This is a genomic window from Streptomyces sp. NPDC056160 (assembly GCF_042268205.1).
GTDB lineage: Bacteria > Actinomycetota > Actinomycetes > Streptomycetales > Streptomycetaceae > Streptomyces.
On sequence record NZ_JBHJUW010000013.1, the window covers coordinates 1 to 98,814 of the forward strand.

Genomic DNA, 98,814 nt, shown 5'->3' on the forward strand with positions numbered 1-98,814 from the left:
GGACGCGGTGCCCGCCCCGGACGTGCCGCAGTGGCCCGGCTCCCCGCGCCCGGAAGGCGCCGGTGCCGAACCGGCCGCCCCGGCCGCCCCGGCCGCCGGGCCGGCTCCCGCGCCGGACGAGCGCGGCTGGAGCGAGCCGCCCCGCTCCCGCGAGGACGACACCCTGCCGAACATGTCACCGGGGCTGCAGTACTTCTCGGACCCGGCCGCCGCCGCCGACCCGGCCGCACCGCCCGCCGCCACTCCCCCGGCGGCCCCCGCCGCCCCCTCCGGGCCCACCTACGCCCCGCCCGCCGGCGGAACCCCGTCGGCCGCCCCGGCCACCCCGGCCCACGGCACCCCGGAGGACCCGGCGGACCGGGCGCGGCGCCTGCTCATCCCGGTCGCCGACCCCGAGGCCCAGCCCGCGCCGACGCCCTCCGTCGCGCCGGTGCTGCCCGGCCGTCCCGTCGCCCAGCGCCCGCAGTCCGTGCGGGCCCCGGGCGAGGAACTCGGCGCGGACGGCGGCCTCCCGTGCCCCTGGTGCGCCACCCGCAACCGCCCTGACCGGCACTACTGCACGCGGTGCGCGATGCCGATGGCCGGTGACCGGCAGGCGCCGGCGCGGCTGCCGTGGTGGCGGCGGCTGACGCGGGGCGGCAACCGCGAGGCGCCGTGGGCCGGCGACCGCCCCCGGCTGCGCCGCGCCTTCGACCGCGTGCTGACCTGGCTGGGCGCGGCGATCGCGCTGACCCTGGTGATCTTGCTGGCCGTACAGATCCCCGACGGGGTGCAGGCGACCCGCGACCACTTCGCCAAGCGGGCCCCGGTCGCTCCCGACGGGTTCAGGGCCTCCCGCTCGTACCCGGGGCACAAGCCCGACCTGGCCTTCGACAAGCTGAACAACACGTGGTGGGGTCCCGGCGTCTCCGAGTCGGGCCAGGGCCAGTGGATCGAGGCACGCTTCGACGAGCCGACGCGGCTGCTGAACCTGATCATCACCCCGGGGCAGTCCATCCGCGCCGACCAGCTCTCCAAGTCGGCGCTCCCGCACCGCCTGGAGGCCCTGATCACGCTGGCCGACGGCAAGACCACGACCCGTGAACTCGTCCTCGACCAGGGCCCGGGGCCCCAGACCCGCTCCTTCCGCGTCGGCAAGGTGACCTCGGTCCGCTTCACGATCAAGTCGGCGTACCAGACCTCCGCGTCCAAGCAGGTGTCCATCGCCGAGATCGAGTTCTTCGGCGCGTCGAACGCGAGCAGCAGCTGAGCGAGGGGCCCGTACGGGCCCCTCGTGACGACGCCGGCCTGGGTCAGGAAGTGGTGTCCGTTTCCCGCATCACGCATGAGGAGGGGGTGTCCGGCTCGCTGCCGGACACCCCCTCCTCAGGTGCTCTCGCCGCTACGGGTCACTTCTTGCCGCTGGTCAGCCACAGTCCCAGCGCCGATCCGACGAGGACGACGCCGGTACCGACTCCGGCCAGGACCCTCACGGTGCCGGTGTAGTGGGCGAAGGTGCTGACGTAGACCGCCGCCGCCGTGGAGACAAGGAGCAGCAGCCAGAGCACGGGCTTCATCAGGGGTTCCTCCTGTTGTGCGCCCCGGCGGCCCGATGGGCGGCCGGGGTGGGATCTCTTACGCCGTCCACCTTCTCCCTGCGCCCCCGGCCGGCACATCGGCCCGTCCCCCCGGACCTGAGGTGTAGCCAGCTACACCCGTGCGCGACGCAGGTCAGGCGTTCAGGTAGGCGAGCACCGCGCGGACCCGGCGGCTGCCGCTTTCGCTCGGCGGCAGATTCAGCTTGGCGAGGATGCTGCCGATGTGCTTGCTGACGGAACGTTCGGTGATGAACAGGGCCGTGGCGATCGTGGGATTGTCCAGTCCCTGCGCCATCAACCCGAGGACTTCCCGTTCCCGGGGGGACAGCGTGTCGAGCGGGTCCTTTCGGCTCATCAGCTGGGAGACGACCTCAGAGTCCAGCGCCGTTCCGCCCGCGGCAATGCGCTCCAGCGCGTCCTGGAATTCTTCGATATGGCCCACACGGTCCTTGAGCAGGTAGCCGATCCCCGAGGCGCCCTGTCCGAGCAGTTCGGCGGCGTAGCTCTCCTCGACGTACTGGGAGAGCACCAGGAGCGGCAGGCCGGGAATGAGTCTGCGGGCCTCTATGGCGGCACGCAGCCCCTCGTCGCGGAATCCGGGCGGTAGCCGGACGTCCAGAACGGCCACGTCCGGCCGGTGTTCCAGCAGGGCGGGGACGATCTCGGGCCCGCTTCCCACGACGGCCACGATCTCATGCCCGACGTCCTCCAGGAGCAGAATCAGCCCTTCGCGGAGAAGGACGTTGTCCTCCGCGATCACGATCCGCACGGCAGTACCACCTCGATTGTCGTTCCTGAACCGACAGGGCTGTCGATCCTCGTTGTACCGTCCAGGGCGGCGACCCGTCGGCGTATCCCGGCAAGTCCGCTGCCCGAGGCGGAGCCGGGTGCGGCCCCGCCGCACCCGTCGTCCCGCACGACGACGCACAGCGTGGGACCGTCGTACCGCAGCGAGACCTGAGCACGGCTCGCGTTGCTGTGCCGGGCGATGTTGGTCAGCGCCTCGGCGACGACGAAGTAGGCGGCCGCCTCGACGGCGGCGGGGGGACGGCGGTCGGTCTCGGGCAGATCCAGGGTGGTGGGGATCGGCCGGCCCGCGGCCAGGGAGCGGATGGCTCCGTTCAGTCCCCGGTCGGAGAGGATCGGCGGGTGGATGCCGCGGATGACGGTGCGCAGTTGGACAAGTGCTTCGTCCACGGTGGTCCTGGCCTCGAGCACCATTTTCCTGGAACTCCGGGGGTCCTTGTCGAAGCGACGGTCGGCCAGGGCCAGGCGCATGGCCACCGCCACGAGTTGTGCCTGGGTGCCGTCGTGGAGGTCGCGCTCGATCCGGCGGAGTTCCGCCTCGTGGGCCTGGAGGGCTCCCGCGCGCGAGGCGGTCAGTTCCTCGATCCGCCGGCCGGCGCCGGTCCAGGTGCCGAGCATGATCTCGGCGATCCACGTCTCCAGCTTCACGGTGGCGGGGGCCAGCCAGAAGAAGAGGACGCTCAGGACCCAGGCACACACCGCGGACAGGACGATCGCCTGCATCCAGGTGGTGAGCGGGGCCGCGAGGAGGGTGAGGGTTCCGCCGGGAAGGGTCCACCACCACAGCGGGATGGAGATCGTCAGCAGCAGACTGAACAGCACTCCCAGGACGAGGACGGGAAGGACGAGCCCCACGGTGCCGTGAACCAGCATCCATGTCACGTCCTTGCGGGTACCCGGGAAGCGCAGCAGTTGGAGCGTGCGCTGGTAGGCATTGCCTTCGGGCGCCGGGTAGGGCCGGCGCACGGGGCGGCCGAGAACGCGTTCGGCGCGTCGGCGTTCGGCATCGGTCAAGGCGCGCAACGGCTGGAGAGCCCACGGCAGGACCGGCGCGAAGAGCAATGCGAAGCAGACCAGCGGCAACAGACAGTAACCAGCCAGCGAAGGCAGCGCGGTAGTCAGGCCACCCAGCAGGTACCGCGTGGATCGTAGGCTGTGGAGTGCTCTTGCCTTCAGGTCCATGGAGCAAGACGGTACTTCACGCGTCTTCCCTTGTCACAGGTGTGCGCTCCACCTGGCAGGTGGAGCCTGCTACACCCCCGGTCCGGGAGAGAGACCGCTGCCGTCCGCTCGGCTTGCGCGATTACTTTCGGTACTCGTTCTGACCGATCGAGGGAACCGAAGGACCCATCATGCAACCGATGACGACGACCCGGGCCACACCGTTCGCCGTGTCACTGGAGGAGGTCACCCAGTCCTACGGCGAGGTGACCGCGCTGGACCGGGTCAGCTGGGGGTTCCGCAAGGGCAGTCTCACCGCGATCATGGGCCCGTCCGGATCGGGCAAGAGCACCTTCCTGCACTGCGCCTCCGGCCTCGACCGGCCCAGCAGCGGAACGGTGCGGCTCGGGGATCTGGACATGGGCGGGCTCGGCGAGACGCAGTTGACCCGGCTGCGCCGTGAACGGATCGGGTTCGTCTTCCAGGGCTACAACCTGATGCCCTCGATGGATGTCGAGCGCAACATCACCCTCCCGCTGTCCCTCGGCGGCCGCCAGGTGGACAGGCGTTGGCTGGACGAAGTGGTCCACCGGGTGGGGATGGCCGACCATCTGGACCGGCTTCCGGCACTTCTGTCCGGCGGCCAGCAGCAGCGTGTGGCGGTCGCCCGAGCGCTTGTCACCCGCCCGGAGATCGTCTTCGCCGACGAGCCGACCGCCGCGCTCGACCCGAAGTCGGCCGAGCACGTCCTGAAACTGCTGCGTGACGCGGTCGACGAGATGGGGCAGACGGTCGTGCTGGTCACCCACGACCCGATGGCGGCGGCCTGGGCCGACAGCGTCGTCTTCCTGAGCAGGGGCAGCATCGTCGACGAGCTCACGGCTCCCTCCGCCGCAGCCGTCCTGGCCCGTTGGGGCACGCTGTGAGGCGTGGGATCGCCGCCGGAGTGGCGGCGGCACTGTTGTGCGCGGCCGCGTTGACGGGCGCGTTCGGGGTCCTGCTGGAGTCCGCGCTACGGGCGCACGGATCGGTCGACCGCTATGGGCGCGCCGTGGCCGTCGTCGCCGCGAGCCAGCGCGTCGAGACCGTCCGGGACGACCAGACCGATGCCAGGCCACTGGCGGAACGGGCCCGGGTACCGGTATCGGTGGCGGACCGGGTACGCGAAGTACCGGGAGTCACCGAGGTGGTCGCGGACGTCTCCTTGCCGGTGGTCACCGCCGACGGGGCCGTGCGGACCGGCCGCGGCTGGGACGCGACCGCGCTCACCGCTGTCGAACTGCGCGCCGGCCGGGCCCCGCGGGCGGAACACGAGGTCGCGGTGGACTCCGGCAGCGGCAGGGCCGTCGGCGACACCGTCCGCCTGCAGGCCGGCGGCGGGGCGCCGGAGCCCTACCGGGTCACCGGTCTGGTGGCCGGCCGGTCCGCCGCGGGCCACGACGTCTGGTTCGGCCAGCGCACGGCACAGGCTCTCAGCGGCCGCCCCGATCACGCGGACGCGCTGGTCGTGCTCGGCACGAAGGAGACCTCCGCCCAGTCGCTGCGGGCAGCCGCCCCCGGTCTCCTCGTCGCGACCGGCGCGGACCGCGGCGACGTCGAGAACCCGCAGGTGGCGGCGGCACGACTCGACCTGATCGGCATCTGTGCGTCGATCGGCGGTGTCGCCCTCCTGGTGGTGCTGCTGATCGTGACCGGTCTGCTGGACGTGTCCGTACGGGACCGGACCCGCGAGCTCGCTGTCCTGCGCGCCATCGGTGCCACCCCCCGGCAGGTCCGCCGGGTGATCGTCCGCGAGACACTCAAGGTCGCGGTACCGGCGTCGCTCCTGGGCGGTCTGCTGTCGCTGGGGCTCGGCACTCTGCTGCACCGCTTCATGGCCGAACAGGGCGTCCTGCCCCCGGGGCTGGGGCTCGCTCTGGGACCGTTGCCCGTCGTCGGTGCCCTGGCGCTCGCGGTCCTCACCGCAGTCGGTTCCGCCTGGCTCGCGGCCCGACGCGTCTCCGGGATCCGGCCGGCCAGGGCCTTGAGCGAGACCTCCACCGAACCGACCCGGCTACCGCGCTGGCGCATGGTCACCGGCCTGGTGTTCCTGGTCGTCGGTCTCAGTTCGGCCGCCACCGCGTTCGCGTTCGGCGGGCAGGTGGCGACCGCGGCCATGGGCGGACTCGTACTCTCCCTCATCTGGGCCGCGGCTCTGCTGGGCCCCTGGATCGCCCGGGCGGGCATCGTCGTCCTCGGACCGATCATGCGTCTGCTGTCCCCGGTCCCGGGGCGGCTTGCCACCGACACGGCCACAGCCGCGGCCGTGCGACTCGCATCGGTCATCACGCCGATCGCGCTCGCGCTCTCCTTCGGCGCCAGCCAGCTGTTCGTGCAGACCACCGCGGTCAACGCCACCCGGACACAGGCGGCTGCGGGTCTGCGCGCGGACCACGTCCTCGTCTCGGACGGGCCGGGCGTGCCCCGGGCCATGTACCAGGAAGTGAAGAAGGCGGCCGGGCCGGGCACCGTGACCGCGGTGAAGCGCACCCTGGTGGTGATGTCGGTCGCCGACCAGCTCCAGTCCCTGCCCGCCCAAGGGCTGCTGGGCGCGCTGTCGAACCTGGACCCGGGCGTGAAGGCGGGCTCGCTGAAGGGCCTGCGCGGCGAGAACACGGTCGCGCTCAGTTCGAACGTCGCCGGCCCGGCCGATGTCGGTTCGACCGTGTCCCTCTGGCTCGGCGACGGGACCCGGATCCACCCCGAGGTGGTAGCCGTCTACGACCGGGGCCAAGGTTTCGGGGATGTCCTGCTGCCTCACGATGTGGTCGCCGGCCACGTCACCGACGCGGGCCACGACGACTACCTCCTGGTGAAGGGAGAAGCCGACCTGCGACCGGTGCTCGACCGCTTCCCCGGGACCCGTGCCACGTCCGCCGGACAGTACAGTGCGGCTCTCACCGAGAAAGCCCGCCGGGAAAGCGTGCCCGGGCTGATCGCGGTCGCGGCGATCTCCCTGTTCACCCTGATCGGCGTCATGACCACACTGGCCGTCGCCACCGCGTCCCGCCGTCGTGAACTGGCTCTGCTCCGGCTCATCGGCGCAACCCGCGGCCAGGTTCTGGCAATGCTGCGGCTGGAGACCTGCCTCGTCCTCGGTACGGGGGCCGTCGTCGGCTCCCTGGTCGCGGCGGTGACGCTGCTGACCTTCGGCGGCGCGGTGACCGGTCTGTCCGCGCTGTCGGTGTCCCCCTCGGTCTGCGCGGCCGTACTCGGCACGGTGTTCCTGTCCGGCACGGCAGCCGTCATGCTGCCCGCCCGCCGGCTGCTGCGCCGCCGAAAGTCTCCTCGCATCACGTAGCGGAACGGGGTCCCGCCTCTCCCATGCTCCCCGTCCTCGGGCGGGGGCACGGGAGGAGGGCCGTTCCTTCCTGCGCCGCGACCAACAGGCCGAGCCACCGGCAGGCCCGTCGCACCACGACCACTTCTCCCTGACCCACCGACGTTGTTCCCCTATATCGACAGGAGTTGTTCCATGCACGCACGTGTATCGCCGAGGTTGCGTCCCGCTCTTTCGCGAGGCGGCCGACGTAAGACCCTGCTCGCCGTGGCCGTGCTCACCGGGGCCGTCATGACCACCGGCGCACTGTTCCCGCCCGCGGCCTCCGCCGCCAAGCCGGACACCGTCCAAAGCAGCCTCAACACCTTGGTGGCCGACGACCAGATACCCTCCGCGTCGGCGAGCGTCACGGACCGCAAGGGCCGGATACGTCACTACACCGCCGGTGTCGGCGACCTCAAGACCGGGGCGAAGGTACCCGAGGACGGCCAGGTACGGGCCGGCAGCAACACCAAGGCCTTCACGGCCGTGGTCGCCCTGCAACTGGTCGCCGAGAAGAAGATCGCCCTCGACACCCCCGTCGACACCTACCTGCCCGCCCTGCTGCGCGGCGAGGGCATCGACGGACGCCACATCACCGTCCGCCAACTCCTCCAGCACACCAGCGGCCTGCCCGACTACCTGGACGCCCCCGTCTTCGCGGACTTCCCGGCCGTCCGGTACCGGTACTTCGAGCCACGCGACCTGATCGACGGCGCCCTCGCGCAGAAGGCCCACTTCTCCCCGGGCGCGAAGTGGGAGTACAGCAACACGAACTACCTGGTCGCGGGCCTGATCATCCAGAAGGCCACCGGCCGCCCGCTGGGCGAGGAGATCAACCGGCGCATCATCGACCGCATCGGACTGCGCCACACCTACTTCCCCACCCCCGGAGAGACGACCGTCCGCGAGCCCCATCCCAAGGGCTACGAACGGGAGACGGACGACGGACCTCTGATCGACTACACCACCATGGACATGTCCATGGCCTGGTCTGCGGGTGCTGTGGTTTCCACCAACAGCGACCTCAACCGCTTCTACACCGCCCTCCTCGGCGGCAAGCTCCTTCCCCCGGCCCAGCTCGCCCAGATGCGCACCACCGTCCCCGCGGAGTCACGCGGCCCCGGCGTCCGCTACGGACTGGGCCTGACCAGCACGCCGCTGTCATGCGGCGGCGTCTACTGGGGTCACGGCGGAACCGCCCTGGGATACCGGACCCGAGGAGGCGTCACAGAGGACGGACGTGCCGCCGACGTCACGGTGACCACCACCCCGACGGGTGCGGCCTCCCAGCGGGTGGAGGCCGCCGTCGACACGGCGCTGTGCCGCTGATCCAGGCAGAGACAGGCGGGAAGACGGCCCGCGGGGTCGTCGACGCGTTCCGGCGGCCCCGCCCCCGCCTCGCTTCACAGTCCCACGATCTTGTTCCACCGCCGGGCGAACTCCACCCGTTCCGTGGAGGTGATGTCGCGGGCGATGGCCAGGCGCCGCCGCATGGTGGCGTCGGGGAAGGTCAGCGGGTTCTCGGCCAGGGCGGCCGTCTCCTTGTCGTCGGAGGCGGCCAGCACCTCCTTGGCCGCCGGGACCGGGCAGACGTAGTTCACCCAGGCGGCGAGGTCGGCGGCCACGTCGGGCCGGCAGTAGTAGTCGATCAGCCGCTCGGCGTTGGCCTTGTGGTCGGCCCGGTCGGGGATCATCAGGGAGTCCGACCACAGCTCGGCGCCCTCCTCGGGCACGACGAAGCGGATGTCGGGGTTGTCCGCCTGGAGCTGGATCACGTCGCCCGAGTAGGCCTGGCAGGCCAGGACGTCACCGCTGACCAGGTCCTTGGTGTAGTCGTTGCCGGTGAAGCGGCGGATCTGGCCGCGGGCGACCTGCTTCTCCACCTGGTCGCAGACCTGGTGGAAGTCGTTCGCGGTCCACTTCCTGATGTCGACCCCGTTGCCCTGCATCAGCAGGGCGAAGGACTCGTCCAGGCCGGACAGCAGTGTCACCCTGCCCTTGAGGTCGCTCGCCCACAGGTCCGAGACGCGGTGGATGTCACGGCCGAGCCGGCGGCGGTCGTAGGCGATGCCGGTGATGCCCGACTGGTAGGGCACGGTGAACTTCCGCCCGGGGTCGAAGGCGGGCGAACGCAGTAGCGGATCCAGGTACTTGGCGACGTTCGGCTGCCGGGCCCGGTCCATCTCCTGCACCCAGCCCAGGCGGACGAAGCGCGCGCACATCCAGTCGCTGATGACGATGAGGTCGCGGCCCGGTTTCTGGTGGTTCATCAGGGACGGGCTGATCTTGCCGAAGAACTCGTCGTTGTCGTTGATCTCCTCGGAGTAGCCGACGGAGATCCCGGTGCTCTTCTCGAAGGCCTCCAGGGTGGGCCGCCGGTTCGGGTTCTTGTCGTCGGTGTCGATGTAGAGCGGCCAGTTCGACCAGGTCAGCCGCTTGTCGGTGGCCGATCGGTCCGGTCCGGAGCGGTCGCCCGCAGCGACGTAGGCGGCGGGCACCCCGCAGCCGGCGAGCGCGCCGAGCGCGGCGGTGGAGCCGAGGGCGCGCAGCAGGGAACGGCGGGAGGAGGCGGGCGCGTTGCGCGGCGGTGTGCGGGGCGTCAGCGGAGTCCGGGGCATCCCCGCAGCATGCCGCCCGCGCCCGCCCCGGACAATCGACGCTCCGTCGAGCCCGGCGGGGCCTTCCCGACACCTTGTCGATCACGTCCGGCCGCTCCCCCGCCCGGTCGGCGGGAGTCGGCCGTCCGCCGCTGCCGGGGCGCCGGCCCGGCGGCATCCCGCGGGCCGTCGTACGCCGAATCCGGCGCGGGAGCGTCCCGCGCACCGTCTCACTCGGCATCCGGCACGGGGCCGCCCCGCGCACCGTCTCACTCAGCATCCGGCACACGGCCGCCCCGCCCGCCGTCTCACTCAGCATCCGGCACACGGCCGCCCCGCCCGCCGTCTCGCTCGGCATCCCGCACGACGGCGCACCGCGGCCCCGGACGGTCCGTCCTCCGTCCGGGGCCGCGGTGGCTGCGGTGGCCGCGGTGGCGCCGCCGGGGCCTCAGCCCTCCAGCGAGGTCATCACGTGCTTGACGCGCGTGTAGTCCTCGAAGCCGTACGCCGACAGGTCCTTGCCGTAACCGGACTTCTTGAAGCCGCCGTGGGGCATCTCGGCGACCAGCGGGATGTGGGTGTTGATCCACACGCAGCCGAAGTCGAGCTTCTTGGACATCCGCATGGCGCGGGCGTGGTTCTTGGTCCACACCGAGGAGGCCAGCGCGTACTCGACGCCGTTGGCCCACTCGACGGCCTGGTCCTCGTCCGTGAAGGACTGCACGGTGATGACCGGGCCGAAGACCTCCTTCTGGATGATCTCGTCGTCCTGCTTGAGGCCGGAGACGACGGTCGGGGCGTAGAAGTAGCCCTTGTCGCCGACCTGGTGGCCGCCGGCCTCGACCTTGGCGTGGGCGGGCAGCCGCTCGATGAAGCCGGCGACCTGCTTGAGCTGGTTGGGGTTGTTCAGCGGGCCGTACAGGACGTCCTCGTCGTCGGGCTGCCCGGTCTTCGTGTCCTCGGCGGCCTTGGCGAGCGCGGAGACGAACGCGTCGTGGATCGACTCGTGGACGAGGACGCGGGTCGCGGCCGTGCAGTCCTGGCCGGCGTTGAAGTAGCCGGCCGTGGCGATGTCCTCGACGGCCTTGTCGATGTCGGTGTCCTCGAAGACGACGACGGGGGCCTTGCCGCCCAGCTCCAGGTGGACCCGCTTGAGGTCCTTGGAGGCGGACTCGGCCACCGACATGCCGGCCCGGACGGAGCCGGTGATGGAGGCCATCGCCGGGGTCTCGTGCTCGACCATGAGGCGGCCGGTGTCGCGGTCGCCGCAGACGACGTTGAAGACGCCCTTGGGCAGGATCGAGCCGATGATGTCGGCGATCAGGACGGTGGAGGCCGGGGTGGTGTCCGACGGCTTGAGGACGACCGTGTTGCCGGCGGCGAGCGCCGGGGCGAACTTCCACACGGCCATCATCATCGGGTAGTTCCACGGCGCGACCTGCGCGCAGACGCCGATCGGCTCGCGGCGGACGATGGAGGTCAGGCCCTCCATGTACTCCCCGGCCGAACGGCCCTCCAGCATCCGCGCCGCGCCCGCGAAGAAGCGGATCTGGTCGACCATCGGCGGGATCTCCTCGGAGCGGGTCAGCCCGATCGGCTTGCCCGTGTTCTCCACCTCGGCCGCGATCAGTTCCTCCGCGCGCTCCTCGAAGGCGTCCGCGATCTTCAGCAGCGCCTTCTGCCGCTCGGCCGGGGTGGTGTCGCGCCAGGCCGGGAAGGCCGCGGCGGCGGCCGCCATGGCGGCGTCGACGTCCGCCTGACCGGACAGCGGGGCGGTCGCGTACGCCTCACCGGTCGCGGGATTGACCACCTCGGTGGTCCGTCCGTCGGCGGCGTCCCGGAACTCACCGTCGATGTAGTTGCGCAGACGACGCAGCTCGGTGCTCACTGCCGGCCCTCCTGGGTTGGTTCAAGGTGTCCACTCACTGAGACACCCACCCTAGTCGCCACCCCGACGTTTTCAACACCCCCGCCACCATGACATCTGCGAAATCCGCAAGAGTGGCAGCCATAAACAACGAATTTCATCGCTTCGGGCTTGCGGAACTGTCGAGACGTCGTGCAGAGTGAGGACGTGGCCAGTCGAAGCGCAGAGCAGAGGGACTCGTCCCGCGAGTCCCGCAACGGGAACGGCACCCCCCAGCTGGACGCCGTCTCCCTCGCCATCATCCAGCAGCTCCAGGAGGACGGCCGCCGGCCCTACGCGGCGATCGGCAAGGCCGTCGGCCTCTCCGAGGCGGCCGTGCGCCAGCGCGTGCAGAAGCTGCTGGACCAGGGCGTCATGCAGATCGTCGCCGTCACGGACCCGCTCACCGTGGGCTTCCGCCGGCAGGCGATGGTCGGGGTGAACGTCGAGGGCGATGTCGAGGCCATCGCGGACGCGCTGACTGACATGTCGGAAGTCGAGTACGTGGTGATGACCGCGGGCTCGTTCGACATCCTCGCCGAGATCGTCTGCGAGGACGACGACCACCTGCTGGACGTCATCAACAAACGCATCCGGGCCCTTCCCGGCGTGCGCTCCACCGAGAGCTTCGTCTACCTGAAGCTCAAGAAGCAGACCTACATGTGGGGAACCCGATAACCGTGAGCAAGGACCTCAGCCGTACCGCGTACGACCACCTGTGGATGCACTTCACCCGCATGTCCTCGTACGAGAACTCCCCCGTGCCGACCATCGTGCGCGGTGAGGGCACCTACATCTACGACGACCAGGGCAAGCGCTACCTCGACGGTCTGGCCGGCCTGTTCGTGGTCCAGGCCGGCCACGGCCGCACCGAACTGGCCGAGACCGCCTTCAAGCAGGCCCAGGAACTGGCCTTCTTCCCGGTCTGGTCCTACGCCCACCCCAAGGCCGTCGAGCTGGCCGAGCGCCTCGCCGACTACGCCCCGGGCGACCTGAACAAGGTCTTCTTCACCACCGGCGGCGGCGAGGCCGTCGAGACCGCCTGGAAGCTCGCCAAGCAGTACTTCAAGCTCACCGGCAAGCCGATGAAGCACAAGGTCATCTCGCGTGCGGTCGCCTACCACGGCACCCCGCAGGGCGCCCTGTCCATCACCGGCCTGCCGGGCCTGAAGGCCCCCTTCGAGCCGCTGGTCCCGGGCGCGCACAAGGTCCCGAACACCAACATCTACCGTGCCCCGATCTTCGGCGACGACCCCGAGGCCTTCGGCCGCTGGGCCGCCGACCAGATCGAGCAGCAGATCCTCTTCGAGGGCCCGGAGACGGTCGCCGCCGTCTTCCTGGAGCCGGTGCAGAACGCCGGCGGCTGCTTCCCGCCGCCGCCCGGGTACTTCCAGCGCGTGCGCGAGATCTGCGACCAGTACGACGTGCTGCTCGTCTCCGACGAGGTCATCTGCGCCTTCGGCCGCCTGGGCACCATGTTCGCCTGCGACAAGTTCGGCTACGTCCCGGACATGATCACCTGCGCCAAGGGCATGACCTCGGGCTACTCCCCGATCGGCGCCTGCATCATCTCCGACCGCCTGGCCGAGCCGTTCTACAAGGGCGACAACACCTTCCTGCACGGCTACACCTTCGGCGGCCACCCGGTCTCCGCCGCCGTCGGCCTGGCCAACCTCGACCTGTTCGAGCGCGAGGGCCTCAACCAGCACGTACTGGACAACGAGGGCGCCTTCCTGTCCACGCTGCAGAAGCTGCACGACCTCCCGATCGTCGGCGACGTCCGCGGCAACGGCTTCTTCTACGGCATCGAGCTGGTCAAGGACAAGAACACCAAGGAGTCCTTCAACGACGAGGAGACCGAGCGCGTCCTGTACGGCTTCCTCTCCAAGGCGCTGTACGACAACGGCCTGTACTGCCGTGCCGACGACCGCGGCGACCCGGTCGTCCAGCTCGCCCCGCCGCTGATCTCCAACCAGGAGACCTTCGACGAGATCGAGCAGATCCTGCGCGCGGTCCTGACGGAGGCCTGGACCAAGCTGTGACCGACGCGTCACGGTGAGCACCCGCTGAGGCGCGTACCTCCGATCAGATGATCATCACCGGCCCCGGAGCCGTCCGTTCGAGTGGGAAACGGCGGCCCGGGGCCGTGTGCTGTCCGGCGCCACGGCCCCGGCTGCCTAGCGTGCGTCGTGACCGATCGGCTCCGCCTTCGTTCCCCCGTACGAGGGATTCGTACGGAGAACGGGCACGAGGGATCCCCGGACCCGCACGGCACCCCGCGCGGCATTCCTGATCCGAACCGAGGTGCATGCCATGGTGGCCCCGCCGGACAACGACGTGCTCTGGGCACGCGCCCTGCACTACACCCACAAGGACGGCTCGCCCGCCCTCAGCGGCGTCTCGCTCGGCGTCCGCCAGGGCGAGATCCTCGCCGTCGCCGGACCGTGCGGCAGTGGCAAGACCACCTTGCTGCGCTGTCTGTCCGGCATGGTGCGGGTCCGCGAGGGCGAGGTCTGGTTCAACAGCGCCCCCGTCCACACCCTCGGCCCCCTCGCCCGCGAGCGGCTGCGCCGCGACCGGTTCGGCTGGATCGACCCCGCCCCCGCCCTCGTCCCGGAACTGAACGCCTGGGAGAACACCGCCCTGCCGCTCATGCTGCGCGGCACCGGCAGACGCCGGGCCAAGGTGGCCGCCCTGGAGTGGCTGGAACGCCTGGACGTCGGCGAACTGGCCCGCAGACGCCCGCACCAGCTGCGCCAGGCCGAACGGCAGCGCGTCTGCATCGCCCGCGCGCTGGCCCCCGCACCCACGGTGCTGTTCGCCGACGAACCGACCGCCCCGCTGCACCGCGCCGACCGCGCCCACGTGCTGCGCACCCTCACCACAGCGGCCCGCTCCCACGGCATCACCGTCCTGCTGGCCACCCACGACGCTCGGACCGCGGCGCTCGCCGACCGCACGGTGGCCCTCCAGGACGGGCGGTGCGTGAAGAGCGTGCACCTGCCCCCGGCCGGTGACGGCGACACGACGGAAGGCCGGGCGGCGTGCTCGCTCTCCGTCTGACCCGCGTCGCCCACCCCGCCGTCCAGTTGCGCCGCCTGACGGTCGTCGCCGCCTCGGCGGGCACCGGCTTCCTGCTGCTGTGCAGCCTGGCCTACGCCCTCGGCCACCCGGAGGAATCCGGCGCAGCGCTGCTGCGGCTGTCCTGGTGCGTGGTGCCGCTGACCGCCACGGTGTACCTCACGGTCGTCGTGGCCCGCACCGACCCCGCCACCCGGCCCCGCGCCGCGCTGTCCGCGCTCGGCCTGGGACCGGGCCGCCTGATGGCCGTCTCGGCGGCCACCACCGTCCTGTCCTGCACGGCCGGTTCCCTCCTCGCGCTGCTGCTCTTCCTGCACCTGCGCGGTGACCTGACCGGGCTGCCGTTCGACGGTGCCGCCTCGGGGTTCCTCGCCGCGGGCAAGCGGCTGCCGGTGCCGGGCGCGCTGACGCTGCTGGCGATCGTCCCGGTGCTGGCGTCGGCGGCGGTCGCCTGGTCCCTGCGCCCGCGCGAGCCCCGGCCGGCGGGCCGCGCCACCGGGACCGCGCCCCCCGTGCGGGACGAGGCGCCCGCCGCCGGCGCCGCTCCCGAGGACGCCACCGTCGAAGCCGGTCCGGAGGCCGCCGCCGAAGCCGGTTGCGAGGCCGCCCCCGTGGACGACGCCGACCCGCACCGCCCGCTGCCGCCCCGCCGGCCGCCCGCCGGTCTGCCCTGGGGGGTGGCCGTCCTGGCGGTGGGCCTCACCGTGGAGGCCTACGCGGGCCGCTCCGCCTCCCGCACGGCCCTGCCCAGCGGACTCGCCGCCGACTCCGCGCCGGTCCTCGCCGGCTGGCTGCTCACCGCACTCGGCCTGGCCCTGGCCGGCCCCGGCCTGACCCACCTGTGCGGCCGCGTCCTGCAAGCGGTGCGCCCCGGCGCGGTACGGCTGCTGGCGGGCAGGGTGCTGATGGAGGAGGCGGGCCGCATCGGCCGACCGCTGGGGGTCGTCTGCGCGGTGGCCTCCGGTGCGTACGCCGCGGTCGCCCTGTCCGGCGGCTCGGCACCGTCCCTCGGCCCCCTGACCGCCCTCGGCGGACTCCTCGTGGCCGGCTGCGCGGTGGCGGCCCTGCTCACCGCCGCCGTGGAGGCCCGCCAGTCCCGGTCCGCCACCATCGCCGCCCTGCGCAGGCTCGGCGCCCCCGCCACCACGCTCCGGTCCGCCGCCGCCCTGCGCGCGGGCGCCCTGCTGGCCCTGTTCGTCCCGCTGACCCTGGCGGTCGCGGGCCTCGCCGCGCTGCCCCTGGCGCGCTGAACGCCCGCACGAAAACCCGTACGAGAAAAGTTCCGCGGCACCGATGAGTTCCGGGCGCAGGTCCGGTCCACCCCATCGAACAGCACGAACGGCGGCACCGCAGAGGGAGAGACCCACCATGTCGAACAGCTACCAGCAGATGATCTTCGTGAACCTGGCGACCGAGGACGTGGCCGCGTCAGGGAAGTTCTTCACCGAGCTGGGCTACACCATCAACCCGCAGTTCTCCACCGACGACTGCGCCTGCGTCGTCATCAGCGACACGATCATCGCGATGCTCCTCGGCAAGAAGCGCTACGCGGACTTCACCGAGAAGGAGATCGCGGACTCCACCCGCAGCAGCGAGGTGCTGATCTGTCTGAGCGCCGAGAGCCGCGAGAAGGTCGACGAGCTGGTCGAGAAGGCGGTCGCCGCGGGCGGCACGGTCACCGGCAAGACCCAGGACTACGGCCACATGTACGGCCGCGCCTTCGACGACCTCGACGGCCACACCTGGGAGGTCATGTGGATGGACCCGGCGGCGGTCCAGGGCTGACGGGACACAGCCGGACGGACACGGTGCGCGGGGCCCCGAAGGGGCGGGAACCCGCGGGCGGTCAGGGAAAGGGCAGAGCACACGCCCTCGCGGGACGCATGCGCTGACACCCGCTCCGGAGCACTCGTAGACCAGTGCCCCCGGGGGGGGTGCCGGGGCGCTCCGGGGTCTTCCGCAAAGGCCCCGCACCCCCTTCACCCCCGGCACTTGCGCATCCGTGAAGGGCACCGTGGCCGTCTTGGCCATCTCCCGCCGCACCGACGCGGCGCGCGCGACGACGGCTGACGCGCCCCTTTGCTCCCCCTCCCCTGACGCGCCCCTTTGCTCCCCCCTGACGCGCCCCTGCGCTCGGCCTCTCGCGGGGGGGCGCCGGTCAGCCCAGCACCACGATGTCGTCCGGGTCGAACGCCACGCCCGTCTCGTCCCCGACCTCGGGGGCCGACCGCAGCGGGCAGGCCGCCTCCAGCCGCGGCGCGTCCGGCGGCTGGAGGCGCACGGCGACATGGGTGCCCTTGAACGTGCGGGCGACCACCGTGCTGCGCAGGCCCTCCTCCACGGGGACGAGGCGGACACCGGCCGGCCGTACGAGGACGCTCCGGGTGCCCTGCGGGGCGCCCGCGGGCACCGGGACCTTGCCCCACGCAGTGATCGCTCTCTCGCCGTCCACCTTCGCCTCGACGACGTTCTCGAAGCCGAGGAAGCGGGCCACGAAGGCGTCCGCCGGGTGCTGCCAGACCTCAAGAGGCGTACCGGACTGGGCGATTCGGCCCTCGCGCATCACCACCACACGGTCGGCGAGCGCGAACGCCTCGCCCTGGTCGTGGGTGACGGCGAGGACGGTGGTGCCCAGCCGGCCGAAGAGTTCGCGCAGTTCGACGACGAGGCGTTCGCGCAGCGAGCGGTCGAGCTGGCCGAGCGGTTCGTCCAGCATGAGCAGGCGGGGCCGGGGCGCCAGCGCCCGGGCGAGGGCGACGCGCTGCTGCTCGCCGCCGGACAGGGCGGCGACGGCCCGTGCTCCCGCGCCCGGGAGGCCGACCAGTTCCAGCAGTTCGGCCACCCGGGCCGTCCTGTCCTGCCGGGCCGTGCCGTGCATCCGCAGCCCGAAGCCGACGTTGCCCGCCACGTCCCGCTGCGGGAACAGCTGGTGGTCCTGGAACATCAGGCCGACCTCGCGGCGGTGCACCGGCACCCCCGCCTGGTCGCGCCCGTCGAGCAGCACCCGGCCGGAGTCCAGCGGCTGCAGGCCGGCCACGGCCCGCAGCAGCGTCGACTTGCCGCTGCCGCTGGGGCCGAGCACGCACACGATCTCGTGCTCGGCGACCGCCAGGTCGACGGCGTCCAGGACAGCCCGCCCGCCGAAGCGGACGGTGGCTGCCGCAAGGCTCAGCAGCATCAGAACTCCCCCGTCCGGTCCGCACTGCGCAGCCTCTCCAGCACGAGCAGGGACATCGCGCACACCACCATGAGAATCGTCGAGAGGGCCATGGCCTGACCGTAGTTGAGGTCGCCGGGCCGGGCGAGCAGCCGGGCCACGGCCACCGGCAGGGTCGGGTTGTCGGGGCGGGCGATGAACACCGTCGCGCCGAACTCCCCGAGGGAGACGGCGAAGGCGAACCCGGCGGCGACCAGCAGCGCCCGCCGCACCAGTGGCAGGTCGACCTCCCGCCACACCCGCCACGGCGACGCCCCGAGCACCGCCGCCGCCTCCCGCAGCCGTACGTCCACCGCGCGCAGCACCGGCAGCATGGTCCGTACGACGAACGGCACGCCGACCAGGGCCTGGGCGAGGGGGACCAGGACCCAGGACTGCCTGAGGTCCAGCGGCGGCTTGTCCAGGGAGATCAGGAAACCGAAGCCGACGGTCACCGCCGACACCCCGAGCGGCAGCATCAGCAGTGCGTCGAAGCCGCGGACGAGCCGGCCGGTGTCCCGGCGGGTGAGCGCGGCGGCGGCGAGGGAGCCGATGACGACGGCGATGGCGGTCGCGGCGGCGGCGTAGGACAGCGAGGCGCCGACCGCGTGGATCGGGGCGACGAGGAAGGTGCCGCCGTCGGGGTCGGTCAGCGCACGGTAGTAGCCGAATCCGGGGGCGGTGAGCGAGCGCTGCACCAGTACGGCGAGCGGCAGCAGCAGGAGCAGGGCGATGCTGGTGAGGACGGCGGCCAGCAGCGTCCACTGCCCGGCACCGCGCGGGCGGCGGGCGGTGCGGGAGGGGTCCACCAGTTTCAGCGCGGTCTCCCTGCGCCGTACGGTCCGGGCGTGCACGGCGAGGATCGCGCCGACCGCGAGGAACTGCACGATCGTCAGGACGGCGGCGGTGGACAGGTCGAAGAGTTCGGACGTCTGCCGGTAGATCTCCACCTCCAGGGTGGAGAAGGCGGGGCCGCCGAGGATCTGCACCACGCCGAAGGAGGTGAAGGTGAAGAGGAACACCATGAGCGCGGCGGCGGCGACCGCGGGCGCCAGGGCGGGCAGGGTGACCTTGCGCCAGGCGGTCAGCGGCGCCGCGCCGAGCATCCGCGCGGCCTCCTCCTGCCGCGGGTCGAGCTGCGACCACAGGCCGCCCACGGTCCGTACGACGACGGCGTAGTTGAAGAAGACGTGCGCGAGGAGGATGGCCCACACGGTGGTGTCCAGCCGCACCCCCCACAGTTCGTCGAGGAGTCCGCCGCGCCCGAGCAGGGCGAGGAACGCGGTGCCGGCGACGACCGTGGGTAGCACGAACGGCACGGTCACCACGGCCCGCAGGACGTGGCGTCCGGGGAAGTCGTAGCGGGCGAAGACGTACGCGCCGGGCAGGGCGATCAGCAGGGTGAGCGCCGTGGAGGCGAGCGCCTGCCAGGTGGTGAACCACAGCACGTGCCGGATGTCGGAGCGGCCGAGCACGTCCGCGATCCGCCCGATGTGCCAGGTGCCGTCGCTCTGCAGGCCGCGCCGGACGATCGCGGTCACCGGGTAGGCGAAGAACACCGCGAAGAACGCGACGGGCGCCGCCATCAGGGCGAGCCGCACCGCGTTCCCCGACCGGCGGCGCGCGCGGGTCACTTCACTGCGAGCGAGGTCCACGACCTGACCCACTGGTCACGGTTGGCGGCGATCTTGTCCGGGGCCATGGTCTGGGGGTGCCCGGCCTGCGGACCGTACTTCGCGAACTCGGCCGGCACCGCGGCCTTCTCGCGCACCGGATAGACGAACATGTTCAGCGGCATGTCCTCCTGGAACTTGCGGCTGATCAGGAAGTCGAGGAAGGCCTTGCCGCCCTTGGTGTTCTTCGCGTTGCTGAGCAGGCCGGCGTACTCGACCTGCCGGAAGCAGGTGTCCTGCACGACGCCGGTCGGCGCGGTCTTCGGCTTGGGGTCGGCGTAGATGACCTCGGCGGGCGGTGAGGAGGCGTAGGAGACGGCGAGCGGCCGGTTCCCCTTGGCCTTCTTCCCGCCGGCGGAACCGGAGAACTCCTGGTTGTAGGCCTGCTCCCAGCCGTCGACGACCTTGACGCCGTTGTCCTTCAGCTTCTTCCAGTAGCCCTGCCAGCCGGTGTCCCCGTACTTCGCGGCGGTCCCCAGCAGGAAGCCGAGGCCGGGCGAGGAGGTCGCGGCGTTCTCGGTGACGAGGAGGTTCTTGTACTGCGGCTTCAGGAGGTCGTCGAAGGAGGCGGGCGGGGCCAGCCTGTGGTCGGCGAAGTACTCCTTGTCGTAGTTGACGCAGATATCGCCGGTGTCGACGGGGGTGACGCGGTGCTTCGCCTGGTCGACCCGGTACTGAGGCGCGACCTTGTCGGAGTCCTTCGGCTCGTACGACTGGAACAGCCCGTTGTCGAGCGCACGGGACAGCAGCGTGTTGTCGACGCCGAAGAAGACGTCGCCCTGCGGGTTGTCCTTGGTGAGGACGGCCTTGTTGACGGCCTGTCCCGCGTCGCCGTCCTTGAGGACCCTGACCTTGTAGCCGGACGTCTTCTCGAAGTCCGCGATCACGCTCTTGGAGGCGGCCCACGAGTCGTGGCTGACCAGGGTCACGGTTTTGGAGTCCGCCGCCTCGCCGCCGGAGGACCCGCACGCGCAGAGCGTGACCAGGCCGAGTCCGACCGCCGCGGCGACGAACGTCTTGCGGTGCACTGGATTTTCCTCCTGGGTGGTGGCCAGGAAGAGACGCGGCCCTGCCCGGGATCCGCGGAGGATGCCGGGCAGGGCGCAACAGCTCGAGTGATGACCGAACTTCCTACCCAGAATGACCTGGGCGAGGTTCAGAGGGTCTGCGGCCGGATGCCGCACTCTCAGCGCTGTGGCGCTCCCCTGTCGGAATGTGAAGATGCCGGGATGTGAAGTTGTGCAGGGCTCAGCGTACCGGTCGGCTGTCGGTGGGCTGCCGGTCGGCTACCGCTCGGTGGCGGCGAGCTGGCCGCAGGCTCCGTCGATCTCCTGGCCGCGGGTGTCCCGGACGGTGACGGGCACGCCGTGCGCCGCGATCGCCTCGACGAACGCCTTCTCGTCCTCGGGTCGCGAGGCGGTCCACTTCGAGCCCGGCGTCGGGTTGAGCGGGATGAGGTTGACGTGCACCGGCTTGCCCTTGAGGAGGCGGCCGAGCCGGTCGCCGCGCCAGGCCTGGTCGTTGATGTCCCGGATCAGCGCGTACTCGATGGACAGCCGGCGCCCGGACCGGGCGGTGTACTCGAACCCGGCGTCCAGTACCTCCCGCACCTTCCACCGCGTGTTGACGGGCACGAGCGTGTCGCGCAGTTCGTCGTCGGGGGCGTGCAGGGAGATGGCGAGGCGGCACTTGAAGCCCTCGTCGGCGAACCGGTGGATCGCCGGGACCAGGCCCACCGTGGAGACGGTGATCCCGCGCTGGGACAGGCCGAGCCCGTCGGGCTCGGGGTCGGTCAGCGCGCGGACGGCGCCGACGACGCGGTTGTAGTTGGCCAGCGGCTCGCCCATGCCCATGAACACGATGTTGGACAGCCGTGCCGGTCCTCCCGGCACCTCGCCGTCGCGCAGGGCCCGCATGCCGTCGACGATCTGGTGCACGATCTCGGCGGTCGACAGGTTGCGGTCGAGTCCGGCCTGGCCGGTGGCGCAGAACGGGCAGTTCATGCCGCAGCCGGCCTGGGAGCTGATGCACATGGTGACCCGGTCCGGGTAGCGCATCAGCACCGACTCGACGAGCGTCCCGTCGAACAGCCGCCACAGCGTCTTGCGGGTGGCGCCCTCGTCGGTCGCCAGGTGCCTGACGACCGTCATCAGTTCCGGAAGCAGCGCCTCACGCAGCTTGGCGCGCGAGCCGGCCGGGATGTCCGTCCACTGCTCGGGATCGTGCGCGTACCGCGCGAAGTAGTGCTGCGAGAGCTGCTTGGCACGGAAGGGCTTCTCGCCGATCGCGGCGACGGCCTCCTTGCGCTCGGCAGGCGAGAGATCGGCAAGGTGCCGCGGCGGCTTCTTGGCTCCGCGCGGGGCGACGAAAGTGAGTTCTCCGGGCTTGGGCATGGTGGTACCAGTGTCGCAGATCCACTCGGGTGGCCCGGTCGGGCCGGGTGCTCCGGTGCGACGCCGATCGACTGGGGCGGCCCGGCCGGGCTGGGCGCACCGGTGCGACCCCGTGGCGGCGCGGTCGGGGTGGTGGTCAGGGCCGGACGGCGGCGACGCCGGTGACGCCGCGGGAGGCGCAGGCCTTCGTGCGGTGCGGGCCACCGCGGTGGCGGCGCGGTGTGCGGTGCCCGTCCTGGCCGGTCAGCGCCTCGTGCCACCGCACGGCAGATCGCCGTGGCAGGCGCCGTCCCTCGCCGGCCACCCCCGCCCCCCGGGACGGAACCCCGGCGGCCGGGCCTCGCAGAGGGGCCCGGCCGCCGGAAAGGTCCTCGCGGGCCGCACGTGCCCTGCTACCGCCGCTCAGGCGGAGCCCACGAACAGCACCATCAGGAGCCAGACCACGGGCGCGGTCGGCAGGAGGGAGTCCAGGCGGTCCATGATGCCGCCGTGACCGGGGAGCAGGGTGCCCATGTCCTTGATGCCCAGGTCCCGCTTGATCATGGACTCGCCGAGGTCGCCGAGGGTGGCGCTGGCGGCGACCGCGACGCCGAGGAGCAGGCCCTGCCACCAGGCTCCGTCGTCGATCAGGAACTGCATGCACAGCGCCCCGGCCACCATGGCGAAGGCGACCGCGCCGGCCAGGCCCTCGCGGGTCTTGCCCGGGCTGATGCGCGGGGCGAGCTTGTGCCTGCCGAAGCGCCAGCCGACGGCATACGCGCCGGTGTCGCTGACCACGGTGAGGATCAGGAAGGTCAGCACCCGGAACGGGCCGTCGGACGCGGTGAGCATCATCGCCACGAACGTGGCCAGGAACGGCACGTAGAACGCGGCGAAGACACCCGCAGTGACGTCCTTGAGGTAGCCCTCCGGCGGCTGGGTCATCCGCCAGACCAGGACCGCGAGCGCGGTCAGCGCCATCGCCACCCAGGCACCCTCGGCGTCCCGGACGTATCCGGCGACCACCATCGCCGCGCCGCCGACCGCCAGCGGCACGAGGGGCGCCTTGATGTCCTTGCGTTCCTGGAGCCGCGAGGTCAGCTCCCACAGGCCGACCACGACGGCGACCGCGATGACGCCGACGAACACGGCCTTGACGACGAACAGCGACGCGATGATCACCACGCCGAGCCCGAGACCGACCCCTATGGCAGCGCCCAGGTCCCGTCCCGCGCTCTTCTTCTGCGGCGCCTGCGGGGCGGGCGCCGGCTGCGGGGCGTCGGGCATGGGCTCCGGATTCTGCGGCGCCGCCCCGTGGGCGGGCGGCGTTCGCGGCGTGTCGTAGGGCCGCGGCCGCGGCATGTCGTACGACTGCGGGTGCGGCTGCGGCTGCGGGCGCGACGGGTCGTACGGCTGCGGGCGTGCGGGGTCGTACGGCTGCTGCTGTGGCGGCTCGTCGCGGAACGAGGGGCCGCCCGTGCGCGCGGCCCCCCGGTCGTCATCCTGGTTTCCGCCGTGTGCGGGCACCTCGGGCACGACGGGCATGGGGCGAGTCTGCTGGGCGCCCCGCGCATCGTAGGCGGGACCCGCGGGGGCGGTGCCCGGGACGGGTCCCTGGCCGGGTGCCCCGTCCGCGGGTCCCCAGTACCCGGCCGGCTGCGGCGCTCCCCAGGAAGAGTCGTTCATCAGACCTCGAGCAGCTCCGCTTCCTTGTGCTTGAGCAGCTCGTCCACCTGCGCGACGTACTTCGCGGTGGTGTCGTCGAGCTCCTTCTCCGCACGGCGGCCCTCGTCCTCGCCGACCTCGCCGTCCTTGATCAGCTTGTCGATGGCGTCCTTGGCCTTGCGGCGCACCGAGCGGATGGACACCTTGGCGTCCTCGCCCTTGCCCTTGGCCACCTTGATGTACTCGCGGCGGCGCTCCTCGGTCAGCTCGGGGAACACCACACGGATGATGTTGCCGTCGTTGCTCGGGTTGACGCCCAGGTCGGAGTCGCGGATCGCCTGCTCGATGTTGCGCAGCGCGCTCTTGTCGAACGGGGTCACGACGGCCATGCGCGGCTCCGGCACGGAGAACGAGGCCAGCTGGTTGATCGGCGTCGGCGCACCGTAGTAGTCGGCCACGATCTTGTTGAACATCGCCGGGTGCGCACGGCCGGTGCGGATCGCGGCGAAGTCCTCCTTGGCGACCACGACGGCCTTCTCCATCTTCTCCTCGGCCTCGAGGAGGGTCTCTTCGATCACCACTTGCTCCTGCGTGTCTTGAGTAGGCCCGGCTGCGGTTCCCGGTCGGGGCCGCCGGCCGGCTGCGTCGCGTCTTCTTCCTGCACGGTTCCCGACCGGCAGGACATTGTCCATCCCCCGGCCCGGGTCCGTCCCGTCCGTCCCCCGGACAGGTGGCTTCCCGGCGGCCCCGCGGCCCGGGGTTGCCGGTCAGCTCCGGCCGGCCTGGTCACCCACGAGCGTGCCGATCTTCTCACCCTTGACGGCGCGGGCGATATTGCCCTCCTTCAGGAGCTCGAAGACGACGATCGGGAGCCGGTTGTCGCGGCAGAGCGTGATCGCCGTGGCGTCGGCGACCTTCAGGTCGCGGGTGATGACCTCGCCGTAGCCGAGGGAGTCGAACTTCACGGCGTCCGGGTTGGCCTTCGGGTCGGAGTCGTACACCCCGTCCACGCCGTTCTTGCCCATGAGCAGCGCCTCGGCGTCGATCTCCAGGGCCCGCTGGGCCGCGGTGGTGTCGGTGGAGAAGTACGGCATGCCCATACCGGCGCCGAAGATGACCACGCGGCCCTTCTCCAGGTGGCGCACGGCGCGCAGCGGGATGTACGGCTCGGCGACCTGGCCCATGGTGATGGCGGTCTGGACCCGGCTGTCGATGCCTTCCTTCTCCAGGAAGTCCTGCAGCGCGAGGCAGTTCATCACCGTGCCGAGCATGCCCATGTAGTCCGAGCGGGCGCGGTCCATGCCGCGCTGCTGGAGCTCGGCACCGCGGAAGAAGTTGCCGCCGCCGATCACGACGGCGATCTGCGCGCCGTCCTGGACGACGGCCGCGATCTCACGGGCGATGGCGTGCACCACGTCCGGGTCGACGCCCAGGCCCCCGCCGCCGGAGAAGGCCTCTCCGGACAGCTTCAGCAGAAACCGGCCGGTCACTTTGCCGTCGTCGCTCTTCTGGGCCTTGGTGGTCATGAGATCCCGCCTCTTTTACGTGGTACACATGCGAAGAAGGCCATTGCCGGTGGGGCGTGTTTCGCATCCCATGCAGCGGCAATGGCCTCCTCGTCAGATCTGCTGTCGTCCGTCACGCGCGGCCGCGTGCCGGCATACGCGCGCGACGGGGACGACTGCTGTCGACCCTATCCGGGTCGGACGTCCGTCGCGGTACGGACTTGAGACTCAGATGCCGACCTTGATGCGCGAGAAGCGCTTCAGGGTGACACCGGCCTCGTCCAGGATCTTCTGGACGGACTTCTTGTTGTCCAGTGCGTAGGGCTGGCCCAGCAGCGTGGCGTCCTTGAAGAAGCCGTTGAGACGACCCTCGACGATCTTGGCGATCGCGGCCTCGGGCTTGCCCTCGGCGCGGGTGGTCTCCTCGGCGATGCGGCGCTCGGACTCGACGACCTCGGCCGGCACGTCCTCCTTGGAGAGGTACTTCGGCGCGAAGGCGGCGATGTGCTGGGCGACGCCCTTGGCGACCGCGGCGATCTCGTCGGTCTGCTTGTCGAACTCGACGAGGACACCGATCTGCGGGGGCAGGTCGGGCATCGTGCGGTGCATGTACGCGGTCACGAAGCCGCCGGTGAACTGCGCGAAGCGGTCCAGGACGATCTTCTCGCCGAGGTTGGCGTTGGCCTCGTCCACGAACGCCTGGACGGTCTTGCCGGCCTCGATCTCGGAGGCGAGCAGGGCCTCCAGGTCGGCCGGGGAGGTCTTGGCGACGTGCTCGGCGATGGCGTTGGCCACGGCCTGGAACTTCTCGCCCTTGGCGACGAAGTCCGTCTCGCACTTCAGCTCGACGAGGACACCGGAGGAGTTGTCGTCGGCGAGGATCGAGACCACGGCGCCGTTCTCGGCGGAGCGGCCCTCGCGCTTGGCGACGCCCTTCTGGCCCTTGATGCGCAGTGCCTCGACGGCCTTGTCGACGTTGCCCTCGGCCTCGTCCAGCGCCTTCTTGCAGTCCATCATGCCGGCGCCCGTGAGCTCACGGAGCTTCTTGACGTCGGCGGCGGTGTAGTTCGCCATGAGTCTGTGAATCTTTCTCGAAGTCTGGAAGATCGGAGATCAGGGGGTCTGCGGGCCGCACCGCCCGAGAGGCGGGGGCTCGCTGACACGCCGCTGAGCTACGGGTGAACGGCGGGAGCGGACTTCATGCGCCGCTCCCGCCGTCGACACGGACGCTGACGGTCAGGCCTGCTGCTCGCCCTCGGCGGCCGGGGCCTCGGCGGCGGGCGCCTCGGCAGCCGCAGCCTCCGCGGCCGGAGCCTCGGCGGCCGGAGCCTCGGCGGCGGCCTCGGCCGGCTTCTCGGCCTCGGCGGCCGGAGCCTCGTCGGCCTTCTTCTCGCCCTCGAGCAGGTCGCGCTCCCACTCGGCGAGCGGCTCGCCCGCGGCCTTCTCGCCCTTGTCACCGGTGGCGACGCGGGAGCGGGAGATGAGGCCCTCGGCGACCGCGTCGGCGATCACGCGGGTGAGCAGGGTGACGGAGCGGATCGCGTCGTCGTTGCCCGGGATCTTGTAGTCGACCTCGTCGGGGTCGCAGTTGGTGTCGAGGATCGCGACGACCGGGATGTTGAGCTTGCGCGCCTCACCGACGGCGATGTGCTCCTTCTTGGTGTCCACGATCCAGACGGCGCTGGGCACCTTCTGCATCTCGCGGATACCGCCGAGGGTCTTCTCCAGCTTGGCCTTCTCGCGGGAGAGGACCAGCAGCTCCTTCTTGGTGAGGCCGGAGGCGGCCACGTCCTCGAAGTCGATCTGCTCGAGCTCCTTCAGGCGCTGCAGGCGCTTGTAGACGGTCGAGAAGTTGGTGAGCATGCCGCCCAGCCAGCGCTGGTTGACGTAGGGCATGCCGACGCGGGTGGCCTGCTCGGCGATGGCCTCCTGCGCCTGCTTCTTCGTGCCGACGAACATGACCGTGCCGCCGTGGGCGACGGTCTCCTTGACGAACTCGTAGGCGCGGTCGATGTACGACAGCGACTGGAGCAGGTCGATGATGTAGATGCCGTTGCGCTCGGTGAAGATGAAGCGCTTCATCTTCGGGTTCCAGCGACGGGTCTGGTGACCGAAGTGGACGCCGCTCTCCAGCAGCTCCCGCATCGTGACGACGGCCATGGCCGTATCTCCTTGAATTTCTCGGTTGTGCCGCGGGTGCCGGACGGCTCCCGCGCCTGACGCCCACGGCGCGCCCTGCCACGAAGGACCGAGGGGCGCTGACACGACCGCCGTTGCCGGCTGTGTGTCGGGGCGTGCGAAGTCGACCCGGTGACCCGGGTCGCCACCAGAAGTGTACGGGACCCGGAAGGTGCCGGGTGACGCCGCTGTCCACAACCGGTGAGCTGTCCACAGGTTCCAGCCGGTTCGGGCGATCTACGGGAGCGTGGACGCATGACACGGATGCATGCGATGCGATACGCGGGCCCCTGGCTCGGCCTGCTACTGGCGACGAACACAACCGGCCCGGCCCCACCGGGCCCCCTGGGCTCGCCGGCCTGGCCGACGTCGCCGGTCGCTGCCGCTTCGCCGGCCTCCGCGGCCCTCCCGACTGCCGGGACCGTCCAGGCTTCGGGACCGGTCCAGGCCTCGGGACCGGCCCCGGCCGAGTCGGCGAGCGAGGACGGTCCGGCCGCTTTGGTGCCCGCCGTGGGCCGGGTGTGGCCGGTGGGGACGCGGCCGCGCATCCGGCGCGGCTGGGAACCCCCGGCGACACGCTACGGCCCGGGCCACCGGGGCGTGGACCTGAACGCGCCGCCGGGCGCTCAGGTACGGGCGGTGGCCGCGGGCCGCGTCTCCTTCGCCGGGAAGGTGGCAGGACGAGGCGTGGTGTCGGTGGAGCTGGCAGGAACCGGCGCCCCGCCCCTGCGCACGACGTACGAGCCGGTGCGGGCGTCGGTGGAGAAGGGCGCCCACGTGGTACCCGGCCAGATCATCGGCACCCTGGAGACCACGGCACCGGGCACCCACTGCGGGAACGCCTGCCTGCACTGGGGCCTGCTGCGCGGCGAGACCTACCTCAACCCGCTGCTGCTCCTGCCCCCCTGGCTCCTGAACGGCGGCCCGACCCGGCTGCTGCCGGTGCTGGGGGTGCCGGTGCCGGGATAGCGGGGGGGGGGAGGTTCTCGATTTTTTGGGGGTGGGAGGGAGGCGGGGGGCGGGGGGGGGAGGGGGAGGGGCCCCGGAGGGAGACGGTCGCTGGGCGGCGGTCGCGGCCCGACGGTATGCCGTCCCCAGCGGCGCCCGGGTCAGCCGCCGATCCCCCGCAGTGCCATCCCGACCGCCGCCTCCGCGACCGTCGACGGCTCCTCGGCTCCCAGTTCGATCCGCCGTACGGCCGCGTCCACCACGCCCTGCAGCAGCATCGCCGCCAGCCGTGGCTGGGTGTGTCCCAGCTCCCCCAGGGCGTCGACGATCATGGCGACCAGGCCGCCGTGCGCGGCGCGGATCTTCTCCCGGGCGCCTGCGTCCAGCTCGCTCGCCGAGATCGCGACGACGGCCCGGTGCCGCCGGTCCCCGACCAGTTCCAGCTGGCTGCGGACGTATGCCTCGACCTTGGCCTCGGGGCCGTCGGCGGCGGCCATCGCCGCCGACACCTCCGCCGCCCACACCGGGAAGTCGGCCTCGCACAGTTCCTCGACCACGGCGGCGCGCGAGCGGAAGTACTCGTACACAGACGACCGGGCGAGTCCCGTCCGCTCGGCCAGGGCGGGGAAGGTCAGCGCCTCCGTGCCGCCCTGGGACAGCAGGGTCCGCGCCGCGTCCAGCAGGGCGGCACGCTGCATCGACCGGTGCTCGGCCACGGAGGCCGCTCGAATCCTTGGCACGCCGACCACTTTACGGAGGCGTCGCGCGCGGCGGGAGCCGCACATGCCCGGGCGTCCGCGCCGGCCCCGCGCGCCCCTCGTCGTCAGCGTCCGAAGCCCGCGAGTTTGGCGCGCAGCTGGAGCACGGACTTGGTGTGGATCTGACTGACCCTGCTCTCGGTCACTCCGAGCACGTTGCCGATCTCGGCGAGGGTGAGGCCTTCGTAGTAGTACAGCGTGACGACGGTCTTCTCCCGTTCGGGCAGGGTGTTGATCGCCCGGGCCAGGAAGCGGCGCAGTTCCCGGTCCTCGGCCACCTCCACGGGGTTGTCGGCCGCGGTGTCCTCCAGTGTGTCCATGAGGCTCAGCCGGTCGCCGCCCTCGCCGCCGACGTGCAGCAGTTCCTCCAGGGCCACGACGTTGGCCAGCGACAACTGGCTGAAGACGGCGTGGAGTTCGTCGACCGCGATCCCCATCTCGGCGGCCACCTCGGTCTCCGAGGGGGTGCGCCGCAGCCGTGCCTCCAGGGTGGCGTACGCCCGCTCGACGTTGCGCGCCTTCTGCCGTACCGACCGGGGGATCCAGTCCAGTGCGCGCAGTTCGTCGATCATCGCGCCCCGGATGCGGGTGATCGCGTACGTCTCGAACTTGATCTCCCGGTCGATGTCGAACTTCTCGATCGCGTCGATGAGCCCGAATACGCCTGAGGACACGAAGTCGGCCTGTTCCACGTTGGGAGGCAGGCCGACGCTCACACGTCCCGCGACGTACTTCACCAGGGGCGAGTAGTGCAGGATCAGTTGCTCCCGCAGTCTGTCGTCCCCCGTCGCCTTGTACGACCGCCACAGCTCGTCGAGCGTCGAGGGAGCGGGCGGCCGCACGCTGCCACCGTCGCGGGCGGCTGGGGGGATCGCCGCCCGGTCGGACCCGGAGGTGTGCTGGGGCATTCGTCGCCTTGTGCCGTTCTGCCGTGGGATGCGGCTTTCTGGGTGAGCTGTCGGTCTGGGTTCGGTATCGGGTGTCCGCGTCGGAACCACGTGAGCGTAGCGTGACTGGAGTGTCGCGGTGCGCGAACGGCGGGGCGCGGGGCGTGCGCAGATACGTTCCGCATGGCGCTCCACGGGGTCATCCGCGTCACCCTGGGTGATAGCGGGAACGCCCAACTGCGGGAATTTACGCAGGCGTCGGTGTTCCCCCGGACGGCCGAACACGCTCGGTCAGCAGCCGTCCGGGACGGCTCGCGCCGAGATCATCGCCTGGCGTGTCAACTTCCATCCGTCGCCATGTCGTTCGACGTAGCCGAGCGAGCGGAGTTCGTACAGTCTGGCGATCGCGTCGTCCGGGGTCGTCCGGGCGTCGCGGGCGATGGCGGTGGCGGTGGGCGCGCCGCGGGCGGGCAGTGCGGCCAGGATCTGTCGGGCCTCCGGTTCGAGCAGGTCGCGCGGGAGGACGGGGCCGCGTCGGTCGGGGGCGAGTTCGCCGATGTCGCCGACGAGTTCGATGATTTCCGCGGCGTCGGTGATGAGGGTCGCGCCGTCGCGGAGCAGTGCGTGGACGCCGGCCGAGCGGGCGCTGGTGGCCGGTCCCGGGACGCCCATGGTGTGGCGGCCCAGGCGTTGTGCGGCGCGCGCGGTGACGAGTGACCCGCTGCGGTGGGCGGCCTCGACGACCACGGTGCCGCGGGTGAGGGCCGCGATGACCCGGTTGCGGACGATGAATCTGCTGGGTGTGGGGTGGTCGCCGGGTGGCAGCTCGCCGATCACGAGTCCCTGGTGCGCGATTCTGGTGATGAGCTCGGTGTGGCCGCGGGGATAGGGCCGGTCGACGCCGCAGGCGAGTACGGCGACGGTGGCGCCGCCGCCGGCGAGTGTGCCGCGGTGGGCTGCGCCGTCGACTCCGTAGGCGCCGCCGGATACCACTACCCAGCCGCGTTCGGCGAGGCCGGCGGCGAGGGTGGCGGCCATGTGGGCGCCGTACTCGGTGCAGGCCCGGGCGCCGACCAGGGCCACCGACCGCAGGGCCCACATGCGCAGGGCGGCCCGGCCGCGCACCCACAGTCCGGTGGGTCGGGCGTCCCCGAGGTCGTCGAGCTGGGCGGGCCATTCCGGGCTGCCGGGGTACACGAACCGCACGCCGGCGTCCCGGGCGGCGGCGAGGTCGTGTTCGGGATCGGCTCGGGCGGCGCGCGCGCACAGTCCCGACCATCGCTTGTGGGAGACGCCGGGCAGGGGCGGTCCGCCGTCGAGCAGTCGGCGGGCCGTGCCCGCCGCGCCCAGCTCCCGCACCCAGCGTCCGCCGGTGGCGTCGCCGGGCTCCAGGACGCGGCTGAGGAAGACCCGGGCCGGCAGTTCGGGGTCGGGTGTGTCGAAGGGGTCTCGGGGGCGCGGGGTCACGGTCATGCCGGTGCTCCGAGGGCCATGGGCACTCCGCGGGGTACTCCGGTGCGCAGTTGGAGGGCCAGTGCGACGTCGCTCGCGTCGGGCCGGTCGTGGCCGACGAGGTCCGCGACCGTCCAGGCGACGCGCAGTACGCGGTCGAGGCCGCGGGCGGTGAGGACGCCGCGTTCCAGGTTGCGTTCGGCCTCGTCCATGGCGCCGGGGACGGCGTGCCAGCGGCTGCGCAGTTCGCGGCCGGGGATTTCGCTGTTGGTCCGCCAGGGTGTGTCCGCGAGCCGGGTGGTGGCGCGTTCCCGGGCGGCGCGTACGCGGCAGGCCACGGTCTGCGTGGATTCGCCCCGGGCGTCGCGTTGTGCCAGTTCGGCGCGGGTGACGGGGTCGACTTCGACCCGTAGGTCGACCCGGTCCAGCAGGGGTCCGGAGAGCCGGGCCTGGTAGCGGCGGATGGAGGACGGTGGGCATTCGCAGAGGGTGTCGCGCTGGGAGAATCGTCCGCAGGGGCATGGGTTGGCTGCGAGGACCATGAGGAACTTCGCCGGGAACCGGACGACACCGGCGCTGCGGGCGATCACGACGTGTCCTGCCTCCAGGGGCTGGCGCAGGGCGTCGAGGGCGTGGCTGCTGAATTCGGGGGTCTCGTCGAGGAAGAGCACGCCTCGGTGGGCGAGGGAGACGGCGCCGGGTCGGGCGACGCCGGGGCCGCCGCCGACGAGTGCCTGCATGGTCGCGGAGTGGTGGGGGGCGCAGTAGGGGGCGAGGTCGATCAGCGGTTTGCCCGGTGGGAGGAGTCCGGCCACGGAGTGGACCGCGGTGACTTCCAGGGATTCCTGGCGGGCGAGCGGGGGCAGGACGGCGGGCAGTCGCTCGGCGAGCATGGTCTTGCCCGCGCCGGGTGGTCCTTGCAGGAAGAGGTGGTGTCCGCCGGCGGCGGCGACCTCCAGGGCGGTGCGTGCGGAGCGCTGGCCGACGACGTCGGCGAGGTCGTGTCCCCGGTCGTGCTGGGCGGCTCCCATGCCGCTGTGCATGCCGGTGGCGGCTCCAGTGCCGGGTAGGCGCAGTCCGGCGAGGAGCGGGTCGGGGCGGCCGTGTTCGTGCTGTTCCTCGTCCGGGACGGGTTCGTCGGTGAGGACGGCGATGAGTTGTCGCAGGCTGCGGATGCCGAGCACCGAGACGCCGGGGACCAGGGAGGCCTCGGCTGCGGCGCATTCGGGGACGACCACTTGTTCGTATCCGGCGTCGGCGGCGGCCAGGACCGCGGGCAGGATGCCGCGTACGGGGCGGACGCGGCCGTCCAGGCCCAGCTCGCCGATCATCACGATGTCGGCGAGTACGTGGGGGTCGATCCGTTCGGCGGCGCCGAGCACAGCGCAGGCGACGGCGAGGTCGAAGCCGCTGCCGGCTTTGGGTACCGAGGCGGGGCTGAGTCCGACGGTGAGTTTCTTCTGCGGCCACTCGGCGCCGGAGTTGACCACGGCGGCCCGTACGCGGTCCCGGCTCTCGGTCAGGCTCTTGTCCGGTAGTCCCACGAGGGTGAAGGCGGCGACGCCCGGTTCGAGGTCGGCCTGGACCTCGACGACGACGCCTTCGACGCCGACGAGGGCCACGGAGCACGTGCGTGCGAATCCCATCAGGCTGCCCCCCGTACGTGTTCGACGACGGGTGCGCCGCGCCGGGGCAGCAGGATGCCGACCAGGTCGATGCGGACGCCTCCGGGGGGTGCGCCGCCGTGGGAGTGGATCCAGCGTTCGGCGAGGCCGCGCAGGCGGGCGGCCTTCTCGGGTGTGACGGCGGCCATGGGGTGCTGGAACGGTCCGGCCCTGCGGCTCTTCACCTCGCAGACGACCAGGACGTCGCCGTCGCGGGCCACGATGTCGATCTCGCCGGTCCTGCCGCAGCGCCAGTTGCGCTCCAGGACTGTCATGCCCGCCTGGGTCAGCCGGCGCGCGGCCAGACCCTCTCCGTACTTGCCGAGTGCACTGCGTGCCTGATGCGTGGTCATGTCGGCACCACCTCCGGCGCCCACCGTCACGTATCCGCGTCCGCGGTGTGGATCTTGGTGGGTTACTCACCGGTTGTGGACAACTCCGTCACCCACATGAGTGTTTTTCCCGGCCTGCCGGCCGCGGACTCCGGCGCAGGCTCAGCCGCCGGGGAGTTCCAGGTCGCTCTTGTTCAGCTCCTCGATGTTCACGTCCTTGAACGTCAACACGCGCACCTGCTTCACGAACCGGGCCGGCCGGTACATGTCCCACACCCAGGCGTCGGCCATCGAGACCTCGAAGAAGACCTCGCCCTGCACGGAGTGGACCTGCATCTCGTAGTCGTTCGTGAGGTAGAAGCGCCGCTCGGTCTCGATCACGTATTTGAACAGACCGACGACGTCGCGGTACTCCCGGTAGAGCTTCAGCTCCATCTCGGTCTCGTACTTCTCGAGGTCCTCGGCGCTCATGGCATGTTCCCCTTCAGCCGTACGGTCTCCCCATTGTGCGCCAGTCCCGTGAGCCCCTAGACGATTTCGGTGTCGAGGGTCACGGGCGCGGCCGGGGGACCTTCGTCGAGCACCGTGCGCAGCAGCTCGGCGAGTCTGGTCGGATACACGGTCTCATGCGTGCGGGCCAGTTCCCGACACGTCCACCAGCGTGCTCCGACGACGCTGCGCCGCTCCAGTTCGGTCAGGGCCGTGGCAGCCGTCGCCGTCTGGGTGGTCCGGGCCAGGAAGTACCACTCGTCCTGGTCCCAGCGGCGGCCCGCGAACGGGAAGGAGCAACGGCGGCGCCAGAGCACCGGCCCGAGGTCCACGTCGGTGATGCCGGTCTCCTCGGCGAGTTCCCGCAGCGCGGCCTCCTCGCGGCTCTCGTCGCCCTCCAGGCCGCCGCCCGGCGTGAACCACCAGTCGTCTGCCGGATCGTCCGGCTCGTGGCCGTGCAGCAGCAGGACGCGGTCCGTGGGGTCGAGCAGGACCACCCGGGCCACCTTGCGCGGTTTCGAGTCGCAGCCGTGCGCGTCCGGGCCCGCGTCGGCGGTCTCAGCGGGCACGGGCCGGCTCCGTCCGCGTACGGCCACGGGAGCCGCCCAGCAGCTTGGCGATCGGGCCGTAGGCGCCACCGGCCAGGACCAGCACCGCGCCCGCGATGATCAGGGCGACGATCGTGCGCAGCGGTCCCGGCCGGGACAGGGCGCCCAGCGTCTCGAAGCCGGTGGGGCGCTCCAGCATGCCCTTCGCGGGCCAGATCACGGAGTCGACCCGGGCCGTGACGTCGGCGCGGGAGACGGTGCCGCGGGCCGCGTCGGTGAGGTGGGCGGTGGAGTCCAGGGAGCCCTGGCGTTCGTCGCCGAGCAGGAACAGGCGGCCCTCGGGCACCTTGACGGTCGGGAAGTTCGTGATCTCGGCGGGGCCGCCCTTCAGGTACGGCTCGTCGATCTGCTTGCCGTTGACGGTGAGCTTGCCGTCGGTGCAGCAGGCGACCTCGTCGCCGCCGACGGCCACCACCCGCTTGACCACGGGCGCGTTCGCCACCCATGTCTTGTCGTGGAAGACGACGACATCGCCGCGGCGCACCTCGTCGCCGTCGACGCGCTGGGCCAGCACGCGGTCGCCCATGCCGATCGTCGGTGTCATGGAACTGGTGGGCACGGTGTAGGGCCGGTACACCACCGCGGCCCAGGCGAATCCGCCGAGGAACAGCACCAGCCCGAGCGCCACGGCGAGCCCGGACAGCCGCTGTCCCGTCCTGCCGCCTGCCGGTGCCCTGCCTGTGCCGCCGCTGCGCGGGGCCGTACGCGTCGTGCTCTCGCCACCCATGGATCCGCACCCTACCCGGCGGTACCGAGCCCGGGCAGCCCCTTCCGGGGCCGGAACCACAGCTCCACGGGGGCTTCACAGGCGTCTCGTACGGACCAGGGCTCCGCCGTACCGGTCAGGGCTTCTCGTAGGGATCAGGGCTCCGCCCCACGGCCGGCGGTCAGCGGCTTCCGGTGGCCGTGGTGGGTGTGCCGGTGCCGGTCTCGGCCTTCAGGATCCGCCTGCGGCGCCAGATCACCATGGGCACCGCGGCAGTGAGCGCCACGCCGCCGGGCGCCACCGTCAGTGCGCCCGCGGCCGAGGTCTGCTGGCCGATGCCCTGCTGGTCGAAGGTGTCGGGGACGGGCAGGGTGCCCCAGCGGTTGACCGGCCAGGCACGCACGATGGCACGGCCCACGACCTCCTTGACCGGGACCATGCCGTGGTTCTTGTCGGCCTGGTTGTAGCGCGAGTCCCGGGAGTTCTGCCGGTGGTCGCCCATCACCCAGATGAAGCCCTCCGGCACCTTGACCTTGAACTGGCCGCCCTGGTCGTCCTGGCTGCACGGGGTGTTGCCGGGGTAGACGTACGGCTCGTTCAACGCCCTGCCGTTGACCCTCAGCGGGCCGGTGCCCTGGCACTCGACGGTGTCGCCGCCGACTCCGATGACCCGCTTGATCAGGTCCTTCTCCTCGGCGGACGGCATCAGGCCGATCCAGCTGAGCACCGTCTGCAGGGCGTTGGGGCTCGCCGTCGGTTCACCGGCAAGCCAGTCGTCCGGGTCGTGGAAGACGACGACCTCGCCCCGGTCGGGCTCGGAGCCGAACCACGGGGTCAGCTTGTCGACCAGGACCCGGTCGCCGCGCTGCAGGGTGTTCTGCATCGAGTCGGACGGGATGGAGAACGCCTGGACGAGGAAGGTCTTGATCAGCAGCGCCAGTACCAGGGCGATGACGATCAGGATCGGCAGTTCCTTCCAGAAGGAACGCGGCTTCTTGGCCTCCTGGGCGCTGCGGCCGGTGGCCTGCTCATCGCTGTCGTTGTGCTCCGTCACCGTGCCGTCCTCGGCTGCCTTGCTGTCGTTCCCGGAGGTCACGGCGCTGTCCGCAGCGGGTGCCGCCGCGTCCACGGGGTGTCCGCGGTGCTCCTCGCCGTCGCTGCCGGACCGTGCGCCAACCGCCACATCCCCCACGCCAACTCCTCACTCCGCGCCACCGCCTGCCCCGTGCACGGCGCAGGCCCACCACTCCCATAACGAGCGGGAGTTCCGCAGGGCTCGGGAGTTGAACCGATCTGTTGGGATCGTAGGGGCCAACCCTATGCGACAGCGGGTCGGCGGCGTCCGACCCGGCGGCCGAGTCGGAGACCGCGGCGAAGGTTTCCGGCTCTCTCAGGGTGGTCCAGTGGCTGAACGGCCAGCCGATCACCAGGGCCCGGCCCACCACCGACTTCACCGAGACCGTACCGCCGTAAGGGGTGTTGCGGTGGGCGCGCGAGTCCGCGGAGTTGCCGCGGTGGTCGCCCATCACCCACAGCCGGCCCTTCGGGACCGTGATGTCGAACGGGGTGTCGGAGGGGGCGTTGTCCGGGTAGAGGTAATCCCCCTCGTTCAGGGGAACGCCGTTGACGGTCACCCGCCCCTGCTTGTCGCAGCACTTGACGTGGTCACCACCGACCCCGATGACCCGTTTGATCAGGTCCTTCTCGTTGTCGGAGGGCAGCAGGCCGATGAAGGTGAGGCCTTCCTTGACCTGTTTGACCACGACCGGGTCGTTCTTCTGCGTGGTCTCCTCCCCGTCCAGCCAGCCGCCCGGGTCGCGGAAGACGACGACGTCACCGCGCCGGGGCTCGGCCCCGAACCACGGGGTGAGCTTGTCGACGAGGACCCGGTCGCCGATGCGGATCGTCTGCTCCATGGAGCCCGACGGGATCACGAAGGCCTGTACGAGGAAGGTCTTCAGCACCAGTGCTATGAGCACGGCCACACCGACCAGGAGCGGTATCTCGCGGACTGCCGAGCGCCTGCGCTTGCGCTTGACCTTGCGCTGCAGTTTGCGGCGCTCCGCGCGGGTGCGCCCGCCGGCCGGGCTCGCCGCGCGCCGGATGCCGGTGGGCAGCGGGTCGTCGGCGGCGTCCGCCGGTCTGCCGCGTGGCCGGCCGCGGCTACCCATGGCCGCCGTCCGCGGAGGCGGGAGCGGGCACGCGCGCGTAGGCGCCGGGCCGGGTGAGGTGGGTCCAGTGGCCGGGCGGCCAGGCGATCCAGTCGGCCCGGCCGATCACGTCCCCCACCGGAACCATGCCGCCGCCCGGGGAGCCCAGGTGGTCGCGCGAGTCGCTGGAGTCGCTGCGGTGGTCGCCGAGCAGGAAGAGGGTGCCGTCGGGCACCACGACGTCGAAGGGCACCGTGGAGGGACTGTCACCCGGATGAAGGAACGCCGACTCGTCGACCGCCTGTCCGTTCACCTCGATCCTGCCCTTCTCGTCGCAGCAGACCACGTGGTCTGCCCCCACACCCACAACGCGTTTGACGTAGTCGGCGTCCCCGAAGTATCCGGTGCCGTCGAACACGACGACATCGCCGCGCCGCGGGCCGGCGCCGAAACGGTAGGCCAGCTTGTTCACGAGCACCCGGTCCCCGATCCTCAGTCCCTGCTCCATGGAACCGCTGGGGATCTGGAACGGCTGCGCCACGAACGCGTTGACGAGCAGCAGGAGGACCAGGCAGATCACCACGGACAGGGTGATCCGTCCGCCGGGGACCCCGTCGGTCAGACGCGCCGCCAACGACGAACGCGACCGGTCCTTCGGCCCCTGCGCGTCCGGAGTCTGTTCGGTTCCGGCTGTGGAGGGGCCGAAGGAGCGGTCGCGCTCCGTCGGCTGTGCTTCGGTGTCCATCGGGGCGGAATGCTATCCCGCCCCGATGTGAACTCCCGAAAGCGCTCAGTTCTCGCGCTTCTCCTTGATCTTCGCGGCCTTGCCGCGCAGCTCACGGAGGTAGTACAGCTTGGCGCGGCGCACGTCACCACGGGTGACCAGCTCGATCTTCTCGACGATCGGGGTGTGCACCGGGAAGGTGCGCTCGACGCCGACGGAGAACGAGACCTTGCGGACCGTGAAGGTCTCGCGCACGCCGGAACCCTGGCGGCGGATCACCACGCCCTTGAACTGCTGCACACGGGAGCGGTTGCCCTCGATGACGCGGACGTGCACGTTGACGGTGTCACCCGGACGGAAGGCGGGGACGTCGTCGCGGAGCGACGCGGAGTCGACGGTGTCGAGCAGGTGAGACATGTCTCTGCTTTCTTCGCTGATGCCACAGGTCATCAACGGGAACTAGGAATTTCCACGAGGTCTGCCGGGCGGTCGGGGCGGTCGTCGTGTCCCCCTGTGGCAGGGGCGCCCACCGGACGGCGCACAGCAGCGGCCTATTCTTCCACGCCGTCGGTCCTGCGCCAAAATCGGCCGTACGGCTCCCCCGCCGGGTCCGGGGACCAGCCCAGGATGGACAGCATCTCGCGGTCCTTCTTGTCGAAGGCGCCGGGGGCGCAGCGCTCGATGAGGTCGGGGCGGTGGGCGGTCGTGCGCCGCAGGGCCTCGTCACGGCGCCAGCGGGCGATCTTCCCGTGGTGGCCGCTGAGCAGCACGTCCGGGATGTCCCGGCCGCGCCACAGCGGCGGCTTGGTGTACACGGGGCCTTCCAGGAGGCTCGCCATGGCGCCGGGCGCGAAGGAGTCGTCCCGGTGGGACTCCGCGTTGCCGAGGACGCCGGGCAGCAGGCGGGCCACGGCTTCGGTGACGACCAGGACGGCGGCCTCGCCGCCTGCGAGGACGTAGTCGCCGATGGACACCTCGTAGACCGGTATCCGGGTGGCGTACTCGTCCATGACGCGGCGGTCGATGCCCTCGTAGCGGGCGGGGGTGAAGATCAGCCAGGGGCGCTCGGACAGCTCTACGGCGAGGTCCTGGGTGAAGGGGCGGCCGCTGGGGGTCGGGACGATCAGCGCGGGCGCGTGGGCACCCGTCTCGTACCCGTCGGCAAGGACGGTGTCCAGTGCGTCGCCCCAGGGCTCGGTCTTCATGACCATGCCGGGGCCGCCGCCGTAGGGCGTGTCGTCGACCGTGTTGTGGCGGTCGTACGTCCAGGCGCGCAGGTCGTGCACGTGCACGTCGAGCTGCCCGCGCGCGCGTGCCTTGCCGACGAGGGAGACGTTCAGCGGTTCGAGGTACTCGGGGAAGATCGTGACGACGTCGAGGCGCATTACGACGCGTCCCCCGGGTTCCCCTCGGACTCCGGGGTCCCGTCGGGCTCGGGGTTCCCGTCGGGCTCGGGGTTCCCGTCGGCCTCCGTGGACGGCGAGGTCCGCGCGGCGGTCCGGTCGGGCGTGGCGCCCCGGGCGGAGGCGATCTCGGCGCGGTCGTCGATCAGGCCGGGCGGCGGCGTGATGACGGCCTTCTGCTCCTCCAGGTCGATCTCGGCGACGATCTCCTCCACGAAGGGGATCATGACCTCGCTGCCGTCCGGGCGTTCCACGATGAACAGGTCCTGAGAGGGCAGGTGCGAGATCTCGGTGATCCGGCCGACCTCGGTGCCGTCCTCGGTGACCACGTCCAGGTCGATGAGCTGATGGTCGTAGAACTCGTCCTCGTCCTCGGGCAGCTCGTCCGGGTCCACGTCGGCGATCAGCAGGGTGTTGCGCAGGGCCTCGGCGCCGGTGCGGTCGGTGACGCCGTCGAAGCGCAGGAGCAGCCGGCCGCTGTGGACCCGGCCGGCGGCGATGGTCAGCGGCCCGGCGGAGGCGGGGTCGGTGGCGAGTACGGCGCCGGGGGCGAGTCTCAGCTCCGGCTCGTCCGTGCGTACTTCGACGGTGACCTCGCCCTTGATGCCATGGGCACGGCCGATCCGTGCGACTACCAGCTGCACTGTGCTTGATCTCCTGTCATACGACTGCGGGCCGGGGACGGCCCAGTGGCCCTCCCCGGCCCGAGCCGGTTGCGATGAAGCGTCAGCGGACGTGGTCCACGTCGACGAGGTCGACACGGACACCACGGCCGCCGATGGCGCCCACGACGGTACGCAGGGCGCGCGCGGTGCGGCCGTTGCGGCCGATCACCTTGCCGAGGTCGTCGGGGTGGACCCGGACCTCCAGCACCCGCCCGCGGCGCAGGTCGCGCGAGGCGACCTGCACATCGTCAGGGTTGTCGACGATGCCCTTCACGAGGTGCTCAAGCGCCTCTTCGAGCATGCTGCTCAGGCCTCGGTGGACTCGGCAGCGGCCTCGTCCTTCTTCTCAGCCTTCTTCTTCTGGGTGATGGCCTCACCCTTGCCCTCGTCCTCGCCGCCGAGCGACTCGAACGACGGACGCGCGGCCTTCTCCTGCGGCTGCAGCAGCGGAGCCGGGGCGGGCTCGCCCTTGAACTTCTGCCAGTCGCCGGTCTTCTTCAGGATGGCGAGCACGGGCTCGGTCGGCTGGGCGCCGACGGAGAGCCAGTACGCCACGCGGTCGGCGTCGACCTCGATGCGCGAGGGGTTCTGCACCGGGTGGTACAGACCGATCTCCTCGATGGCCCGGCCGTCACGGCGGGTACGGGAGTCGGCGACGACGATGCGGTAGTGAGGCGAACGGATCTTGCCCAGACGCTTCAGCTTGATCTTGACTGCCACGGGAGTGGGTTCTCCTGGATTTGACGTGGTGGGGCACGGCGGAACGCCGCGTGGGGTTGCGGTACCCGAGTGCCCGACGGACGCGTCAGCCGGAGGAGAGAGGGGTCCTGTGCGGCTGTCGAGTACAGCTAGCCATTGTGCCATACCCGGCGGGGCCCTTCCGGCAGAGGGTGGGCACCGCCGGGGCACGCCACAGGGGCACCCGGCGGCCGGGTGCCGTCACCGCTCCGTCAGCCCTCCCCCGGGCCCTGGACCGGATCGCCGGACGGCGGCCGGAGCGCGGCTGCCACGAGCAGCCGCGGCCTCAGCCCGCCGCGCCCACCACCTCGGGGATCCTGAACGGCTTGCCGCACCCGCCGCACACGATCGGGGCCTGGGCCAGGACCGAGGGGACGACGCGTACGTTGCGCCCGCAGTCGCAGACCGCCTTGACCCGGACCCCGCCGCCGGAGGAGCCGTGCCGGGCGGCCGGACCGCGGAAGCTGCGGCCGGTGTCGGCGGAGGTGGCCGCCGTGTGCGCCTTCAGGGCGCGCTGGAGGCGCTCGATCGTCGGGCGGTAACGGCGCTTGGCCTCGGGGCTGAGCGTGACCAGGGAGAAGCCGCTGCTCGGGTGCGGCTCGTCGGGGTGGTCCAGGCCCAGCTCCTCGGCGATCGCAAGGAACCGGCGGTTGTGGTAGCGGCCGGCGCGGGAGGTGTCGCGTACCCCGCGCGCGGCGGCGATGCCGTGGACTGCCTCATGGAGCAGTCGCTCGAAGGAGAGCTCGTGCCCGCACGCGGACGACGACTCCCCGATCAGGGACTCGGGGGCGGCAAGGTCAGGCAGCTCGGGGTGGTACCGCTGAATGTCGGCCCACGCCTGTGCCAGCTCCGCTGCGAGAACAGGTGGTGTCTGTGTCGTGCTCACGTAATGACAACGAGCGGGAGTGCCACTGTGTTCCTATTCCGGGGCATCCCAAATAATTTGCACGTACCCGTCAGTTGCCGCTGATGCGTCCTGACGAGGGCGGGTGCGCTGATCTGCGGAGAAGCCTCACAGCTCATACCAAGGTGGTGCGTAGCCCCGCGTACGCACCCGCGCGTAGGTCTCGACGCGCGCCGGTGCACAGGTGCACGCGCGGTGTACAAGAGACGTTTCGGCCGCATCCCCCGCGGAAGGCTGTACCTCGGCGGGCGTGCGCGACGACGGTGACGTTACCGGGCGCGTCCCAGGTGTCCCGCACCGCCCCGTCCCCCGGTCTCCGCGACGGCGGGGCGAGGCCCGGGTTTCCGGGATGTGAAATCTCCGGACGGGACGCCCGGAACGGACGAACAGGCCCTCACGACCCCTGGACGCGATGCGGAGCGGGGAGTTACCTGGCATACGGAAGTGCGCGCGCACTGCACGGGGCCACGGAAATCGGTACAGCGGCAATTCTCGGCGGATTGGGGCGCTTATCCATGACACCTACGCTCGTGCGTCGCCACCATCCTCCCGCGGGCCCCGCGCCCCAGGTGGACCTGCGTGCACGCGCGCGTGACTGGTCCGAGATCCAGGAGCGGATGCTGGTGCCGCTCTACGAGGCCGTCTACGAGCGACTGGACGTGGGCGCCGGCACACGGCTGCTGGCCCTCGGCTGCGGCTCCGGGCTCGCCCTGCTCATGGCGGCCTCCCGAGGGGCCGTGGTCACCGGCGTCGACTCCTGTCCCGAACGGCTGGCCCTCGCACGGCAGCGGCTGCTGCCCGAGGCCCCCGGGGCAGGGGGCACGCGCGCGCGTGCGGACGCCCGGATCGTCGAGGGGCCGCCGCCCCGCGCCGCCGCGGGCGCACCGCTCGACGGCCTCGGCGGCGCACCGCTCGACACGGACCGCGAAGGGACGCACGGCCGCGGCGCGGCCGGGACCTGCGGCTCCTCCGGCGCCGGCCGCGCGGACGGGGCGGCCGTGGGCACGGCCGCGTACACCTTCGTCACCGCCTTCGAGCCGCTCGGATGCCTCGCGGGCGACACCGAGGAGCCCGCCGGGGCGCTCGCTGCGGCGGTGCCGCTCGCCGAGCGCGGAGCGCCGGTGGTGCTGGCCGGCTGGGGGCCGCCGGAGCGGTGCGCGGCGTCGGCCGTGCTGCGCGTGGCCACCCGGGCGACCGATCCGCCGCCGGTGGCGCGCGACGGCCTGGAGGACGTGGCCCGCCGCGCGGGGCTGCGCCCGGACGGCTCCGGCCGCGTCGCCTGCCCGTTCGGGTACGCGGACCTGGACAGCGCGGTGCGCGGCATGCTCTCCACGGGCCTGTTCGACGCGGCGATCGCGGCGGCCGGAAGCGACCAGGTCGACAAGGAGCTGTCCGAGGCCCTCCACGCCCACCAGCGGCGCGACGGCACGGTGTGGATGCCCAACGTGTTCCGCTACCTGATCGCCCGCACGCCGTAGCACGCGCGCGCCGTGGCAGGCACGCTGTGGCACGCGCGCCGTGGCACGCGCGCCGTAGGAGCGGACCGTCTCATTCCACCTCCGCCTCCAGGTCCTTCTTCAGGCGGGTGATGCCGGCGACCCGGTAGGCGTGCGCCTCCTCGAGCGTCTCGTTCTCCAGCAGGGCTTCGGCCAGCGCGTCCAGTTGCGGACGGTGGTCGCGCAGCTTGCGGCTCGCCTCGTCGTAGCACTCGTCGACGATGCGCCGCATCTCGGTGTCGATGGCGTCGAGGGTCTGCGGGGCGGCGGAGAGCCCGTAGGCCTGCTGGGCGTCGTTCGGCAGGGCGGACAGGCGGCCCAGGTGTTCGCTCATGCCCCAGCGGGCCACCATCCCGCGCGCGATGTTGGTGACCTGTTCGAGGTCGCTCTCCGAACCGGTCGTGATGACGCCGTAGACGACCTGCTCGGCCGCCATGCCGCCGAGCGCGCCGATGATCCGGCCGCGCAGGTACTCCTCCGTGTACGCGTACTTGTCCGATTCCGGCGTGGACAGGGTCACCCCGAGCGCCCGCCCGCGCGGGACGATGGTGATCTTGCGGACCGGGTCGGCACCGGGCTGGAGCATGCCGAGCAGGGCGTGTCCGCTCTCGTGGTAGGCGGTGCGCCGGCGTTCCTCCTCGGGCATCACCAGGGCGCGTTCGGCGCCGAGCTGGACCTTCTCCAGGGCCTCGGAGAAGTCGGCCTGGGTCACCTCGCGCTGCCGGCGTTTGACCGCGAGCAGGGCGGCCTCGTTGGCGAGGTTGGCCAGTTCCGCGCCGGTCATGCCCGGCGTCGTACGGGCCACCCGGGCGAGGTCCACGCCCTGCGCGAGCGGGATCTCGCGGGTGTGGATGCGCAAGATGGCCTCCCGGCCGCCGCGGTCGGGGGGCGCGACGCTCACCACCCGGTCGAACCGGCCGGGGCGGGTGAGGGCCGGGTCCAGGACGTCGGCGCGGTTGGTGGCGGCCAGAACGATCACGCCTTCGGAACCGGAGAAGCCGTCCATCTCGGTCAGGATCTGGTTCAGGGTCTGTTCGCGCTCGTCATAGCCGCCCATCGAGGCGCCGCCGCCGCGCGCCCGCCCGATGGTGTCGATCTCGTCGATGAAGACGATCGAGGGGGCCACCTTGCGGGCCTCGGCGAACAGCTCGCGCACCCGGGAGGCGCCCACCCCGACGATCATCTCGATGAACTCGGAGGCGGAGGCGGAGAAGAAGGGCACTCCCGCCTCTCCGGCGACGGCCCGTGCGAGCAGCGTCTTGCCGGTGCCGGGCGGCCCGGTGAGCAGCACGCCGCGGGGCATCTTGGCGCCCATGCGGCGGTAGTCGTCGGGGTGCTTGAGGAAGTCGACGACGTCGTCCAGTTCGCCCTTGACCTCGTCGATACCGGCCACGTCGGCGAAGGTCGTGCGCTGGGTGCCCGGTTGCAGCTCGACCGGGCGCGGCGGCGTCTTGCGGCCGAGCAGGCCGCCGGGCCCGCCCAGTCCCGAGCCGATCCGCCGGGCGAAGAAGATCCACAGCGCGGCGATGACGACGATCGGCGCGAGCGACAGCAGCAGGTTGGACAGGAACCCGCGCTCCTGCACCACCGGCTGCGCGGTCACGGTCACGTGGTGGCTGCTCAGGCTCTGCCAGAGCCGGTCGTCGGCGAAGGCCGGGCGCTGGGTCCTGAACTTGGTGTACGTGCCACCGCCGCTCGGCCTGGCCTGGGCGCTCTTGAGCTGCCCCTGGATCGCGTCGCCCTTGGAGTAGATCTTGCTGACGTGGCCCGCGTCGACCTGCCTGCTGAACTCCGTGTACGAGATGGTCGGCTCGTTGCCGGTGTTGTAGTAGCTCAGCCCGCTGTAGGCCAGCAGGAAGACGATCACCGCGGTGACGAGCAGTCCCCACCACCGGCCGCGCGTCCGCCTGCCACCGGGCCGCCGGGGCGGCTCGTCCGGGGTGCCCTCGGTGCGCCACGGCTGGTCAGGGGCCTTGCGTGGTGGCGCGGCATTGCTCATATCTGGACGTTACGGCACTTGGCGGACCCCGGCACGCGCTGAGGGCGCCCCCGCGGACGGGAGCGCCCTCGAACGTCGTACGAACGAACGGCGTACGGCCGCTCAGCCCATGAACTTCTTGAACTCGTCCGGCAACTCGAAGTCCTGGCCGCCCTGCTGCGGCAGGCCGAGGGCGCCGCCCTGGGCCGCGGCGGCGCGGCGGGCGGCCTCCTCCTGCTCCTGCTGCTTGCGCTTCATCGGGTTGCCCGAGCGCTGCTTGCCCTTGGCCTTCTTCGGCTGCTTCTTGCTGCGGCCGGGGCCGCCGCCCATGCCCGGGATCCCCGGCATACCGGGCATGCCGCCGCCCTGGGCCATGCGGGACATCATCTTGCGGGCCTCGAAGAACCGCTCCACCAGGTTCTTCACGGCGCTGACCTCGACACCGGAACCCTTGGCGATACGGGCGCGGCGCGAGCCGTTGATGATCGTCGGGTCCTGGCGCTCACCCGGGGTCATCGACTTGATGATCGCGGCGGTACGGTCGACATCGCGCTCGTCGAGGTTGTTGATCTGGTCCTTGATCTGGCCCATCCCCGGCAGCATGCCGAGCAGCTTGGAGATCGAGCCCATCTTCCTGACCTGCTCCATCTGGGACAGGAAGTCGTCCAGGGTGAAGTCCTGGCCCTTCTTCGACGCCAGCTTGGAGGCCATTTTCTCGGCCTCTTCCTGGCTGAACGTCTTCTCCGCCTGCTCGATGAGGGTGAGCAGGTCACCCATGTCGAGGATGCGCGAGGCCATCCGGTCCGGGTGGAAGGCGTCGAAGTCGTCGAGCTTCTCACCGTTGGACGCGAACATGATCGGCTTGCCGGTGACCTGCCGGATCGACAGGGCGGCACCGCCGCGGGCGTCGCCGTCGAGCTTGGAGAGCACCACGCCGTCGAAGCCGACGCCGTCGCGGAAGGCCTCCGCGGTGTTCACGGCGTCCTGACCGATCATCGCGTCGACGACGAACAGGATCTCGTCGGGGCGCACCGCGTCCCGGATGTCCGCGGCCTGCTGCATCATGTCGGCGTCGATGCCGAGGCGGCCGGCGGTGTCCACGATCACGATGTCGTGGACCTTGGCCTTCGCGAAGTCGATGGAGTCCTGGGCGACCTTGACCGGGTCGCCCACGCCGTTGCCCGGCTCGGGCGCGTAGACCGCGACGCCGGCGCGCTCGGCGACGACGCTGAGCTGGTTGACGGCGTTCGGCCGCTGGAGGTCGCAGGCGACCAGCAGCGGCGAGTGGCCCTGCTCCTTGAGCCACCGGCCGAGCTTGCCCGCGAGAGTCGTCTTGCCGGCGCCCTGCAGACCGGCCAGCATGATGACCGTCGGCGGCTGCTTGGCGAAGCGGAGGCGGCGGGTCTCGCCACCGAGGATGGTGACCAGCTCGTCGTTGACGATCTTGACGATCTGTTGCGCGGGGTTCAGCGCCTTGGAGACCTCGGCGCCGAGGGAGCGCTCCTTGACGTTCTTGATGAACGCCCGGACGACAGGGAGTGCCACGTCCGCTTCGAGGAGGGCGATGCGGATCTCGCGCGCGGTGGCGTCGATGTCCGCTTCGCTCAAGCGCCCCTTGCCGCGCAGGTTCTTGAAGGTCGCTGAGAGGCGATCGGAGAGAGTATCGAACACGGCGGCGTCGGTCCTCGGAGTCGGGAGCAGTCTGAGCGCCTTCCAGGGTATCCGGCCGCGCAAGACGATCGCCCCCACCCGTTGGGTTCAGCGGGCGGGGGCGGAACCCCGCAGCATGCGGGGACAAGGCCTTGACCATCTTCAGCACGTGCCGGGCCGGTGGACCGTCCCCGCACGGGCGGGGACCACACCCGGTCAACGCACCAGCCGTCCGCGAGGTCACGCCCGCAGCGTCTCCTCCACCGTGCGTACCGCGCAGGCCGCCTCCTGCGGCGGGAGTGGACCGCCTGCCGGGCCGGTGACGTAGAAGGCGTCCACGGCGTTGGAGCCCAGCGTGCTCACGTGCATGCTCCGCACCCGCACCCCGGCCTCCTCCAGGGCCCGCCCGATGCGGAACAGCAGGCCCGGCGCGTCCTGGGCGCGGACCTCGATCACGGTGGCGTGCCGGGAGGCGGCGGGGGCGAGGCTCACGCGCGCCGGGGGTGCCAGGACGCCCCGGCGGCGGGGGTAGGCGGCGTCCCGTTCGGCGAGGCGGGAGGCGATGGCGAGGGAGCCGTCCAGGGCCCGGACGAGGTCGGCGCGCAGCCGGGTGGCCTGGGGCAGCGCGCCGTACTCGGCGGCGACCCGCCAGTTCAGCAGGAGGACCGGGCGGTCGCCGAAGCCGTCGGGCAGGTCCGCGGTCCGCAGTTCGGCCGTGCGGACGGTGAGGCGGTGCACGGCGAGCACCCCGGCGACCGCGGGCAGCACGCCCGGCTGGTCGGGGACGGCGATGAGCAGTTCCGCGCCCAGCGGTTCCGCCGACCGGGCCGGCTCCTCGTCCGGCGGGCCGGTCTGCGCGCGCAGCGCCAGGACGGGGCCGCCCGTGCGGTGGGCCTCGACGGCGAGGCGTTCCTGCTCGGCGGTGGGTTCGGCGGCGGCGGGTTCGGATCCGTCGGATACGTCGCCGGCGAGGAGCGCGGTGGCCCGGCGCACCAGGTCGGCGACGAGCGAGGCGCGCCAGGAGGACCAGGCGGCCGGGCCGGTGGCCAGCGCGTCCGCCTCCGTCAGCGCGTGCAGCAGCTCCAGTGTGCTCTGCGTGCCGACCGCGTCGGCGACGGCGCGGACGGTGGCCGGGTCGTCGAGGTCGCGGCGGGTGGCGGTGTCGGTGAGCAGCAGATGGTGGCGTACTAGGGTGGCGAGGACGGCGCTGTCGGCGCGGCCGAAGCCGATGCGGCCGGCCACGTCCCGGGCGATGGTCTCCCCGGCCAGCGAGTGGTCGCCGGGCCAGCCCTTGCCGATGTCGTGCAGCAGCGCCGCGACCAGCAGCAGGTCGGGGCGGCCGACGCGGCGGGTGAGCGAGGAGGCGCGGACGGCCGTCTCGATCAGGTGGCGGTCGACGGTCCAGACGTGGACGGCGTTGCGCTGCGGGCGGCAGCGCACCCGCTCCCAGTCGGGCAGCAGCCGGGTGACCACGCCCTCCGCCTCCAGGGCCTCCCAGACCTGGACCGTGGGGCGGCCGGAGCCGAGGAGGGTGACGAGTTGTTCGCGGGCCTCGGCGGGCCAGGGCGTGGGCAGGGGGCGCGCGGTGGCCGCCAGGCGGCGTACGGCGTGCAGGGAGAGCGGGAGACCGGCCTGCGCGGCGGCGGCCGCGGCACGCAGGGGGAGGACGGGGTCGCGTTCGGGGCGTGCGGCGCGGGCGAGCACCACCTCGCCCTCCTGTTCCACCACCCCTTCGGCGAGCGGGGAGCGCTCCGCGCCCGGCCTGCCGCCGCCCAGCAGGGCGCGCAGCCGGGGCCGCACGGCGCGGGCCTTGAGTACGCGCCCCACTTCGCGCCAGGTGACATCGCTCGCGTACGAGATGACGCGCGCCGCCTCGTACACCTGGCGCAGCAGGGTGTCGGCGTCGAGCAGGCCCAGCTCGGCGGCGACCTGGTCCTGTTCCTGGAGCGCGAGGCGGTCGGTGGCGCGGCCGGTGGTCAGGTGCAGGGCGTCGCGTACGTCGAGCAGCCGGCGGCGGGCATCGGCGAGGCCCTCGCGGGGGGCGTCGGCCAGCCAGGAGGCGGCCACGGCGCGCAGGGCGGTGGCGTCGCGCAGGCCGCCGCGCGCCTCCTTCAGGTCGGGTTCCAGCAGGTACTGGAGTTCGCCGTGGCGTTCGGCGCGCTCGGCGCACAGCTCCCGGAGTTCGGGCAGGCGCCGGGCGGCCTGGTCGCGCCAGTCGGCGAGGACGGCCGTGCGCAGGCGGGCGGTGAGGGCGAGGTCGCCCGCGAGGTGCCGGGCGTCCAGCAGGCCGAGCTGGACCTTGAGGTCGTCGCCGGCCGTCCTGCGTGCCTCGGCCGGTGTGCGCACGGAGTGGTCGAGGGTGAGCCCGAGGTCCCACACGGGGTACCAGAGGCGGTCGGCGAGGGCGGCGACGTCGGCCGGGTCGGCGCCGTCGTGCAGCAGGAGCAGGTCGAGGTCGCTGCGCGGGGACAGCTCGCCGCGGCCGTAGCCGCCGACGGCGACGAGGGACAGGCCCGGCGGGCCCTGGGCGTCTCCGGCTGCCTTGGTGAACAGTCGTGCGAGCCAGTCGTCGGTGAGCTGGGCGAGGGCCGCCCGGCGCGGCGGGCCGGACCGCGCGTCCTCGGTGAGCAGGCGCAGCCGGGCCGCCGCGTAGCCGCCGGGTCGCGTCTCCGACGCCTCGACGGCCTCGACGGTTTCGAGAGCCTCGTCGGACTCATCCGCCTCCTCGGGCGCATGGGCCTCATCGGTCTCGTCCGTCTCGGCAGCCTTGACGCTCTCCCCCGTCTCGACAGCATCGTCGGCATCATCCGCCTTCACGGCCTCGACGATCTCGTCGGCCTCGACGATCTCGCAGGCCTTGACGGTCTCGTCGTTCTGGACCTCGTCCCTCACGTGGTGGCTCCTGTCCTCGATCGCCCGCCTCGCCCGCTCCGCCTCGCTCGCCGGGCCGTCAGAGCGCGTCCGGGCCGCGCTCGCCGGTGCGGACCCGGACGGCCGTGTCGACCGGCAGGGACCAGACCTTTCCGTCACCGATCTTGCCCGTGCGGGCCGCCTTGACCACGATCTCGATGAGCTGTTCGGCGTCGTCGTCCTCGGCCAGCACCTCGATCCGGATCTTGGGCACCAGGTCGACGGTGTACTCGGCACCGCGGTAGACCTCGGTGTGTCCGCGCTGCCTGCCGTAGCCGCTGGCCTCGGTGACGGTGAGCCCGTGGACGCCGAAGGACTGGAGGGCTTCCTTGATCTCGTCGAGCCGGTGGGGCTTCACGACGGCGGTGATGAGCTTCATGCGTCCACTTTCCTGCTCGGCTTGGTCGGTGTGCCCGGGGCGGCGGCCGCGGCCAGGGCGGTGAGGGTGCCGGCGACGCCGCCGCCCGCGCCGCTGAAGTCGTAGGCGGTCTCCGCGTGCTCGGCCTGGTCGATGCCGGAGACCTCCTCGTCCTCGGTGACGCGCATCCCGATCGTCCTGTCGATGAGGAAGGCGAGGACCGCGGAGGCGAGGAGGGAGTAGGCGAGGACGGCGAACACACCGGCGCACTGCTTCCAGAACTGGTCCAGACCGCCGCCGTAGAAGAGGCCCTTGACGTCGGACTGTCCCGTACCGCTGGCGAAGAGGCCGACCAGGAGGGAGCCGATGACGCCGCCGACCATGTGGACGCCGACGACGTCGAGGGAGTCGTCGTAGCCGAACCGGTACTTCAGGCCGACCGCCATGGCGCACAGGACACCGGCGACGGCGCCGACCGCGATGGCGCCGAGCGGGGAGACCGCGCCGCCGGACGGGGTGATGGCGACCAGGCCCGCGACCGCGCCGGACGCGGCGCCCAGCGTGGTGCACGCGCCGTGGCGGATCTTCTCGTACGCGAGCCAGGCGAGCATGGCGGCGGCGGTGGCGATCTGGGTGTTGACGAACATCAGCGGGCCCACGCCGTCGTCGTTGCCGAGCCAGGAGCCCGCGTTGAAGCCGAACCAGCCGAACCACAGCAGCCCCGCGCCCAGCATGACCAGGGGGAGGCTGTGCGGGCGCATCGGGTCCTTCTTGAAGCCGGACCGCTTGCCGATGACGAGGATCACGCCGAGCGCGGCCGCGCCGGCGTTGATGTGGACCGCGGTGCCGCCGGCGAAGTCGATCACGCCGAGCTTGAAGGCCCAGCCGCCGCTGCCCCAGACCCAGTGGGCGACCGGGAAGTACACGATCGTGACCCACAGCACCACGAACAGCGACCAGGCGGTGAACTTCACCCGGTCCGCCAGGGCACCGCTGATCAGGGCCGGTGTGATGACCGCGAACATCAGCTGGAAGACGGCGAAGACGAAGACCGGGATGGTGTAGCCGGGCCACAGGTCGGTCTTGCCGATCCCGGAGAAGCCGGCGAAGTCGGACGTCCAGCCGATGAGCGAGCCCTTGTCGGTGCCGAAGGCGATCGAGAAGCCGTACAGCACCCACAGGATGGTGACGATCCCGAGACTGATGAAGCTCATCATCAGCATGTTCAGGGTGCTCTTGACGCGGACCATGCCTCCGTAGAAGAAGGCCAGGCCCGGGGTCATCAGCATCACCAGGGCGGAACAGATCAGCATGAAGCCTGTGTTGGCGGACGACAGTTTCGGTGCCTCCGCCGCGAGCATGACGGCTGGTGCCATCGGCGTCTCCTCGTCGTGTGGTACGGCCCCGTGCGGGCGAAGCCTGGCGGCCCCCGGCAGCGGTACCGGGGGATGAGGGGGTGGGCCGGTCCTGCGCCATGAGATTCGCGCAGCGCGGTTTCGGTGGACGCCCCTCGTTGTTTCGCCGGGGTGACGAAGACGCCTGGTGTGTTACGCGTCGGTGAAATGCGTGCGTCGGTGAAATGCGTGCGGACAGCGGACCGGCCGCGGCGGCCTTCCGATGACCTGGCATGGGGGGAGCCGAGTCGGGCGGTTCGGGAGGGCCGGCCGCGGCCGGGGTTCCTGGGGGTGCGGGCCCTGGGCCGGGGCCTCAGACCGCCTCGGCGGTCTCGGGGAGTTCGGCGGCGAGCTGCTCGGTCAGGTCGATGACCTCTCCGAGGTCGCCGTAGTCGCGTACGGCGTTGTCGACGGTCTTGCGGATACGGGTGTTCACACGCTCGGAACGGACCTTCTTGGCCACCTCCATCGCGTGGGCGGCATAGCGCGTGCTCTGCTCGGGCTCGCGCTGGAGGAGGTGGACGGTGGCCATGCCGATCAGGTTCAGCGCGTACGAGCGCTGGTGTTCCGCGTCCTCCGCGAAGAGCTGCACGGCCTTCTCCATCAGCGGCTCGGCCAGCGACGCGTAGGTGGGGCTGCGGCCCGCGACGTAGGCGAGGTCGCGGAAGGAGTGGGAGTTCTCGCCGTACAGCTCGGCCTCGGAGAAGAAGCGGATCCAGTCGGGGTCGGGCTCGTCCCGGTCGTCGACGTCGGTGAAGGCGTCCTCGGCCATCCGCACCGCCCGTTTGCACTTGCCGGGCTGACCCATGTTGGCGTACGCGCGGGCCTCCATCGCATAGAGCATGGACTGGGTGCGCGGACTCGCGCAGTCGCGGCTGCCGTACTGGGCGAGGTGGATCAGCTCCAGGGCGTCGTCGGGACGGCCGAGGTGGATCATCTGGCGGCTCATGCTGGACAGCACGTACGAGCCGAGCGGCTTGTCACCGGCCTCCTTCGCGGCGTGCAGGGCGAGCACGAAGTACTTCTGGGCGGTCGGCTGCAGCCCGACGTCGTAGCTCATCCAGCCGGCCAGCTCGGCCAGTTCCGCGGCGACCCTGAACAGGCGCCGGGTGGTGCCCTCGGACTGGGGCTCCTGGAGGAGGTCCGTCACCTCGTGCAGCTGGCCGACGACGGCCTTGCGGCGCAGGCCGCCGCCGCACTGGGCGTCCCACTTGCGGAACATCACGGTGGTGCTCTCCAGCAGCTCCAGCTCGGGGCGGGAGAGACGGCCGGGGCGGCGGGTCGCGGCGGCCGGCTCGGGGGGCGCGAGCGGGGCCGGGGGCGAGGGGACGAGCCAGCGCTGGAGCGGTTCGATGAGGGAGGGGCCGGCGGACAGCACCAGTGAGCTGCCGAGGAAGCCGCGCCGGGCCAGCATCAGGTCGCTGCGGGAGAACTCGCTGAGCAGGGCGACGGTCTGGGGGCCGGTCCAGGGCAGGTCCACGCCGGTGGCGGAAGGTGTCTGGCGGGCCGTGCGCAGGCCGAGGTCCTCCACGGAGACGACGCAGCCGAAGCGCTCGGAGAACAGCTCGGACAGGATCCTGGGGATCGGCTCGCGCGGGTTCTCCCCGTCCAGCCAGCGGCGCACGCGCGAGGTGTCGGTGGAGATGTGGTTCGCTCCGAGCTGGCGGGCCCGGCGGTTGACCTGGCGGGCCAGCTCGCCCTTGGACCAGCCGCTGCGCACGAACCACGAGGCGAGCAGCTCGTTCGGGCGCTTGTCCGCACTCGCCGCGTTCGTCCCGCCACCGCCGTTGCCGCTCACTGGAACGCCCCCATTCCTGAGACCACTTGTCACCGAGTGCGCCAAGCCCTATCAGAATGCCGGTCTACACCGCCCGCCGTCCGGCGGTTGCCACCCATCGAACGGACTGCCGACTTGCCTCCGGCATACCCACGAGCGCTTGTGCCCCCAGGACTCGCACACTCACAGTAATCCTACGATCACCGGTGCGGCCATGGGGAATTCGGAAACGCCACCATTCGCCACCCCTTCGAATGAACTCTCGGTGGCCTTGTCGCGATTCACTTGACACAGGACGACCGCGAGCGGGTGGAGCGGTGCACCAGGAGGCGCGTGTCGTCACGCACACCACCCGTGAACCTTCCGTGCGCCACCCGAACCGGGCGACGCCACCGGAGGCGACAAGAACAGAGCGTTACGTTCCGCATCCACCTCGTAACCATCGGGGGGACGGATCCGTTGGAGGGGGCATGGGGTTCACGATCGGCGGCATGCGCGAGATCCGCTCCGGCGCGCGACGGCGCGGCCGGTCGTACCGCTCGCCGGAATGCACCGTGGTGGCCGAGTACACGGGGCTGTGGGGCTGGGACGTGGTGCGGGGCGCGCGGGCCGTCGGCGGCGCGTGCTCCTGCGGGCGCGCCGACTGCCCGGCGCCGGGCGCCCACCCGCTCCCGTTCGCGCCGGGGATCCCGGCCGGGGCCACTTTGGACGAGGTGAGCCGGGCGTGGGCCGAGCTGCCGGGGGCCGCGGTGATGCTGGCCGTCGGGCGCGCGTTCGACGCGATCGAGGTCGCCGAGTCGGCGGGGCGCAGCGCGCTGGCCCGGATGGAGCGCATGGGGCTCCCCCTCGGGCCGGTGACCGCGACCCCGGACGGCCGCGTCCACTTCTTCGTCGCGCCCGGCGCCGCCGCCGAACTGCCCGGTCTGCTCTACCGCATGGGCTGGGACGACCCGGCCTCCCTCGACCTGCGCGGCCTCGGCCCGGGTACGTACCTCACGGCCCCGCCCTCCGATCGCGGCGGCCGGGGCCCCGCCCGCTGGCTCCGCTCCCCCGCTCTCGACACGGCCGACCCCCCGGAGGCCCGCCTGCTGCTGGGCACGCTGGCGTACGTGGCGCACCGGTCCCGGGGTTAGGGGCGACGGGGCCGCGGGACGTCGGGGCGGATCGCGCACGTCCCGACCGGCGCAGGTCGGCCCTCGTCGGTCCGGCCGTTCAGGACACGTCGGCGTGCTGGGCACGCCTCGGTCCGTTCAGCACGCGTCGGCCTGTTCGGCACCCCTGTGTGCAGTGCCCGCGCGGGCCGTAATGGCGGCCGGTGAGCGGAGCGGTCCCCTTACGCTCGCGGGATGACGATCACGTACGAGTGGCGGGGCGAGGTCGAGGATGCCGCGCTCGACGCGCTGCACGCCGAGGGTTTCGGGTATCCGGCCGGGCACGGCGAGTGGCGGGCGCGGTTGCTGCGGCACAGCCTCGGCTGGGTCTGCGCCCGGCGGGAGGGCCGTCTGATCGGGTTCGTCAACGTGGCCTGGGACGGGGGCGACCACGCGTTCGTACTGGACACGGTGGTGGCCCGGGAGCACCGGTCGCACGGGGTCGGGGCCGAGCTGGTCGCGACCGCCGCCCGGCAGGCGCGCGCCGCCGGGTGCGCGTGGCTGCACGTCGACTACGAGCCGGACCTGCGCCGCTTCTACCTCGACAGCTGCGGTTTCCGGGAGACGGCGGCCGGCCTCCTCGCGCTGTGAGGGGGACGCGGCGCCGTCCTGCGTGTACGGCAGCGGCGCCCGTTCCCACCGGGATCCGGGGGTCGGGCGCCGCTGTCGGGTGCGGGCGCGGGAGGGCGGCCTGCGGTCGCGCCGGCCGTCAGTCGCCGATCAGGGCGTCGACGAACGCCTCCGGCTCGAACGGCGCCAGGTCGTCCGCTCCCTCGCCGAGGCCGATCAGCTTGACCGGGACGCCCAGCTCGCGCTGGACCGCGACGACGATGCCGCCCTTGGCGGTGCCGTCCAGCTTGGTCAGCACGATGCCGCTGATGTCGACGACCTCGGCGAAGACCCGGGCCTGGACCAGCCCGTTCTGTCCGGTGGTGGCGTCGAGCACGAGCAGGATCTCGTCCAGCGGGGCGTGCTTCTCGACGACGCGCTTGACCTTGCCCAGCTCGTCCATGAGACCGGTCTTGGTGTGCAGCCGGCCCGCGGTGTCGATGAGCACCACGTCGGAGCCCATCTCCTTGCCCTCCTTCACCGCGTCGAAGGCCACGGAGGCGGGGTCGCCGCCCTCCGGCCCGCGCACGGTGTAGGCGCCGACCCGCTCGCCCCAGGTCTGGAGCTGGTCGGCGGCGGCGGCGCGGAAGGTGTCGGCGGCGCCGAGCACGACGCTGCGGCCGTCGGCGACCAGGAAGCGGGCGAGCTTGCCGGTGGTGGTGGTCTTGCCGGTGCCGTTGACGCCGACGACCATCACGATGCCGGGCTTGCTGGTGGCCGGCTCGGTCTTCACGGTGCGGTCCAGGTCGGGGCCGACCAGGGTGAGCAGCTCCTCGCGCAGCAGGGCGCGCAGCTCCTCGGGGGTGCGGGTGCCGAGCACGCGGACGCGTTCGCGCAGCCGGTCGACCAGTTCCTGGGTGGGCTGCACGCCGACGTCGGCGGTCAGCAGGGTGTCCTCGATCTCCTCCCAGGTGTCCTCGTCGAGGTGCTCGCGGGACAGCAGCGTGAGCAGGCCCTTGCCCAGGGCGTTCTGCGACCGGGAGAGGCGGGCGCGCAGCCGGATCAGGCGGCCGGCGGTGGGCTCCGGGACCTCGATCTCGGGGGCCGGGAGTTCCTCGACGACGGGCGGCTCCTCCACGGCGGTGGGGGCCGAGCCGCCCGGAAGGTCCACCTCCTCGATCGTCCGCCGCGGCTCCTCGCGCGGTGTCTCGGCCTCGTCGCCGACGTGCGGTTCGGTCGGAGGGGCGGTGATGTCGGGCGGGCTGGGCGGTGGCGGGGGCAGCGGCTTCCTCCGCCGGCTGCCGACGACGAGCCCGCCGAGCGCACCGAGCACCACCACGGCGATGACTACAGCAAGGATGATGGTTTCCATAACGCGTCCAGTATCGGCCATGGGCCCCGGCTGGAGGTGGCTTGTGGCTTCGCCCAAGAGACAAACGCCACCTAAAGACATGAGTAGTATCAAAGTACGATGGTGGCGGGCGGGTCAACACGCGTAGAGTCCCGACATCGCCGCCCCCCGACGGCGTCCGCCGCTCCCCCCGCGAGCCGCACCCCACCCCCACGAACGAGGCACGGACCCTTCTTCATGAGCAAGACCGCCGAGGGCGAAGGCGCCCTGGAGACCCGCGGCATCGAACAGGTGCCCGACCATGAGCGCACCGCGCGGACCCGCGAGCTGTTCCCCACCTGGGTCGGCGCCAACATCAGCGTGCTGCTGCTCACCATGGGCGCGAGTCTCGTGGTGGCGTACCACCTCAACTTCTGGCAGGCGCTCGTCTGCGCCGCCGCCGCGCCCGTCGTGTCGTACGGCCTGGTCGGCCTCATCGGCATCGCGGGCAAGCGCGGCGGCGCGCCCGGCATGGCGCTGTCCCGCGCGGTCTTCGGTCAGCGCGGCAACCTGCTGCCCGGTTCGCTGATCTGGGTCGCCCGCTGGGGCTGGGAGACGATCAACGCGGTGACCGGCGCCTACGCGATGCTCAGCGTGCTGGACATCGTGTTCGGCCTGAAGGCCAACAGCGTGCTGGACATGGTGGCGCTGCTGATCTTCGTCGTCGCCACCTTCGCGATCTCCGGTCTCGGCATCAACGCCGTCCAGAAGTGCAACAAGTATGCGACCTACCTGTTCGGTCTCTTCTCCGTACTGGTGCTGGTCTATCTGATCGTCGACACCGACTGGTCGAAGGTGTTCGCGCACTCCGCGGGCTCCACGGCCGCGGTGATCACCGGGATCGGCATGATCGCGGCGGGCGGTGTCAGCTGGATCCCGACCGCGCCGGACTTCACCCGCTACCTGCCGCGCACCGCCTCCTCCAAGGCGATCGTGGGCACGTCGGTGGGCGGGGCCGGCATCGTCGTGCTGCCGATGGTGCTGATGGGCGCGGTGATGGCGGTCTCCACGCCCGACCTGGCCTCGGCCTCCGACCCCGTCTCCTTCCTCGGCGAGATCCTGCCGACCTGGATCGCGGTGCCGTACCTGCTGATCGCGCTGATCGGCATGCTGCTGATCAACTCGATGTCGATGTACTCGGCCGGCTTCACCGCGCAGACCCTCGGCTTCAAGGTGCCGCGCCACTGGGCGGTCTCGGTCAACGCCGTGATCTCGCTGGCCTTCGGCGGTGTGCTGATGCTGGTGGCGACGAGCTTCATGGGCTCCTTCATCGCCTTCCTGTCGCTGCTCGCGGTGGCCTTCTCCGCCTGGGTCGGCGTCTTCGGCGCGGACATGCTGCGGCGCACGGAGTACGACGGCGCGGCCATGGCCGACACCACCCGCACGAGCGCCTACTGGTACAAGGGCGGCTTCTCCCCCGCCGCGGTCGCCGCCTGGGCGATCGGCCTGGTCGGCGGTCTGCTGTTCACCACGTCCGACTGGTTCACCGGCCCGCTCGCCCACAACAACGTGATCGGCGAGTACGGCCTCGGCTGGGTCGCCACCATCGTGATCTCCGGCCTGCTGTACCTGGTCCTGCCCAAGCCGGCGGTCACCCCTGCGGCCCCGTCCACCACGGCCTCCGCCGAGCGGGCCGAGACCGTGAGCGCCTGACAGAGCGCGCCGGTCCCCCGGCCCCGGCCTCCCGTCGCGTCCCGGCCCGGCCTGGCCTGGCCTGGCCTGGCAGGAGCGAACGGCCGCCGTCCCCCTCACCGCCTTGTGCGGGAGGGGGACTTCTCGTACCCCCTCGCATCCCGCATGCCGGGGGAGGTCGGGTCCGCCCCCTTCCGGCACCGGGACAGAACCGTCCCCCACTTCCGACCGCCGACCGCCGACGCCACCGTTCACACCGCCGGCCACGGGAGCGGCCACCGGTGCGGCAAAGGTGGCGCGGCCAGGAAATCGGCCGGGGAATCGGTGACGTACGAGAAACCGCCGCCCCCACTCGGTGGTGACCGAGTGGGGGCGGCGGACGGTACGAGGAGAAGGGCAGCGGGGACTTGGCCCGTCTCCTCGGGATCGGGGGCCTTGGGGCAGGCTCAGCCCATCTCCTCCAGCGCCTTGCCCTTCGTCTCCTTGACGAACTTCAGGACGAACGGGATGGAGAGCGCGGCGAAGACGGTGTAGATCACGTACGTACCGGAGAGGTTCCAGTCGGCCAGCGACGGGAAGCTCGCGGTGATGGCCCAGTTGGCGATCCACTGGGCGGAGGCGGCCACGCCGAGGGCGGCGGCGCGGATCCGGTTCGGGAACATCTCGCCGAGGAAGACCCACACGACCACGCCCCAGGACAGGGCGAAGAAGAGCACGAACACGTGGGCGGCGACGAGGGCGACCCAGCCCTGGGTGGCGGGCAGCTTGCCGTCGACCAGGTGGTGCGAGAACGCCCAGGCCTCCAGGGCGAGACCGACGACCATGCCCACCGAGCCGATGAGGGCGAGCGGCTTGCGGCCGATGCGGTCGACGAAGATCATCGCGATCACGGTGCCGATGATGTTGATGATCGACGTCGTGAAGGAGTAGAAGAACGACTGCGTCGGGTCGACACCGACCGACTGCCACAGCGTCGAGGAGTAGTAGAAGGCGACGTTGATGCCGACGAACTGCTGGAAGACCGACAGGCCGATGCCGATCCAGACGATCGGCTTGAAGAAGAAGCCGCCGCCGAGCAGGTCCTTGAAGGTGGACTTGTGCTCGCGCCGCATGGCGTTCTCGATCTCAAAGACGCGGGCGTCGAGGTCCGTGTTCTCGCCCTCGACCTCCGCGAGGATCTGGCGGGCCTTGTCGCGGCGGCCGACGGAGAGCAGGAAGCGCGGGGACTCGGGGATGGCGAAGGAGAGCAGTCCGTACAGGACGGCCGGGACGACCATCACGCCGAGCATGACCTGCCAGGCCTCCAGGCCCATCAGCTTGCCGCGCTGGTTGCCGCCGGCGGCGTTCAGCAGGCCCCAGTTGACCAGCTGCGAGATGGCGATGCCGACGACGATCGCGGCCTGCTGGAAGGAGCCGAGGCGGCCGCGGTACGCGGGCGGGGCGACCTCGGCGATGTAGGCGGGGCCGATGACGGAGGCCATGCCGATGGCGAAGCCGCCGATGATGCGCCAGAGCGCGAGGTCCCACAGCGCGAACGGCAGGGCCGAACCGATGGCGCTGATGGTGAAGAGGACGGCGGCGATCTGCATGCAGCGGATGCGGCCGATGCGGTCGGCGATGCGGCCCGCCGTGGCGGCGCCGACGGCGCAGCCGATCAGCGCGATGGCGATGACCTGGGCCAGCGCGGCGGGGCCGATGTCGTAGCGGTCCCGGATGGCCTCGACGGCGCCGTTGATCACGGAGCTGTCGTAGCCGAAGAGGAATCCGCCCATCGCGGCGGCCGCCGCGATGAAGATGACGTGCCCGAGATGATCGGGATGAGCCGTACCGGCTCCTGGCTTCGGCGCCTGCGCTGTGCTGGTCACGTGTACTCCTCGGGCACTCCGGCAGCGCTGCCGGGGTGGGGTCAGCCCTCCCGGGCCTTGAGACCCTGAAGGTAAAAGCAACGTTGCAGAGACTATGCCTTCATGTTTCGAAGTCAATACTTCTTCTGCTGTGAGTTTGACCCACCCGCGTGGCGAGCTTGAGTTCAAGTGTTGTAATCAAGTATTGGGACACGCTTCGACTACCCCGAAGTCGCGAGGACACGCGACGGGCGGCGGCGGGAACGCGGCGCGGGTCTAGCGGAGCCGCTGGCTGATGACCTTCGACACACCGTCGCCCTGCATGGAGACGCCGTACAGGGCGTCGGCCACCTCCATGGTGCGCTTCTGGTGCGTGATCACGATCAGCTGCGAGGCCTCCTGCAACTCCTGCATGATGCGGATGAGCCGCTGGAGGTTGGTGTCGTCGAGGGCCGCCTCGACCTCGTCCATGACGTAGAACGGGCTCGGGCGGGCCTTGAAGATCGACACCAGCAGCGCCACGGCCGTCAGCGACCGCTCACCGCCGGAGAGCAGCGACAGCCGCTTCACCTTCTTGCCGGGCGGGCGTGCCTCGACGTCCACACCCGTGGTGAGCATGTTCTCGGGGTCGGTGAGCACGAGGCGGCCCTCACCGCCCGGGAAGAGCCGCCCGAAGACGCCTTCGAACTCGCGTGCGGTGTCGCGGTAGGCCTCGGTGAAGACCTGCTCCACGCGCTCGTCGACCTCCTTGACCACCTGGAGCAGGTCGGCGCGGGTCTTCTTCAGGTCCTCCAGCTGCTCGCTGAGGAACTTGTGGCGCTCCTCCAGCGCGGCGAACTCCTCGAGGGCCAGCGGGTTGACCTTGCCGAGCTGCTGGTAGGCGCGCTCGGCGGCCTTGAGCCGCTTCTCCTGCTCCGCGCGCACGAAGGGACGGGGCCTGTTGCGGGGGTGGGCGGGGTCCTCGGGCAGCTGCTCGCCCTCGGCGGGCAGCGAGGGCGGCACCGGCTGGTGCGGCCCGTACTCCGTCACCAGCCCCGCCGGTTCGACACCCAGTTCCTCCAGCGCCCTCGCCTCCAGCTGCTCGATGCGCAGCCGCTTCTCGGCGCCGAGCACCTCGCCCCGGTGGACGGAGTCGGTCAGCTTGTCGAGTTCGGCCTTGAGGTCGCGCCCCTCGGCACGGGCCGCGGTCAGCTCCTGCTCCCGGTGCGCCTTGGCGGTCTCGGCGGCGGCCCGCTCCTGGTCCGCGCGGATCAGGGAGACCTCTACGTGCGCCAGCAACTGCCGCGCGCCGGCGGCGACGGCCGCCGCCACGGCGGCCTCGTGGCGCAGTCGTGCCTGCCGCTGTTCGGCCCGCGCGCGTGCCTCGCGTTCGGCGCGGGCGGCCCGGTCCAGCGAGTCGGCCCGGCCGGCCAGTCCCCTGACCCGTTCCTCGTGGGTACGGACCTGGAGGCGGGCTTCCATCTCGGTCTGCCGGGCGTTGGCGCCGTCGGCGGCGAGCCGGTCCCGTACGTGGGTGTCGGGCTCCTCCTCGACCGGGGCCTCCTCGGCGACGGCGAGCCGTTCGGCGAGTTCCTCCACCTCCTGGCGGGCCTGGTCCAGGGCCTCCTGGGCGCGGGCCGCGGCGGCCGTGGACCGCTCGGCCTCCCCCGCGGCACCACGCGCCTGGCCGGCGAGCCGCCCGAGCCGCTGCGCCACCGCCGACTTCTCCCGGTCGGCCGCCCGGCGCCGCTCGCCCAGTTCCTCGACGAGCGCGGCACACTCCTGGCGCCGTTCACCGGCGCGCTGCTGGGCGTCGGCCGACTCGGCGCAGCGCCCGGCGAGCTCCGCCAGCTCGGCGGCGGCCTCGTCCACGGAGGCCTGCACTTCGAGCAGGCTGGGCGCCCCTGCCGAGCCGCCCTGCGCGTAGTGCGCCCCGAGCAGGTCGCCCTCTGCGGTGACGGCTGTGAGAGCGGGGTGCGTGTAGACCAGGTCCTCGGCGTCCTCCAGCGTGCCGACCACGACGATGCCGCGCAGCAGCCGGCGAACGGCGGGCATGAGGTCGGCGGGTCCGCGGACGAGGTCGGCGGCGAAAGGGTGCCCGCCGGGCCCTCTGTGTCCGCCGGGCCGGCTGTTTCCGCCGTGCCCGCTCCTTACGCCGGGCCCACCGGTCGGTCCGTCCGCGTCGGGGTCGGGTCCGGCGGAAGTGCCGGTGGAGCCGGTGGAGCCGGTAGCGACGGCGGAGGGAACAGCCGTGCCGCTCTCGGCGGCGGCGGTGGTGGTGCCACGCCCCTCCATACGCCCGGCGGGGTCCTCCGGTGCGCCGGCGAGCAGCAGTGCCGCCCGGCCCGCGTCCTGCTTGCGCAGCAGGCGGAGGGCGTCGGCCGCCGCCGCGGGGGTGGCGACGGCCAGGGCGTCGGCGGCTGCTCCGAGGGCCGCGGCCAGGGGTGTTTCGTAGCCCGGAGTGATCGTCAGGACCTCCGCCGCCGGGCCCAGCAGGCCGGTGAGCCGGTCCGTGGCGTCGAGCAGGGCGCCCGTGCCGTCCTTGCGCCGCAGCCCGAGGGCCAGGGCGTCGTGGCGGGCCTGGGTCGCCGCCCGTCGGCGTTCGGTGGCGGTGGCGGCCTCGCGGGCGGCGGTGAGCGCGGCGTCCGCCTCGGCCAGGGCGGCCTTGGCCGAGGCGTGTCGTTCGCCGAGTTCGTGGTCCTCGGCGTCCAGGCCGTCGACCTCCGCCTTGAGGGCCTCGTACTCCTCCTGGGCGTGGACGGCCCGTTCCTGGGCCTCGTCCCGGGCGGTGGCCAGGCGGTCGATCTCGGCCTGGGCGGAGGTGGCACGGGAACGGGCCGCGTTCACCTGGCCGCTGAGCCGGGCCAGGCCCTCGCGGCGGTCGGCGATGGCGCGGGCGGCGTCCTTCAGGCGGCGTTCCTCCGCGGCGAGTTCGCGTTCCAGTTCGGCGCGGTGGGCGACGGTGTCGTCGAGTGCCCGCTCCGCCGCCTCCAGGGCCGCTTCCAGCTCGGCCTCCTGTTCGCGGACTCGGGCGGCTTCGCGCTCCAGGTCCTCGGGGTCGCGTCCGCGCCGCTCCTCGACGGGGGCGGAGGTCGCGCTCTTCACCCGGGCGTCGGCGAGCGAGACGGTGCCGCGGACGCGTTCGGCCAGCCGGGACAGCTCGTACCAGGTCTGCTGGGCGCGGGTCAGGCGCGGGGCGAGCCTGCGGACCTCGTCCTCCAGGAGCGCCTCCCGCTGGGCCGCCTTGCGCAGTTCACGCTCGGCACTCTCCTTGCGCTCCTTCAGCGCGGCCTCGTCGGCGACTTCGGCCTTCAGGGCCTCCTGGAGGCGTACGAGGTCGTCGGCGAGCAGGCGCAGGCGGGCGTCGCGCAGGTCGGCCTGGATGACGGCGGCGCGGCGGGCGACCGCCGCCTGGCGGCCCAGCGGCTTGAGCTGGCGGCGCAGTTCGTCGGTGAGGTCCTGGACGCGGGCGAGGTTCGCCTGCATCGCGTCCAGTTTCCTGAGGGCCTTCTCCTTGCGCTTGCGGTGTTTGAGGACGCCCGCGGCCTCCTCGATGAAGGCGCGGCGGCCCATGGGGTCGGCGTGCAGGACGGAGTCGAGCTGGCCCTGGCCGACGATGACGTGCATCTCGCGGCCGATGCCGGAGTCGGAGAGCAGTTCCTGGATGTCGAGGAGGCGGCAGGTGTCGCCGTTGATCTGGTACTCGCTGCCGCCGTTGCGGAACATGATCCGCGTGATGGTGACCTCGGCGTACTCGATGGGCAGGGCCCCGTCGGAGTTGTCGATGGTCAGGGACACCTCGGCGCGGCCGAGCGGCGGGCGGCCGGTGGTGCCGGCGAAGATGACGTCCTCCATCTTGCCGCCGCGCAGCGACTTGGCGCCCTGCTCGCCCATGACCCAGCTGAGCGCGTCCACCACGTTGGACTTGCCCGAGCCGTTCGGGCCGACGACGCACGTGATCCCCGGTTCGAACCGGAGCGTGGTGGCCGAGGCGAACGACTTGAACCCTCTCAGGGTCAGGGCTTTGAGGTGCACGCCGTCGGACTCTACCCGCCGCCGCTATCTCACTTCGTGAACCCTCGCAACCGCGCGGTTTCACCCATGTACACGCAGGGCACATCAGACGTTGAAGAGGCTGAAAGGATGCGCGGGGGCAAGGAAGGCCGAGCGCGGGCCGAGGACCGGGGCGCCGGGAGCCGGCGGGGCCGGGGGGAAGAGCGGGGGCAGGAAAGAAGGAAGGGACGCCGAAGCGTCCCTTGCAACTCTGACAACTGAGCGGTTGATACGGGCAGCCCAACCACTGTGTCGCTGTGCCGATGCAGTGATCAGGTGAGCGCAGGCTCCGCCTGGTGTGCGTCGACGCGCTCCATGATCCTGTCGTGAGAAGCGGCAGCCGCCAGCGCGTCGTTCTCCGCCTGGATTCGTACGAGCTCGGATTCCAGGTCCTGGACGCGCTGCTGGAGCCGTCGCATCTCGGCGAGGAGTCGAGGGTCGGAGCCGCCGACGTAACCGAGAAGCGCCTTTGCCATGATGGATGGTCCTCCACAATGAGTGACCGACCGAAGCGGTGTGGGTCGTGAGGGATTCGCACCCTTGGTGCTTGGCACTGTTCAGTTTTTCGTGCCGTTCTTCCATGCCAAACAGCTGAGGTGCGCGGGCTTTCAGCGTCTCACCAAAAAGTTTGACGGTCAACACGATCACGCCCCGTATCGACGGGTGTCCCGGGGGCGCGCGACCGGAAATCGGTGGCGCTGCGGCTCCTGCGGGCCCCGGGGGGCGTGTCGATCATCCTGCCGTGCGGAGCGTGCCGCGGCAAGTGCCTCTCCGCAATCACCTGCCGTTTTCCCTCCGGGCCGATGCCGGTGGCAGATTCCGCGTGCCGCTTGCCGAAGCGGCGGGCCGGTCGGATCAGCGGATCGCGAAGCCGTCGTAGCCGCCGCGCGGTGTGTCCCAGATCTCGGTGACGCCGTCGACGCGGCCGGGCGTGTCGCTGCCCTCCAGCCAGTCGAGAAGGTTCTGGCAGGCCGTACGGGGCCCTTCCGCGACCACCTGCACGCGCCCGTCGGCCAGGTTGAGAGCAAAGCCGCTCAGGTCGCCGATCTCCAGGGCCGTGGCCCGCGTGAACCAGCGGAAACCCACGCCCTGGACGTGTCCTCGCACCCAGGCGACCAGTCGGACATCCTCGCTCATGACTGCAACCTAACCGGGCGAGGTCGCACCGGGCACATCCGCCCCCGGGGTCGCGGAGTGCCGCCCCACCCCGATGCATCTCATATGAAACTCACTCGATCGAGTGACACGGAGTGAGCGTGACGGCGGAAGGGGCGCCGCGCGAGGTGCCCGCGGGCGGCCCGGTGCGCGTGCCGACCGCAGGGCCGGGGCCAGGGGACACGGGAGGCCGGCACCTGGGACGCCGCCGACGCTCGGACGCAGGCCGCGCCGCCACGGATCGCGCCGGCCCGGTGCACACCGGGCACTCGGGATCTTGGCGGCGGTCACCCTCGGCGTGATGGCGGACGAACACTTACTCCGGGTTAGCGCAACCTGCCGGCATGCGCTGTGCTCGCGTACGCTCGGGACATGACCGCCACACAGGAGCGCACCGAGGAGCAGGACCTCCCGTACAACGTGTTCGCCAGGCTGTGCCCGTCACGCGGCACGCTGGAGCACGTCACCGGACGCTGGGGAGCGCTCACCCTCGGCGCCCTTCACCAGGGTTCCCTCCGCTTCAACGAGCTGCGCCGCCGCGTCGACGGGGTGAGCGAGAAGATGCTGTCGCAGACCCTTCAGGCGCTGGAGCGCGACGGGCTGGTGCACCGCGAGGCCCAGCCGACGAACCCGCCGCGCGTGGACTACGAGCTGACCCCCCTCGGCCGCGAGGTGGCCGGGCGGTTGCTGGACCTCATCCACTGCGTGGAGGACCGGATGGACGAGGTGCTGGCGGCGCGCGAGGCCTACGACGCCCGCCGGGCCTGACGCGCGGCCCCGGACGGACCGGGCGCGGGGCGGTTGCGCGGGGCCGGCTGGCACGTGGGGCAGTAGTAGCTGGAGCGGTTCATCCAGGGGCGGCGGCGCATCGGGGTGCCGCAGCGGCGGCAGGGCAGGCCCTCACGGCCGTAGGCGTCCAGGGAGCGGTCGAAGTAGCCGGACTCGCCGTTGACGTTGACGTAGAGGCTGTCGAAGCTGGTGCCGCCGACGGCGAGGGCCGCGTTCATCACGTCCCTGATGTGGCCGAGGAGTTCGGCCGTGCGGGGACGGGTGAGACCGGCGGTGGGGCGTTCGTAGTGCAGGCGTGAGCGCCACAGGGCCTCGTCGGCGTAGATGTTGCCGACGCCGCTGATCAGCGACTGGTCGAGCAGGGCGCGCTTCACGGTCGTGCGCTTGCGGCGCAGGGCCTGGTGGAAGGCCTCGTCGTCGAACAGTGGATCGAGGGGGTCACGGGCGATGTGCGCGATGACGTCGGGCAGGCCGTCCGGGGTGTTGTCGTGCAACGAGAGACCGCCGAAGGTGCGCTGGTCCACGAAGCGCAGTTCGGTGCCGAGGGAGTCGGCGAACCGGACGCGGATGCGCAGGTGCTTCTCGTCGGGCGCCTCGTGCGGCTGCACCAGCAGCTGGCCGCTCATGCCGAGGTGGGCGAGGACGGACTGGTTGGTCTCCTCCAGCGGCAGCCACAGGTACTTGCCGCGCCGGCGCGGCGCGGCGATGTGGTGGCCCCTCAGGCGGTGCGCGAAGTCGTCGGCGCCCGCGAGGTGCCGGCGGACGGCGCGCGGGTGCAGCACCTCGACCTCGGCGACGGTGCGGTGGGCGACCCACCGCTCCAGTCCGCGGCGGACGACCTCGACCTCGGGCAACTCGGGCATCGGGACCCCCGTAAGGACCGTGACCGTACGGTCCGGTGGACGAATCCGAGCGCCCGTCCCGAGCCGGGGGCTCAGGGCGGGCGCTCGGTCACGCTGTGCGGCTTGTGCCGCTTGTTCTGACGGTCAGGCGGGGGCGGACGACGTGTTGCCGTCCTGGGCGGCGGTCTGTTCGGACGCCTTGGCGCGCTCGTCCGCGGCGGCCCGGATGGCCCGCCAGGCGGACTCGGCGGCCTGCTGTTCCGCCTCCTTCTTGCTGCGGCCGGTGCCGGTGCCGTACGAGACGCCTCCGACGCGGGCGGCAGCAGTGAAGGTCTTCTCGTGGTCGGGGCCGGTCTCCGTGACCAGGTACTCGGGGACGCCGAGTCCTTCGGTCGCGGTCAGCTCCTGGAGTGACGTCTTCCAGTCCAGGCCGGCTCCGAGGTTGGAGGACTTCTCGATCAGCGGGTCGAACAGGCGGTGCACCAGTTCGGAGGCCGCGTCGAGGCCCTGGTCGAGATAGACCGCACCGATCACCGCTTCGAGGGTGTCGGCGAGGATGGATGCCTTGTCCCGGCCGCCCGTGCCCTCTTCACCCCGGCCGAGCCGGATGAAGGAACCCAGGTCGAGTCCGCGGCCCACTTCCGCCAGCGCACGCGAGTTGACCACCGCGGCCCGCAACTTGGCCAGCTGGCCTTCGGGCAGGTCGGGGTGGGTGCGGTACAGCGTGTCCGTGACGACGAGACCGAGGACGGAGTCACCGAGGAACTCCAGCCGCTCGTTCGTCGGCAGGCCGCCGTTCTCGTACGCGTAGGAACGGTGGGTCAGCGCGCGCACCAGAAGGGCGGACTCGAGCTGGTAGCCGAGCCGCCCTTCCAGAAGCGTGTGGGACGAGGCCGTGTTGTCCGACGGAGCGCCCCCGCGTCGGCGGGGAGCGATGGCGTCGGCGTCAGCCGCCTTCTTGGCAGTGGACACGGTGCCTCTCACCAGCCGCTCAGACCTCGAGGACCTGGCGCTTGTTGTAGGTGCCGCAAGACGGGCACGCGATGTGCTGCAGCTTGGGCTCGTGGCAGCGCTCGCACGCAACCAGGGTGGGGACCGCAGCCTTCCACTGCGACCGGCGGTGGCGCGTGTTGCTGCGCGACATCTTCCGCTTCGGAACAGCCACGGCTACTTCTCCTGCTTCTCGTCGACGCCCGCTTCCGCGTCAGCGCCGCTCATCTCGTCCTTCTCGCCGTCCGACGTGGTGCCGGCGAGTCCCTGCAAAGCCGCCCAACGGATGTCGACGGCGTCGTGATGGTGGTCCGGGTCGTCCGCGAGCCGCGCTCCGCACTGGGAGCACAGGCCCGGACAGTCTTCCTGGCACACCGGCTGCATCGGCAGTGCGAGCACCACCGCATCGCGCAGCAGAGGTTCGAGGTCGAAGAGTCCGTCCTCGAGGAGGAGCCTGTCCTCGTCGTCCTCGGCGTCGTCGCCCGGTTCCGCGATCACGCGGCCCCGGTCGTCGGCGTCAGGGTACGAGAACATCTCCTGGAAGTCCGCTTCGAGCTCCAGCCCGACCGGCTCCAGACACCTTACGCACTCCCCCTCGGCCTGTGCACGGGCGGTGCCTGTGACGAGCACACCTTCCATGACCGACTCGAGTCGGAGTTCGAGTTCCATCGGGGCGCCTTCCGGCACTCCGATCACTCCGTGGATACCGAAGTCCCGGGGGGCCGGGACCTCACGGGTGAGGCGCTGCAGCGCGCCAGGCCGCCGCCCCAGCTCATGCGTGTCGAACACGAGAGGGTTGCGGTGGTCGAGGCGGGAGCTGTGAGCCATTCCTGCTTTCGGTTTCCGAACTCGGAGGGACGCCGCCTCGGTGGTGTACCCGGGCAGCGCTGACCGCGCACTTACGCGCGACCGAAGAGCCAGGATACTTGACCTTTCGCTCTCGGCCCAATCCGGCCCCCGGCGGGCGGACCGGGACGAACGGGCAGCGCGAGGGGAGGCGGCCGGGAGCTACAGGCCGCGGCCCTGCTCGTAGGCCCGCAGCTGTTCGGCGCTGATCATGCCGGTGTCGAAGAGGCTGGTCTCGTCGAGCGCGTACCCCTGGTGGGGCTGGTCCTGTTGGGGCTGGTGAGCCTGGTGCACCTCGTGCGCCTGCTGGGGCTGGTGCGGGTCGTAGGCGCCGGTCTGCTGGGCGTCGTAGCCCTGGAAGGCGGCGCCTGGCGCCGGGGCGTAGCCGGGGGCGGAGGAGTAGGGATCGGCCTGCTGGTAGCCGTAGGGGTCGGCCTGCTGGCCGCCGTAGTCCTGCTGGTAGCCGCCGCCGTAGGGGGCGGGCTGCGCGGGCTGCTGCTGGTAGCCGTAGGCCGGCTGCGGCTCGTACGCCGGCTGCTGCGGCCGCTCGGCGGCCGGGGCGGCGGGGCTCTCGGTGAGGTCCGCGAGGCCCGCGAGGTAGTCGGCGTCGCTGGAGTGCTGCACGGTGGAGGTGTCGTCGGCGAGGGCGCCGAGGTCGTCGGTGGCGATCCGGCCGTGCAGCTTCTGCCGTCCGCGGCCGACGGCCTCCAGTGTCTTGGCGAGCACGGCTTCGAAGGCGCCCAGCTTGGCGTCGACGTAGGCGTCGGCGTCGCGGCGCAGCGTCTCGGGGTCATGGCTGCGCTCGGGGGCGTCCTCGTCCTCGTAGCCGTCCTCGTTCAGGCCGGGGCCGGTGCCGAGCAGCTTCTCCCGGCCGCGCCCGACCGAGCCGAGGGTCTTGGTGAGGACCACCTCGAAGTTGGCGAGCTTGGAGTCGACGTAGTCGTCGGCCTCGGCGCGGACCTCCTCGGCCTCGCGCCGGGCCTCGGTGAGGATCCGGTCGGCCTCGGCCTGGGAGCGGCGGGCGACCTCGGTGTCGGAGATCAGCGAGCCGCGCTCGGCGTGTGCGGTCTCGATGATCCGTTCGGCCTCGCGCCGGGCCTCCTCGACCATCTGCTCGCGGTCGCCGATCAGCTCCTGGGCCTGCGCGAGCGAGCCGGGCAGCGCCTGGCGCACCTGGTCGAGCAGCGCGAGCAGGTCGGCGCGGTTGACCACGCACGACGCCGACATGGGCATGGACCGGGCGCCGGAGACCGTGGTCACGATCTCGTCGAGCTTCTTCTGCACGTCCACGGTGTGCTCGCCACTCCCTACCGATGTGCGGGTAACGGACGGGACGACTGTACGACCATGGGGCTGCCGCCGGACACCGGGTGACGGGCCGTCAGGACGTCACTTCTCCTCCAGCCGCGCGGTCAGCGCCGCCAGGACGACGTCGGGCACCAGGTGGGCGACGTCGCCGCCCCAGGCCGCGACCTCCTTGACCAGGGAGGACGACAGGAAGCTGTAAGTGGGGTTGGTCGGCACGAAGAGCGTCTCGACGCCCGAGAGGCCGTTGTTCATCTGGGCCATCTGCAGCTCGTAGTCGAAGTCGCTGACCGCGCGCAGGCCCTTGACGATGGCCGGGATGTCGCGCTGCTTGCAGAAGTCGACGAGGAGGCCGTGGAAGGACTCGACGCGGACGTTGCCGTAGTCGGCGGTGACCTGGCGGATGAGGTCGATGCGCTCCTCGATCTCGAACAGGCCCTTCTTGGACTGGTTGATCATCACCGCCACGTAGACCTCGTCGTACAGGCGGGAGGCGCGGGCAATGATGTCGAGGTGCCCGTTGGTGATCGGGTCGAACGACCCGGGACAGACGGCGCGGCGCACTTGAGATCCCTCGCTCTCCGGTCCGGTCATCGTGCGTCTTCGCACGTAGAGGCGGCGCGACCGTACCAAAACGTTCCCTCGCCGTAGCGGCGGGACCGGATGGCGTCGAAGCCGGGCGGCCACCCGAACTCGCCGCCTCTGGTGCTGCGCTCCACGGTGACGAGGGCTTGTGCGGCGAGCCACCCCTGCGAGCGGAGTGTGAGCAGGATCTCCCGAAGATCGTCGTCGGAGACGGTGTACGGCGGGTCGAGGAAGACGATGTCGTACGGGTCGGCCGGGGGCGGTGACTGGACGACCTGCTCCGCCCGGGCCGCCCGCACCTCGGCGCCGGGCAGACCGAGGGACTTCACGTTCTCCCGGACGGTGCGGGCGGCGCGGGCGTCGGCCTCGACGAGGAGGGTGTGGCCGGCGCCGCGGGACAGGGCCTCCAGGCCGACGGCGCCCGAGCCCGCGTACAGGTCGAGGACCCGTTCACCGTCGAGCGGGCCGCCGAGCAGGGACTGCCAGGTGGAGAGCAGGCCTTCGCGCGCGCGGTCGGAGGTGGGCCGGGTACGGCCTCCCTGCGGGACGGCCAGTCGACGTCCGCCGGCCCTGCCGGCGATCACGCGGGTCATCTGAGGTCCTTGGTTGTGAGCGGCTTTGCGTTCAGTGTGGCTGGTCGCGCGGTTCGGCGCGTCCCTGGGGCGGTGTGGTTCAGCCCTTCTCCAGGTACTGCTCCCTCTCCTCGTCCAGCAGGGCCTCCAGGGCCGTGCGCAGGCCGGGCAGGTGCTCCAGGTCGGGGTCGGCGGCGACCACCGCGGCGGCCTCCTCGCGCGCCTCGGCGATGATCTCCTCGTCCTCGATGACGGCGAGCACCCGCAGGCTGGTGCGGGCGCCGGACTGGGCCTGGCCGAGGACGTCGCCCTCGCGGCGCTGTTCGAGGTCGATGCGGGAGAGTTCGAAGCCGTCGAGGGTGGCCGCCACCGCGTTCAGCCGCTGGCGGGCGGCGCTCGCCTCGGGCATCTCGGTGACCAGCAGGCACAGGCCCGGCGCCGAGCCGCGGCCGACGCGTCCGCGCAGCTGGTGCAGCTGGGAGACGCCGAAGCGGTCGGCGTCCGTGATCACCATCACGGTGGCGTTGGGGACGTTGACGCCGACCTCGATGACGGTGGTGGCGACCAGCACGTCGGTGTCGCCCGCGGCGAAGCGGCGCATGACCGCGTCCTTGTCGTCGGGCTGCATCCTGCCGTGCAGCACCTCGACCCGCAATCCCTCCAGGGGGCCCTTGGCGAGCTGGTCGGCAACGTCCAGGACGGCGAGCGGCGGGCGCCTGTCGGCCGTCTCCGCGGACTCGGCGGACTCCCCCGCCGCCGCGGACTTCGCCGGCTTCTTCCCGGCGGTCCTCTTCGGGTCGTCCTCCTCGTCGCCGATGCGCGGGCAGACGACGTACGCCTGGTGGCCGGCGGCCACCTCCTCGCGCACCCGCTCCCAGGCGCGCGCGAGGAAGTGCGGCTTGTCGGCGGCCGGGACGACATGGCTGGCGATGGGCGAGCGGCCCGCCGGGAGCTGGTCCAGTACGGACGTCTCCAGGTCGCCGAAGACGGTCATCGCGACCGTACGCGGGATGGGTGTGGCGGTCATGACCAGCAGGTGCGGCGGTTGCTTCCCCTTGCCGCGCAGGGCGTCGCGCTGCTCGACGCCGAAGCGGTGCTGCTCGTCCACGACGACGAGTCCCAGGTCGTGGAACTGGACCTTGTCCTCGATCAGCGCATGCGTGCCGATCACGAGGCCGGCCTCGCCGGTGGCCAGGTCCAGCAGGGCGCGCCGGCGGGCGGCGGCGCCCATGGAACCGGTGAGCAGCACCACTTTGGTGGCGTCCTCGGCCCCGCCCAGCATGCCTCCTTCGGCCAGCTCGCCCATCATCTCGGTGACCGACCGGTGGTGCTGCTGGGCGAGCACTTCGGTGGGCGCGAGCATCGCGGCCTGCCCGCCCGCGTCGACGACGGCGAGCATGGCGCGCAGGGCGACCAGGGTCTTGCCCGAACCCACCTCGCCCTGGAGCAGCCGGTGCATCGGGTGGTCGGTGGCGAGGTCGTCGAAGATCTCCCGGGAGACCTTCTGCTGGCCGTCGGTGAGGGTGAAGGGCAGCCGGTCGTCGAAGGCGGCGAGGAGACCGTCGGGGCGGGGGCGGCGGGCGACGGCCGGGAGCTGGGCGTCGGCGTGCCGCCGGCGGGCCAGGGCGACCTGGAGGACGAAGGCCTCGTCCCACTTCAGGCGGGCGCGGGCGTCGGCGATGTCCGCCTTGGTGTGCGGGCGGTGGATCTTGAGCAGGGCCTCGGGGAGGGGGACCAGGCCGCGCCCGGCGCGGAGGGTGCCGGGCAGCGGGTCGACGGCCTCCTGGGCGCTGGGCAGGACGGTCTGGACGGCCTTGCCGATCTTCCAGGACTCCAGTTTGGCGGTGGCCGGGTAGATCGGGATGAGGGCGCCGGCCCAGGACTCGACGGCCTCCTCGGTGCCGCCCTCGATCAGCTCGTAGGCCGGGTGGGCCAGCTGGAGCCGCCGGTTGAAGACGGAGACCTTGCCGGCGAACATCGCGCGCGTGCCCGGCAGGAGGTCCTTGTGGGGCTTGTGCACGCCGTTGCCGAAGAAGACCAGCTGGAGCCGGCCGCTGCCGTCGGTGATCGTCACCTCCAGGCGCTGGCCCTTGCCGCGCGGCGCCCGTGCGGAGGCGAAGGTGTGCAGTCGGGCGTCGGCGACCTGGGCGACCACCGTGACGTGCTCGTCCATGGGGAGGTCGGCGAGGTGGGTGAGCTGGCCCCGCTCCTCGTATCTGCGGGGGTAGTGGTGGAGCAGGTCGCCCACGGAGTGCAGGCCGAGGTGCTCGGCCATCACCTTCGCGGTGGCGGGGCCGAGCACCGACTTCAGCGGTTGTCGCAGGGGTTCTTTCAGCGCGGGCACGAGATCCATTGCACACCACGGCACTGACAATGCCGTAGACCTCCTGGCCTCGGCCGTGCAGGTCCTGGCAGGATCCCGGCCGTCGGGGCCGTGCCGGGGCCCCGGCAGGACCCCGGCCGGCGCAGCGTGCCGCTACTCGACGCCGACGAGCAGCAGCGCGCCCTGCCGGCCGCCCCGGTAGACGACCGTGTCGACGGCCAGGCAGGTCTCGCGGACGTGGGCTTCCAGGTGGTCGGCGACGGTGTCCGGGACCTCGTCGCCCAGGACGAGGGTGACCAGTTCGCCGCCGGCCGCGAGCATCCGGTCCAGGACGGTGCGGGCGGTGGCGGTGACGTCGGGGCCGATCACGGCCACGTCGCCGTCGACGAGTCCGAGGACGTCACCGGCCTGGCAGATGCCGGCGCTGGTCCACGACCGGTGCTCGGCGACGGTGACCTCGGCGTGGCGGGTGGCGCCGGCCGCCGAGGTCATGGCGACGACGTCCTCGTCGAAGCGGCGGCCGGGCTCGTGCACGGCGAGGGCGGCGATGCCCTGGACCGCCGAGCGGGTCGGGATGAGGGCGACGCGGATGCCCTCGCCACGGGCCTGCTCGGCCGCCGCGGCGGCGGTGTCGCGCAGTTCGGCGTCGTTGGGCAGCAGGACCACCTCGCGCGCGTGGGCCCGCCGCAGCGCCTCCACCAGCTCGCCGCTGGCCGGCGGTTCCCCGGGGCGGGCGAGCACCGTGGTCGCCCCGGCCTCGGTGCACAGCGCGGCCAGGCCCTCGCCGGGGACGACGGCCACCACGGCACGCTGGGCGGGCTCGCGCGGCAAACGCTCGGCGGCGCCCGCGGTGTGCACGTCGCCCGCGCCGAAGTGGGTGATCCGGATCCGGTGCGGGCGGCCGGCCTCCACGCCCGCCTCCACGGCGGCGCCGGCGTCGTCCACGTGCACGTGCACGTTCCACAGACCGTCGCCGCCGACCACGACCAGGGAGTCCCCGAGCGCGTCGAGCCGCTGCCGCAGCCGGGCGACGGCGCAGTCCTCGGCCTCCAGGAGGTAGATCACCTCGAAGGCCGGGCCGCCGCTGCCGGAGGCGGAGCCGGTGGGCACGTCGGCGGGGGGCGGGCAGGGGGCGGACGGCACGGCGGGAACCGGCCGGCCGGACGGATCGGGCAGGGCGGACGGATCGGACGGTCCCGGCGTCGCGGAAGTCTCCGAAGCCGGGGACGACGGGGCCGGGGAGGTTTCCGTCGCGCGCGCGTGCGGCACCGCCGGGTGGTCCCCGTGCGCCCTGGCCGGCGCCTGTCCGGCGCCTTCCGCCCCCGGCTGCTGCCCGGCCGCCCGCGCCGCCCCCCGGCCGGCGGGCGTCTCGCCCGTGAACGTCTCCACCAGGGCCGCGAGGACGGCCACCAGCCCGCGTCCGCCCGCGTCGACCACCCCGGCGCGCTCCAGGACGGCCAGCTGGCCGGGGGTCGCGGCCAGGGCGGTGCGCGCGCCTTCGTAGGCGGCCCGCGCGACCGCCCCGCAGTCGCCCTCCGTGCCGGTGGCCGCGTCGGCTGCGGCCGAGGCGACCGACAGGACCGTGCCCTCCACGGGGTGGGCCACGGCCTGCCGGGCGGAGTCGGCGGCGCGTCGCAGGGCGAGCCGCAGGCCGTGTCCGTCGGTGCGGGCACTGTCGCCGTCGGCGGCGAGCACCTCCGCCATGCCGCGCAGCAGCTGGGCGAGGATCGTCCCGGAGTTGCCGCGCGCGCCGATGAGCGCCCCGTGCGCCATCGCCCGCGCGGCCTCGGCGAGCGAGGGGCCGCCGGGGGCGGTGCCGCCCGTCTCGTGGCCCGCGAAGACGGCCTCGACCGCAGCGGCGGCGGACTCGGCGGTCAGGTAGAGGTTGGTGCCGGTGTCGCCGTCGGCCACGGGATAGACGTTGATCGCGTCGATCTCCTCGCGCGCCCGTCCCAGGGCGCGCAGGGCCAGGCCGCACCAGGTGCGCACCGCCGGCGCGTCGAACGTCTGCGCCACCTGCGCCACCTGCGCCTCCTCGATCTGCTGGGCCGGACGGCAGCGTAGACCCAGGGGCGGCGCCCGCCGGAAGAGGGCCGGGGCGGGCCCCTGAGCCGCCATGGTAGTTTCGTTGTACGGGAGCAGGCGTTGTATGCTGCTCCGGTTGCCCGATCCCGATCGGGCTCTTCCCCCTGGCACCGCCACTCAGATTCAGCGTGCTCTCCGAGCCTCCGGATCCTGATCCCGGCATGCCGGGATCAACCGTAAGTGCATCTGAAGTCTTTGGAGTGACCCGTGGCTGCCAACTGCGACGTCTGCGGCAAGGGGCCGGGCTTCGGCAACAACATCTCGCACTCGCACCGCCGTACGTCCCGTCGCTGGAACCCGAACATCCAGCGTGTGCGTACCGTGGTGGGCGGGACGCCGAAGCGCGTGAACGCTTGCACCTCGTGCATCAAGGCCGGCAAGGTCTCGCGCTGACGCTCAGCTGAGCGCGCGGCCACTGCCGGTTCGCTGCACTGAGCCGGTCCACCTCAGGTGGGCCGGCTTTTTGCCGTACCCGGGCGCCCGGCGCCCCGCCCGCCTGCCAGAATCCGGGGAATGCGCTTCGGCATCCTGGGACCGCTGGACATCCGCACCGACGACGGGACCCCCCTCGACCCCGGCGGCCCGCGCCCCCGCGCGCTGCTCACGCTGCTGCTCCTGGACGCGGGCCGCGCGGTCACCGCGGAGCGCCTGACCGACGGCCTCTACGGGGCCGAGCCGCCCGCGGGCGCGGCCAACGCCCTCCAGTCGCAGATCTCCCGGCTGCGCAGGCGCCTCGCCCCGCACACGAGTGTCGAGGCCGTCGCCGCCGGCTACCGGATCGCCGCCGCCCCCGACACCGTCGACGCCCACCGTTTCGAGTTCCTGGCCGGTGCGGGCCGCAGCGCCCTCACCTCGGGGGACCACGCGCGCGCCGCCGGCATGCTGCGCGAGGCGCTCGCCCTGTGGCGCGGCCCGGCCCTGCCGGACCTGCCCGACGCGCACGCCGAGACGGCCCGGCTGGAGGAGCTGCGGCTGGCCGCCGTACAGGACCGCGTCGAGGCGGATCTCGCGCTCGGCGGCGGTCCCGCGCTGGTGCCGGAGCTGCGCGCGCTGCTGGCCGCGCACCCGCTGAGCGAGCGGCTGCACGGACAGCTGATGCGGGCCCTGCACCTGGCCGGGCGGCCCGCCGAGGCACTGACGGCGTACGAGCGGGCCCGGCGCATCCTCGCCGACGAGCTGGGTGCGAACCCGTCGCCGGAGCTGTCCGCCCTGCACCTGGACCTGCTCCGCGGGCAGGACCCCGCCCCGCGCGCGAGGGGGCTGCCCGCGCAGCTGACGCGGTTCGTCGGCCGGGACGCCGAACTGTCCCGTATCGCCGCCCACCTCACCGACCCCGGTTCGCGCCTGGTCACCCTCACCGGTCCCGGCGGGGCGGGCAAGACGCGGCTCGCGATCGAGGCGGCCCGGCCCCACGGCGAGGCGTGCCTGGTCGAGCTGGCCCCGCTGGCCGAGGGCGCGCGGATCCCGTACGCCGTGCTGACGGCCCTCGGGATACGGGAGGGCTTCCGCACCCCCACGACCGACGTCACGGACCGGCTGCTGACCGCCCTGGAGGAGCGCGAGGTGCTGCTGGTACTGGACAACTGCGAACACGTGATCGAAGACGCGGCGCGGATCGCCGGACTGCTGCTGGGCTCCTGCCCCGGGGTGCGGATCCTCGCCACCAGCCGGGAGGCCCTCGGCATCACCGGTGAGGTGCTGGTCGCGGTGGCGTCGCTGCCGCCGGAGCCGGCCGAGCGGCTGTTCCTGGACCGGGCGCGGGCCGTGCGGCCCGGTTTCACGGGCCACCCGCGCCTGCCCGACATCTGCGCTGCCCTGGACGGGCTGCCGCTGGCCATCGAACTGGCGGCGGCGCGGCTGTGGACGCTGGAGCCGCAGGAGCTGGCCGACCGCCTGGACGACCGGTTCCGGCTGCTGAACCGCGGCGACCGCACCAAGGCGCCCCGGCACCGCACCCTGCGGGCCGTCGTGGAGTGGAGCTGGGACCTGCTGGACGCCGAGGAGCGGGAGCTGGCCGCGCGGCTCAGCGTGTTCTGCGGGGGCGCCACGGCCGAAGCCGTCCAGGCCGTCTGCCAGGTGCCGTACCCGGAGGACCTGCTGGCCTCGCTGGTGGAGAAGTCGTTCTGCGAGGTGTCCGGCGGGCGTTACCGGATGCTGGAGACCATCCGCGCGTTCGCCGCGGAGCGGGCCGCGGCTGACGGGGAGCCGACCGGGCTGCGGGACGCGCACGCCGCGTACTTCCTGCGGCTGGCCGAGCGGGCCGAGCCCTGTCTGCGCGGGGCCGGGCAGCTGCCCTGGCTGGCCGGGCTGACCGCCGAGCACGCCGACCTGGACACGGCGCTGCGCCACCTCGCCCGCCGGGACCACGCGGGCGCCCTGCGCCTGATGGCCCTGCTGTCGTGGTTCTGGCGGCTGCGCGGACTGCACGGCGAGCAGGTGCCGACCGCACGCGCGCTGCTGGCGGCGGTGGGCGGGACGCCCCCGCCGGGCCTGGCGGAGGAGTACGCCGTGTGCGCGATGAACGCGCTCTCCGGTGACAGCGGCGATCCGGACGCCGACGAACGGCTCCGCGCGCGCGTGGAGGACGTCATGGACGCCTGCGAGGGTCCCCTGCGGCTGCCGTACCTCCTCGTGCTGTGGTCGTTGGTGGCGGGCCCCAGACCCGCCACCAACGGGCGGGCCCACGGCCAGGCGGGCGACGACCCGTGGGCGCGCGCCCTGCTGGACATGGGGCTCGGCTACCAGGCGCAGTTCGCCGGCCGGGCCGACCTGGCCGAGGAGCGGGTCACGCGGGCGCTGGCGGGCTTCAGGGCGACCGGGGACCGGTGGGGCATGGGCAACTGCCTGGACATGCTGGGCCTGTACGCCCACACGCGCGGGCAGTGGCGGCGGGCGCTGGAGCTGCTGGACGAGGGGCTCGTGCACGTGCGGGAGCTGGCCGCGCCGGAGGAGACCGCCGATCTGCTGCGCAGCCGGGCCACCGTGCTGCTGGGCCGGGGCCGGGCGGACGAGGCGGCGGCGGACTTCGAGCAGGCGCTGGCGCTGGCCCGGACCGCCGGGGCCGCCGACAAGGTCGCGGGCGCGCGACGCGGCCTCGGTGACACGGCCCGGCTGGCGGGCGACACGGCACGCGCGCGCGTGCACTACGAACGTGCCCTCCAGGAGTGCGCCGAGACCTGGTTCAGCGTGGGCGAGACGGTGCGCATCCTCATCGGGCTGGGGCGCACGGCGGCCGCCGAGGGCCAGGAGGAGGACGCGCGCGAGTGGTTTTGCCAGGCCGTCGTCGCCGCCGGGGACGGACCGGGCGTCCTCGAACTCGCCGAGGCGGCCGAGGCGCTGGCCTGCACGGCCCCCACTGCCGAGCGGGCGGCGGAGCTGCTGGGCGCGGGGGCGGGCCTGCGGGGCGCCCCCGCGCAGGGGGACCCCGATGTCCTACGGACCGTGCGGGACGTGCGCGCGCGGCTGGCGCCCCCGGCGTACGCGCAGGCCTTCGAGCGGGGCGTACGCCTGCGGTCGGCGGCGGTCAGCGAACGGTAGGCGGACGGTCAGCGCCCTTGCCGAGGCTGTGGCCCATGACGAACCGCACCAGAGGCCACAGCCTCGCCCACCTGAACGTCCTCGTCTCCGGCGCCAGCGTCGCCGGCCCCGCCCTCGCCCTGAACCTCGCCCGGTACGGGGCCCGGGTCACCGTCGTCGAGAAGGCGCCCGACCTGCGTGGCGGCGGCTTCGCCGTCGACTTCCGCGGCCATGTGCACCGCAGGGTGCTCACCGAGATGGGCATCTGGGACGAGATCCACGCCCGCCGGACGCACATGGGCCCGCAGCGCGTCGTCGACGCCGACGGGACCCCGCGCGTGGACCTGCCCGCCGAGATGATGAGCGGCGACGTGGAGATCTTCCGCGGCGACCTGGCGCGGATCATGTACGAACGCACCCGGGAGCACGCGGAGTACGTCTTCGGGGACTCCGTCGCCACGCTCACCGACACCGCGGACGGCGTCGACGTCACCTTCGAGCAAAGCGCGCCGCGCCGCTTCGACATCGTCGTCGGCGCGGACGGACTGCACTCCCGCACCCGCCGCCTCGTCTTCGGTGACGAAGCCCGCCACCTGCGCTTCCTCGACCACTACGTGGCCGGTTTCCCGGTCCCCAACCACCTGGGCCTGCGCCGCAGCGGGCTCCTGTACAGCGAGCCCGGCCGGGCGGTCTGCCTCGGCAACTACGACGGCGACCCGGACCGGGCGGGCGCCCTGCTGGTCTTCCGGTCCGAGGAACTGGCGTACGACCGCCGCGACGCGGCCGGGCAGAAGCGGATCCTGGTTGAGCGGTTCGCGGGCATGGGCTGGGAGACTCCCCGCGTCCTGGAGGCGCTCGAGGAGACCGACGACCTGTACTTCGACGCGATCGCGCAGATCCACCTCGACCGGCTCACCGAGGGGCGGGTGGCGCTGCTCGGGGACGCCGGGTACGGCGCCACCATGGGCGGCATGGGCACGGGTGTGGCGGTCGTCGGCGCCTATGTGCTGGCCGGTGAACTGGCCCTCGCGGGCGGCGATCACCGGGTGGCGTTCGCCGCGTACGAGCGCCGGATCGGGGACTTCGCCAAGGGCTGCCAGAAGACCTCGGGCAACGCGGGCCCGTTCTTCGCGCCGCCCACCGAGCGCCGCATCCGCAGCCGGGACCGGATGTACCGGCTGCTCGCCTCGCGGATGCTGGGCGGCTTCTTCAAGCGGCTCACCGAGAAGGCGGCCACCGCGATCGAGCTGCCGGACTACCCGGCGGCGTGAGGCTCCCGGAACCTCCAGCCGTGGTCCACGGGGCCGATCCCGCCGCCGAGGGCGAACCCGGCCGCGATCGCCCCGGTGACGTAGGCCTTGGCGGCCGTCACCGCCTCGGGCACGGACTGCCCCTTGGCGAGCTGCGAGGCGATCGCGGAGGCCAGGGTGCAGCCCGTGCCGTGGGTGTGCCGGTTGTCGTGGCGCGGAGCGCGCAGCCAGTGCTCCTCACGGCCGTCGGTGAGCAGGTCGACGGCGTCTCCCGCGAGGTGGCCGCCCTTGATCAGCACCCACGCCGGCCCGTACTCCAGTACGGCCGCCGCCGCCTCGCGCAGCTGCTCCTCCGACGTGACCTCGACGCCGGACAGTTGGGCGACCTCGTCGAGGTTCGGGGTGGCCACGGTCGCGGTGGGCAGCAGCTTGGTGCGGACCGACTCCAGGGCGGAGGCGGCCAGCAGCGGATCGCCGTGCTTGGAGACGCCGACGGGGTCGACGACCACCGGCGCGTCCGTCCCGGCGAGCAACGCGGCGACCGTCTCGACCAGTTCCGCCGAGGACAGCATCCCGGTCTTGACCGCCTGGACGCCGATGTCGTCGGCGACGCTGCGGTACTGGGCCCGGACGGCCGCCGCGGGCAGCTCCCAGGCGCCCTGCACGCCGAGCGAGTTCTGCGCGGTGACCGCGGTGATCACGCTCATGCCGTGCACGCCGAGGGCGAGCATCGTCTTCAGGTCGGCCTGGATGCCGGCGCCGCCGCCGGAGTCGGAGCCGGCCACGGTGAGCACACGAGGGGGTGCGGCGCTCATGACTCGATGTCCCCGAAGTGGTCCCAGCCGCCCTTTTTCGTCCAGGGGGCGCCGTCGACCGTGACCTGGGGCAGGGCCGAGGGGTTGAGCACTTCGCCGATCACCTTCCAGCGGGCCGGCAGCTTCACGTCCGGGGGGAAGGTCGCCACGATCGCGTGGTCCTCTCCCCCGGTCAGCACCCACTGCAGCGGGTCGACGCCGACGGCCTGCCCGATGTCGTTCATCTGCGAGGGGATGTCGATGGCGCCGGAGCGGACGTCGATGCGGACCTTGCTGGCCTCCGCGATGTGGCCGAGGTCCGCGATGAGTCCGTCGCTGACGTCGCACATCGCGGTCGCGCCGAGCCCGGCGGCGGCGGGTCCGGCGTGGTACGGCGGTTCGGGCCTGCGGTGGGCCTCGACGAAGGCGCGCGGCGAGCGGAAGCCGCGGGAGAGCACGGCGTATCCGGCGGCGGACCAGCCCAGCCAGCCGGTGACGGCGACCAGGTCGCCGGGCTGGGCGCCCGCGCGGGTCACCGGCTCGTGGTTGCGCAGATCACCGAGGGCGGTGATCGACACCATGATCGTGTCCCCGCGGACCACGTCGCCGCCGACCACGGAGGCCCCGGCGACCTGGCACTCGTCGCGCAGGCCGTCCATCATCTCGGTGGGCCAGGTGACCGGCAGTTCGGCGGGGACGACCAGGCCGAGCAGCAGCGCGGTCGGTACGGCGCCCATGGCGGCGATGTCGGCGAGGTTCTGCGCGGCGGCCTTGCGGCCCACGTCGTACGCCGTGGACCAGTCGCGGCGGAAGTGCCGCCCCTCCAGGAGTATGTCGGTGCTCGCCACGACCCTGCGGTCGGGGGCGGCGACCACCGCGGCGTCGTCGCCGGGGCCGACCCGGACCGCCGGGGTGGTGGTGAGACGGGAGGTGAGCTCCCTGATGAGCCCGAACTCCCCGAGCTCACCAACAGTGCCCTTCATTGCCCTTACGCCCCTTCTGTCCCTGTGCGTTCCCGGTCGGGTTCCCACTCGCGCGTGCGCGCGGGCCTCGTTACGGTCGTGGTGTCCGTCAACTTCAGTCCTACCTGCACCCCGGCGCGCGGACCACGTCGGTCAGGGTCTCCCCGTGGCGTGCGGCGACGCGATACCGTGGCGTTCCTTTTCCCCACATGATCCTCGTGGCCGCCCTGGAGGTTCCGTGGTACAGGCGTACATCCTGATCCAGACGGAGGTCGGCAAGGCCTCGACCGTCGCCGAGACCATCGGCGCGCTGCCCGGAGTGATCCAGGCCGAGGACGTGACCGGTCCGTACGACGTCATCGTGCGCGCGCAGGCCGACACCGTCGACGACCTCGGACGCATGGTGGTCGCGAAGGTCCAGCAAGTGGACGGCATCACACGCACTCTGACCTGCCCGGTCGTGCATCTGTAGCCCCCGTCTACCCTTGGGCCGGTGAGTTCCTTCCGTCACCGGCTGCTCGGCCTGCCCGTCGTCCTCGTCGCGCTGATCACCGCAGCGGGCTGCTCCTCGAGCGACGACCGTGCCACCGCTGCGGTTCCCAGCCCCGACGCGGCGGTCACGAAGCTGTGCGGGAACCTGGACGCAGCGCTGCCGCGGAAAGTGGACGGGCTGAGCCGCGCGGACCCCCGGCCCGACTCCGCGCTCACCGCGGGGTGGGGAAGCCCGGCGATCATACTGCGCTGCGGTGTCCCCCGGCCCGCCGAGATGAACGACCCGGAGGCCGACGGCGCCGAGGTGAACGGGGTCGGCTGGCTGCTTGCGAAGCAGCCGGACGGATCGTTCCTCTTCACCACGACGCTGCGCAAGGCGTACGTCGAGGTCAGCCTCCCCGCAAGCCGTACCGGCAACGGCGTGGCCCCCCTGGTCTCCCTGGCCCCGGCCGTCAAGAAGGCGATCCCCGAAGGGATCGCCGACTGAGCGCTCCGCCGGGGCGCCGGGGGGGGCGGGGCGGCGCCGTGGGGGTTCGGGCCTGCTGCCGGGTGCGGGTCGTGTCCGGCTGGTCGCGCCCACGCGGCGGAGCCGCATGTGGATACCGCCCCCCGCGCCCTTCGGGAGCGCTTTCAGCGCAGGCCGGTTGAACGGTTCAGCGCTGCCCGGATGAGGCGGTCGACCAGTTCCTCGTAGGAGACTCCCGTGGCCTGCCACATCTTCGGGTACATCGAGATGGGCGTGAAGCCGGGCATGGTGTTGATCTCGTTGATCACGAACTCGCCGTCCTCGCCGAGGAAGAAGTCCGCACGGACCAGGCCCTCGCAGGAGGCCGCCTCGAACGCCTCCACCGCCAGCCGCCGCACCTCGGCCGTCTGCTCCTCGGTCAGCGGCGCGGGCACGATGCCGGGCGTGGAGTCGATGTACTTGGCCTCGAAGTCGTAGTACGCGTGCTCCTGCGGCGGCGGGATCTCGGCCGGTACGGAGGCGCGCGGGCCGTCCTCGAACTCCAGCACCCCGCACTCGATCTCCCGGCCGCGCACCGCGGCCTCCACCAGCACCTTCGGGTCGTGCCGCTGGGCCTCGGCGACGGCCTCGTCCAGGCCGGAGAGGTCCTCGACCTTGGTGATGCCGATGGACGAGCCCGCGCGCGCGGGCTTCACGAACAGCGGCCAGCCGTGCTCGCCGGCGAAGTCCACGATCTTCTTGCGGGCCGCCGCCTGGTCCCGCGCCCACTCGCGCGGCCGGATCACCACGTACGGGCCCACCTTGAGCCCGAAGGAGGTGAACACCCGCTTCATGTACTCCTTGTCCTGGCCGACGGCCGAGGCGAGCACGCCCGAGCCGACGTAGGGCACACCGGACAGCTCCAGCAGGCCCTGGAGGGTGCCGTCCTCGCCGTAGGGGCCGTGCAGCACCGGGAAGACGACGTCGACCTCGCCGAGCGCCTTGGGCACCGAGCCGGGTTCGCTGTAGACGACTTCGCGGCTGCCCGGGTCGACGGGGAGCACCACGCCGCCCTCGCCGCTCTCGGCGACGTCGTCGACGCTGGGCGTGCGCCGGTCCGTGATCGCCATGCGGTCCGGGTCGTCCGCGGTCAGGGCCCAGCGGCCGTCGCGGGTGATGCCGATCGGCAGGACCTCGTACTTGGTCCGGTCGATGGCGCGCAGCACCGCTCCTGCGGTGACGACGGAGATCCCGTGTTCGGAGCTGCGGCCGCCGCAGACGACGGCCACGCGCGGCTTGCGAGGCGGCTGCTCGGGGCTCTGGGAGAGGTTCTCGGTGCTCATATCGCGATGAGAGTACCCGGTGGTAGGGCCCCGGGGCAGCGTGGGAAACGCGGGTCGCTCAGCGTCGTTCGGGCTTCGCGCTGCGCGACATCAGCTCCTTGAGGGCGTCCACCGGCGATTTGCCTTCGTGCACGATGCCGACGACCGTCTCGGTGAGGGGCATGTCGACGCCGTGCCGGCGGGCCAGATCCAGCACCGACTCGCAGGACTTGACGCCCTCTGCGGTCTGCTTGGTGACCGCGATGGTCTCCTGGAGGGTCATGCCCTTGCCGAGGTTGGTGCCGAAGGTGTGGTTGCGCGACAGGGGTGAGGAGCAGGTGGCCACCAGGTCGCCGAGGCCGGCCAGCCCGGCGAAGGTCAGCGGGTCGGCGCCCAGGGCCATGCCGAGGCGGGTGGTCTCGGCGAGACCGCGCGTGATGAGCGAGCCCTTGGCGTTGTCGCCGAGCCCCATGCCGTCCGCGATGCCGACGGCCAGGCCGATGACGTTCTTGACGGCGCCGCCCAGTTCGCAGCCGATGACGTCGGTGTTGGTGTACGGCCGGAAGTACGGGGTGTGGCAGGCGGCCTGGAGCCGGCGGGCGACCGCTTCGTCGGTGCAGGCCACCACGGCGGCGGCCGGCATGCGGGCCGCGATCTCCCGGGCGAGGTTGGGCCCGGTGACCACGGCGATGCGGTCGGTCCCGACCTCGGCGACGTCCTCGATGACCTCGCTCATGCGCATCGCGGAACCGAGTTCGACGCCCTTCATCAGGGAGACCACGACGGTGTCCGGGGCGAGCAGCGGCCGCCATGCGGCGAGGTTGGCGCGCATGGTCTGGGAGGGGATGGCGAGGACGGTGAAGTCGGCGTCGCGGGCGGCCTCGGCGGGGTCCGTCGTGGCCCGCACGGTCGGCGGGAGTTCCACGCCGGGCAGGTAGCCGGGATTGGTGCGGGTGGAGTTGACCGCCTCGGCCACCTCCGGGCGGCGGGCCCACAGGGTGACGTCGCAGCCGGCGTCGGCGAGGACCACGGCGAAGGCGGTGCCCCACGATCCGGTACCGAAGACGGCCGCCCTGACCGGCTGGTCCGGCTTGCTCACGTGCCCTGCCCCTCTTCCTGCACTTGCTGCACTTGCTGTACTTCCTGCGCTTCCTCGTGCGCTGCTTCCTGCGCGGCCCGTCCGGCCGCGGGCGCGTCCCCGGGCCTGGACTGCGTCCGGCCCTGCGCCTGGGTCCTGCGGCGCTGTTCGATCCGCTCGCGGCGCGGGTCGTACGGCACTGCGGGCGCCTTCTCGCCGCGGATGTGCTCGAGCTGGCGGGTGACCGCCGCCATGATGACCTCGGTGGCCTCCTTCAGCACGTCCGGGGTCATCTCCCGGCCGTAGAAGCGCGAGAGGTCCACGGGCGGGCCGGCCAGCACGTGGTGGGTCTTGCGGGGCAGCAGGTTCGGCTTCTTGGCGTAGGGCGGCAGGAGTTCGTTGGCGCCCCACTGGGCGACCGGGATCACCGGGCACTTGGTCTGCAGCGCGACCCGCGCGGCGCCGGTCTTGGCGGTCATCGGCCAGCCGTCCGGGTCGCGGGTGAGGGTGCCCTCGGGGTAGAACGCGACGCACTCGCCGCGCTCGACCGCGTCGATCGCGGCGCGGAAGGCGCTCAGCGCGTCCGTGCTCTCGCGGTAGACGGGGATCTGCCCGGTGCCGCGCATCGCGGCGCCCACCAATCCCTTCTTGAAAAGTCCGCTCTTGGCGAGGAATCGCGGCACGCGCCCGGTGTTGTACTGAAAGTGAGCATAGGCGAAGGGGTCGACGTGCGAATTGTGGTTCACCGCCGTGATAAATCCACCCTCGGCCGGCATGTTCTCCATTCCGCGCCAGTCCCGCTTGACCAGAACCACCAGCGGCGGTTTGCAGATCACCGCTGCGAAGCGGTACCAGAAGCCGATTCTGCGGCGGGGCACACGAACACCTTCCTCTAGGGCCGAACGGTGGGCGGGGGGCCGCACAAGTGTCGCCCCAGGCCGCCGGTCTGTCGAGGGACACCGTACGCCCCGGCCCCCGTACGGCCCGATGGGCCAGGGAGAATGTCCGCGACGAGAGAGGGACGAACGCGCGTGCAGTGGACCTTGGTGATCCCCCTGAAGCCCCTGGCGCGGGCCAAGAGCAGACTCTCGGACACCGCCCACGACGGCGTGCGGCCAGGCCTCGCCCTCGCTTTCGCCCAGGACACCGTGGCGGCGGCGCTGGCCTGCACCGCGGTCGCGGATGTGGCGGTCGTCACGGACGATCCCCTGGCCGGGCGGGAGCTTGCGGCACTGGGCGCCCGGATCGTCCCCGACTCCCCCCGCGCCGGTCTGAACGCCGCGCTCGCACACGGGGCGGCGGCCGTACGGGCAGCGGGTCCCGCCCGTCGCCTGGCGGCCCTGAACGCCGATCTCCCGGCACTGCGGCCCGCGGAACTGACCCGGGTCCTCGACGCCGCGGCCAATTTCCCGCGGGCATTTCTCGCGGACGCCGCGGGGATCGGCACCACCCTGCTCGCGGCCGCACCGGAGCAGGAATTGCGCCCGGCTTTCGGCACCGCCTCCCGGATCCGCCACCGGGAATCCGGCGCGGTGGAACTACGGCTCGACGCGGTGCTTTCCGTACGCCAGGACGTGGACACCGGCGACGACCTGCGCGCGGCGCTCGCCCTGGGCGTCGGACCCCGCACGGCGCGCGCGGCCGCGCGGCTGCTGGTCCCGGGGCAGCAAGGGGCGGCTGACGGACCGGGGCAGTAGGCTGCCGTCATGCAGGCCACCGCATACACGTACGACCCCGAAAGCCGCAGCGGGCAGGTGCTCCTGGACGACGGCACGCCGGTGCCCTTCGACGCGGTGGCGTTCGACGCGGGAGGCCTTCGGCTGCTGCGCCCGGGGCAGCGGGTGCGGATCGAGGCCGAAGGCGAGGGCACCGCGCTGCGCATCACGCTGGTGACGTTGCAGACCTTCTGACCTCGCCGGACGCCGCCGGCCCGCCGTGAGCGGGCGAACGGCCGCCGAACACGCCGCGGGCCGGACTCCCTCGGGAGTCCGGCCCGGCGCGTGAGTACCCGGCCGCCCCTACTTGCTGCGGGCGGTCTTCTTGGCGGCGGTCTTGCGGGCGGTCGACTTCTTGGCCGGGGCCTTCTTCGCCGTCGCCTTCTTCGCCGGGGCCTTCTTGGCGGCGGTCTTCTTCGCGGCACCCGCAGCCGTGGCCTTCTTGGCGGCGGCGGTGGTCTTCTTGGCGGTGGGCGTCGTCTTCTTGGCGGTGGTCTTCTTCGCAGCGCCCGCGGCCGCGGTCTTCTTGGCGGCGGACTTCTTGGCGGCGGCCGTCGTCTTCTTCGCCGCTGCCTTCTTGCCGACGGCCTTGGCGATGGTGGCCGGCGGCCCCGACAGGCTGCCCTTGGGGGCCTTCTTCACCGCGATGTCGTTCTTCGGCAGCTTCTTGGAGCCGCTCACCAGGTCCTTGAAGCCCTGACCGGCCCGGAAACGGGGAACGGAGGTCTTCTTGACCCGCACCCGCTCACCCGTCTGCGGGTTGCGGGCGTAGCGGGCCGGGCGGTCCACCTTCTCGAAGGACCCGAAGCCGGTGACCGAGACCCGGTCTCCCGCGACGACCGCGCGGACGATGGCGTCCAGTACCGCGTCGACGGCGTCGGCGGCCTGCTGCCGGCCACCCATCTTGTCGGCAATCGCTTCTACGAGCTGCGCCTTGTTCACGTCTTCCCCTTCGGAGACCTGGCCGGAACGAAAGTGTTCAAGCTTTTTCGCACGTTAGGCAGATATATACCGCAAATCAAACACGAAACGGGCTAATCACCCTTGTGCCGCAACGGACTCGGCGGTCTCGGGCTGTTCAGCCTTCCCCACCGGGGATTCGGCCCTCGTCGAGGTCCGTGGTGAACCGCTCCAGACGCCTTGTCGCACCGGCGAGATCGTGCTTGGCCGCGGCCGTAATGACCAGCAGCTTCCGGGTCAGCGCCATCCGTACGCCCTCCGGGACTTGCAGTGCGCGCACTCTTGCGTGCGCTTCCTTGAGTTGGGCCGCGACCGCCGTATAGAGCTCGAGTTGGCCGTCGTTGTCCATGCACAGATTGTGCCATCTGGGGCGAGTTGTCGCCTGCGCAGGGGGCAACTGCCGCCGTCGGCGGGCTTCCTGGCGCACCCGCCGTCCGCAGACACGACCCTCGCGTACCCCGGCAACAACCTTTTCAACGTGGGACGTTGGCGCGTCGCACGGCGGCGCGCAGAGGCGGAAGGGCCCGGAAACGGCTGTACCCCCGATCGGGGCGATCGGGGGTACAGCGGGGTCTCGGGGTGGCCGAAACTCGACGTCCGGGGCGGGCCTGGGAGGCCCGCCGGGTCAGACCTGGAGGGTCCGCGGCTTGAACGACGGACGCTTCGCCTCGTAGGCGGCGATCTCGTCCTCGTTCTGGAGGGTGATCGAGATGTCGTCCAGCCCGTTCAGCAGCCGCCAGCGGGAGTTCTCGTCCAGCTCGAAGGAGGCGGTGATCCCCTCGGCGCGCACCTCACGGGCCTGGAGGTCGACCGTGACCTCGGCCGTCGGGTCCTTCTCGGTCAGCTCCCACAGCGCGTCCACGATCTTCTGCTCCAGCACCACCGTGAGCAGCCCGTTCTTCAGCGAGTTGCCCCGGAAGATGTCGGCGAAACGGGAGGAGATCACGGTCTTGAAGCCGTAGTTCTGCAGCGCCCAGACGGCGTGCTCGCGGGAGGAGCCGGTGCCGAAGTCGGGGCCGGCGACCAGGACCGTGGCGCCCTGCCGCTCGGGGCGGTTGAGCACGAACTCGGGGTCCTTGCGCCAGGCCTCGAACAGCCCGTCCTCGAAGCCGTCCCGGGTGACCTTCTTGAGCCAGTGGGCGGGGATGATCTGGTCGGTGTCGACGTTGCTGCGGCGCAGCGGGACGGCCCGGCCGGTGTGCGTGGTGAATGCTTCCATGACTGATCAGACTCCAGCGGGCGTGCGAACGTCGGCGTCGGACAGGTCGGCCGGGGAGGCCAGGTGACCGAGGACCGCGGTGGCGGCGGCGACCTGCGGCGACACCAGGTGCGTACGGCCGCCCTTGCCCTGCCTACCCTCGAAGTTGCGGTTGGAGGTGGAGGCGGAGCGCTCGCCGGGGGCCAGCTGGTCCGGGTTCATGCCCAGGCACATCGAGCAGCCCGCGTGCCGCCACTCGGCGCCGGCCTCCTTGAAGACCACGTCCAGGCCCTCGGAGACGGCCTGCAGGCCCACCCGGGCGGAACCCGGGACGACCAGCATCCGTACGCCCTCGGCGACTTTGCGGCCCCGCACGATGTCGGCGGCGGCGCGCAGGTCCTCGATGCGGCCGTTGGTGCAGGAACCTACGAAGACGGTGTCCACCTGGATGGAGCGCAGCGGCTGGCCGGCGTCCAACCCCATGTACTCCAGGGCCTTTTCGGCGGCGAAGCGCTCCGAAGCGTCTTCGTACGAAGCCGGGTCGGGGACCCGCGCCGAAAGCGGGGCGCCCTGGCCGGGGTTGGTGCCCCAGGTGACGAACGGGGACAGCTCGGCGGCGTCGATGACCACCTCGGCGTCGAACTCGGCGTCGTCGTCCGTGCGCAGCGTCTTCCAGTACGCGACCGCCGCGTCCCAGTCCTCGCCCTCCGGGGCGTGCGGGCGGCCCTGGAGATAGGCGAAGGTGGTCTCGTCCGGGGCGATCATGCCCGCGCGGGCGCCGGCCTCGATGGACATGTTGCAGATGGTCATGCGGGCCTCCATCGAGAGCTTCTCGATGGCGGAGCCCCGGTACTCCAGGATGTAGCCCTGACCGCCGCCGGTGCCGATCCGCGCGATGATCGCCAGGATCAGGTCCTTGGCGGTGACCCCCTCGGGCAGTTCGCCGTCGACGGTGATCGCCATGGTCTTCGGGCGGGCCATCGGCAGCGTCTGGGTGGCCAGCACGTGCTCCACCTGGGAGGTGCCGATGCCGAACGCCAGCGCGCCGAACGCGCCGTGCGTGGAGGTGTGCGAGTCGCCGCAGACGACGGTGGTGCCGGGCTGGGTCAGGCCGAGCTGGGGGCCGACCACGTGCACGACGCCCTGCTCGACGTCGCCCAGCGGGTGCAGGCGGACGCCGAAGTCGGCGCAGTTCTTGCGCAGGGTCTCCAGCTGGGCGCGGGAGACCGGGTCCGCGATGGGCTTGTCGATGTCGAGGGTGGGGGTGTTGTGGTCCTCGGTGGCGATGGTCAGGTCGAGGCGGCGCACACCGCGCCCGCTCTTGCGGAGGCCGTCGAAGGCCTGGGGGCTGGTCACCTCGTGCAGCAGGTGCAGATCGATGAAGAGGAGGTCGGGCTCGCCCTCGGCGCGCCGGACGACGTGGTCGTCCCAGACCTTCTCCGCGAGTGTCCTACCCATCGCTTTCCCTCCGGCCTGGCGCACGGGGCACCGGCCCAACTAGAGATCTTGTGGTGGCGGCGCCCGCGTCCCCCTCAGGGCAGCCGCCGCCGGGCCCGTCGGTCCACGGGCCGTTGTGTCTTCCAGGGTGGCGTGTTCCACGGAAAATTGAACTTGCGTTTCACAGAGTGAGACGCGAGTATCGTTTCATGGACAACAGTAGCGGCGTCGGCGTCCTGGACAAGGCAGCCCTTGTCCTGAGCGCCCTGGAGTCCGGTCCGGCCACCCTCGCGGGTCTGGTCGCGGCGACCGGACTGGCACGACCCACGGCCCACCGGCTGGCCGTGGCCCTGGAACACCACCGCATGGTCGCGCGCGACATGCAGGGCCGTTTCATTCTCGGCCCCCGCCTCGCGGAACTGGCCGCGGCGGCCGGTGAGGACCGCCTCCTCGCCACGGCCGGCCCGGTGCTCACCCACCTCCGCGACGTCACGGGCGAGAGCGCTCAGCTCTACCGCCGCCAGGGCGACATGCGCATCTGCGTGGCGGCCGCGGAGCGGCTGTCCGGCCTGCGGGACACGGTCCCGGTCGGCTCGACGCTCACCATGAAGGCGGGTTCGTCGGCCCAGGTGCTGATGGCCTGGGAGGAGCCGGAGCGGCTGCACCGCGGCCTCCAGGGCGCCCGTTTCACGGCGACGGCCCTGTCGGGCGTACGGCGCCGGGGCTGGGCCCAGTCGATCGGCGAGCGCGAGCCGGGCGTCGCGTCCGTCTCCGCGCCGGTGCGCGGCCCCTCGAACCGCGTGGTCGCCGCCGTGTCCGTCTCCGGCCCCATCGAGCGCCTGACACGGCACCCGGGCCGGATGCACGCCCAGGCCGTCATCGACGCCGCCGCCCGGCTCTCCGAGGCCCTGCGCCGCTCCGGCTGACCCTGCTCCGCCCCGCGCCTCCGTGAAGGACCGGCCTCAACGCCGCGGCAGGCCCTTCCCCGGACGCCGTCTGTTCCTTGCCCCGTCCGCCTCTCCCGGCCTCCCGGCCGGCCCGGGCCCGGTCTGCCCCCGCCGCCTTCCTGCGGCAGCGGGGGCAGACGTGGCTGTGGTGGCAGGCGTGGCCAGTGTGTCCCGCGTGGTGACCGGCAGGTGAGATCCCCGGCAGCCCCACCATCGGGGCCGCCGCGCTCTCCCGCTCGGCTACCCCTGCTCCGTCGACGACTTGGAGCCGTACGCCCGGGCGATGGAGCGGATCACCGCCACCGACCTGGACCTGGTGGAGCGGTACGGGACGCCCGACGAGCAGGTGGAGGCCGCCGTGGCGCTGACCGTGCTGTACGAGCCGGTGCTGCTCAGCCTGCGCCGGCCGGCGGAGGCCGAGGAGTGGCAACGCCGGTTCGGCGGCAGGTGACACGGACGGGGAAGAAGAAGAGGGCCCTCCCGGGAGGGAGGGCCCTTCTTCTGTGATGTACCCCCGACCGGATTCGAACCGGCGCTACCGCCTTGAGAGGGCGGCGTGCTAGGCCGCTACACAACGGGGGCGTGGACACTGCAAGCGTTTCATACTGCACCGCCGCAGGTCCGAGCTGGTCTACCTGGACTCGAACCAAGACTAACTGAACCAGAATCAGTCGTGCTGCCAATTACACCATAGACCAATGATGGTTTAGACCAGTCAGTACCCCCGACCGGATTCGAACCGGCGCTACCGCCTTGAGAGGGCGGCGTGCTAGGCCGCTACACAACGGGGGCCCTAGCGATCCTGCATCGAGGTCAGTGGGAGCTACCCTGGCTGTCCTCGCGGGAAGGATCTGTACCCCCGACCGGATTCGAACCGGCGCTACTGCCTTGAGAGGGCAGCGTGCTAGGCCGCTACACAACGGGGGCTCGCGGATGTGATCCGCGGTTGCAGACTGAAGCGTCTGCGAGCTGGCCTACCTGGACTCGAACCAAGACTAACTGAACCAGAATCAGTCGTGCTGCCAATTACACCATAGGCCACTGGAACGCAAGCCCCTGCGGGGTTCTTGTTCTAGTACTGCGCCCTCGGGTTTCCGGCCTTCCGGCCCGCTCCCCGCGGCGCAGGAAGAACATTACCTGAAGGTGGACGGGGCTCCAAAACGAGTATCGGCGCCGAGCAGCGCGGGCAGTTCGGACAGGGAGGCGATGCGGCGCGGCCCGGCGGGCGGGTCCAGCGTCGCGCGGGCGCCGCCGCGGTCGATCCACACCGAGAGCAACCCTGCGTCGGCGGCGCCGCGTCCGTCGATCTCCGGGTGGTCGCCGACGTACGCCACCTCGTGCGGGGCCAGGCGCAGGGCGTCGCACGCCGCGAGGAAGGCGCCCGCCTCGGGCTTGGAGACGCCCAGCTCGGCCGCGCACAGCAGGACCTCGAAGCGGTCGCGTACGCCGAGCACGCGCAGCTTGCGGTCCTGGACGGTGAGGCTGGAGTTGGAGAGCACCGCGTGGCGGTGGCTGGCGGCCAGGGCGTCGAGGACGGGCAGGACGTCCGGGAAGAGCGCCCAGGCCGCCTCGTAGTGCGCCACGTACCGGTCGAACCACTCGTCGGCCTCGGCGTCCGTGAGGTCCCGGTCCAGGAAGACGCGGGTGCGGTCGCGCCGCTGTGTGACGAAGTCGACCTCGCCGGCCGCGAAGCGGGCCCACTGCCGGTCGGTGATCTCACGCCAGCGCGCCAGGGCCTCCTCGGCGGTGCCGTACCCGGCGAGCAGGCCCTCGGCCACCAGATGGGCGCGCATGCCCTCGCGGTCCGCGGTGGTGTAGTCGAAGAGGGTGTCGTCCACGTCCCAGACCACGGCGCGAATGCTCATGATCCGACGGTAACGCCCCAGGGCCGCCCGCGTCCGCCGGAACGGCGAAGGGGAACGGCGAGAGGGAAGGGTGAAGGGGCGGCACCCCGGACCGGGTGCCGCCCCTCACGCCCGTACGCGCGTCAGGCCGCGAGCCTCGCCAGCGCCGCGTCGACGCGGGCCAGCGTCTTCTCCTTGCCCAGGACCTCCAGGGACTCGAAGAGGGGCAGGCCGACCGTCCGGCCGGTGACGGCGACGCGGACCGGGGCCTGCGCCTTGCCGAGCTTGAGGCCGTGGGCCTCGCCGGCGGCCAGGACGGCCTCCTTGAGGGACTCCGGGGACGTCCAGTCGGCCGCCTCCAGCTTCTCGCGGGCCGTGCGCAGCAGCGCGTCGCTGCCCTCCTTCATCGCCTTCGTCCAGCTCGCCTCGTCGAAGACGGGCTCGGGCAGGAAGAGGAAGTCGACGTTGTCGGTGATCTCGGAGAGCACCTTCAGGCGGGTCTGCGCGTGCGGGGCGATGGCCTGCCACTTGGCCTGGTCGAAGTCCTCGGGCGCCCAGGGGGCGAAGGGGGCCGCCAGCCAGGGCGCGCAGCGCTCCGTGAAGTCCTTCACGTCGAGCATGCGGATGTGGTCGGCGTTGATCGCCTCGCACTTCTTCAGGTCGAAGCGGGCCGGGTTGGGGTTGACGTCCTTGACGTCGAAGGCCGCCACCATCTCCTCGATGGAGAAGACGTCCTGGTCGGCGGAGAGCGACCAGCCCAGCAGGGAGAGGTAGTTGAGCAGTCCCTCGGGCAGGAAGCCGCGCTCGCGGTAGAGGTTCAGCGAGGACTGGGGGTCGCGCTTGGAGAGCTTCTTGTTGCCCTCGCCCATGACGTAGGGCAGGTGGCCGAAGGCGGGGGTCTCCTTGGCGATGCCCAGCTCGATCAGCGCCTTGTACAGGGCGATCTGGCGCGGGGTGGAGGAGAGCAGGTCCTCGCCGCGCAGGACGTGGGTGATCTCCATGAGGGCGTCGTCGACCGGGTTGACGAGCGTGTACAGCGGGGCGCCGTTGGCGCGGACGATGCCGTAGTCCGGGACGTTCTCCGGGGTGAACGTCAGCTCGCCGCGGACCAGGTCGTCGAAGGTGATCGTCTCGTCGGGCATCCGGAAGCGGACGATGGGGGCGCGGCCCTCGGCCTCGTACCGCTCGACCTGCTCGGCGCTCAGGTCACGGCAGTGGCCGTCGTAGCCGGAGGGCTTGCCGGCGGCGCGGGCGGCCTCGCGGCGGCTGTCCAGCTCCTCCTGGGAGCAGTAGCAGCGGTAGGCGTGGCCGGCGTCGAGCAGCTTCTGGGCGACGTCCTTGTAGAGGTCCATGCGCTGCGACTGGCGGTACGGCGCGTGCGGGCCGCCGACCTCGGGGCCCTCGTCCCAGTCGAAGCCCAGCCAGCGCATCGCCTCCAGCAGCTGCTGGTACGACTCCTCGGAGTCGCGGGCCGCGTCGGTGTCCTCGATGCGGAAGACCAGAGTGCCCTGGTGGTGCCGGGCGAACGCCCAGTTGAACAGGGCGGTGCGGACCAGGCCCACGTGGGGGTTACCGGTGGGCGAGGGGCAGAAACGGACGCGTACGGGTGCGCTAGCCACGCTTGACAACCTTGTTGGTGAGAGTGCCGATGCCTTCGATGGTGACGGCGACCTCGTCGCCGACGCTGAGGGGGCCGACCCCTGCCGGGGTGCCCGTGAGGATCACGTCGCCGGGCAGCAGCGTCATGGCCTCGGAGATGTTGACGATCAGATCCTCGATGGGGTGGATCATCTCGCTGGTGCGGCCCAGTTGCCGCTGCTCGCCGTTGACGGTGAGCTGGATGGTCAGGTCGGCCGCGGCGGCGAGGCCGAGGTCCGTCTCCACCCAGGGGCCGAGCGGGCAGGAGCTGTCGAAACCCTTGGCCCTGGCCCACTGCTTCTCGCGCCGCTGGACGTCGCGGGCGGTGACGTCGTTGGCGCAGGTGTAGCCGAAGATCACGTCCTTGACGCGGTCGCGCGGGACCTCGCGGCACATGCGGCCGATGACGACGGCCAGCTCGGCCTCGTGGTGCAGTTCCTCGGTGAAGGAGGGGTACTGGATGGGGTCCCCGGGGCCGACCACCGAGGTGGAGGGCTTGAAGAAGGCGAACGGGGCGTCGGGCACCTCGTTGCCGAGTTCACGGGCGTGCTCGGCGTAGTTGCGGCCGAAGGCGACGACCTTGTTGGGCAGCACCGGCGGCAGCAGCCGCACCTTGCTCAGCGGCACCTTGGTGCCGGAGAGCTCGAAGTCCGCGAACGGGATGCCCTTGATGATGTCGAGGACGAGCTGGTCCGGCTGGTCGCCCTCGACCGCGCCGAAGGCGACGTTCCCGTCGATGGAGAACCTGGCGATGCGCACGGGTTGCTTGGCCCCTTGACTGAGCTGGCTGGAGTCTGACGCTCCAGGCTAACGCGGCAGGCGGCCCGCGCCTCGCGCATCGGTCTTCGGCACGGCAGGTGCGGACGTGACGAAGGGGCGCCCCCGTGTGGTGGGGCGCCCCTGCTTCTGCGGTGTCCGGGCGGTGGCTGTGCGATGCCTTCGCGGTGTCTTCGCAGTGCCTGCGCGGAGTCTCTCCGGCGGGGGCGGCGGTCCGCTGCGGGGACCGTGTGCCGGCCCGGGGGTGTCTACTCGGCGACCGGGGCCGCGACCGGGGCCACCATGAGGACGGTGCGCCGGGGGTTGGCGGTCTGGGCGGGCAGGGAGACGGAGTGCTCCGGCAGTTCCGGCGTCTCCAGCGCTTCGGCGTCCTCCAGGTGCGCCAGCGTGGTCCGTCGGGGGTTGGCTATGGTGCGGAACATCATCGTCGTCTTCACGGTGGTAGCAGACCTTGTCGTGTACAGGCGCCTGGAGGGCCTCGGGACCCCCGCGCGGGCGCGGGTGGGCAGTTGCACGCCTTATGTAAAGCGTCAGGCTAAACGTGCGATTCCCGGCCGAAGACGTGGAGAGACCGTGATCTCCATGTGAGTTTGCTCACGACGTCATCGACAATCCGGACAAATTCCGGCCGACCGGCGCCCCCGAGAAACGGACATTAACCCCCTGAAGCCGTCATTCCGCTCCCGATCATGGCGACTGGGACACCTGTGGCGGCTCATCGGCTCGTAGAGATATGTCCGGTATGGGGGAGGTCACTTTCCACTTCTCGTAACTCGCTCCTCACGCGCTGTCACAGAGGTCACAGCCTGGCCCACATGCCTTGTTGGAGATCCTGCACTGTGCTGGAATGCCACGGACCGCCGCGGGATCGAACCGGCGCGCAGGGGGCGCAACGCAGCGCCGAGTGGGCGGCGAGTAAGGGGGAGCCAGCGCCGGTCACTCACGACCACCGGGGAGCGTTTTTCAGGGCGCTTCCCACGACGCCGACACCGCCTTTCCGCTCGCGTGGGAAGGCGCCTGGTCCAGAGGTTGCGACGCTAGTGCAGGGACGTTTCAAGAGGGATGGCAGCGCTTCGGCGGAGCCGGAGCCGCACGGCGGGACTGGCCCCAAGGCCGTCAGTTCCTCGCCCCAGCACGCCCAGAACCAGGGCCCGGCGCCGTCCGGTGACAGCGCCGCGCGCTCCGGCGGCCCCGCCCCTTCGGCCTCGGCCAAGCCGGAGCCCGCCCCGGCGGCCAAGCCCGCCAAGAGCCCCGCCCAGGCCGGCCCCGGCTCGCGCGTGGCCCTGCGCAACTGGCGCATCTCCACCCGCCTGGTGTCGCTGCTCGCCCTCCCCGTGATCGCGGCCACCACGCTCGGCGCGCTGCGCATCAACCAGAACCTGGACGACATCCAGCAGCTCGACAACATGAAGCTGCTGACGGACATGACCAAGCAGGCCACCGAGCTGGCCGCCGCGCTCCAGGAGGAGCGCGACCAGTCCGCCGGTCCGCTGTCCCACCCCTCCAGCGCGAGCGCCATCACCGTCAAGGGCTTCAGGGACAAGACCGACCGGGCCACGGAGAACTTCCTCTCCGCCTCCGAGGAGATCGACAGCGCCAGCAAGGGCGGCAACCTCCAGGGTGTCCGCGAGACCCTGGTCGGCCTCGCCAGCGAGCTGAACCACCTCGGCAGCATCCGCAAGACGGCGTACGCGCACGAGAAGAACTCGACCCAGACCGTCGAGGCCTACCACCGGCTCATCACCGAGCTGCTCAGCCTCTCCCAGGACATGGCCGAGGCGACCAGCAACCCGGAGATGATCCAGCGCACCCGCGCGCTGTCCGCGTTCTCCTCCGCCAAGGAGTACGCCTCCATCCAGCGCGCCGTCATCGCCGCCGCGCTGCCCGCCAACAACACCTCGGCGGCCAACCTCTCCGAGAACGACCGGCTGTACGCGCAGTCGGCGCTCGACAGCCAGACCTCCGAGATCAACAGCTTCCGCAACATCTACGGCGACGGCGCGGAAGAGCTGATCAAGCCCATGGAGGAGGGCAACCCGACCATCCAGTCGGCGGACACCTACGCCAAGCGCGCCCTGGACAGCAACAGCGGCCTGGACCAGCAGACCAAGCGCTCCTACCGCGACTGGGTGGACGACAGCTCGACGAAGATCGAGCAGATGAAGAAGATCGAGCACACGCTGCTCGAGGAGATGGAACAGAAGGCCCGTGAGCTGCGCAGCGCCACCGAGCGCGACGCCATCATCTCCGGTGCGCTGATCCTCCTCGTCCTCGGTGTGTCGCTGGTCGGCGCCTTCGTCGTGGCCCGCTCCATGATCCGTTCGCTGCGCCGGCTCCAGGACACCGCGACCAAGGTCGCCCAGGACCGCCTGCCCGAGCTGGTCAAGCAGCTCTCCGAGTCCGACCCGCAGGACGTCGACACGTCGGTGGAGTCGGTCGGTGTGCACTCCCGGGACGAGATCGGCCAGGTGGCCGCGGCCTTCGACGAGGTGCACCGCGAGGCGGTCCGCCTCGCCGCCGAGCAGGCCCTGCTGCGGGGCAACGTCAACGCGATGTTCACCAACCTCTCGCGCCGCTCCCAGGGCCTGATCCAGCGCCAGCTGTCGCTCATCTCCGAACTGGAGTCCCGCGAGGCCGACCCCGACCAGCTGTCCTCGCTGTTCAAGCTCGACCACCTCGCCACCCGTATGCGCCGCAACGGCGAGAACCTCCTCGTCCTCGCGGGCGAGGAGCCGGGCCGGCGCTGGACCCGCCCGGTCCCGCTCGTCGACGTGCTGCGCGCCGCGGCCTCCGAGGTGGAGCAGTACGAGCGCATCGAACTGGCCTCCGTGCCGACCACCGAGGTCGCCGGCCGCGTCGTCAACGACCTCGTGCACCTGCTGGCCGAGCTGCTGGAGAACGCGACCTCGTTCTCCTCGCCGCAGACCAAGGTCAAGGTCACCGGTCACGCGCTGCCCGACGGCCGGGTCCTGATCGAGATCCACGACACCGGCATCGGCCTCTCCCCCGAGGACCTCGCCGCGATCAACGAGCGGCTCGCCTCGCCGCCCACCGTGGACGTCTCGGTCTCCCGCCGCATGGGCCTCTTCGTGGTCGGCCGGCTCTCCCAGCGGCACGGCATCCGCATCCAGCTGCGTCCGTCGGACTCCGGCGGTACGACGGCCCTGGTCATGCTGCCGGTGGACGTCGCCCAGGGCGGCAGGAAGCCGGCCCCCGGCAAGCCCGGTGCCTCCTCCGCGGGCGGTCCGGCGGCTGCCGCCGCGGCCGCGGGCGCGGCGC

Annotated in this window: 89 protein-coding genes, 5 tRNA genes, 1 pseudogene and 1 riboswitch; of the genes and pseudogenes, 25 read left to right on the top strand and 70 right to left on the bottom strand. The window is 72.0% G+C overall.

Going from position 1 to position 98,814, the window contains the following annotated elements; all coding sequences use genetic code 11:
* Positions 1–7: 7 nt before the first annotated feature.
* The gene (locus ACFC02_RS07005) at positions 8–1,249 is read left to right on the top strand and encodes a zinc ribbon domain-containing protein (RefSeq protein ID WP_376353513.1); all 1,242 of its coding nucleotides are present in this window, start codon (positions 8–10) and stop codon (positions 1,247–1,249) included.
* A 139-nt stretch (positions 1,250–1,388) separates the two neighbouring features.
* Here ACFC02_RS07005 and ACFC02_RS07010 read toward each other — a convergent pair whose 3' ends face one another.
* From ACFC02_RS07010 to ACFC02_RS07020, 3 genes are all read right to left on the bottom strand, one after another.
* On the bottom strand, positions 1,389–1,556 hold the full coding sequence (locus ACFC02_RS07010) for a hypothetical protein (protein WP_376353321.1): 168 nt from the start codon (positions 1,554–1,556) through the stop codon (positions 1,389–1,391).
* 154 nt (positions 1,557–1,710) lie between these two features.
* On the bottom strand, positions 1,711–2,346 hold the full coding sequence (locus ACFC02_RS07015) for a LuxR C-terminal-related transcriptional regulator (protein WP_376353324.1): 636 nt from the start codon (positions 2,344–2,346) through the stop codon (positions 1,711–1,713).
* Positions 2,334–3,566 (bottom strand): sensor histidine kinase, encoded by a 1,233-nt coding sequence (locus tag ACFC02_RS07020; protein WP_376353326.1) that lies wholly within the window; start codon positions 3,564–3,566, stop codon positions 2,334–2,336. Before ACFC02_RS07020 ends, ACFC02_RS07015 begins: the two co-directional genes overlap by 13 nt.
* Before the next feature lie 179 nt (positions 3,567–3,745).
* Between ACFC02_RS07020 and ACFC02_RS07025 the strand changes: the two genes are divergently transcribed.
* The 3 genes from ACFC02_RS07025 (at position 3,746) to ACFC02_RS07035 (ending at position 8,235) form a co-directional block, all read left to right on the top strand.
* Positions 3,746–4,471 (top strand): ABC transporter ATP-binding protein, encoded by a 726-nt coding sequence (locus ACFC02_RS07025; RefSeq protein ID WP_376353329.1) that lies wholly within the window; start codon positions 3,746–3,748, stop codon positions 4,469–4,471.
* Positions 4,468–6,885, top strand: a complete 2,418-nt coding sequence (locus ACFC02_RS07030; protein WP_376353332.1) for an FtsX-like permease family protein — start codon at positions 4,468–4,470, stop codon at positions 6,883–6,885. The genes ACFC02_RS07025 and ACFC02_RS07030 overlap by 4 nt, the downstream gene beginning before the upstream one ends.
* A gap of 174 nt (positions 6,886–7,059) precedes the next feature.
* Entirely contained in the window at positions 7,060–8,235 is a 1,176-nt protein-coding gene (locus ACFC02_RS07035) for a serine hydrolase domain-containing protein (protein WP_376353335.1), read from the top strand.
* A gap of 74 nt (positions 8,236–8,309) precedes the next feature.
* Here ACFC02_RS07035 and ACFC02_RS07040 read toward each other — a convergent pair whose 3' ends face one another.
* Together ACFC02_RS07040 and ACFC02_RS07045 are read right to left on the bottom strand one after the other, a co-directional pair.
* Positions 8,310–9,524 carry a PotD/PotF family extracellular solute-binding protein gene (locus tag ACFC02_RS07040; RefSeq protein WP_376353337.1) on the bottom strand — a complete coding sequence of 405 codons (1,215 nt, stop codon included), beginning with the start codon at positions 9,522–9,524 and terminating at the stop codon, positions 8,310–8,312.
* A 427-nt stretch (positions 9,525–9,951) separates the two neighbouring features.
* Entirely contained in the window at positions 9,952–11,391 is a 1,440-nt protein-coding gene (locus tag ACFC02_RS07045) for a gamma-aminobutyraldehyde dehydrogenase (protein ID WP_376353340.1), read from the bottom strand.
* 171 nt (positions 11,392–11,562) lie between these two features.
* Between ACFC02_RS07045 and ACFC02_RS07050 the strand changes: the two genes are divergently transcribed.
* From ACFC02_RS07050 to ACFC02_RS07070, 5 genes are all read left to right on the top strand, one after another.
* Complete coding sequence (locus ACFC02_RS07050) at positions 11,563–12,087, top strand: Lrp/AsnC family transcriptional regulator (RefSeq protein ID WP_376353342.1); 525 nt, start codon at positions 11,563–11,565, stop codon at positions 12,085–12,087.
* Positions 12,072–13,451: an aspartate aminotransferase family protein gene (locus ACFC02_RS07055; RefSeq protein WP_376353345.1), complete on the top strand. Its 1,380-nt coding sequence runs from the start codon at positions 12,072–12,074 to the stop codon at positions 13,449–13,451. The genes ACFC02_RS07050 and ACFC02_RS07055 overlap by 16 nt, the downstream gene beginning before the upstream one ends.
* A gap of 271 nt (positions 13,452–13,722) precedes the next feature.
* Positions 13,723–14,472 (top strand): ABC transporter ATP-binding protein, encoded by a 750-nt coding sequence (locus tag ACFC02_RS07060; RefSeq protein WP_376353348.1) that lies wholly within the window; start codon positions 13,723–13,725, stop codon positions 14,470–14,472.
* On the top strand, positions 14,454–15,740 hold the full coding sequence (locus ACFC02_RS07065) for a hypothetical protein (RefSeq protein WP_376353351.1): 1,287 nt from the start codon (positions 14,454–14,456) through the stop codon (positions 15,738–15,740). Before ACFC02_RS07060 ends, ACFC02_RS07065 begins: the two co-directional genes overlap by 19 nt.
* 118 nt (positions 15,741–15,858) lie before the next feature.
* Positions 15,859–16,275: a VOC family protein gene (locus tag ACFC02_RS07070; protein ID WP_376353354.1), complete on the top strand. Its 417-nt coding sequence runs from the start codon at positions 15,859–15,861 to the stop codon at positions 16,273–16,275.
* Positions 16,276–16,648: 373 nt separating this feature from the next.
* On the opposite strand, the gene ACFC02_RS07075 is transcribed toward ACFC02_RS07070, so the two are convergent.
* The 10 genes from ACFC02_RS07075 to rpsB all read right to left on the bottom strand — a co-directional run bounded on the left by ACFC02_RS07075 (position 16,649) and on the right by rpsB (position 27,061).
* The gene (locus tag ACFC02_RS07075; RefSeq protein ID WP_376353356.1) at positions 16,649–17,668 is read right to left on the bottom strand and encodes an ABC transporter ATP-binding protein; all 1,020 of its coding nucleotides are present in this window, start codon (positions 17,666–17,668) and stop codon (positions 16,649–16,651) included.
* Positions 17,668–19,272, bottom strand: coding sequence for an ABC transporter permease (locus tag ACFC02_RS07080; RefSeq protein WP_376353516.1), 1,605 nt, complete (start codon positions 19,270–19,272; stop codon positions 17,668–17,670). The genes ACFC02_RS07075 and ACFC02_RS07080 overlap by 1 nt, the downstream gene beginning before the upstream one ends.
* Positions 19,273–19,316: 44 nt before the next feature.
* Positions 19,317–20,387 (bottom strand): thiamine ABC transporter substrate binding subunit, encoded by a 1,071-nt coding sequence (locus ACFC02_RS07085; RefSeq protein WP_376353359.1) that lies wholly within the window; start codon positions 20,385–20,387, stop codon positions 19,317–19,319.
* A gap of 82 nt (positions 20,388–20,469) precedes the next feature.
* A riboswitch (TPP riboswitch) is annotated at positions 20,470–20,576 on the bottom strand.
* A gap of 69 nt (positions 20,577–20,645) precedes the next feature.
* Complete coding sequence (gene rlmN, locus ACFC02_RS07090) at positions 20,646–21,752, bottom strand: 23S rRNA (adenine(2503)-C(2))-methyltransferase RlmN (RefSeq protein ID WP_376353362.1); 1,107 nt, start codon at positions 21,750–21,752, stop codon at positions 20,646–20,648.
* A gap of 136 nt (positions 21,753–21,888) precedes the next feature.
* A complete protein-coding gene (locus ACFC02_RS07095; RefSeq protein WP_376353365.1) occupies positions 21,889–22,017 on the bottom strand; it encodes a hypothetical protein in 129 nt (42 codons plus the stop codon).
* 137 nt (positions 22,018–22,154) lie between these two features.
* Positions 22,155–23,417, bottom strand: coding sequence for a phosphatidate cytidylyltransferase (locus ACFC02_RS07100; RefSeq protein ID WP_376353368.1), 1,263 nt, complete (start codon positions 23,415–23,417; stop codon positions 22,155–22,157).
* Positions 23,417–23,974: a ribosome recycling factor gene (gene frr / locus ACFC02_RS07105; RefSeq protein WP_014675285.1), complete on the bottom strand. Its 558-nt coding sequence runs from the start codon at positions 23,972–23,974 to the stop codon at positions 23,417–23,419. The genes ACFC02_RS07100 and frr overlap by 1 nt, the downstream gene beginning before the upstream one ends.
* A 189-nt stretch (positions 23,975–24,163) precedes the next feature.
* A complete protein-coding gene (gene pyrH / locus ACFC02_RS07110) occupies positions 24,164–24,922 on the bottom strand; it encodes a UMP kinase (RefSeq protein WP_360974950.1) in 759 nt (252 codons plus the stop codon).
* 207 nt (positions 24,923–25,129) lie between these two features.
* Positions 25,130–25,975 (bottom strand): translation elongation factor Ts, encoded by an 846-nt coding sequence (gene tsf / locus ACFC02_RS07115; RefSeq protein WP_360974953.1) that lies wholly within the window; start codon positions 25,973–25,975, stop codon positions 25,130–25,132.
* 162 nt (positions 25,976–26,137) lie between these two features.
* Positions 26,138–27,061, bottom strand: coding sequence for a 30S ribosomal protein S2 (rpsB, locus tag ACFC02_RS07120; RefSeq protein ID WP_376353372.1), 924 nt, complete (start codon positions 27,059–27,061; stop codon positions 26,138–26,140).
* 282 nt (positions 27,062–27,343) lie between these two features.
* Here rpsB and ACFC02_RS07125 point away from each other — a divergent pair, with 282 nt between their 5' ends.
* A complete protein-coding gene (locus ACFC02_RS07125) occupies positions 27,344–28,048 on the top strand; it encodes a peptidoglycan DD-metalloendopeptidase family protein (RefSeq protein WP_376353519.1) in 705 nt (234 codons plus the stop codon).
* Between the two features lie 140 nt (positions 28,049–28,188).
* Here ACFC02_RS07125 and ACFC02_RS07130 read toward each other — a convergent pair whose 3' ends face one another.
* From ACFC02_RS07130 to ACFC02_RS07210, 17 genes are all read right to left on the bottom strand, one after another.
* The gene (locus tag ACFC02_RS07130) at positions 28,189–28,743 is read right to left on the bottom strand and encodes a TetR/AcrR family transcriptional regulator (RefSeq protein WP_376353521.1); all 555 of its coding nucleotides are present in this window, start codon (positions 28,741–28,743) and stop codon (positions 28,189–28,191) included.
* A 107-nt stretch (positions 28,744–28,850) separates the two neighbouring features.
* Complete coding sequence (gene whiG / locus ACFC02_RS07135; RefSeq protein WP_376353375.1) at positions 28,851–29,693, bottom strand: RNA polymerase sigma factor WhiG; 843 nt, start codon at positions 29,691–29,693, stop codon at positions 28,851–28,853.
* A gap of 270 nt (positions 29,694–29,963) precedes the next feature.
* The gene (gene dprA / locus ACFC02_RS07140; protein WP_376353378.1) at positions 29,964–31,145 is read right to left on the bottom strand and encodes a DNA-processing protein DprA; all 1,182 of its coding nucleotides are present in this window, start codon (positions 31,143–31,145) and stop codon (positions 29,964–29,966) included.
* Complete coding sequence (locus ACFC02_RS07145; protein ID WP_376353381.1) at positions 31,142–32,770, bottom strand: YifB family Mg chelatase-like AAA ATPase; 1,629 nt, start codon at positions 32,768–32,770, stop codon at positions 31,142–31,144. The genes dprA and ACFC02_RS07145 overlap by 4 nt, the downstream gene beginning before the upstream one ends.
* Complete coding sequence (locus tag ACFC02_RS07150) at positions 32,770–33,141, bottom strand: YraN family protein (protein WP_376353383.1); 372 nt, start codon at positions 33,139–33,141, stop codon at positions 32,770–32,772. The genes ACFC02_RS07145 and ACFC02_RS07150 overlap by 1 nt, the downstream gene beginning before the upstream one ends.
* A gap of 141 nt (positions 33,142–33,282) precedes the next feature.
* Complete coding sequence (locus ACFC02_RS07155; protein WP_003965949.1) at positions 33,283–33,591, bottom strand: DUF2469 domain-containing protein; 309 nt, start codon at positions 33,589–33,591, stop codon at positions 33,283–33,285.
* A gap of 56 nt (positions 33,592–33,647) precedes the next feature.
* On the bottom strand, positions 33,648–34,178 hold the full coding sequence (locus ACFC02_RS07160; RefSeq protein ID WP_376353386.1) for an NUDIX hydrolase: 531 nt from the start codon (positions 34,176–34,178) through the stop codon (positions 33,648–33,650).
* Positions 34,168–34,944 (bottom strand): signal peptidase I, encoded by a 777-nt coding sequence (gene lepB, locus ACFC02_RS07165; RefSeq protein ID WP_376353389.1) that lies wholly within the window; start codon positions 34,942–34,944, stop codon positions 34,168–34,170. The genes ACFC02_RS07160 and lepB (ACFC02_RS07165) overlap by 11 nt, the downstream gene beginning before the upstream one ends.
* Before the next feature lie 160 nt (positions 34,945–35,104).
* The gene (gene lepB / locus ACFC02_RS07170; RefSeq protein ID WP_376353392.1) at positions 35,105–35,977 is read right to left on the bottom strand and encodes a signal peptidase I; all 873 of its coding nucleotides are present in this window, start codon (positions 35,975–35,977) and stop codon (positions 35,105–35,107) included.
* The gene (lepB, locus tag ACFC02_RS07175) at positions 35,952–37,094 is read right to left on the bottom strand and encodes a signal peptidase I (protein WP_376353395.1); all 1,143 of its coding nucleotides are present in this window, start codon (positions 37,092–37,094) and stop codon (positions 35,952–35,954) included. The genes lepB (ACFC02_RS07170) and lepB (ACFC02_RS07175) overlap by 26 nt, the downstream gene beginning before the upstream one ends.
* Positions 37,087–37,818, bottom strand: a complete 732-nt coding sequence (gene lepB, locus ACFC02_RS07180; RefSeq protein WP_376353397.1) for a signal peptidase I — start codon at positions 37,816–37,818, stop codon at positions 37,087–37,089. Before lepB (ACFC02_RS07180) ends, lepB (ACFC02_RS07175) begins: the two co-directional genes overlap by 8 nt.
* A gap of 45 nt (positions 37,819–37,863) precedes the next feature.
* Entirely contained in the window at positions 37,864–38,214 is a 351-nt protein-coding gene (gene rplS, locus ACFC02_RS07185) for a 50S ribosomal protein L19 (RefSeq protein ID WP_360212008.1), read from the bottom strand.
* Between the two features lie 134 nt (positions 38,215–38,348).
* Positions 38,349–39,182 carry a tRNA (guanosine(37)-N1)-methyltransferase TrmD gene (gene trmD / locus ACFC02_RS07190; RefSeq protein WP_376353401.1) on the bottom strand — a complete coding sequence of 278 codons (834 nt, stop codon included), beginning with the start codon at positions 39,180–39,182 and terminating at the stop codon, positions 38,349–38,351.
* Positions 39,182–39,844: a ribosome maturation factor RimM gene (rimM, locus tag ACFC02_RS07195; RefSeq protein WP_376353404.1), complete on the bottom strand. Its 663-nt coding sequence runs from the start codon at positions 39,842–39,844 to the stop codon at positions 39,182–39,184. The genes trmD and rimM overlap by 1 nt, the downstream gene beginning before the upstream one ends.
* Before the next feature lie 82 nt (positions 39,845–39,926).
* A complete protein-coding gene (locus ACFC02_RS07200) occupies positions 39,927–40,166 on the bottom strand; it encodes an RNA-binding protein (protein ID WP_005479813.1) in 240 nt (79 codons plus the stop codon).
* Positions 40,167–40,171: 5 nt separating this feature from the next.
* Entirely contained in the window at positions 40,172–40,585 is a 414-nt protein-coding gene (gene rpsP / locus ACFC02_RS07205) for a 30S ribosomal protein S16 (protein ID WP_360974992.1), read from the bottom strand.
* Positions 40,586–40,889: 304 nt separating this feature from the next.
* Positions 40,890–41,489: a hypothetical protein gene (locus tag ACFC02_RS07210; RefSeq protein WP_018567945.1), complete on the bottom strand. Its 600-nt coding sequence runs from the start codon at positions 41,487–41,489 to the stop codon at positions 40,890–40,892.
* 533 nt (positions 41,490–42,022) lie between these two features.
* Between ACFC02_RS07210 and ACFC02_RS07215 the strand changes: the two genes are divergently transcribed.
* Entirely contained in the window at positions 42,023–42,985 is a 963-nt protein-coding gene (locus ACFC02_RS07215) for a class I SAM-dependent methyltransferase (protein WP_376353409.1), read from the top strand.
* A gap of 70 nt (positions 42,986–43,055) precedes the next feature.
* On the opposite strand, the gene ftsH is transcribed toward ACFC02_RS07215, so the two are convergent.
* From ftsH to ACFC02_RS07245, 6 genes are all read right to left on the bottom strand, one after another.
* A complete protein-coding gene (ftsH, locus tag ACFC02_RS07220) occupies positions 43,056–45,002 on the bottom strand; it encodes an ATP-dependent zinc metalloprotease FtsH (RefSeq protein ID WP_376353412.1) in 1,947 nt (648 codons plus the stop codon).
* Between the two features lie 102 nt (positions 45,003–45,104).
* Complete coding sequence (gene ffh / locus ACFC02_RS07225) at positions 45,105–46,652, bottom strand: signal recognition particle protein (RefSeq protein ID WP_376353415.1); 1,548 nt, start codon at positions 46,650–46,652, stop codon at positions 45,105–45,107.
* Between the two features lie 219 nt (positions 46,653–46,871).
* Positions 46,872–49,523, bottom strand: a complete 2,652-nt coding sequence (locus ACFC02_RS07230) for a [protein-PII] uridylyltransferase (protein ID WP_376353417.1) — start codon at positions 49,521–49,523, stop codon at positions 46,872–46,874.
* A 58-nt stretch (positions 49,524–49,581) separates the two neighbouring features.
* Positions 49,582–49,920, bottom strand: coding sequence for a P-II family nitrogen regulator (locus ACFC02_RS07235; protein ID WP_360975007.1), 339 nt, complete (start codon positions 49,918–49,920; stop codon positions 49,582–49,584).
* Positions 49,917–51,275: an ammonium transporter gene (locus tag ACFC02_RS07240; RefSeq protein WP_376353420.1), complete on the bottom strand. Its 1,359-nt coding sequence runs from the start codon at positions 51,273–51,275 to the stop codon at positions 49,917–49,919. Before ACFC02_RS07240 ends, ACFC02_RS07235 begins: the two co-directional genes overlap by 4 nt.
* A gap of 331 nt (positions 51,276–51,606) precedes the next feature.
* Positions 51,607–53,091 (bottom strand): hypothetical protein, encoded by a 1,485-nt coding sequence (locus ACFC02_RS07245; protein WP_376353423.1) that lies wholly within the window; start codon positions 53,089–53,091, stop codon positions 51,607–51,609.
* Positions 53,092–53,540: 449 nt separating this feature from the next.
* On the opposite strand from ACFC02_RS07245, the gene ACFC02_RS07250 reads away from it, so the two are divergent.
* Together ACFC02_RS07250 and ACFC02_RS07255 are read left to right on the top strand one after the other, a co-directional pair.
* Positions 53,541–54,203, top strand: a complete 663-nt coding sequence (locus tag ACFC02_RS07250) for a bifunctional DNA primase/polymerase (protein WP_376353426.1) — start codon at positions 53,541–53,543, stop codon at positions 54,201–54,203.
* Positions 54,204–54,416: 213 nt separating this feature from the next.
* Positions 54,417–54,812, top strand: a complete 396-nt coding sequence (locus ACFC02_RS07255) for a GNAT family N-acetyltransferase (protein ID WP_376353429.1) — start codon at positions 54,417–54,419, stop codon at positions 54,810–54,812.
* 118 nt (positions 54,813–54,930) lie between these two features.
* Here the strand turns inward: ACFC02_RS07255 and ftsY are convergent, their stop codons facing one another.
* Positions 54,931–56,142, bottom strand: coding sequence for a signal recognition particle-docking protein FtsY (gene ftsY, locus ACFC02_RS07260; RefSeq protein WP_376353432.1), 1,212 nt, complete (start codon positions 56,140–56,142; stop codon positions 54,931–54,933).
* A 216-nt stretch (positions 56,143–56,358) separates the two neighbouring features.
* Here ftsY and ACFC02_RS07265 point away from each other — a divergent pair, with 216 nt between their 5' ends.
* Positions 56,359–57,813, top strand: coding sequence for a cytosine permease (locus ACFC02_RS07265; protein ID WP_360975025.1), 1,455 nt, complete (start codon positions 56,359–56,361; stop codon positions 57,811–57,813).
* Between the two features lie 425 nt (positions 57,814–58,238).
* On the opposite strand, the gene ACFC02_RS07270 is transcribed toward ACFC02_RS07265, so the two are convergent.
* The 4 genes from ACFC02_RS07270 to ACFC02_RS07285 form a co-directional block, all read right to left on the bottom strand.
* On the bottom strand, positions 58,239–59,657 hold the full coding sequence (locus ACFC02_RS07270; protein ID WP_376353436.1) for a sugar porter family MFS transporter: 1,419 nt from the start codon (positions 59,655–59,657) through the stop codon (positions 58,239–58,241).
* A gap of 255 nt (positions 59,658–59,912) precedes the next feature.
* The gene (locus ACFC02_RS07275) at positions 59,913–63,650 is read right to left on the bottom strand and encodes an AAA family ATPase (protein WP_376353439.1); all 3,738 of its coding nucleotides are present in this window, start codon (positions 63,648–63,650) and stop codon (positions 59,913–59,915) included.
* A gap of 290 nt (positions 63,651–63,940) precedes the next feature.
* Positions 63,941–64,144: a hypothetical protein gene (locus ACFC02_RS07280; RefSeq protein ID WP_018567931.1), complete on the bottom strand. Its 204-nt coding sequence runs from the start codon at positions 64,142–64,144 to the stop codon at positions 63,941–63,943.
* Positions 64,145–64,523: 379 nt separating this feature from the next.
* Positions 64,524–64,805 (bottom strand): acylphosphatase, encoded by a 282-nt coding sequence (locus tag ACFC02_RS07285; protein ID WP_376353443.1) that lies wholly within the window; start codon positions 64,803–64,805, stop codon positions 64,524–64,526.
* Positions 64,806–65,195: 390 nt separating this feature from the next.
* Here ACFC02_RS07285 and ACFC02_RS07290 point away from each other — a divergent pair, with 390 nt between their 5' ends.
* On the top strand, positions 65,196–65,591 hold the full coding sequence (locus ACFC02_RS07290; protein ID WP_376353445.1) for a winged helix-turn-helix transcriptional regulator: 396 nt from the start codon (positions 65,196–65,198) through the stop codon (positions 65,589–65,591).
* Here ACFC02_RS07290 and mutM read toward each other — a convergent pair.
* The 9 genes from mutM to ACFC02_RS07335 all read right to left on the bottom strand — a co-directional run bounded on the left by mutM (position 65,570) and on the right by ACFC02_RS07335 (position 75,100).
* The gene (mutM, locus tag ACFC02_RS07295; RefSeq protein ID WP_376353448.1) at positions 65,570–66,475 is read right to left on the bottom strand and encodes a bifunctional DNA-formamidopyrimidine glycosylase/DNA-(apurinic or apyrimidinic site) lyase; all 906 of its coding nucleotides are present in this window, start codon (positions 66,473–66,475) and stop codon (positions 65,570–65,572) included. The genes ACFC02_RS07290 and mutM overlap by 22 nt on opposite strands.
* Positions 66,476–66,598: 123 nt before the next feature.
* On the bottom strand, positions 66,599–67,438 hold the full coding sequence (gene rnc / locus ACFC02_RS07300) for a ribonuclease III (RefSeq protein ID WP_376353451.1): 840 nt from the start codon (positions 67,436–67,438) through the stop codon (positions 66,599–66,601).
* A gap of 7 nt (positions 67,439–67,445) precedes the next feature.
* The gene (gene rpmF / locus ACFC02_RS07305; protein ID WP_007493396.1) at positions 67,446–67,619 is read right to left on the bottom strand and encodes a 50S ribosomal protein L32; all 174 of its coding nucleotides are present in this window, start codon (positions 67,617–67,619) and stop codon (positions 67,446–67,448) included.
* 2 nt (positions 67,620–67,621) lie between these two features.
* Entirely contained in the window at positions 67,622–68,272 is a 651-nt protein-coding gene (locus tag ACFC02_RS07310; protein ID WP_360975046.1) for a DUF177 domain-containing protein, read from the bottom strand.
* Positions 68,273–68,452: 180 nt separating this feature from the next.
* Complete coding sequence (locus ACFC02_RS07315; protein WP_376353456.1) at positions 68,453–69,580, bottom strand: cell division initiation protein; 1,128 nt, start codon at positions 69,578–69,580, stop codon at positions 68,453–68,455.
* 99 nt (positions 69,581–69,679) lie between these two features.
* Entirely contained in the window at positions 69,680–70,159 is a 480-nt protein-coding gene (coaD, locus tag ACFC02_RS07320) for a pantetheine-phosphate adenylyltransferase (protein WP_360975135.1), read from the bottom strand.
* Positions 70,160–70,185: 26 nt separating this feature from the next.
* Complete coding sequence (rsmD, locus tag ACFC02_RS07325; protein WP_376353459.1) at positions 70,186–70,773, bottom strand: 16S rRNA (guanine(966)-N(2))-methyltransferase RsmD; 588 nt, start codon at positions 70,771–70,773, stop codon at positions 70,186–70,188.
* Between the two features lie 79 nt (positions 70,774–70,852).
* Positions 70,853–73,105, bottom strand: a complete 2,253-nt coding sequence (gene recG, locus ACFC02_RS07330) for an ATP-dependent DNA helicase RecG (RefSeq protein WP_376353462.1) — start codon at positions 73,103–73,105, stop codon at positions 70,853–70,855.
* 123 nt (positions 73,106–73,228) lie between these two features.
* Positions 73,229–75,100 carry a DAK2 domain-containing protein gene (locus ACFC02_RS07335; RefSeq protein WP_376353524.1) on the bottom strand — a complete coding sequence of 624 codons (1,872 nt, stop codon included), beginning with the start codon at positions 75,098–75,100 and terminating at the stop codon, positions 73,229–73,231.
* A 267-nt stretch (positions 75,101–75,367) separates the two neighbouring features.
* Here ACFC02_RS07335 and rpmB point away from each other — a divergent pair, with 267 nt between their 5' ends.
* From rpmB to ACFC02_RS07350, 3 genes are all read left to right on the top strand, one after another.
* Positions 75,368–75,553: a 50S ribosomal protein L28 gene (gene rpmB / locus ACFC02_RS07340; protein ID WP_003993230.1), complete on the top strand. Its 186-nt coding sequence runs from the start codon at positions 75,368–75,370 to the stop codon at positions 75,551–75,553.
* A gap of 120 nt (positions 75,554–75,673) precedes the next feature.
* Positions 75,674–78,697 carry a BTAD domain-containing putative transcriptional regulator gene (locus ACFC02_RS07345; RefSeq protein WP_376353465.1) on the top strand — a complete coding sequence of 1,008 codons (3,024 nt, stop codon included), beginning with the start codon at positions 75,674–75,676 and terminating at the stop codon, positions 78,695–78,697.
* Between the two features lie 35 nt (positions 78,698–78,732).
* Complete coding sequence (locus ACFC02_RS07350) at positions 78,733–79,947, top strand: FAD-dependent monooxygenase (RefSeq protein WP_376353468.1); 1,215 nt, start codon at positions 78,733–78,735, stop codon at positions 79,945–79,947.
* Here the strand turns inward: ACFC02_RS07350 and thiD are convergent.
* Positions 79,932–80,741 carry a bifunctional hydroxymethylpyrimidine kinase/phosphomethylpyrimidine kinase gene (gene thiD / locus ACFC02_RS07355; RefSeq protein WP_376353471.1) on the bottom strand — a complete coding sequence of 270 codons (810 nt, stop codon included), beginning with the start codon at positions 80,739–80,741 and terminating at the stop codon, positions 79,932–79,934. The genes ACFC02_RS07350 and thiD overlap by 16 nt on opposite strands.
* Complete coding sequence (locus tag ACFC02_RS07360) at positions 80,738–81,703, bottom strand: thiamine-phosphate kinase (protein WP_360975061.1); 966 nt, start codon at positions 81,701–81,703, stop codon at positions 80,738–80,740. The genes thiD and ACFC02_RS07360 overlap by 4 nt, the downstream gene beginning before the upstream one ends.
* Positions 81,704–81,920: 217 nt before the next feature.
* Between ACFC02_RS07360 and ACFC02_RS07365 the strand changes: the two genes are divergently transcribed.
* Positions 81,921–82,154 (top strand): Lrp/AsnC ligand binding domain-containing protein, encoded by a 234-nt coding sequence (locus ACFC02_RS07365; RefSeq protein WP_360975064.1) that lies wholly within the window; start codon positions 81,921–81,923, stop codon positions 82,152–82,154.
* Between the two features lie 21 nt (positions 82,155–82,175).
* The gene (locus ACFC02_RS07370) at positions 82,176–82,661 is read left to right on the top strand and encodes a DUF3515 domain-containing protein (protein WP_376353475.1); all 486 of its coding nucleotides are present in this window, start codon (positions 82,176–82,178) and stop codon (positions 82,659–82,661) included.
* 143 nt (positions 82,662–82,804) lie between these two features.
* Here ACFC02_RS07370 and ACFC02_RS07375 read toward each other — a convergent pair whose 3' ends face one another.
* From ACFC02_RS07375 to ACFC02_RS07385, 3 genes are read right to left on the bottom strand one after another with little or no spacing between them, the layout of a single operon-like run.
* A complete protein-coding gene (locus ACFC02_RS07375; RefSeq protein ID WP_376353478.1) occupies positions 82,805–83,962 on the bottom strand; it encodes a D-alanine--D-alanine ligase family protein in 1,158 nt (385 codons plus the stop codon).
* A gap of 58 nt (positions 83,963–84,020) precedes the next feature.
* Positions 84,021–85,040, bottom strand: coding sequence for an NAD(P)H-dependent glycerol-3-phosphate dehydrogenase (locus ACFC02_RS07380; RefSeq protein WP_376353480.1), 1,020 nt, complete (start codon positions 85,038–85,040; stop codon positions 84,021–84,023).
* Complete coding sequence (locus ACFC02_RS07385) at positions 85,037–85,897, bottom strand: lysophospholipid acyltransferase family protein (protein ID WP_376353483.1); 861 nt, start codon at positions 85,895–85,897, stop codon at positions 85,037–85,039. Before ACFC02_RS07385 ends, ACFC02_RS07380 begins: the two co-directional genes overlap by 4 nt.
* A gap of 153 nt (positions 85,898–86,050) precedes the next feature.
* Here ACFC02_RS07385 and cofC point away from each other — a divergent pair, with 153 nt between their 5' ends.
* Positions 86,051–86,716: a 2-phospho-L-lactate guanylyltransferase gene (gene cofC / locus ACFC02_RS07390; protein ID WP_376353486.1), complete on the top strand. Its 666-nt coding sequence runs from the start codon at positions 86,051–86,053 to the stop codon at positions 86,714–86,716.
* Between the two features lie 9 nt (positions 86,717–86,725).
* Positions 86,726–86,929 (top strand): hypothetical protein, encoded by a 204-nt coding sequence (locus ACFC02_RS07395; RefSeq protein ID WP_376353489.1) that lies wholly within the window; start codon positions 86,726–86,728, stop codon positions 86,927–86,929.
* Positions 86,930–87,037: 108 nt separating this feature from the next.
* Here ACFC02_RS07395 and ACFC02_RS07400 read toward each other — a convergent pair whose 3' ends face one another.
* The 4 genes from ACFC02_RS07400 to leuC all read right to left on the bottom strand — a co-directional run bounded on the left by ACFC02_RS07400 (position 87,038) and on the right by leuC (position 90,350).
* Positions 87,038–87,676, bottom strand: a complete 639-nt coding sequence (locus tag ACFC02_RS07400) for an HU family DNA-binding protein (protein ID WP_376353492.1) — start codon at positions 87,674–87,676, stop codon at positions 87,038–87,040.
* A gap of 136 nt (positions 87,677–87,812) precedes the next feature.
* A complete protein-coding gene (locus ACFC02_RS07405; protein WP_360975088.1) occupies positions 87,813–88,043 on the bottom strand; it encodes a hypothetical protein in 231 nt (76 codons plus the stop codon).
* Between the two features lie 276 nt (positions 88,044–88,319).
* Positions 88,320–88,913 (bottom strand): 3-isopropylmalate dehydratase small subunit, encoded by a 594-nt coding sequence (gene leuD / locus ACFC02_RS07410; protein ID WP_376353495.1) that lies wholly within the window; start codon positions 88,911–88,913, stop codon positions 88,320–88,322.
* Between the two features lie 6 nt (positions 88,914–88,919).
* Entirely contained in the window at positions 88,920–90,350 is a 1,431-nt protein-coding gene (gene leuC, locus ACFC02_RS07415) for a 3-isopropylmalate dehydratase large subunit (RefSeq protein ID WP_376353498.1), read from the bottom strand.
* A gap of 188 nt (positions 90,351–90,538) precedes the next feature.
* Here leuC and ndgR point away from each other — a divergent pair, with 188 nt between their 5' ends.
* The gene (gene ndgR, locus ACFC02_RS07420) at positions 90,539–91,255 is read left to right on the top strand and encodes an IclR family transcriptional regulator NdgR (protein ID WP_028425251.1); all 717 of its coding nucleotides are present in this window, start codon (positions 90,539–90,541) and stop codon (positions 91,253–91,255) included.
* Positions 91,256–91,511: 256 nt separating this feature from the next.
* Positions 91,512–91,727, top strand: a pseudogene (locus tag ACFC02_RS07425) (transcriptional regulator); the annotation flags it as partial.
* Positions 91,728–91,785: 58 nt separating this feature from the next.
* On the opposite strand, the gene ACFC02_RS07430 reads toward ACFC02_RS07425, so the two are convergent.
* The 9 genes from ACFC02_RS07430 to ACFC02_RS07470 all read right to left on the bottom strand — a co-directional run bounded on the left by ACFC02_RS07430 (position 91,786) and on the right by ACFC02_RS07470 (position 95,972).
* Positions 91,786–91,858, bottom strand: a tRNA-Glu gene (locus ACFC02_RS07430).
* 44 nt (positions 91,859–91,902) lie between these two features.
* A tRNA-Gln gene (locus ACFC02_RS07435) sits at positions 91,903–91,974 on the bottom strand.
* A gap of 21 nt (positions 91,975–91,995) precedes the next feature.
* A tRNA-Glu gene (locus ACFC02_RS07440) sits at positions 91,996–92,068 on the bottom strand.
* Between the two features lie 62 nt (positions 92,069–92,130).
* Positions 92,131–92,203: transfer RNA gene (locus ACFC02_RS07445), tRNA-Glu, on the bottom strand.
* A 42-nt stretch (positions 92,204–92,245) separates the two neighbouring features.
* Positions 92,246–92,317: transfer RNA gene (locus tag ACFC02_RS07450), tRNA-Gln, on the bottom strand.
* Positions 92,318–92,409: 92 nt separating this feature from the next.
* Positions 92,410–93,141 (bottom strand): HAD family hydrolase, encoded by a 732-nt coding sequence (locus ACFC02_RS07455; protein ID WP_376353501.1) that lies wholly within the window; start codon positions 93,139–93,141, stop codon positions 92,410–92,412.
* A 122-nt stretch (positions 93,142–93,263) separates the two neighbouring features.
* Positions 93,264–94,748 carry a glutamate--tRNA ligase gene (gltX, locus tag ACFC02_RS07460; protein ID WP_376353503.1) on the bottom strand — a complete coding sequence of 495 codons (1,485 nt, stop codon included), beginning with the start codon at positions 94,746–94,748 and terminating at the stop codon, positions 93,264–93,266.
* A complete protein-coding gene (locus ACFC02_RS07465; protein ID WP_376353506.1) occupies positions 94,732–95,517 on the bottom strand; it encodes a fumarylacetoacetate hydrolase family protein in 786 nt (261 codons plus the stop codon). The genes gltX and ACFC02_RS07465 overlap by 17 nt, the downstream gene beginning before the upstream one ends.
* 266 nt (positions 95,518–95,783) lie before the next feature.
* Entirely contained in the window at positions 95,784–95,972 is a 189-nt protein-coding gene (locus ACFC02_RS07470; protein WP_360975105.1) for a hypothetical protein, read from the bottom strand.
* 603 nt (positions 95,973–96,575) lie between these two features.
* On the opposite strand from ACFC02_RS07470, the gene ACFC02_RS07475 reads away from it, so the two are divergent.
* A partial coding sequence (locus tag ACFC02_RS07475) for a nitrate- and nitrite sensing domain-containing protein (protein WP_376353510.1) occupies positions 96,576–98,814 on the top strand: 2,239 nt, incomplete at its 3' end.

Bases quoted from the DNA above. Each gene is read 5' to 3' on its own strand.
- ACFC02_RS07010 (WP_376353321.1), bottom strand. From the start codon at position 1,556: ATGAAGCCCGTGCTCTGGCTGCTGCTCCTTGTCTCCACGGCGGCGGCG.
- ACFC02_RS07020 (WP_376353326.1), bottom strand. From the start codon at position 3,566: ATGGACCTGAAGGCAAGAGCACTCCACAGCCTACGATCCACGCGGTAC.
- ACFC02_RS07025 (WP_376353329.1), top strand. From the start codon at position 3,746: ATGACGACGACCCGGGCCACACCGTTCGCCGTGTCACTGGAGGAGGTC.
- ACFC02_RS07035 (WP_376353335.1), top strand. From the start codon at position 7,060: ATGCACGCACGTGTATCGCCGAGGTTGCGTCCCGCTCTTTCGCGAGGC.
- ACFC02_RS07040 (WP_376353337.1), bottom strand. From the start codon at position 9,524: ATGCCCCGGACTCCGCTGACGCCCCGCACACCGCCGCGCAACGCGCCC.
- ACFC02_RS07060 (WP_376353348.1), top strand. From the start codon at position 13,723: ATGGTGGCCCCGCCGGACAACGACGTGCTCTGGGCACGCGCCCTGCAC.
- ACFC02_RS07070 (WP_376353354.1), top strand. From the start codon at position 15,859: ATGTCGAACAGCTACCAGCAGATGATCTTCGTGAACCTGGCGACCGAG.
- ACFC02_RS07075 (WP_376353356.1), bottom strand. From the start codon at position 17,668: ATGCTGCTGAGCCTTGCGGCAGCCACCGTCCGCTTCGGCGGGCGGGCT.
- ACFC02_RS07080 (WP_376353516.1), bottom strand. From the start codon at position 19,272: ATGGCGGCGCCCGTCGCGTTCTTCGCGGTGTTCTTCGCCTACCCGGTG.
- rlmN (WP_376353362.1), bottom strand. From the start codon at position 21,752: ATGCCCAAGCCCGGAGAACTCACTTTCGTCGCCCCGCGCGGAGCCAAG.
- ACFC02_RS07100 (WP_376353368.1), bottom strand. From the start codon at position 23,417: ATGAACGACTCTTCCTGGGGAGCGCCGCAGCCGGCCGGGTACTGGGGA.
- pyrH (WP_360974950.1), bottom strand. From the start codon at position 24,922: ATGACCACCAAGGCCCAGAAGAGCGACGACGGCAAAGTGACCGGCCGG.
- tsf (WP_360974953.1), bottom strand. From the start codon at position 25,975: ATGGCGAACTACACCGCCGCCGACGTCAAGAAGCTCCGTGAGCTCACG.
- rpsB (WP_376353372.1), bottom strand. From the start codon at position 27,061: ATGGCCGTCGTCACGATGCGGGAGCTGCTGGAGAGCGGCGTCCACTTC.
- ACFC02_RS07125 (WP_376353519.1), top strand. From the start codon at position 27,344: ATGCATGCGATGCGATACGCGGGCCCCTGGCTCGGCCTGCTACTGGCG.
- whiG (WP_376353375.1), bottom strand. From the start codon at position 29,693: ATGCCCCAGCACACCTCCGGGTCCGACCGGGCGGCGATCCCCCCAGCC.
- dprA (WP_376353378.1), bottom strand. From the start codon at position 31,145: ATGACCGTGACCCCGCGCCCCCGAGACCCCTTCGACACACCCGACCCC.
- ACFC02_RS07145 (WP_376353381.1), bottom strand. From the start codon at position 32,770: ATGGGATTCGCACGCACGTGCTCCGTGGCCCTCGTCGGCGTCGAAGGC.
- ACFC02_RS07150 (WP_376353383.1), bottom strand. From the start codon at position 33,141: ATGACCACGCATCAGGCACGCAGTGCACTCGGCAAGTACGGAGAGGGT.
- ACFC02_RS07155 (WP_003965949.1), bottom strand. From the start codon at position 33,591: ATGAGCGCCGAGGACCTCGAGAAGTACGAGACCGAGATGGAGCTGAAG.
- lepB (WP_376353389.1), bottom strand. From the start codon at position 34,944: ATGGGTGGCGAGAGCACGACGCGTACGGCCCCGCGCAGCGGCGGCACA.
- lepB (WP_376353395.1), bottom strand. From the start codon at position 37,094: ATGGGTAGCCGCGGCCGGCCACGCGGCAGACCGGCGGACGCCGCCGAC.
- lepB (WP_376353397.1), bottom strand. From the start codon at position 37,818: ATGGACACCGAAGCACAGCCGACGGAGCGCGACCGCTCCTTCGGCCCC.
- rplS (WP_360212008.1), bottom strand. From the start codon at position 38,214: ATGTCTCACCTGCTCGACACCGTCGACTCCGCGTCGCTCCGCGACGAC.
- trmD (WP_376353401.1), bottom strand. From the start codon at position 39,182: ATGCGCCTCGACGTCGTCACGATCTTCCCCGAGTACCTCGAACCGCTG.
- ACFC02_RS07200 (WP_005479813.1), bottom strand. From the start codon at position 40,166: ATGCTCGAAGAGGCGCTTGAGCACCTCGTGAAGGGCATCGTCGACAAC.
- ACFC02_RS07215 (WP_376353409.1), top strand. From the start codon at position 42,023: ATGACACCTACGCTCGTGCGTCGCCACCATCCTCCCGCGGGCCCCGCG.
- ftsH (WP_376353412.1), bottom strand. From the start codon at position 45,002: ATGAGCAATGCCGCGCCACCACGCAAGGCCCCTGACCAGCCGTGGCGC.
- ACFC02_RS07235 (WP_360975007.1), bottom strand. From the start codon at position 49,920: ATGAAGCTCATCACCGCCGTCGTGAAGCCCCACCGGCTCGACGAGATC.
- ACFC02_RS07240 (WP_376353420.1), bottom strand. From the start codon at position 51,275: ATGGCACCAGCCGTCATGCTCGCGGCGGAGGCACCGAAACTGTCGTCC.
- ACFC02_RS07250 (WP_376353426.1), top strand. From the start codon at position 53,541: ATGGGGTTCACGATCGGCGGCATGCGCGAGATCCGCTCCGGCGCGCGA.
- ACFC02_RS07255 (WP_376353429.1), top strand. From the start codon at position 54,417: ATGACGATCACGTACGAGTGGCGGGGCGAGGTCGAGGATGCCGCGCTC.
- ftsY (WP_376353432.1), bottom strand. From the start codon at position 56,142: ATGGAAACCATCATCCTTGCTGTAGTCATCGCCGTGGTGGTGCTCGGT.
- ACFC02_RS07265 (WP_360975025.1), top strand. From the start codon at position 56,359: ATGAGCAAGACCGCCGAGGGCGAAGGCGCCCTGGAGACCCGCGGCATC.
- ACFC02_RS07280 (WP_018567931.1), bottom strand. From the start codon at position 64,144: ATGGCAAAGGCGCTTCTCGGTTACGTCGGCGGCTCCGACCCTCGACTC.
- ACFC02_RS07285 (WP_376353443.1), bottom strand. From the start codon at position 64,805: ATGAGCGAGGATGTCCGACTGGTCGCCTGGGTGCGAGGACACGTCCAG.
- ACFC02_RS07290 (WP_376353445.1), top strand. From the start codon at position 65,196: ATGACCGCCACACAGGAGCGCACCGAGGAGCAGGACCTCCCGTACAAC.
- mutM (WP_376353448.1), bottom strand. From the start codon at position 66,475: ATGCCCGAGTTGCCCGAGGTCGAGGTCGTCCGCCGCGGACTGGAGCGG.
- ACFC02_RS07310 (WP_360975046.1), bottom strand. From the start codon at position 68,272: ATGGCTCACAGCTCCCGCCTCGACCACCGCAACCCTCTCGTGTTCGAC.
- rsmD (WP_376353459.1), bottom strand. From the start codon at position 70,773: ATGACCCGCGTGATCGCCGGCAGGGCCGGCGGACGTCGACTGGCCGTC.
- recG (WP_376353462.1), bottom strand. From the start codon at position 73,105: ATGGATCTCGTGCCCGCGCTGAAAGAACCCCTGCGACAACCGCTGAAG.
- ACFC02_RS07345 (WP_376353465.1), top strand. From the start codon at position 75,674: ATGCGCTTCGGCATCCTGGGACCGCTGGACATCCGCACCGACGACGGG.
- ACFC02_RS07350 (WP_376353468.1), top strand. From the start codon at position 78,733: ATGACGAACCGCACCAGAGGCCACAGCCTCGCCCACCTGAACGTCCTC.
- thiD (WP_376353471.1), bottom strand. From the start codon at position 80,741: ATGAGCGCCGCACCCCCTCGTGTGCTCACCGTGGCCGGCTCCGACTCC.
- ACFC02_RS07360 (WP_360975061.1), bottom strand. From the start codon at position 81,703: ATGAAGGGCACTGTTGGTGAGCTCGGGGAGTTCGGGCTCATCAGGGAG.
- ACFC02_RS07375 (WP_376353478.1), bottom strand. From the start codon at position 83,962: ATGAGCACCGAGAACCTCTCCCAGAGCCCCGAGCAGCCGCCTCGCAAG.
- ACFC02_RS07395 (WP_376353489.1), top strand. From the start codon at position 86,726: ATGCAGGCCACCGCATACACGTACGACCCCGAAAGCCGCAGCGGGCAG.
- ACFC02_RS07405 (WP_360975088.1), bottom strand. From the start codon at position 88,043: ATGGACAACGACGGCCAACTCGAGCTCTATACGGCGGTCGCGGCCCAA.
- leuD (WP_376353495.1), bottom strand. From the start codon at position 88,913: ATGGAAGCATTCACCACGCACACCGGCCGGGCCGTCCCGCTGCGCCGC.
- leuC (WP_376353498.1), bottom strand. From the start codon at position 90,350: ATGGGTAGGACACTCGCGGAGAAGGTCTGGGACGACCACGTCGTCCGG.
- ndgR (WP_028425251.1), top strand. From the start codon at position 90,539: ATGGACAACAGTAGCGGCGTCGGCGTCCTGGACAAGGCAGCCCTTGTC.
- ACFC02_RS07455 (WP_376353501.1), bottom strand. From the start codon at position 93,141: ATGAGCATTCGCGCCGTGGTCTGGGACGTGGACGACACCCTCTTCGAC.